This is a genomic window from Campylobacter sp. P0103 (genome assembly GCF_002139545.1).
Taxonomy (GTDB): domain Bacteria; phylum Campylobacterota; class Campylobacteria; order Campylobacterales; family Campylobacteraceae; genus Campylobacter; species Campylobacter devanensis.
This window is the reverse complement of the sequence record NZ_MJKG01000006.1, coordinates 1-86857: the sequence shown is the minus strand read 5'-3', so window position 1 is coordinate 86857 and position 86857 is coordinate 1. Positions and strand designations below refer to the sequence as shown.

The 86857-nt window shown below is 34.6% G+C and carries 82 protein-coding genes, 3 tRNA genes and 1 pseudogene; 37 read left to right on the top strand and 49 right to left on the bottom strand.

Annotated elements, in window-relative coordinates; all coding sequences use genetic code 11:
- From CIGNP103_RS08325 to CIGNP103_RS07020, 3 genes are all read left to right on the top strand, one after another.
- The coding region (locus CIGNP103_RS08325; RefSeq protein WP_236847417.1) for a hypothetical protein at positions 1-94 on the top strand (94 nt) is incomplete at its 5' end.
- A 521-nt stretch (positions 95-615) separates the two neighbouring features.
- The gene (locus CIGNP103_RS07025) at positions 616-1938 is read left to right on the top strand and encodes a radical SAM protein (RefSeq protein ID WP_086252702.1); all 1323 of its coding nucleotides are present in this window, start codon (positions 616-618) and stop codon (positions 1936-1938) included.
- Positions 1935-2669 (top strand): DUF4097 family beta strand repeat-containing protein, encoded by a 735-nt coding sequence (locus CIGNP103_RS07020; RefSeq protein WP_086230025.1) that lies wholly within the window; start codon positions 1935-1937, stop codon positions 2667-2669. The genes CIGNP103_RS07025 and CIGNP103_RS07020 overlap by 4 nt, the downstream gene beginning before the upstream one ends.
- 1476 nt (positions 2670-4145) lie before the next feature.
- Here the strand turns inward: CIGNP103_RS07020 and CIGNP103_RS07015 are convergent.
- Positions 4146-5015: pseudogene (locus tag CIGNP103_RS07015) on the bottom strand (PhoX family protein); the annotation flags it as partial.
- Between the two features lie 109 nt (positions 5016-5124).
- Here CIGNP103_RS07015 and bioD point away from each other — a divergent pair.
- Both bioD and bioA read left to right on the top strand, forming a co-directional pair.
- Positions 5125-5808: a dethiobiotin synthase gene (gene bioD / locus CIGNP103_RS07010; protein ID WP_086252700.1), complete on the top strand. Its 684-nt coding sequence runs from the start codon at positions 5125-5127 to the stop codon at positions 5806-5808.
- A gap of 9 nt (positions 5809-5817) precedes the next feature.
- Positions 5818-7173 carry an adenosylmethionine--8-amino-7-oxononanoate transaminase gene (gene bioA, locus CIGNP103_RS07005; RefSeq protein ID WP_201790329.1) on the top strand — a complete coding sequence of 452 codons (1356 nt, stop codon included), beginning with the start codon at positions 5818-5820 and terminating at the stop codon, positions 7171-7173.
- Here the strand turns inward: bioA and CIGNP103_RS07000 are convergent.
- The 9 genes from CIGNP103_RS07000 to ribE form a co-directional block, all read right to left on the bottom strand.
- Positions 7170-7850 (bottom strand): methyltransferase domain-containing protein, encoded by a 681-nt coding sequence (locus tag CIGNP103_RS07000; RefSeq protein ID WP_086268831.1) that lies wholly within the window; start codon positions 7848-7850, stop codon positions 7170-7172. The genes bioA and CIGNP103_RS07000 overlap by 4 nt on opposite strands.
- Positions 7840-8454 carry a pimeloyl-ACP methyl esterase BioG family protein gene (locus tag CIGNP103_RS06995; protein WP_086233918.1) on the bottom strand — a complete coding sequence of 205 codons (615 nt, stop codon included), beginning with the start codon at positions 8452-8454 and terminating at the stop codon, positions 7840-7842. Before CIGNP103_RS06995 ends, CIGNP103_RS07000 begins: the two co-directional genes overlap by 11 nt.
- The gene (locus CIGNP103_RS06990) at positions 8435-9532 is read right to left on the bottom strand and encodes an aminotransferase class I/II-fold pyridoxal phosphate-dependent enzyme (RefSeq protein ID WP_086268830.1); all 1098 of its coding nucleotides are present in this window, start codon (positions 9530-9532) and stop codon (positions 8435-8437) included. The genes CIGNP103_RS06995 and CIGNP103_RS06990 overlap by 20 nt, the downstream gene beginning before the upstream one ends.
- Before the next feature lie 152 nt (positions 9533-9684).
- Complete coding sequence (locus CIGNP103_RS06985; protein WP_086233916.1) at positions 9685-10320, bottom strand: ABC transporter ATP-binding protein; 636 nt, start codon at positions 10318-10320, stop codon at positions 9685-9687.
- A 2-nt stretch (positions 10321-10322) separates the two neighbouring features.
- Positions 10323-11387 carry a translation elongation factor Ts gene (gene tsf, locus CIGNP103_RS06980; protein ID WP_086233915.1) on the bottom strand — a complete coding sequence of 355 codons (1065 nt, stop codon included), beginning with the start codon at positions 11385-11387 and terminating at the stop codon, positions 10323-10325.
- Positions 11387-12163: a 30S ribosomal protein S2 gene (gene rpsB, locus CIGNP103_RS06975; RefSeq protein WP_086226837.1), complete on the bottom strand. Its 777-nt coding sequence runs from the start codon at positions 12161-12163 to the stop codon at positions 11387-11389. Before rpsB ends, tsf begins: the two co-directional genes overlap by 1 nt.
- Before the next feature lie 134 nt (positions 12164-12297).
- On the bottom strand, positions 12298-12504 hold the full coding sequence (locus CIGNP103_RS06970; RefSeq protein WP_086228726.1) for a hypothetical protein: 207 nt from the start codon (positions 12502-12504) through the stop codon (positions 12298-12300).
- Positions 12505-12507: 3 nt separating this feature from the next.
- Positions 12508-13188, bottom strand: coding sequence for a peptidoglycan editing factor PgeF (pgeF, locus tag CIGNP103_RS06965; RefSeq protein WP_086268829.1), 681 nt, complete (start codon positions 13186-13188; stop codon positions 12508-12510).
- The gene (gene ribE, locus CIGNP103_RS06960) at positions 13172-13783 is read right to left on the bottom strand and encodes a riboflavin synthase (RefSeq protein ID WP_086268828.1); all 612 of its coding nucleotides are present in this window, start codon (positions 13781-13783) and stop codon (positions 13172-13174) included. The genes pgeF and ribE overlap by 17 nt, the downstream gene beginning before the upstream one ends.
- Positions 13784-13880: 97 nt before the next feature.
- Between ribE and mnmG the strand changes: the two genes are divergently transcribed.
- The 6 genes from mnmG (at position 13881) to CIGNP103_RS06930 (ending at position 18939) form a co-directional block, all read left to right on the top strand.
- Positions 13881-15746, top strand: a complete 1866-nt coding sequence (gene mnmG / locus CIGNP103_RS06955) for a tRNA uridine-5-carboxymethylaminomethyl(34) synthesis enzyme MnmG (RefSeq protein ID WP_086241764.1) — start codon at positions 13881-13883, stop codon at positions 15744-15746.
- A gap of 154 nt (positions 15747-15900) precedes the next feature.
- A complete protein-coding gene (petA, locus tag CIGNP103_RS06950) occupies positions 15901-16407 on the top strand; it encodes a ubiquinol-cytochrome c reductase iron-sulfur subunit (protein ID WP_086225557.1) in 507 nt (168 codons plus the stop codon).
- 10 nt (positions 16408-16417) lie between these two features.
- The gene (locus CIGNP103_RS06945; RefSeq protein ID WP_086234996.1) at positions 16418-17665 is read left to right on the top strand and encodes a cytochrome b; all 1248 of its coding nucleotides are present in this window, start codon (positions 16418-16420) and stop codon (positions 17663-17665) included.
- Positions 17662-18687, top strand: a complete 1026-nt coding sequence (locus CIGNP103_RS06940; protein WP_086241765.1) for a c-type cytochrome — start codon at positions 17662-17664, stop codon at positions 18685-18687. The genes CIGNP103_RS06945 and CIGNP103_RS06940 overlap by 4 nt, the downstream gene beginning before the upstream one ends.
- Before the next feature lie 92 nt (positions 18688-18779).
- Positions 18780-18854: transfer RNA gene (locus CIGNP103_RS06935), tRNA-Gln, on the top strand.
- Between the two features lie 10 nt (positions 18855-18864).
- A tRNA-Met gene (locus CIGNP103_RS06930) sits at positions 18865-18939 on the top strand.
- 7 nt (positions 18940-18946) lie between these two features.
- Here the strand turns inward: CIGNP103_RS06930 and CIGNP103_RS06925 are convergent.
- From CIGNP103_RS06925 to CIGNP103_RS08420, 5 genes are read right to left on the bottom strand one after another with little or no spacing between them, the layout of a single operon-like run.
- Positions 18947-20206, bottom strand: a complete 1260-nt coding sequence (locus CIGNP103_RS06925) for a tyrosine-type recombinase/integrase (protein ID WP_086241766.1) — start codon at positions 20204-20206, stop codon at positions 18947-18949.
- 46 nt (positions 20207-20252) lie between these two features.
- Entirely contained in the window at positions 20253-20606 is a 354-nt protein-coding gene (locus CIGNP103_RS06920; RefSeq protein WP_086241767.1) for a hypothetical protein, read from the bottom strand.
- An 11-nt stretch (positions 20607-20617) separates the two neighbouring features.
- Positions 20618-21586 (bottom strand): hypothetical protein, encoded by a 969-nt coding sequence (locus CIGNP103_RS06915; RefSeq protein ID WP_086268827.1) that lies wholly within the window; start codon positions 21584-21586, stop codon positions 20618-20620.
- Positions 21587-21605: 19 nt separating this feature from the next.
- Positions 21606-21740: a hypothetical protein gene (locus tag CIGNP103_RS08425; RefSeq protein WP_272888209.1), complete on the bottom strand. Its 135-nt coding sequence runs from the start codon at positions 21738-21740 to the stop codon at positions 21606-21608.
- A 24-nt stretch (positions 21741-21764) separates the two neighbouring features.
- On the bottom strand, positions 21765-21890 hold the full coding sequence (locus CIGNP103_RS08420) for a hypothetical protein (RefSeq protein ID WP_272888208.1): 126 nt from the start codon (positions 21888-21890) through the stop codon (positions 21765-21767).
- Between the two features lie 1019 nt (positions 21891-22909).
- On the opposite strand from CIGNP103_RS08420, the gene gyrA reads away from it, so the two are divergent.
- The 9 genes from gyrA (at position 22910) to CIGNP103_RS06870 (ending at position 31397) form a co-directional block, all read left to right on the top strand.
- A complete protein-coding gene (gyrA, locus tag CIGNP103_RS06910) occupies positions 22910-25603 on the top strand; it encodes a DNA gyrase subunit A (protein WP_086268826.1) in 2694 nt (897 codons plus the stop codon).
- Between the two features lie 46 nt (positions 25604-25649).
- The gene (locus CIGNP103_RS06905) at positions 25650-26138 is read left to right on the top strand and encodes an LPP20 family lipoprotein (protein WP_086225565.1); all 489 of its coding nucleotides are present in this window, start codon (positions 25650-25652) and stop codon (positions 26136-26138) included.
- Positions 26114-26506, top strand: coding sequence for a hypothetical protein (locus CIGNP103_RS06900; RefSeq protein WP_086240817.1), 393 nt, complete (start codon positions 26114-26116; stop codon positions 26504-26506). The genes CIGNP103_RS06905 and CIGNP103_RS06900 overlap by 25 nt, the downstream gene beginning before the upstream one ends.
- Before the next feature lie 3 nt (positions 26507-26509).
- Entirely contained in the window at positions 26510-27658 is a 1149-nt protein-coding gene (locus CIGNP103_RS06895; protein WP_086225567.1) for a sigma-54-dependent transcriptional regulator, read from the top strand.
- Positions 27659-27733: 75 nt separating this feature from the next.
- Positions 27734-28768 carry an aspartate-semialdehyde dehydrogenase gene (locus CIGNP103_RS06890; RefSeq protein WP_086233901.1) on the top strand — a complete coding sequence of 345 codons (1035 nt, stop codon included), beginning with the start codon at positions 27734-27736 and terminating at the stop codon, positions 28766-28768.
- Positions 28761-29288, top strand: a complete 528-nt coding sequence (locus CIGNP103_RS06885; protein WP_086225569.1) for a YqhA family protein — start codon at positions 28761-28763, stop codon at positions 29286-29288. The genes CIGNP103_RS06890 and CIGNP103_RS06885 overlap by 8 nt, the downstream gene beginning before the upstream one ends.
- Before the next feature lie 15 nt (positions 29289-29303).
- Positions 29304-30335, top strand: coding sequence for a uroporphyrinogen decarboxylase (gene hemE, locus CIGNP103_RS06880; protein ID WP_086229826.1), 1032 nt, complete (start codon positions 29304-29306; stop codon positions 30333-30335).
- Positions 30335-31243: a radical SAM protein gene (locus CIGNP103_RS06875; protein ID WP_086268825.1), complete on the top strand. Its 909-nt coding sequence runs from the start codon at positions 30335-30337 to the stop codon at positions 31241-31243. The genes hemE and CIGNP103_RS06875 overlap by 1 nt, the downstream gene beginning before the upstream one ends.
- 79 nt (positions 31244-31322) lie before the next feature.
- Positions 31323-31397, top strand: a tRNA-Asn gene (locus tag CIGNP103_RS06870).
- Between the two features lie 408 nt (positions 31398-31805).
- On the opposite strand, the gene CIGNP103_RS06865 is transcribed toward CIGNP103_RS06870, so the two are convergent.
- The 7 genes from CIGNP103_RS06865 to CIGNP103_RS06835 all read right to left on the bottom strand — a co-directional run bounded on the left by CIGNP103_RS06865 (position 31806) and on the right by CIGNP103_RS06835 (position 37979).
- On the bottom strand, positions 31806-31997 hold the full coding sequence (locus CIGNP103_RS06865; protein WP_141031563.1) for a hypothetical protein: 192 nt from the start codon (positions 31995-31997) through the stop codon (positions 31806-31808).
- A 316-nt stretch (positions 31998-32313) separates the two neighbouring features.
- Positions 32314-34023, bottom strand: a complete 1710-nt coding sequence (locus tag CIGNP103_RS06860) for a sensor histidine kinase (RefSeq protein ID WP_086268824.1) — start codon at positions 34021-34023, stop codon at positions 32314-32316.
- Between the two features lies 1 nt (position 34024).
- Positions 34025-34696, bottom strand: a complete 672-nt coding sequence (locus tag CIGNP103_RS06855) for a response regulator transcription factor (RefSeq protein ID WP_086268823.1) — start codon at positions 34694-34696, stop codon at positions 34025-34027.
- Positions 34697-34730: 34 nt separating this feature from the next.
- Positions 34731-35486: a phosphate ABC transporter ATP-binding protein PstB gene (gene pstB / locus CIGNP103_RS06850; protein WP_086252684.1), complete on the bottom strand. Its 756-nt coding sequence runs from the start codon at positions 35484-35486 to the stop codon at positions 34731-34733.
- Entirely contained in the window at positions 35483-36307 is an 825-nt protein-coding gene (pstA, locus tag CIGNP103_RS06845; protein ID WP_086243486.1) for a phosphate ABC transporter permease PstA, read from the bottom strand. The genes pstB and pstA overlap by 4 nt, the downstream gene beginning before the upstream one ends.
- A complete protein-coding gene (gene pstC, locus CIGNP103_RS06840; RefSeq protein WP_086239202.1) occupies positions 36304-37149 on the bottom strand; it encodes a phosphate ABC transporter permease subunit PstC in 846 nt (281 codons plus the stop codon). Before pstC ends, pstA begins: the two co-directional genes overlap by 4 nt.
- Positions 37149-37979, bottom strand: a complete 831-nt coding sequence (locus CIGNP103_RS06835; protein WP_086268822.1) for a substrate-binding domain-containing protein — start codon at positions 37977-37979, stop codon at positions 37149-37151. Before CIGNP103_RS06835 ends, pstC begins: the two co-directional genes overlap by 1 nt.
- Positions 37980-38141: 162 nt before the next feature.
- Between CIGNP103_RS06835 and CIGNP103_RS06830 the strand changes: the two genes are divergently transcribed.
- Together CIGNP103_RS06830 and CIGNP103_RS06825 are read left to right on the top strand one after the other, a co-directional pair.
- Positions 38142-39452 carry an MFS transporter gene (locus CIGNP103_RS06830; RefSeq protein ID WP_086268821.1) on the top strand — a complete coding sequence of 437 codons (1311 nt, stop codon included), beginning with the start codon at positions 38142-38144 and terminating at the stop codon, positions 39450-39452.
- On the top strand, positions 39436-40620 hold the full coding sequence (locus tag CIGNP103_RS06825) for a molybdopterin molybdotransferase MoeA (protein ID WP_086268820.1): 1185 nt from the start codon (positions 39436-39438) through the stop codon (positions 40618-40620). The genes CIGNP103_RS06830 and CIGNP103_RS06825 overlap by 17 nt, the downstream gene beginning before the upstream one ends.
- Here CIGNP103_RS06825 and CIGNP103_RS06820 read toward each other — a convergent pair.
- Positions 40617-41300 (bottom strand): hypothetical protein, encoded by a 684-nt coding sequence (locus CIGNP103_RS06820; protein WP_086268819.1) that lies wholly within the window; start codon positions 41298-41300, stop codon positions 40617-40619. The genes CIGNP103_RS06825 and CIGNP103_RS06820 overlap by 4 nt on opposite strands.
- A gap of 400 nt (positions 41301-41700) precedes the next feature.
- On the opposite strand from CIGNP103_RS06820, the gene CIGNP103_RS06815 reads away from it, so the two are divergent.
- From CIGNP103_RS06815 to CIGNP103_RS06785, 7 genes are all read left to right on the top strand, one after another.
- Positions 41701-42057, top strand: coding sequence for an HMA2 domain-containing protein (locus CIGNP103_RS06815; RefSeq protein WP_086225585.1), 357 nt, complete (start codon positions 41701-41703; stop codon positions 42055-42057).
- Positions 42054-42638: a hypothetical protein gene (locus CIGNP103_RS06810; RefSeq protein WP_086225586.1), complete on the top strand. Its 585-nt coding sequence runs from the start codon at positions 42054-42056 to the stop codon at positions 42636-42638. Before CIGNP103_RS06815 ends, CIGNP103_RS06810 begins: the two co-directional genes overlap by 4 nt.
- 3 nt (positions 42639-42641) lie before the next feature.
- On the top strand, positions 42642-42956 hold the full coding sequence (locus CIGNP103_RS06805) for a hypothetical protein (protein WP_086225587.1): 315 nt from the start codon (positions 42642-42644) through the stop codon (positions 42954-42956).
- A complete protein-coding gene (locus CIGNP103_RS06800) occupies positions 42953-43312 on the top strand; it encodes a hypothetical protein (RefSeq protein ID WP_086225588.1) in 360 nt (119 codons plus the stop codon). The genes CIGNP103_RS06805 and CIGNP103_RS06800 overlap by 4 nt, the downstream gene beginning before the upstream one ends.
- A complete protein-coding gene (locus tag CIGNP103_RS06795; protein ID WP_236845147.1) occupies positions 43302-43610 on the top strand; it encodes a YtxH domain-containing protein in 309 nt (102 codons plus the stop codon). The genes CIGNP103_RS06800 and CIGNP103_RS06795 overlap by 11 nt, the downstream gene beginning before the upstream one ends.
- Before the next feature lie 3 nt (positions 43611-43613).
- Positions 43614-45722, top strand: a complete 2109-nt coding sequence (locus tag CIGNP103_RS06790) for a heavy metal translocating P-type ATPase (RefSeq protein WP_086268818.1) — start codon at positions 43614-43616, stop codon at positions 45720-45722.
- Between the two features lie 96 nt (positions 45723-45818).
- A complete protein-coding gene (locus CIGNP103_RS06785; RefSeq protein ID WP_086241782.1) occupies positions 45819-46031 on the top strand; it encodes a hypothetical protein in 213 nt (70 codons plus the stop codon).
- Between the two features lie 109 nt (positions 46032-46140).
- On the opposite strand, the gene ccoS is transcribed toward CIGNP103_RS06785, so the two are convergent.
- Together ccoS and CIGNP103_RS06775 are read right to left on the bottom strand one after the other, a co-directional pair.
- The gene (gene ccoS, locus CIGNP103_RS06780; protein ID WP_086225591.1) at positions 46141-46374 is read right to left on the bottom strand and encodes a cbb3-type cytochrome oxidase assembly protein CcoS; all 234 of its coding nucleotides are present in this window, start codon (positions 46372-46374) and stop codon (positions 46141-46143) included.
- Between the two features lie 2 nt (positions 46375-46376).
- On the bottom strand, positions 46377-48734 hold the full coding sequence (locus CIGNP103_RS06775; protein ID WP_086225592.1) for a heavy metal translocating P-type ATPase: 2358 nt from the start codon (positions 48732-48734) through the stop codon (positions 46377-46379).
- A gap of 140 nt (positions 48735-48874) precedes the next feature.
- On the opposite strand from CIGNP103_RS06775, the gene CIGNP103_RS06770 reads away from it, so the two are divergent.
- Positions 48875-49804 carry a ribose-phosphate pyrophosphokinase gene (locus CIGNP103_RS06770; protein WP_086226873.1) on the top strand — a complete coding sequence of 310 codons (930 nt, stop codon included), beginning with the start codon at positions 48875-48877 and terminating at the stop codon, positions 49802-49804.
- A 136-nt stretch (positions 49805-49940) separates the two neighbouring features.
- Here CIGNP103_RS06770 and CIGNP103_RS06765 read toward each other — a convergent pair whose 3' ends face one another.
- From CIGNP103_RS06765 to CIGNP103_RS06670, 20 genes are all read right to left on the bottom strand, one after another.
- Positions 49941-51143, bottom strand: coding sequence for a type II secretion system F family protein (locus CIGNP103_RS06765; protein ID WP_086268817.1), 1203 nt, complete (start codon positions 51141-51143; stop codon positions 49941-49943).
- 12 nt (positions 51144-51155) lie between these two features.
- Positions 51156-52679: a GspE/PulE family protein gene (locus tag CIGNP103_RS06760; protein ID WP_086234969.1), complete on the bottom strand. Its 1524-nt coding sequence runs from the start codon at positions 52677-52679 to the stop codon at positions 51156-51158.
- A gap of 569 nt (positions 52680-53248) precedes the next feature.
- Positions 53249-54088, bottom strand: coding sequence for a 3'(2'),5'-bisphosphate nucleotidase CysQ family protein (locus CIGNP103_RS06755; RefSeq protein ID WP_236845522.1), 840 nt, complete (start codon positions 54086-54088; stop codon positions 53249-53251).
- Complete coding sequence (locus CIGNP103_RS06750; RefSeq protein WP_086225596.1) at positions 54063-55334, bottom strand: citrate synthase; 1272 nt, start codon at positions 55332-55334, stop codon at positions 54063-54065. Before CIGNP103_RS06750 ends, CIGNP103_RS06755 begins: the two co-directional genes overlap by 26 nt.
- Positions 55335-55412: 78 nt before the next feature.
- Positions 55413-56579, bottom strand: coding sequence for a cation:proton antiporter (locus CIGNP103_RS06745; RefSeq protein ID WP_086268816.1), 1167 nt, complete (start codon positions 56577-56579; stop codon positions 55413-55415).
- Complete coding sequence (locus CIGNP103_RS06740) at positions 56560-57402, bottom strand: biotin synthase (RefSeq protein WP_236847426.1); 843 nt, start codon at positions 57400-57402, stop codon at positions 56560-56562. The genes CIGNP103_RS06745 and CIGNP103_RS06740 overlap by 20 nt, the downstream gene beginning before the upstream one ends.
- Positions 57395-59479: a type I DNA topoisomerase gene (gene topA, locus CIGNP103_RS06735; RefSeq protein ID WP_086268815.1), complete on the bottom strand. Its 2085-nt coding sequence runs from the start codon at positions 59477-59479 to the stop codon at positions 57395-57397. The genes CIGNP103_RS06740 and topA overlap by 8 nt, the downstream gene beginning before the upstream one ends.
- Before the next feature lie 71 nt (positions 59480-59550).
- Positions 59551-60957, bottom strand: coding sequence for an NADH-quinone oxidoreductase subunit N (locus CIGNP103_RS06730; RefSeq protein ID WP_086241786.1), 1407 nt, complete (start codon positions 60955-60957; stop codon positions 59551-59553).
- Positions 60957-62432 (bottom strand): complex I subunit 4 family protein, encoded by a 1476-nt coding sequence (locus CIGNP103_RS06725; protein ID WP_086252678.1) that lies wholly within the window; start codon positions 62430-62432, stop codon positions 60957-60959. The genes CIGNP103_RS06730 and CIGNP103_RS06725 overlap by 1 nt, the downstream gene beginning before the upstream one ends.
- Positions 62429-64234 carry an NADH-quinone oxidoreductase subunit L gene (gene nuoL / locus CIGNP103_RS06720; RefSeq protein ID WP_086252677.1) on the bottom strand — a complete coding sequence of 602 codons (1806 nt, stop codon included), beginning with the start codon at positions 64232-64234 and terminating at the stop codon, positions 62429-62431. Before nuoL ends, CIGNP103_RS06725 begins: the two co-directional genes overlap by 4 nt.
- Positions 64224-64532: an NADH-quinone oxidoreductase subunit NuoK gene (gene nuoK / locus CIGNP103_RS06715; RefSeq protein ID WP_086252676.1), complete on the bottom strand. Its 309-nt coding sequence runs from the start codon at positions 64530-64532 to the stop codon at positions 64224-64226. The genes nuoL and nuoK overlap by 11 nt, the downstream gene beginning before the upstream one ends.
- A complete protein-coding gene (locus CIGNP103_RS06710; RefSeq protein ID WP_086252675.1) occupies positions 64525-65019 on the bottom strand; it encodes an NADH-quinone oxidoreductase subunit J family protein in 495 nt (164 codons plus the stop codon). Before CIGNP103_RS06710 ends, nuoK begins: the two co-directional genes overlap by 8 nt.
- Positions 65019-65516 (bottom strand): NuoI/complex I 23 kDa subunit family protein, encoded by a 498-nt coding sequence (locus tag CIGNP103_RS06705; RefSeq protein WP_086226884.1) that lies wholly within the window; start codon positions 65514-65516, stop codon positions 65019-65021. The genes CIGNP103_RS06710 and CIGNP103_RS06705 overlap by 1 nt, the downstream gene beginning before the upstream one ends.
- Positions 65506-66780, bottom strand: coding sequence for a complex I subunit 1/NuoH family protein (locus tag CIGNP103_RS06700; protein ID WP_086252674.1), 1275 nt, complete (start codon positions 66778-66780; stop codon positions 65506-65508). Before CIGNP103_RS06700 ends, CIGNP103_RS06705 begins: the two co-directional genes overlap by 11 nt.
- Positions 66777-68156: a 2Fe-2S iron-sulfur cluster-binding protein gene (locus tag CIGNP103_RS06695; RefSeq protein WP_086268814.1), complete on the bottom strand. Its 1380-nt coding sequence runs from the start codon at positions 68154-68156 to the stop codon at positions 66777-66779. The genes CIGNP103_RS06700 and CIGNP103_RS06695 overlap by 4 nt, the downstream gene beginning before the upstream one ends.
- Before the next feature lie 3 nt (positions 68157-68159).
- Positions 68160-69374: an NADH-quinone oxidoreductase subunit NuoF gene (nuoF, locus tag CIGNP103_RS06690; RefSeq protein ID WP_086229795.1), complete on the bottom strand. Its 1215-nt coding sequence runs from the start codon at positions 69372-69374 to the stop codon at positions 68160-68162.
- On the bottom strand, positions 69361-69852 hold the full coding sequence (locus CIGNP103_RS06685; protein ID WP_086225608.1) for an NADH-quinone oxidoreductase subunit NuoE family protein: 492 nt from the start codon (positions 69850-69852) through the stop codon (positions 69361-69363). Before CIGNP103_RS06685 ends, nuoF begins: the two co-directional genes overlap by 14 nt.
- Positions 69849-71531, bottom strand: a complete 1683-nt coding sequence (locus CIGNP103_RS06680) for an NADH-quinone oxidoreductase subunit D (protein WP_086252672.1) — start codon at positions 71529-71531, stop codon at positions 69849-69851. Before CIGNP103_RS06680 ends, CIGNP103_RS06685 begins: the two co-directional genes overlap by 4 nt.
- Entirely contained in the window at positions 71524-72030 is a 507-nt protein-coding gene (locus CIGNP103_RS06675; protein ID WP_086225610.1) for an NADH-quinone oxidoreductase subunit B, read from the bottom strand. The genes CIGNP103_RS06680 and CIGNP103_RS06675 overlap by 8 nt, the downstream gene beginning before the upstream one ends.
- The gene (locus tag CIGNP103_RS06670) at positions 72021-72383 is read right to left on the bottom strand and encodes an NADH-quinone oxidoreductase subunit A (protein WP_086252671.1); all 363 of its coding nucleotides are present in this window, start codon (positions 72381-72383) and stop codon (positions 72021-72023) included. The genes CIGNP103_RS06675 and CIGNP103_RS06670 overlap by 10 nt, the downstream gene beginning before the upstream one ends.
- Before the next feature lie 496 nt (positions 72384-72879).
- On the opposite strand from CIGNP103_RS06670, the gene CIGNP103_RS06665 reads away from it, so the two are divergent.
- Both CIGNP103_RS06665 and kcuS read left to right on the top strand, forming a co-directional pair.
- Complete coding sequence (locus tag CIGNP103_RS06665) at positions 72880-75171, top strand: carbon starvation CstA family protein (protein WP_086241794.1); 2292 nt, start codon at positions 72880-72882, stop codon at positions 75169-75171.
- Positions 75172-75179: 8 nt separating this feature from the next.
- Positions 75180-75380 (top strand): KCU-star family selenoprotein, encoded by a 201-nt coding sequence (gene kcuS, locus CIGNP103_RS06660; RefSeq protein ID WP_086241795.1) that lies wholly within the window; start codon positions 75180-75182, stop codon positions 75378-75380.
- 1243 nt (positions 75381-76623) lie between these two features.
- Here the strand turns inward: kcuS and CIGNP103_RS06650 are convergent.
- The 4 genes from CIGNP103_RS06650 to CIGNP103_RS06635 are packed head-to-tail and all read right to left on the bottom strand — an operon-like array spanning position 76624 to position 80685.
- Positions 76624-77811, bottom strand: coding sequence for a hypothetical protein (locus tag CIGNP103_RS06650; RefSeq protein WP_086241796.1), 1188 nt, complete (start codon positions 77809-77811; stop codon positions 76624-76626).
- 15 nt (positions 77812-77826) lie between these two features.
- Positions 77827-79365: an AAA family ATPase gene (locus CIGNP103_RS06645; protein ID WP_179187325.1), complete on the bottom strand. Its 1539-nt coding sequence runs from the start codon at positions 79363-79365 to the stop codon at positions 77827-77829.
- Position 79366: 1 nt separating this feature from the next.
- Positions 79367-80371 (bottom strand): hypothetical protein, encoded by a 1005-nt coding sequence (locus CIGNP103_RS06640; protein WP_086268813.1) that lies wholly within the window; start codon positions 80369-80371, stop codon positions 79367-79369.
- Between the two features lie 11 nt (positions 80372-80382).
- On the bottom strand, positions 80383-80685 hold the full coding sequence (locus CIGNP103_RS06635; RefSeq protein ID WP_086252668.1) for a hypothetical protein: 303 nt from the start codon (positions 80683-80685) through the stop codon (positions 80383-80385).
- Between the two features lie 562 nt (positions 80686-81247).
- Here CIGNP103_RS06635 and fliR point away from each other — a divergent pair.
- The 5 genes from fliR to argS are packed head-to-tail and all read left to right on the top strand — an operon-like array spanning position 81248 to position 86573.
- A complete protein-coding gene (fliR, locus tag CIGNP103_RS06630) occupies positions 81248-82021 on the top strand; it encodes a flagellar biosynthetic protein FliR (RefSeq protein WP_086268812.1) in 774 nt (257 codons plus the stop codon).
- A 60-nt stretch (positions 82022-82081) separates the two neighbouring features.
- Complete coding sequence (locus CIGNP103_RS06625; RefSeq protein ID WP_086268811.1) at positions 82082-84118, top strand: hypothetical protein; 2037 nt, start codon at positions 82082-82084, stop codon at positions 84116-84118.
- Positions 84118-84735 (top strand): guanylate kinase, encoded by a 618-nt coding sequence (gmk, locus tag CIGNP103_RS06620; RefSeq protein ID WP_086240782.1) that lies wholly within the window; start codon positions 84118-84120, stop codon positions 84733-84735. The genes CIGNP103_RS06625 and gmk overlap by 1 nt, the downstream gene beginning before the upstream one ends.
- A 30-nt stretch (positions 84736-84765) precedes the next feature.
- The gene (gene tatA, locus CIGNP103_RS06615; protein WP_086225622.1) at positions 84766-84978 is read left to right on the top strand and encodes a twin-arginine translocase TatA/TatE family subunit; all 213 of its coding nucleotides are present in this window, start codon (positions 84766-84768) and stop codon (positions 84976-84978) included.
- Complete coding sequence (argS, locus tag CIGNP103_RS06610; protein ID WP_086236065.1) at positions 84978-86573, top strand: arginine--tRNA ligase; 1596 nt, start codon at positions 84978-84980, stop codon at positions 86571-86573. The genes tatA and argS overlap by 1 nt, the downstream gene beginning before the upstream one ends.
- Positions 86574-86857 lie beyond the last annotated feature (284 nt).

The following is an 86857-nucleotide window of genomic DNA, read 5'->3' as shown; positions in this document are numbered from 1 at the left end:
GATTAAAACAACCAAAGATTTTCATATAAATATGATGAATAATGATGATTTTATCAATAATTTATATGATACAAACTATTTAGCAAAGCATTAAATCTACTTAAATCAAATTTGGTTAAGATAGCCAAATTTGATTACTTAATTATATTTTTATTTGAGAAAATATTTTTATTATTTTGAATTTATTTAATATTTCCAATTTATAAAACCAAAAAATTTTAAGCTCCAAAATCATTTTTATTAAAAACTCAAAAGAGTTTTTAATAAAATTAGTTAAATCTGCGCCCGGCGCAGCTGCGAAGTAAAAAATAAAAGCGAAGCCAAGGTGTTGCTATCTTTCGTAGCGTCGCAAACGGCCTATTAGCGGTATTTTATGACAACGACCAACGAGTGCTAGCAAGCGGATTTATAGCTTGATTTTCTTTAGATGGATTAAACCGGCCAATCCATCATTGCGAATTTGAAATTTATATATTTTATAGCATAAATTTACTATTTTACGCACAAATCAGACTTTTTATTTAAATTTATTGCGATTTAAATCTAAAAATCAAAAAATTTTAAGTTAAATTTGATACAATCCTAAGCTCAAGTTTATTTAGAGAGTTTATAGTTATGAATACTTTTAGATTATTAAATCAAATAAGCATTGTCAAAGATGAGATTTATGGGGGGGGGGTATACCTATACAACTGGTATAATGATATAGGCGTAAATATAGAATACGAAAATATCCACTCAATAGACAAACGCAAAATCACATTCACAGACAAATTCAAGCAAGAATATATAGATTTCTTAAAAACAAATTATTTTATAAATGAAACTGATTTTTCAAAAGAGTTTTATCTCCAAGAATACAACAAACAACTCCAAAAAGAACAAGACGAACTGCATCTAATTTTGCTACCGGCTGGTTATGCGTGTAATTTTGATTGTGTGTATTGCTATGAAAACCACAATGACCGCTCTAGATTTAAGGGCAAACATAGCGATATCATATATGATTTAATCAAGCAAAAAAATCCCAAAAAACTTCATATCGAATACTTTGGTGGCGAGCCGCTTTTGGGATTGGCTTGGATACTTGATTTTGAAGAGCGTATCAAGGATATCGAGCACACTTCTTCGATGACCACAAATGGATATCTCTTAAACAAAGAGAATTTTAAAGCTTTATTGGACAAAAATGTAAGAACATTCCAAATAACACTAGATGGAATTGCCAAAACCCATGATAAACTAAGAATCAAATATGGCGGCGGTAAAACATACGATACTATACTAAATAATCTCAAAGATATTCAAACCCTAAAAGATAATTTTAAGATAATCATAAGATGTAATTTTAATGAGAGTAATGCCACGCCAGATTATAGAAAAGATTATTTTACGAACATTTCCTTCACAAAAAAAGATTATAGATTTAATCTAATTTTTAGACCCATAGGCCTATACTCTAAATTCAATAACACAACAACTCAAAGGCACATTGATGCTTGCTACTCTAGCACTGATAATATCAAGCACATCTGGGAAGAAGAGGCGCAAAATCAAGATTATCTTTTAGGCGATGTTGGCTTCTATACACTTACAGGTGGGGCGATTTGCTACGCTGCCAAAGAGTCATGCTACACAATCACGCCTAATCTTGAAGTCCTTAAATGCACAGTAGCAGTAGATCAAGATATAAACAAATTTGGAGATATAAAAGATGGATTAAAGCTAGACCCTCAAAAATTAAAAAACTGGGAACAATATAGCAAATTTGATGAGAGCTGTCTAAAATGCTTCTATTTTTTTCAATGTATGAATAGATCTTGCCCTTTACACAACCTAGAAAATAAAAGAAAAATTTGTCCTATAAAGCATAGCGACGAAAAATATATAGTAAAAATGATCAAAAGACAAAAAAAGATTTTAGAAAGGTTAATATGAATAAAACATTCAATTTCGCAGGTTCTAGCATAAAAGCCAATTTTGCTATCCAAATGGATATAGAGATTTTGCAAACTACCGAGCAAAACGCATATATAAAATTTGAAAGCAACAGCGATCAAATAATAGTAGAACATACAGAAAATAGCCTAACCATAAGCTCCAAAATAGATGATAAAATATCATCAAATATCAACAATATAAATAGCCTTAGTGATCTATTTGTATTTGCGCTAAAAGTAGGGATAAAATCCCAAGATATAAAAGGCATAGCAAAAATCTTCATACCTCAAAACAACAATAGCTCCTTAAATCTCAAAGCCAACAATGCCGACATCATATCAGACGCTAAAATAAATAGTTTAAATTTAAATATCAATAACGGTGACATCACAATAAAAAACAGCATAAATGATCTAGACGCAAAATCCAATAATTGTGATTTCAATATACAAGGCGATACAAAAAATCTAAAAATAGATTCTAATAACGGAAATATCGACATCACAAGCGATATAGAAAATTTAGATATAAAATCAAATAACTCCAATATATCATTAACAGGAAACAACAAAATCAATAATTGGATAATAAAAATGAATAACGGCACCATAAAAATCAATAAAAAAGATTTCGATGGAACCATTTACCACAAAGAAAATATCATAAATAGTGGTAGCGGCCAAGGTATCATAAAGATAATTGGCAGCAACATTATCGAAATTAAATAAATTTATGAAAGGAGAGAAGATGAAAATAGATCAAAGCTTGACATACCTAGCAGTTGCTGGATCAATATCTAGCGTTTTGGGTAATACAGTATGCCGTTGCAGTCCCAATTTAGGATGCTATTAATAAATAAATTTTTTGGAGGAAAAAATGAAAATAGATGTAAGTATTAACACAATGGCAAACAATCATAATATTTTGTCAAAGAGCGGGGATTTGGGTTGCGGCGTCACCGCAAATATCCCTTGCAGATAAATATAATTTAAATAAAATTATATTTAATATAGCTTGACTACGAGATAAACTTGCCTAGTCAAGCTATCAATGCGTCTATCTATCCAAGCTTGCTTGGTCTTTTGAAAATATAATCTTAACTTCTTCACAACCAAATATACTCGAATTCAAAAATATAAATATTTTATATCCCAACTAAACCCATCATCTAATATTTAAAAATCACACCATTTAAGATGGATCAATGTAGCAAATATATTGAATTTGTATTTCGTTTGCGTTTTATTACTATTAAAAACTCTTTTAAGTTTTTAATAAATTAGTTAAATCCGTGGCGTAAGCCACCCATTGAAAGGCTTTTACAAAATTTTCACAATAGCAAAATAACCTTAAATGATTATTTTGTGGCAAAAATTTAGAATGTTAAAAATGGGGTACCCCACGAAGTGGGGCTTTAGGTGGGTCAAGGGAGTGTAACTCCCTGTCGCAAAGCTGGGCTTAGCTCAGCTGCGAAGTAAAAAATAAAATCGAAGCCAGAGTGTTGCTATCTTTCGTAGCGTCGCAAACGATGATTTGCATCGTTTTGCTATCACGCTACTCATCTGCCAAAAAAGCGCTCCCCTTCCCACTTAAAAAAGAAAAATTTTTAATATTTCAATTTCACTAATAAATTTGATTTATCACCTTAAATCCACCATTTCCTAGCCATATACCCTATAAACATCATAATCAATATCCAGACCATTAAATATGGCGTTAAAACGCCAAGAAACCAAAATATCAAAACAAAACCAGATATCCCCAAGATAGTATCCTTATGAGCTATGATCTTGCGCAACACCGATAGATAAAATATAAGCAACAAAAAACACAAAATATAAAACACCGATCACTCCTGAATTTGTAAATCATATTATACAATTTATGATATCTAATTTATAAAAATATCAATAAAAATTTAAAATCTAAATACAATTTAAATTTTTATTATCCGTAAAATTATTTTTATTAAAGCTCGAAGAGTTTTAATAAAAATGGTGTAAATCTGTGCGAAGCGCAACAACTTTGAAAGGCTTTTACAAAATTTTCGCAATAGCAAAATAACCTTAAATGATTATTCTGTGGCGAAAATTTGGAATGTTAAAAATGGGGGTACCCTAAAAAGTGGGGCTTTAGGTGGGCTGGGGGAGTGTAACTCCTTGCCCGCAAAGCTGGGCTTAGCTCAGCTGCGAAATTAAAATATTTTATGAGCCAATTACGCCGCCATCTTTTTTACGGATTTGGACTATTGTGCTTCGTGGAGTTGAGTTGCCGCCATTTGGATAGTGGCTATTTGCTAGATTTTCGCCTGGATGTTGGATTCCTACAAACATAGTTGTATAATCTTCATTAAAGGCAATTCCCGTAATCTCACAAGCGACTGGTCCAGTCAAAAATCTTCTAACCTCGCCGGTGATAGGATTAGCACATAGCATTTGATTGTTTCCCATCCCTTCGTAATCGCCTTTATTTGAGTATTTGCCATCGGTTTGTATCCAAAGTCTGCCAAATCTGTCAAATTTCAATCCATCTGGGCTATTAAACATATTTTCTACATTGATATTGCTAGTTCCTTTTCTTAAATCATTTGGATATTTTAAAGGATTTCCCGCAAGTAAAAATATATCCCATTTAAAGCCACTATCAGCGTGATTACCGCCTTTTGGGGACCATCTTAGGATGTGGCCATAGATATTATTGGCTCTTGGATTTGACTCGCTCACTTCTGTTCTTTTGGTGTTGTTGGTTAGGGTTACATATAGGTATTTTCCATCTGGGTCTGCTGCTATCCACTCAGGTCTATCCATAGGTGTAGCACCAACTATGCTAGCTGCTAATCTAGCATTTATCAAGACATCGCCTTGATTATGAAAGCCATTTTTCTCATCTAAGCCATTTTTGCCATATTCTAAGGCCACCCACTCGCCTACGCCTTTGAAATCGGCGGTATCTTTTAGTTTGGCTACATATAGTGTGCCTTCATTTAAAATATCTTTATTTGGTTTATTTGGATTGTATTTGGCTTTGCTAACAAATTTATACATAAACTCATTAGCCTCATGATAAATTATGACGAAATTATAAAATCAGCTTGTAAAATTTTTATGATATTTTGGTTAAAAATATGTAAAATTTAGCCTTAAAATTTTAAAATACAAATTTAGAATATCCAAAGGAAGTAAGATGAGTAAAAAAATATTTATTTTAGGTACTGGGACTGATGTGGGCAAGAGCTATATAAGTGCCTTAATAGTCAAAAAAATGCGTGAATTTGGATTAAATATAGGATATTTCAAGCCTGTTTCGAGTGGGAATTTGGTAGGTGATGATGGGGATATAATCCCACTTGATGTGAAGTTTGTGCGTGAGTTTTCTAAGATTGAGCTTAGCTACTCTCAAATGAGTGAGTATAACTTTCTTAAGCCTTATTCTCCGCATTTATCAGCTATAAATGAGAAAAAACAAGTAAATTTAGATAAAATTCTAGCTAAATTTAAAATCCTAGATGAGATTTGTGATTTTTTGGTGATTGAGGGTGCTGGCGGAGCGATCTGCCCTTTTAGATATGATGGAGCAAAATTAATGCTACTTGATATAGTAAAGGTTATAAATTCAAGCGTTATAATAGTCTCAGACGCAACTCTAGGAGCGATAAATCAAGTGGGATTAACTAGCTTTTATCTAAGGCAAAATGGGATTGATATAAAGGGGGTAATATTAAATAATTTTGATGAGAATTGCCCAATTTGTGTTGATAATAAAAAGATGATAAAAGAGCTTTTTAGCTTAAAAATTCTCTCTTGCGTTAAAAGAGATGAGCTAAGCTTAAATATTAATAAAAATGATATTTTAAATATATTTAATTAAGGATAAAATATGCTTTTGGATATAGCAAAGATGGATTTGGAGCTAATCTGGCATCCGTGTTCGCAAATGTATGATTATAAGGAGCTACCACCGATTGTGATAAAGCGTGGTAAGGGCGTAAAAATCTATGATGAAAATGATAAAGAGTATATAGATATTATTAGCTCTTGGTGGTGTAATCTACTAGGCCACTCAAATGAGTATATCAATCAAGCTATCACAAATCAGCTTAACAATATAGAGCATGTGATATTTGCCAATTTTACTCACGAAGGCGCTGTGAGATTGGCTAGTAGATTAAGGCAAATTCTCCCACCTAAGCTAGATAAATTCAACTTTTCAGATAATGGTAGCTCGGCTGTGGAGAGTGCGCTTAAAATGGCGTTTCAATATCAGCACCAAGTAGGCAACACACATAAGAATAAATTTATCTGCCTTAGCAATGCTTATCACGGCGAAACTATCGGTGCTTTGAGCGTTGGGGCGCTTGATTTGTATGCTAAAATTTATGAGCCAATGCTCTTAAAAGCCATCCGCATAAAAGCCCCTAATATGTATAGAAGTGAATTTGAAGGTGATAGCGATGAGATAGCTAGAAAATATTTTGAGCATTATGCGGTGCCAATTTTTGAAAAATATGGCAAAGAGAGTGTGGCCTTGATAGTTGAGCCTATACTTCAAGCTGCAGCTGGGATGATGATATATCCGCCTTTGTATCTTAAAAAACTACGCCAAATTTGCGATGAATATGGGGTATTACTAATAGCTGATGAGATAGCTACTGGATTTGGGCGGACTGGGCGGATGTTTGCTTGTGAGCATGCTGGTATTAGCCCTGACATCATAACACTCTCAAAGGGTCTAACTGGCGGATATATGCCTATGTCTATCGTGGCTACAACTAATGAAATTTACAACGCCTTTTACGCTCCATACTCGCAAGGCAAGGCCTTTATGCACTCTCATACTTATAGCGGAAATCCACTTGGATGTGCTGCGGCAAATGCGGTTTTGGATATATTTGAGAGTCAAAATATCTTAAATTTAGCTCAACAAAACGCAATTTATCTAAATAATGAGATAAACTCCGCTCTAAACTCGCATAAAAATGTAGGTCAAATTCGCTCCATCGGACTCATAAACGCAATAGAGCTAGTAGAGCAAAAAGATAGCAAAAAAGCCTTTAATAAAGATCTAAGAATCGGATATCAAATTTACAAAAAAGCTCTAAAAAATGGTCTTATATTAAGGCCACTTGGTGATGTGATTTACTTCAATCCACCGCTAAATATCCAAAAAGATGAGATGGATGAAGCGATAAAAGGGTGCGTAAAAAGCATTGATGAGATTCTTGGGGGATTTTAGTTTTTTAAGATTAAAATTGCGAATTTATAACTTAGGCTAAAATCATCATTAAAGTGCGAATTTAAGGCTTCATAAGAGCTTTTTGTAAGCTTAAATTCGCCCTTAATATTATTAACTCCAGTATGTTTAAGGTGAGTTAAAAGCTCTTTTAAATTGCCAAATTTTAGCTTTATTTCTTGCTCTTTTATTGTGAGAATTTCAAATTTTTTACCAAAAATCGCTTTTAACTGGGCTAAATTTTTATACTCCAATCCTTGATTTGTAAAGCTAGAAAGCTCCCTTAAAGTCCCATCAATAAATATACTAAAAGCCAAAATTCCGCCACTTTTTAAGCTAAATTTGAGCCTATCAGCCAAATTTTCAAGGGCATTAATCCATTGAAAAACAGAGCTTGAGATGATTAGATCTTGTCTATTTTGAATTTGTAAATTTGAAATATCCCCTATTTGAGTGCGGAATTTACTCATAAATTCACTCTCATAAAGGTCATTTAAAATCAAATTTTCATAACTCAAATTATCTATAATCAACCTTGTCAAAACTCCGCTTCCAGCGCCAATTTCATAGATATCTTTGAAATTTTGCTTATAATCTTTAAGAGCTTGTATCAAAGCATTCGCCGCATCAATCTGCGGTTTGGCATAAAGGTCATAAAATTTCGCACTTTTAAATTTCAACTATCTCTCCAAAGCTTTTAAAATTAAAAAATGCAAAATGCGGAGCGTTTATAATCCTAGCTTTATCCTTAAAATATTCTAAAACTGCCCTATTATCAAAGACCAAATCACGCTTACTCACATAAGCCCTATCCCACGAAATAGCGTTATCACAAGGTAAAATAGCGTTTTTATAAAGATTTATAAGCTCTATTTTGGCATTTGGATTAAATGTAAAATCTTTCCATTTTTTCTCATTAATACCTAAAAAACAGAGCCTTTTAAAGCCCTCAAAATCAAACTCGCTTATACTTTTATAAAAGATATCTTTTTTAATCCCATATTTTTCATCTATTCCAAAAGGGGTGCCATTTATAGCGACTGCGACCTTTAAGGGGGTGTTTTTCAGCACCAAATTCGCAGCCCAAACGCCCATTGACCACGCTATTAAATATATATCTTTATTGGCTAGAATTTCCTTATCAAAGCCCAAATCGCTATAATCACTAACCACCAAAAGCCCATAATCCCCAAGCTCTAAGTGGCTAATGCTACTTTTATCAAATCCATAACCTAAAAATAACATAATAAGCTTTTTGCTATCTTTAATGAGATCCATTTTCATCTAAAATCCTTTTTAAGTTCACCAAATCATCAATTTCTAAATCCGCCCTTAAACTAATCCTAAGCCTAGCCTTACCCTCTGGCACCGTAGGTGGCCTAATGGCTGGTATGAAATATCCAAGACTTTTTAAGCTATTTGAAAGCTTTAAAGTCTTAGCATTATCTCCTACGATAAAAGGCGAAATATGAGTGGAATTTAGCCCCAAAAAATTGATTAAATTCCTTAAATTTTCACGCTCTTTTGTGTAGTCTTTGCTTAGCACAAAGTTACTCCAAGCTACATTTATAGGTGGTAAGGCGGTCGAATATATAAGGCTTCTAGCACTATTTATGAAGATATCTTTAAACTCATTTGAGCTTAAAATCACAGCCCCGCTGCTACCTAGCGCCTTGCCAAGAGTAATAAGCATAAAATCAATATCGCAACTCAATCTAGCACTAATCCCAAGCTCATCTAGAGCAAAAAATGAATGCGCTAGGTCGATATAGAGCATCACGCCATCATATCGCTTTTTTAAAGATAGCATAAAATCTATATCCGCTCTATCGCCATCCATACTAAAAATCGCCTCGCTTAATATGATAATATGCTTAAATTTATCACAATTTTGCTTAACCAAACTCTCTAATGCTTCATTGTCATTATGGGCGTAGCGTTTAAATTTCGCATTTGAGAGTTTCAATGCATCTATCATACTAGCATGAATTAATTTATCAGCTATAAAGAGTGTATCATTGCTATTTAAGGCGCTGATACAGCTTAAATTCGCACAATACCCAGAGTTGAAAATCACCGCACTTTTATGAAATTTAGCCTCAAACCAACTCTCCAAACGATCAAACTCATCACTTGAAGTATATACCAATCTACTAGCCCCAGAGCCAAAATACCACTCACTACCCAAACAAATTTGCAAAAATTCATCTCTTAATGCCCTATTGCTAGCTATCCCAAGATAGTCATTACTACCTAAATTCAAGAGATTTTTACCATCTAAACTTAGAAATTTTGAGCTTATCTTAGAGTGTTTTAACTCCCTAAAACTGCTATTTTGCTTTGCTTTTTCTATATCAAACATTATAACTCGCTTAAATTTGCCTTTTAAAAAGTTATAATTATATCAAAATGTAGCTATGTATTTTTAAATTTTCAATATTTTTCTAAAAGTATTGGCTTAGAATTTGCGACTTTACCAAAGATTGTATCGGAATTATAGATTTTTGGGGTGGATTAGCATTGAGTTAAGTGCTGATTAGATAGTTGGTATTTTATATCGCATAATTTGGCTATATCTTTATCGTGCGTTACTAAGACCAAAGCGGCGTTATTGGTTTTGACATAGTCAAAGATTACGCTCATGACCTCTTTAGCAGTAGTTTGATCTAAATTACCAGTTGGCTCATCAGCAAAAATAATTTTAGGATTTTTGGCTAGTACTCTAGCGATACTAACTCTTTGCTGTTGGCCGCCGCTAAGTTCGCCAATTTTTTGATTTATTACATTGTCGATTTTTAATGCTTTAAGGAGGTTTAAATTAATTTTTTGACCGCTTAATATAGTGGCGAGTTCGATATTTTCAAAGCCATTAAATCCTTTAAAAAGATAATGTGCTTGAAAAATAATCCCAAAATCATATCGGCGAATTTTTAAAAGTTCATCACTACTTAGCTTATAAAGTGATTTACCATTATATATAACTTCGCCATCAGTAGGCGATAAAAGTGTAGATAAAATGTGTAAAATTGTGGATTTTCCGCTACCACTAACACCCATAATAGCAGTAGTAGTAGCGGGTCTGATATCTAAATTTATATCGTTAAAGAGCAAATAGTCAAATTTATGAGATAAATTTAACGCCTTTAACATTATTAAGCCATTTGAGCAGCTACTTCAGCAGCAAAATCCTCAGTCTTTTTCTCTAAGCCTTCGCCAACTTCGAATCTTACATAGCTTACAATTTCTATTTCGCCACCAAGTTTTTTAGCCTCTTCAGCTATTACTTGCTCGATAGTTTTTTTGTCATCCATTACATAGAATTGCCCTAAAAGAGTAAGTCGCTGGTCAAGTTGAGTATTGTCAGCTATGTATCTTTCTATTTGACCTGGAAGGATTTTATCCCATATAGCTTCAGGTTTGCCTTGTTTTCTTAGCTCCTCTTTTAATCTTTCAGTTGCTTTGGCTATCACTTCATCGCTTAATTGCGCTCTACTAGCAAATTCAGGTATTTTGTGAAGTGGTTTTTTAAGGCGGACTAGCTCTTCATTCTCTTTTTCAAGCTCACCTTTAAGAGCTAGATACTCTTTTTCTACAAAATCCGGGCTAAACTCTTTATAGCTTATAACTTGAGGTTTCATAGCCGCTGCATGCATACAAAGATTTCTTAAAAAATCGCCAATTTTGCTAGCTGTCGCTTCAGAGTCGCAAGCAGCGCCTATTAAGACACCAACACGGCTATTTGAGTGGATATATCCAGCTACAATTCCATTTTTGCTAGCTTTAATGGTTTCAAATCTTCTTACAACTAAATTTTCACCAATAGTAGCGATTTGGCTTTGGAAAAACTCTTCAAATTTAACCCCGCCAATGCTAGACTCTTTAAGTTCATCAATTGTGGTGATTGCGTTAGTTTGGACATGTAGAGTTGTATTTTTAACCAAATCAACAAATGTAGCATTTTTAGCCACAAAATCAGTTTCAGAGTTAATTTCTGTTATAGTAGCTGTTTTATTATCACTGCTTACAACTACGCTTACAAGACCTTCACTAGCTAAGCGGTCAGCTTTTTTAGCAGCTTTGCCAAGACCTTTTTCTCTTAGTATATCAACTGCTTTTTGCATATCTCCATTAGCTTCTTGAAGAGCCTTTTTACAATCCATCATTCCAGCTCCAGTGCTTTCACGGAGCTCTTTTACCATATTTGCGCTAATTTCCATTACTCTTCCTCGCCTTCAGCCATAGCTTCTTCTAATATTTCATCTTTTTCTTCTTGAGTTGGAGCTTCTATCTCTTCGCTGATTTCGCCATCTTGATCTCTTAAAGCTTTGCCCTCATTGATCGCTTCAGCCATCTCTTGGCAGAATAGCTGAACGCTTCTGATAGCGTCATCATTGCCTGGAATTGGGTAGTCAATGATATCTGGATCACAGTTTGTATCTATAGGAGCTACTACTGGTATTTTAAGTTTGTTAGCTTCTGCTACTGCGATTCTCTCTTTTACTGTGTCAATTACAAATATCATATCAGGGAGTGTTTTTATATTTCTGATACCGCCTAGAGTTGCTATTAACTTCTCTTTTTTGCGTCTTAGCATTAAAGCTTCTTTTTTGGTAAGTAAATTTATAGAGCCATCTTCTTCCATAGCTTCTATAACTTCAAGTTTTCTAATTGATTGTCTAATAGTCCCAAAATTCGTCATCATACCGCCAAGCCATCTGTGATTTACATATGGCATACCGCATTTTTCTGCGTATTCTTTGATAGCTACGCCGGCTTGTTTTTTAGTACCGACAAATAGTATTGTTTTGCCTTCAGCTGCTGCGTCTCTTACTATATTATAAGTATATCTGAAATATCTAATAGTTTTTTGTAAATCTATTATATAAATGCCTTTTCTCTCGCCAAAAATGAATTTTTTCATCTTTGGATTCCAGCGTCTTGTTTGGTGACCAAAATGCACACCACACTCTAGTAAATCTCTCATAGTAACCATGAGTTTCTCCTTAAAAAAATTTGATTAGTTTATTCCTCTATGCTCCTTAACAGCGACATTAACTGCAACTAAACAAGGATTAGCACATGTGAAATGAAGTGCGAATTGTAGCTAAATTTAACTTATTTTTTGCTTTATTTGCTAAGTTGAAATTTCTCTTTAATACTTTGAAGTGAAGAGAAAATTTCTGCGATTTTTTCTAGGTCGCTACTTTCTATTTCAAATTTTTTTGGGCGAAAAAATAGCTCCAAAAGTGTCAAATTCTCTCCAAATTCCAATCCATAATTCCTAGCATTTTGTGAGATTTTTAAAAGCTCGATATCGGTGAATTTCTCATACATAATTTATCCTTTTAACATTATAAAACCAGCAAATCTACCAGTTAAACCGCTCTTGCGATATGAGTAAAATCTATCATCACAGTGGCTGCAAATATCGCTAAATTCATAATCTTTGACACCGATACCATCAAGCTCAAATCGCAAAGCCCCATCTAAATCAAATTTAAAACCATCTTTAAATTTGTTAAATTCCACCAAATCCAAATCCCCAATTTCATAGCAATCTTTTTTGATATTTGGGCCAATTATAGTCTTGATATTTTTAGGATTTGAGCCCATTTTAGCTATTGTTTTGGTTATGATTTTTGAGATGGCTCCAGCTCTTCCAGCATGGATAGCTGAGATTAAATTTAGCTTTTTATCATATAAAAGCACAGGCGAACAATCAGCCACCATAACACATAGCCCAACTTGGGCTAAATTAGTAAAAATCGCATCGCAAGGCTCTAAAATTTGGTTAATACCGCTTAAATTTTGGACTATATCAGAGTGAATTTGCTCCATGAAAATTAATTTTTTGGCTTTAATTTTGTGAGCTAAAATCTCTCTATTTTGCTCTACTTTTAGCTTATCATCACCCACATGATAGGCTAAATTCAAACTCTCATAAACGCCCTTACTCACACCACCAAATTTGGTTGTAAAACCGGCAATAACCTTATCATTATCAATAGATACTAGCATAAAAATCAGCCTGTTGCCAAGTGAGAGTTTGGTTTTTTGAGTTTAAAATTCTATCAATATAACGAGCTAAAATATCGCTTTCTATATGGACTCTTCTACCTATTTGAAACTCACCAAATAGCGTATCTTTCATACTTATAGGTATCAAGGTTAGACGCATTAAATTTGAGTTGATATCATTGATTGTTAGGCTCACGCCCTCAACTGCGATAGCACCTTTTTTGGCTATTAGATGTAAAATTTCATTTGGTAATTCTATGATAAAATCCACCCCACTTGATAGTCTCTTAATACCTCTAATAACCCCAATAGCATCTATATGCCCTTGAATCAAATGCCCATCTATCCTATCGCCAATTTTCATAGCTGGTTCTATATGGACTCTGTTTTTGTAATTTTCTAAAGCCAATATATTAGCGCTTTCGCTGCTTAATTCTACTATAAATCCATCTTTATCAATCTTTGTTACGCTCAAACAAGCCCCATTTACCGCTATGCTATCACCTAAATTTGGTTTATGAGTAGCCTTGATACTTAGATTTTTACCATCAAAACTACGCACAACACCAATCTCACGAATTAGTCCATTAAACATAATCACCTCAAATTCGAATTGAGAAATTATAATCTAAATTTATAAATCTTTTACTATAAATTAGATAAAATCGCCCCTAAAAATCACAAGGCAAATTATGGAATATGATGTTATCGTAGTTGGTGGCGGACATGCCGGGATCGAGGCCTCACTCGCAGCAGCTAAAATGGGAGCTAAAACTCTATTAATCACAATTTTAGCCGAGCAAATCGGTGCAGCTAGCTGTAATCCCGCAATTGGCGGATTGGCCAAGGGACATTTAGTCAAAGAGATTGATGCTTTAGGTGGTCAAATGGGGCTTACGACTGATGAGTGCGGGATACAATTTCGCCTCTTAAATGAGAGTAAAGGTCCAGCAGTGCGTGGTAGTAGGGCTCAAATAGATATGGATAGATATCGAATTTATATGCGAAATTTGCTTTTAAACACACCAAATTTACAGATCACCCAAGAGATCGCTACTGAAATTTTAACGCAAAATAACAAAATAATAGGGGTAAAAACCCATTTAGACAACACCTATCACACGCAAAAACTCATCATAACAACAGGCACATTTCTCAATGGCTTAATCCATGTAGGAACCAATAAGCTAGAAGCTGGTCGTGTAGGCGAGTTAAGCTCAAAAGAGTTACCAGATTCTCTAAGATCTCTTGGCCTTGAAATGGGAAGATTAAAAACTGGAACATGCCCAAGAGTACTGGCAAGCTCAATTGATTTTAGTGTTTTAGAAATTCAAGATGGAGATACAGAGCCAGTGCCATTTAGTTTTAGAACTAAAAACTGGACTCCAAATCAACTTCCTTGCTACATAGCATACACAAATACAGACACACACGATATAATTAGGTCAAATTTCGATAGAGCGCCGCTATTTACAGGTCAGATAGAAGGAGTAGGGCCAAGGTATTGTCCAAGCATCGAAGATAAGATAAATCGCTTTGGAGATAGGGAGCGCCATCATCTATTTATAGAGCCTCAAACCTTAGAAGCGACTGAATACTATATAAATGGATTTTCAACTTCACTGCCTTATGATGCGCAAGTAGCAATGCTAAGGTCTATTAAGGGTTTTGAAAATGCGATTATTGTGCGCCATGGATATGCTATAGAGTATGATTATGTCAATCCAACTGAGCTTAAACACACCTTAGAGACTAAAAAGATTAGTGGGCTATATCTAGCAGGGCAGATAAATGGCACCACAGGATATGAAGAGGCCGCCGCTCAAGGGTTGATGGCTGGTATAAATGCTGCGTTGAATTTACAAAATAAAGAGCCTTTGATTTTACGCAGAGATGAGAGCTATATAGGGGTTTTGATCGATGATCTAGTCACAAAAGGGACAAAAGAGCCTTATAGAATGTTTACTAGCAGGGCGGAATTTAGATTACTTTTAAGAGAGGATAATGCGAATTTAAGGCTTAGTAAATATGGATTTGAGATAGGTTTGCTTGAAAAAGAGGCTTATGATGAGGTTGAGGCTTTAAGAGATGAATTACAAAAAGCTATGGAAATTCTGCTTACAAAAGAGATAACGCCTAATAAAGAAACTTTGGAATTTTTAGCCGCCATCGGTGAAGAGCCAATAAGTGAGAAGATAGCGCTACAAAAATTGGTCGCTAGAAAGAGCTTTGATGAAAATAAGCTTAGAAAGCTTGAGCCGTTTTTTGAGAATTTAAGCAAAAATTCAATAAATCAAATTCTCACAGAAGCGAAGTATTATCACTACATCGCACAACAGCATATAGAAGTTGAGAAGATGAAGGGGCTTTTAAATATCAAAATTCCAAATGATTTGGATTTTAAGACAATTAGTGGCTTGAGCAATGAAGTCATAGAGAAGTTAATCAAATTTGCTCCACCGACTTTAGCGGCCGCTTCAAATATCAGCGGAATCACTCCAGCGGCGATAGATATCCTTCATATCGCTATTAAAAGGCACAAATCTACACTTAGCTAAGCCAATGAGCTTGGCTACTTTTGTTTATAAAAACAATTCTAATTAAATAAAATTTTAACTTTAAAATGGTAGAATTAAAGTTTAGTTTCACTTTTATATTATAAAAGTTAGCTTAATTTCAATGCTAATAATTAAATCAATAGAAAGGAAAGAAATGTCTGTTCAAAAGCAAGAAAGACGAGATTTCATCGGAATGGCATTTGGCGCTGTCGCAGCTGTGGGTGGTGCTTTTGCTTTAGTTGGAATGAAAAAGTCTTGGGATCCACTTCCTAGCGTTAAAGCAGCAGGTTTTACCACAGTAGATCTAAGCCCTATGCAGCCTGGCGAATTTCGCCAAGTAGAGTGGCGTAAAAAGCCTATTTTTATCATTAAAAAAGATGAGAATATGAAGGCTAACCCTTCAAGAGATGTAGTGGTAGGTAATGAGAATTATATAGTTACAATCGGTCTTTGTACGCACCTTGGATGCATACCTAGCTGGAGTGCTAGTGATAAGATGTTTAAGTGTGCCTGTCATGGTGGAGAGTTTGATTCTGATGGTATGAATGTATTTGGTCCGCCACCACGCCCACTAGATATTCCACCATTTAAAATTGATGGGACTAAACTTGTGCTAGGCGAAGAAGGCCCTGAGTACAAAAAATTAGTCGCTACAGCGTAAGGGAGAATTTATGGCACATATTACAAAAGCTACAAGCGTAAGAGATTGGTTCGATCAGCGTATAGCTCTTACAAAGTTATGGAATGTCCTAGCAGGGCAATACTGGATACCTAAAAATATCAATTTTCTTTGGGCAATGGGTGTAGTTTTAACTGTACTTTTTACCCTACTTTTTATAAGCGGTTTATTATTGCTAATGTACTATAAACCAGATGCAAATTTAGCCTTTGATAGTGTGAATTACACTATTATGAAAGAGGTTGAGTATGGTTGGTTATGGCGTCATATTCACGCAGTTGCAGCCTCTGTTATATTTTTAATCATCTATATTCATGCATTTGTAGGTATTTACTACGGTTCATATAAAAAAGGTCGTGAGATGATTTGGATTAGTGGTATGCTACTTTTCTTAATATTCTCTGCTGAAGCATTTAGTGGATATATGCTACCATGGGGACAGATGAGCTACTGGGCAGCGCAAGTTATCACACAACTATTTGGTGGAATTCCATTTATTGGCGGTGCTCTTGTAGAGTGGATTAGAGGCGATTATGCAGTTAGCGATCCTACACTTACAAGATTCTTTATGCTTCATGTTTGCTTATTACCAATTGTTATCATAATGGTTATAGGTGTTCACTTCTATACTTTACGTATCCCTCATGTTAATAACCTTGAAGGTGAAGAGATTGATTTTGAACTAGAAGCTGAAAAATATCTAAAAGGCGATACTGTAAATTCAAAAGTTATTCCATTTTGGCCAGGATTTTTAAGTAAAGATTTCTTCTATGTATCTTTATTTATGATTTTCTTCTTCTATTTAGTAAGTTTCCATTTCAATTTTGCTATGGATCCAATCAACTTCGATCCTGCAAATGCTGCTAAAACTCCAACTCATATCTATCCTGAGTGGTATTTCTTATGGCAATATGAAATTTTACGCGGTTTCTTCTTTGATATTGGACCTTTAAAAGCAGCTGATATTGGTGCTTTAGCTATGGCGTTTGCTGGTATTTCGCTATTCTTTATGCCTCTATATGATAGAAGCGATGTAGTAGCTCCAGCTCATAAAAGAAAAGGTTTCTTTATATGGTTCTGGTTACTTATTATCGATTTAATTATCCTAACAGTGTATGGCAAACTTCCTCCAACAGGATTTAATGCTTGGATAGGATTCTTCTCTTCAGTTGGCTTCCTTGCGTTGCTACTTGTAGTACTTCCTATCATCACAATCAAGGAAAGAAAGGCAAATAAATGAAAGAATTAAAAGCGTTTTTAATTGTCGTCCTTGTTACAGGCGCTATTTATTGGGGTGTTGAGCCTTACGCACATTCAATTTTACACCCACACGTTGAACCAGCTAATTTTGACTTTGCCAAAGAGGATACAACTCTAGCAAAAACAAATGTAGAAAAAGCAGAAGCTGCTTTAAAAGCCGCTCAAACTAGCGGTGATAAAAGCATTATTGATGGTGCTACAAAAACTCTAGAAAATGCAAAAGCTGAACTAGAAAAATATAGTACATTTTGGGCAGACATCGAAAGTATAGACCTTGCAAAAGGCGATGCAGCTTCAGGTGCAAATTTAGTAGCAGCTGCTGGATGTACAGCATGCCACAGCATTAAATCAGCTGGTTTTGAACCGGCAATGGATGATAAAAGTGCTAGCGAGGCTTATGGTGTTGCTCCTCCGGATCTTAGCAATATCGGATATCTTTATGATGGCAAATTTCTAGCTGCCCTTATTAAAGATCCAGCTATGGCGTTAAAAGTTACTCATAAATTTAATGATACAAACCCATTTCCTATGACAGCTTTCTATGGTGCTGGCGGTGATTTAAATCAAGAAATAGCAGACTTAGTAGCATATTTCAAAAGCATAGCACCAAAAGAGATGAGTGATAGAGATGTATTTATAGAGTCTTGTGCTAGATGCCATGATATGAAATATGTAAATGTATTTGCTAATGGCAACAAACAAAGCATAGCAAATTATCTAGGTATGACGCCTCCTGATCTATCTATGTATATTAGATCTAGAAGTGAACTATATCTAAATAATTTCATCAATGATACCCAAAAAATGCTTCCAGGCACATCTATGCCGCGTGTAGGCTTAAATGAAAAAGCTCAAAAGCAAGTTATTGAGTATATGAGAGAAGCCGGTGATAGCAAAAAAGAAGAAAGAGAGACAACAGGTATCTATATCATGATTTATTTTGCTATTCTTAGTGTATTTGCTTGGGCATGGAAACGCAAAATCTGGTCTAAACTACACTAAAATTTAAATTTATTCAAGACTTAGAGCAAATTATTGCTTTAAGTCTTGACAAATATCAAAAAATATTGTATAATTACAACTCATTTTTAGATTGGGGTATCGCCAAGCGGTAAGGCAACAGGTTTTGGTCCTGTCATTCAGAGGTTCGAATCCTCTTACCCCATCCACCTCTTATGACGCGAGATGGAGCAGTGGTAGCTCATCGGGCTCATAACCCGAGGGTCGGGGGTTCAAGTCCCTCTCTCGCAACCAATCATCTTTAACACACACCTACACCAATTCCATCTCTTATATCATCAATATTTAGATGGACATACTTCAAACTACTCTGTATATTTTTATGTCCCAAATACTGCATCAGCCTATAAGCTGAAAACTTCTTTAGGCTAACCAAACGACTTGCTACAGTATGTCTTAAGGCATATTGGTTATACTCTTTAGCGTTTATTCGCTTATCAAAACCTAAAGCCTTATTCATATCTTTCCACCTTGATACACATATGCTGTGTGTCAAATTATTTATCTTACAATTCTTATAATTTTCTCTATCTAATCCTTTGTAACGACCTCTAGCTATTGAGTAATAAACTCCCTTCAGATATCCTTCAGGTTCCTTCAGGTATAACTCCATAGCTTTTGACCTTTCTAAAGATAAAGCTAAATTAACCCTATCGCATATATCACTTAAAAGTTTTAAGGTTATGCCACCTAAGGGTAAGGTTCTACTATTAGCGTTCTTAGTAGTCCCTACTTTTAATGTAGTAGAGTGTGTTTTTAAAGCTCTACTGATGGTAATAGTCTTGTTTTCTAAGTCTATATCACCTACCATAAGTTCATAGTATTCAGCTGGTCTTAGTCCTAGATTAGAGTTAATTACAAAATACTCATACATCTCTCTATCTACTAGGCTACCTGTCTTATCACTGATACTCTTAAAGTATTCAGCAATATCATTTATCTCAACATCGCTATAGCATACTATCTTAGTCTCTCTTATACTAGCTGCTAGCTTTTTAAAATTAGGTTTATTCTTAAACTCATAAACCCCAGTTCGCTCTAGCGTCTCAAAGGTTGTCCTAAGAGTGCTTAACAGGTGATTAAAGGTTCTCTCTTTGTACCGCTTACCATTTACACCACTGATTAACATAGTTCTTTTTAAGTTCATCAGTAGCTCTGTGGTAATAAGAGATAGGTCTAAATCACCAACCATTTTTATTAGAGTGTTAATCCTAGATGGTGGATTTTTATTGTCCTCCAAGTATTGCCACACGCTTTCTATCATATAGTCCCTAGCTTCACTAAGTAAGAAGGATTTGGTTTCTTTAGGTGGTTCTAATAACCACTCTAGATTATTAAAGCCTAATTGCCTAGGTGTTAATAGGGCTGCTTGTAGGCTAACCCTTAAATCCTTTTCGCATTTTTGTGCCACTTCTATATCAGTGGTGTTCCAAGTTCTTTGGTATCTTTTACCATTTATATAAAAGTCGCTTTTGTAGCGACCATCTTTTAATTTAAACATACCTTATCGCCTTTGCTTATATTATAAGACCCTCTTATAATTTTGCTTAACTTCTCTCCTTTCTTAATAAGTTTTCTATAAACTCCCTTCCTTTTGGCGTTATAAATAACTTTCTAGCTAAGTTTCTCGTATCTCTATCATCATAGGCTTTACCTATAAAACCATTATCATAGAGATATCTAGCGTGAATGCTGGTATTAGCCTTATTCCAGCCTAGTAACTCAGCATAGAAAGCCTGTGTTTCTCCTTCGTGTTTTGCTATTGTAAATAACAATATAAAAAGCTTTATAGAATAACTTTTTACAGCATTACCATTACCATTAGTAGGTGGTCTAAACTCATCTAATCTATTTAAAAGCGTTAGAGCTTCACTGACCCTATCTAAATATATGTTTTGCATTCTGTTCTCCTTTATATTAACTTTGCTTTAATTGCTTTATCTAATGCTTTATCATCTTCTAATGCTCTATAAACATCAGGATTAAACCTTTCATCAACTAATTCTACTATCTCCCAATCTTCTACCGTTTTCTCTAGCCTATAATTACTATCACCAGTTTTAGGGTGGATTGTTATATATAGCTTTCTAAAAGCCTGTGGTTTTTTCACAATCCCTAACTCCCCCTTATGTCTCTCATAAAGAGTATAAAAACTTATCGATGAATTATTAAACACAGTCTTAGAGCTAAAGAGTTTATTAAAAGACCTACCGTCCATCTCGGTATTATGCACAAAACGCCCAATACCTTGTACATATTTTTCATATTTCTTTAGCTTTGCTATCTCTATAACTATCCTTCTATCTTTCGTAGTTACTTCTATAGTTCTAACTCTATCAACAAGTTTAAAACATATCTTAGCATTTGACCAGTTATGATATCTACTTAAATGTATTTTCTCATAGGTTATAGGATACCTATACATAGTATGCCCCTTTAGTATCCTACACTCAGCTTCAGCCTTCTCCTTTAGCTCCTTTGGTATTAAGCTCAAACCCATTAGCTGCAACTGAGCTATGTAGGTAACATCACTATCACTATCATATCTAAACCCATTATTCCTAGCTGTTAGCCATAATGAACGCCCTGAGTTATGCCCTGATAATACCCCAGTAGCCCCTATACAGAATATAAACCCAATTACAATAACTGCTATAAACCAAGGGTTATATCCATAGGCTATACAAGCAAGCAAGGCTATACCCCACACAGCCCATATTCTTAATAGCAATTCGTTAGCTTTTGCTATTTCTTCATCAGATTTCTTTGGTAGTTCGCCTGTTCTAAGCAACTCTATATCGTTCTTAAAATGTTCCCTAACCCATATAGGGTCAGCGTGATGGGCTTCTATTATCCCACCTTGAGCTTTTATAATTGCCATTTATATTCCTTTCACTATCTTAAAACTCAATACTATGTTTCATATCATATAGAGCGTCTTTAAAACCATTGATATAAGCTATATACCAATCTTCAGCTCCCTTTAGGTTCTCTTTAGATAGTTCAGCTTTGGATACTTCATAACCTTGCTCCATAGCTTTATTATATCCTTCGATATATCATTGCTCTAGTTCTTTACTACTGTTATTATCCCAATAAGAATAATATAATTCACTCTTAGACAACGCCTTATAAAGCGTATCATCATCTACAAAAAATGGCTTAGATGATAGCTCATCAACCATTAGGTATATAGATATAGCCTAAAGGGTCTTTAGCGATTTATGAGCCGTTTAGATAGCTTTATGAGCCTATATAACTTTAGCGTATCTCTTTTTATTTGAGTACTTAATATTATTGATATCTTTCATATACTCATTTAAGAATTCTTCATCTACACGACGCTAGTAATCCTCTCTCGCAACCAATAATACTTTTTATATAATTCATCTTATTTTGTATAAATCTATTTAAATCTCAATATTGTAATTTTGATATGATTAATGTAAAATAATTTTTAGTATTTTAAGGAGTATTGTTACTCTTAGGAGTATTTTACACTAATCAAGGATATAAAATGAGCAGAGCATCAAATACAAATTTACAAGATAAAGACATAAGAAAATTACAAATATTAGACTAAAAGATAAGTAGAATAGTTGGTAAATTATATACTTAGCATTTATGCTATTTGAGCTACTATTTACAACTCTAGTAATATAATCAACAGTAGTTTTTCCTACACCCACCGCCTTTTTCGTTGATAATTGCAATAGTCATTTTATCTCTTTGATATAATAATTATTATATAAATATATATATTGATTATATTCCTTAGCATTATGGCGCAAATTAAACCCTAGTGTTTCATTATCTTTTTAACTATAGTCACTTTGGGATTAGCTTAGATCAGTTATTTTGCAATTTAAATAATTACCCTTGTCAAATCCTTAACTTTACCACTAGCTATAATGGATCAAAGCTCTCTATTTTAATCATAGTAGAATACACCATTGGCAAATCAATCCCCTCTTGGTCAATTTGGATCAAAGCTCTCTATTTTAATCATAGTAGAATACCTTTTAACTGCTCTGATAATGGTCTATATACTAAAACTTAACAAAAAACAATCAAGCATAGTCTTGACTTCACCACTCTTATTATCTACTTTATAAAGTGTGATTTAAATAAAATAATTCCATACTTTTTAGCTAATATTTATTAAATTTGGATAAAATATTGAGCAGATTTTTCAAGGAAAAAGATGGAAGATAATATTTTTAACTCAAATCAAGATGTAACAACCATAGATGTAGAGGACTCGATAAAAGCTAGCTATCTAGACTATTCGATGAGCGTTATTATTGGTAGAGCTTTGCCTGATGCTAGAGATGGGCTAAAGCCAGTACATAGAAGAATCCTATATGCTATGAATGACTTAGGCGTAGGTAGTCGCAGCCCATACAAAAAGTCCGCTCGTATCGTAGGTGATGTAATTGGTAAATACCATCCACACGGCGATACAGCTGTATATGATGCGTTAGTTAGAATGGCTCAGAGCTTCTCTATGAGAATTCCAGCTGTAGATGGCCAAGGAAACTTCGGCTCAGTAGATGGTGATAACGCAGCTGCGATGCGTTATACTGAAGCTAGAATGACGGTTTTAGCTGAAGAGTTATTAAAAGATTTAGATAAAGATACTGTTGATTTTATTCCAAACTATGATGATAGCATGGTTGAGCCAGATGTACTTCCAGCTAGAGTGCCAAATTTACTCTTAAATGGCTCAAGCGGTATTGCAGTAGGTATGGCAACAAATATTCCGCCACATAGCCTTGATGAGCTTGTAGATGGGCTTTTGGTATTACTTGATGACAAGGATGCCACACTAGAAGATATAATGGCTCATATCAAAGGTCCAGACTTTCCAACTGGCGGTATAATCTTTGGTAAAAAAGGGATAATAGAAGCTTATCGCACCGGTAGAGGTAGGATTAAGCTGCGAGCCAAAACTCATATAGAAAAAAAGCAAAATAAAGATGTAATAGTAGTAGATGAACTACCATATCAAGTAAATAAAAGCAAACTACACTCTGATATTGCTGAATTAGTAAAAGAGAAGCAAATAGAAGGTATTAGCGAGGTGCGTGATGAGAGCGATAGAGATGGAATTCGTCTTGTTATCGAGCTTAAGCGTGATGCTATGAGTGATATTGTCTTAAATAATCTATTTAAATCAACTCAAATGGAAGTAACATTTGGGGTAATTATGCTAGCTATAAATAATAAAGAACCAAAGATATTTTCACTAATTGAGCTTTTAAGACTATTCTTAAACCATAGAAAAACAGTAATTATTAGAAGAACTATCTTTGATTTACAAAAAGCTAGAGCTAGAGCGCACATTTTAGAAGGGCTAAAAATCGCTTTAGATAATATAGATGATGTGATAGCTTTGATTAAGACAAGTGCTGATACAAATATCGCTAGAGATGGATTGATGGCTAAATTCGGTCTAAGCGAGCTGCAAAGTAATGCAATATTGGATATGAGATTAAGCAAACTCACTGGATTAGAGCGTGAAAAACTAGAGGCTGAGCTAAAAGAGATCTTAGAATTAATTAATAAGCTTGATGCGATCTTAAAAAGCGAGGAGCTAATTGAAGCCATTATAAAAGATGAGCTTTTAGAGATCAAATCTAAATTTAAATGTCCAAGAATTACTGAAATTATCGATGATTATGACGATATTGACGTAGAAGACCTAATCCCTAATGAAAATATGGTAGTAACCATCACTCATAGGGGTTATATCAAGCGTGTACCAAGTAAAAGTTATGAAAAACAAAAACGTGGCGGTAAAGGCAAAGTCGCAGTAACTACATATGATGATGATTTTATAGAGAGTTTCTTTACTTGTATGAGTCATGATACGCTGATGTTTGTAACTGATCGTGGGCAACTATATTGGCTAAAAGTATATAAAATCCCAGAAGGCAGTCGCACCGCTAAAGGAAAAGCTGTAGTAAATTTAATCAATCTTCAACCAGATGAAAAGATTAAAGCAATTATCCCGACTACTGATTTTTCTAAAAATAAATCTTTAGCATTCTTTACTAAAAATGGTCTTGTAAAAAGAACAAATTTAAGCGAATATCAAAACATCAGAAGTATCGGTGTTAAAGCTATAAATTTAGATGAAAACGATGAATTAGTAACAGTAGTTATAGCCACAAGTGACTATGATGAAAAAGTAGTAGATGACCCAGATATAATAGTAGAAAATGAGCTTGAAGAGAGTGGATTTGATGCTCTTGAAGAGGTTATTGATAGCGAAATAGAAGCAATATCCGAACTTGAAGAGAGCGAGATAGAACATATTCTTGAAAGTATTGATGAGCTTCCAGAATCTAGTGATGAAAAGATGTTATTTGTCGTAACTAAAAAAGGTATGTGTATTAAATTTCCACTAAGCAAAGTTAGACAAATTGGCCGTGTGGCTCGTGGAGTAACCGCTATTAGATTTAAAGAAGAAGGCGATGAAGTAGTAGGTGCTGTCGTTATAGAGAACGATACGCAAGAAATTCTAAGCGTTAGCCAAAAAGGTATAGGCAAACGTACAACTGCTGATGAGTACAGACTTCAAAGTCGTGGCGGTAAAGGTGTTATTTGTATGAAACTAACATCAAAAACCAAAGACCTAGTCGGTGTAGTTATGGTAGATGAAAGCATGGATTTAATGGCTCTTACAAGCAGCGGTAAGATGATTAGAGTAGATATGCAAACAATCAGAAAAGCTGGTCGCAACACAAGTGGCGTAATCGTTGTAAATGTCGGTAGCGATGAAGTTGTCAGCATTGCAAGATGCCCTAAAGAAGAGAGCGATGATCAAGATATGGATATCATCGATGATGATTTTATAGCTGAACAAATGGCTAAAATTGAAGAAGTGGAATAATATTTGCTTTATAAAATTTAAATTCAAATTTAAAAGGTTGTAAGGTATGAAAAGAGTTTTATACACACTGGTTGCAGGTTTAGCATTAGCAGGTTGTGCAAATGCATCTGGTTCTAATCAACAACCAGCTGAAGTAATTGTCCAAAAAGTCGATAAAGAGGATATTAGAGAGATCATTCAAAATGAAAAAATGATCCCAGCTATGAATGCTGATAATGAGGTAGCATTTAGTGCTATTGGCGAGGGAATTCCGCCGCTTGATACTGTGAGTCCGGCTCAGGCTCGTGCATTAGCTAAACGTTCAGCAATTACAGATGGTCATAGACAGCTAGCAGCTAAACTTTATGGTGTTAAAATTAATGCTAAAGATACAGTAAAAGATGCAATGTTGCAAAGTTCAGTTATTGAAGGTAGAGTTTTAGGCCTTATCAAAAATGCTTCAGTAATCAACCAAGACTTTAAAGATGGTTTATATAGAGTTGAAATGGAGCTAAAAATAGATAGAGAAAAGTGGCTAGAACTTTTTGCTTATTAATATTTGCACTAAATAACCTATTTGGCGGTGATGAGTTTATCTTTTGGGCTAGATTAATTACCGTCAATGGGATACTTAGTAGCGATGAGATCACTATATCTAGATCGATGGTTAAAGGATATAAAAGTAGTCAAATTATATGCTCTATCCCAATCTCAAAACCGACAGATTTAACTACTTATGAGTATTTAAATTTACACAAAAATGAACTATTTGACTGCTTTGTTTCAGAAGAAGTAAGAATTCTAGATAACTCAACTACATATCCAAACTCAGCTCTTTTTACCACAGAATTAACTATCGCCCCTATCCGCTTTATAGTGGAATTTAAGCCCCAAGGTGCTACAATAAGCAAAATTATAAGGTAAATCATGAATGTTGTAATTGTAGAAGATGATATAAATATGCGTAAATCCCTGGAGATCGCTTTAGGTGATTATAATGAGTTTAGTGTAAAATCTTATAAAAGTGCTACTGAAGCACTTAAAAAATTAAGTAATGATACTGATGTCATAGTAACTGATATAAACATGCCTGGAATGGATGGACTAGAGTTTATAAAAGAACTTGGTGGCAAATACGATGTAATTATTATGACAGGAAATGCTACACTAAATAGGGCTATTGAGAGTGTTCGCCTTGGGGTGAAGGATTTTTTGACCAAGCCATTTGATATTGATACTTTAGCTACAGCAATTAAACGAACTAGCGCAATAACTCAAAAAACTAAAACTAAAACACCAGATACCACCACAGAGATAAAAAGTAGTAATTTTTTAGCCGCTTCTGCAAATTTAGACAAAACTCTAAATATTGCCAAAAAGGCAGCCCAAACTGATGTAAGCGTGATGATAATGGGAGAGAGTGGCGTAGGTAAAGAGCTTTTTAGCAGATATATCCATGAAAATTCAAAGCGAAAAAATTCAGCATTAATGGCTATTAATATGGCTGCAATACCTGAAAATTTACTTGAAAGTGAACTATATGGATATGAAAAGGGTGCTTTTACCGATGCTACAGCAACTAAAAAAGGGCTTTTTGAACTAGCAAATGGTGGAACTCTATTTTTAGATGAGATTGGAGAGATGCCACTAAATTTACAACCTAAGCTTTTGCGTGCGATTCAAGAGCGTGAGATCGTTCGTGTAGGAGCTAGCAAACCAATTAAAATAGATGTAAGAATCGTAAGCGCAACCAATGCGAATTTAGAACAAAAAGTTGCAAATGGTGAGTTTAGAGAGGATCTATTTTATCGTTTAAATACTGTTCCGCTTAAAATCCCACCACTTAGAGAACGCAAAGATGAGATTGTAGATATCGCAAATGCTACACTTAAGCGAGTTTGTGTTGAGTATGAATTAGGTCAAAAAGAGTTTAGTCAAGAGGCTATTGATGAGCTTTTAAATTATGATTATCCAGGTAATATTAGGGAGCTTATTAGTATTGTTGAGCGCGCTGCTATACTAAGTGAAGGTAGTAGTATTAGTAAAGAGGATCTGTTTATTTACGCTAAAAAGTAATTTAAATTCAAATTTGACTTATATTAAGCTAAATTTAGATAAAATAGCGACCTAAATTTAAATCTAAGGCGTAGTATGAGAAAGTATAGTATAGCAGTAGTTGGAGCTACTGGAGCTGTAGGCGAAGAGATTTTTCGTGTTTTAGAAGAGATGGATTTTCCAGTTGGCGATGTGTTGCCGCTTGCAAGTGCAAAGAGTGTTGGGAAAGAGATTGAATTTAAAGGCAAAAATTATCCAATTGTAGAGCTTACTGATACTGTATTTGACGAGCATGAAGTAGATATTGCATTTTTTAGTGCTGGCGGTAGCATATCGGCTCATTTTGTACCATTTGCAGCAGCAAGCGGAGCAATAGTTATAGATAATACTAGCCATTTTAGAATGGATCCAGAAGTGCCATTAGTAGTGCCTGAGTGTAATCCAGAAGACATTGCTCAATGGCAAAATAAAGGCATAATAGCAAATCCAAACTGCTCTACAATCCAGATGGTGCAAGTGTTAAAACCTCTTGATGATGCTTTTGGTATCCAAAGAGTAGATGTAAGCACATATCAAGCTACAAGTGGTGCGGGTAAAAAAGGAATGGAAGAGTTGGTTATGCAGATGCAAAAATTCTTTGAATTTAAGCTTGATGAGTGTGAGCCAAGTGCATTTAAACACCAAATAGCACTAAATGTAATTCCACATATTGATGTGTTCTTAGATAATGATTACACAAAAGAAGAGATGAAAATGGTTAAAGAGACCCAAAAAATCCTTCACAAAGATATACAAGTGAGTGCAACTTGTGTGCGTGTGCCAGTTCTTAGAAGTCATAGCGAGAGCATAACTATTAAATTTAAAACTCCAATTGATGCACAAAAAGCAACTCAAATTCTAAAAAATGCTCCAAGCGTTGTAGTTCAAGATAGTCCAAAAGATAATCTTTATCCAATGCCAATTCACGCAAGTGATACAAATGAGACATATGTAGGCAGAATCAGAAAAGATAATTATGATGATAGCATATTACATTTATGGTGTGTGGCTGATCAGATTAGAGTTGGTGCAGCGACAAATGCGGTTAGAATCGCACAAAAATGGATAGAGATGCAAGAGCAGAATGGATAATATTAAAAACAAGATAGAAAGGCTATTTGAAGGGCTTTTGTGGAAGTCTAGAATGGTAACCTTGCTTCCAGTGATCTTTGGATTGCTAGGAGCTTTTGTGATGTTTATTGTTGCTAGTTATGATATTGTTAAGGTAATAGTTTATGCATGGAATTACCTAATTCTAGGCGACCATAGTGTAGATCTGCATAGCGATGGCGTAGCTCTTATTATTGGGGCTATAGATCTGTATTTGATGGCATTGGTCTTTTTTATCTTTAGTTTTGGGATTTATGAGCTTTTTATTAGTGAAATTGATACAACTAAGAGTTCTAGACAGGCTAGAGTGCTTGAAGTGCATAGTTTAGACCAGCTAAAAGATAAGATAGGTAAAGTCATTGTGATGGTTTTAGTGGTTAATTTCTTTCAGCGTGTTTTGCACGCTAAATTTACTACACCTCTTGAGATGGTCTATCTAGCGTTATCTATTTTAGCTCTTTGTTTAGGCTTATATTTCTTGCATAAGAGTTCACATCATTAGGATTAAAGGATATTTATGATTTTTATAGATGCATGTTTAGGCAAAAAAACTCCTTATACTCCAGTTTGGATGATGCGTCAAGCTGGTAGATATCTGCCTGAGTATATGAGAGTTAGAGCTGAGGCTGGGGATTTTTTATCACTTTGTAAGGATTATGAAAAAGCTAGCGAGGTTACACTTCAACCAGTTGATATTTTAGGCGTAGATGCAGCAATTTTATTTAGCGATATATTAGTAGTACCTATGGAGATGGGTATGGAGCTTAAATTTGTAAAAGGCGAAGGCCCGGTATTTCCTAAGCCAATTGCTACAATGGAGGACTTAGATAGACTAAGTAGCGATAAAGCAATTAAAAATCTAAGCTATGTCTATGATACAATTAAATTAACTAGAGATAAGCTAGCCAAAGATAAAGCTTTAATAGGATTTTGTGGTGCTCCATGGACGATTGCTACATATATGATAGAAGGAGGCAGCACAAAAACATATAATATCTGTAAAAAGATGGTATATGATAATCCTCAATTCCTTCATGCTATTCTTCGCAAGGTAACAAATGCTCTTAAGTTATATCTAGCTGAGCAGATAAAATCTGGAGTAAATGCTGTTCAGATTTTTGATAGTTGGGCTGGAGCATTAGAAAAAAGTGCTTATATGGAATTTGGATTTAGCTATATTAATGAGATTGTTGATTATCTAAAAGCAAACTTCCCAGATACTCCTATAATAGTATTTCCTAAAGGAATTAGCGGATTTTTAGATGATATTAGTGGTAATTTTGATGTATTTGGTGTGGATTGGAGCACCCCGCTTGCTAATGCTAAAAAATCTTTAGGTGCTAAATATATTTTACAAGGCAATATGGAGCCTACAAGATTGTATAACAAAGATGCGATTGATGAAGGCGTAGATGAAATTCTATCTATAATGGGCGGCAAAAGACATATATTTAATCTTGGTCATGGTATTTTACCAGATATTCCAGTTGAACATGCTAAATATTTTATCAAATCTGTCCAAGAAAAATCTGCAAAATATGCAAAATAATGGGATATAAATTTATATTTGGTCCAGTGAGTAGCCGCCGCTTTGGCAGCTCTCTTGGGATTGACCTTAGTCCAGATCAAAAAAGCTGTAATTTTGATTGCTTATATTGTGAGTTAAAAAAAGCTAAAACCATCAGAGCTATAAAAAATGAACCAAATTCCAAAGTTATAATAAATGAGCTTAAAAATGCTCTTAATGAGTTTAAAGATATCGATGTTATCACGCTTACGGCTAATGGCGAGCCAAGTCTATATAGCGATTTATCAAATTTAATTACTCAGATAAATACTCTTAAAACCACGCAAAAATCACTAATTCTTAGCAATGGTAGTGCTGTTTTAAATCCTAATGCTATTGAGGCTCTTTTAAACCTTGATATTGTGAAGTTTAGCCTTGATAGTGCAAATCAAAAGACATTTCGCAAAATTGATAGAAGTATTGATAATATAGATGTAGATAAGTTAGTAGGGCTTATGTCGCAATTTAGATCTAAATTTAAAGGCGAGCTTATTATGGAGGTTTTGGTTGTAGCTGGATATAATGATAACGATGATGAGTTTATGGCTTTAAATAGAGCTTTTAAAAAGATTTTACCTAATAGAATAGATATCAGCACTATAGATCGCCCACCAGCTCATAATGTTAGAGGCGTTAGTAGTGAAACATTACACTATTTAGCAACTTTTATAGATGCTGCACCAGTTAGTATAGCCTCTAGAACCCCTTTAAAATCTAAATTTGATTATAGTAAAGATGAACTTGAAAAGCTTTTAAAACTTCGCCCTCAAAGTTTATATGATATAGAAAACAACTTTACTACAAATGCAAAGATAAATTTAGAAACGCTGATAAATGAAGGCAAGGTTATAGAATGCGATTTAGCTGGGATGAAATTTTATAGAATTTGAAAAAAATTTCTAATTTAAGCTAAATTTAATTGACAAATAGCTAATTATTAGCTATAATTCCAACTCATTTATACGATATTCCGGATTAGCTCAGCGGTAGAGTAGTCGGCTGTTAACCGATTGGTCGCTGGTTCGAATCCAGCATCCGGAGCCACTTATCTCTTGAATATCCATATATTAATCAATTATCAGTTTTAATAAATATCAATTAACTAATATATAGCTTTAATTAATTCTATACAATGACTAAACAAGATACACTTTGCTATTTGATAATATTAATTTTTTAGAGTTTATAAATTTTATATAGATAGGATTTATAAACTCCTTTTAGCAATAAGCTATGCTTCATTTGACTAAAGTATTTAATTTAGATTTTGTATGCAATATTTTCTTTAGCTTTTCGTTCAATACAAAACACTATTCTTCTGTTGTACTCATATTCTTGGAATTTATCATATCTATAGTTTTAATATTTTATGCTCTTTAATTATTAATTGGCTCACTATTTTAATTAAGCTAATATACTAATGATTCATAAATCTAAAAATCAAAGTATATATCAATAACAAAAATTCTCACCAGATGAATAACATTCATAGCTATCTATTGCCTCTTGAATCTTATTACGAGATTCACTTACTACACACTTTGTATATCTCTCTAAATCTTTAATATAATCTTCTACATCATCTCTACAGGAATTTTTAAATGTTTTAAAAGATGTCGATGAACCAATACATATAGGTTTCATTGGCTCTCTACAATAACTATATAAAGTAGATACTAAAACTAAAGAAACAAAAATATATCTAAACATATTACGCTCCAAAATAAACATATAATAAAATAAAAAATAGATTCTACAATAAAAGAACTTATATAGAAATTACCTCTTAGGCTAAATCAAAAGTTAAAGGATAAGCTAAACATAAGAGTTCTTATTATTTTACATAGTTATAAACTATGTAATAATCCTTTGCATTGCTTTAATTAGCACAGTTTACTTTATTAATATTATTTTTTAACTAATCTAATCGTTTTATTGCTTATATTTACTTAATTTTTATCTATTTTATATCCTTAGCAAATGTGATAATAAACTCACTTCCTATATCTTTTTGGCTTTTTAGCTTTACTTTGGCGTGGTGTATATTTAAAACTGATTTAACTATTGATAGTCCTAATCCTGTGCCACCTACTTTTTTGCTATAACTTTTATCCACGCAATAAAATCTCTCAAATATCCGCTCTTGTGAGCTTGGCTCAATTCCTATGCCACTATCTTTTATACTAAGCTCTACACAATCTTTTAAATTTTTTATCTTGATTTTGACATATCCGCCTGGGTGATTGTATTTAATAGCGTTATCGCATAGATTGAAAATAGCGTGTTCTAATAGCTCTTTTGAGCCGTGTATATAGGCCTCTTCAAGCTCAAATTTAAACTCAATATCATATTTTTTAGCTACGCTTTTTAAGTTAGAATAGACTTTTAAGAGTAGATTTTTAAGCTCTACTTTGCCAAATGGGATATTCTTAGTGCTAGATTCATCTAAAAATGATAATTTCAAAATATCTTCTATTAGGTGTAATAATCTTTTAGATTCATTATAAATTGTATCTATAAAATGCGGGATATCATCACTTTTTACAAGATTATTTCTAATCATCTCGGCATTTCCCATTATAGAAGTTAGCGGAGTTTTAAGCTCGTGAGTTACATTAGCGCTAAATTCTTTGCTTAAATTTTGGTTTCGCTTAAACTCTGTAATATCGCAAATAACGATAATTAGCCCTTTAAATTTGCCTTTTTGCGAAAAAATCGGCGAAAAGACAATTTCGCACTCCACTAAAGTCTCTTGCATAAACACTATCTGCTCCCTTATCTCGCAAGATATCTTACCATCTTTAAAATCTCTTAAATTTTGTAATAAAAGCTTTAAAAATAGATCATTTTGAATTTGAGATATATTAGTATGTTTGGCTAAATTAGCAAAGTATTTTTGAGCGCTTGGATTTATGCTTAATATCTCTCCGGAGCGATTGATGATGATAAGGCCATCTTTCATACCTTTGGTTAGGGATTGTAGCTCTTGTCTTTTTTGTTTTAGATGCTTAAATTGGCTTTTGATAATTTTGTTTTGTTTTTTGAGAGTTTCTATCAAAACTCTAAGCTCTGGATATGGTAAATTCTCATCTAAATTCTTTAAATCTATATTGTAAATCGGGCGTAAAATTATATGCGTAAGGTATTTAGCTAATAAAAATGAAAATATCAGCACCGATATAATCTCAGCAACAATATAAGGTATAAAGCTCATAAATATCGCATATAGATAGTCTTGTTCTTTTGAAATTCTTAAAACAAATTCCCCTTTTTCATTAGAGATTTTAAGCCCATAATATAAATTTCGCTTTAAAAGTGTATTAGAATAGCGTATATTTGTGGATTCTCCATTTTTTATCACATCTTTAAACTCGGCTCTATTGCTGTGATTATCCAAATTTAGATTATTGGCAAAATTATCATATATCACAACTCCATTTTGGTCAATTATGCTAATTCTATAAGTCTCATCTAGGTCTTTTAAGCTTTGTATAGAGCCATTTTGGATAGATGATAAAACCTCGCTTTTAATGCTATAAGCATAATTTTTCAATCTATCAAAAAGCTCATTTTTAAGCACAGATTCTATAGAAAATATCAAAAATATATTTATAAATAAAGCTAGTGCTAATGTAGAAAAAATAATGAAATAAAATACCCTTTTTTGCATCCTACTCTCTTACTAACTTATAGCCAACTCCGTGAATTGTCCTAATCATATCTGACATATTACCAAGCTTTTTTCTTAATGTTTTAATATGCATATCTATCGTTCTACTCTCTTTATCATAGCTATAGCCCCATATCATCTCCAAAAGCATATCACGGCTAAAAACTTGATTTGGATTTTGTAATAAAAATCCAAGTAATTCAAATTCTTTTAAGGTTAATTCCAAAGGCTTGCCATCAACCTTAACAATATGATTTTTATATGAAAACTCCAATCCATCAAAGCTTATATCGCTATTTGGCTCTTCTTTGGCTTTGCGTCTAGAAATCACCCTAATACGAGCCAAAAGCTCCATCACTCCAAAAGGCTTTGCGATATAGTCATCCGCACCTAGATCAAGGCCTTTGACCTTATTTATCTCACTATCAAGAGCTGTAAGCATCAAAACGCAAATATCTTTATATTTAGCACTATTTTTAAGATCTTTTAAAATCTCAAATCCATCGCCATCTGGGAGCATAACATCCAAAACCAAAATTTGAGGGATTTCATCTTTTAAGGCTTTATAAAAATCCTTAGCTAGGCTAAAGCCTTTTACTGGGATATTTTGGGATTTTAAAGCATAGCAAATAAGATCTAAAATCGCCCCTTCATCTTCTAAGACATAGATCACTTAATTCCTTTAAATTTGCCAAATTATAGCAAACTTACCCAAATTTCCCCATAACATAATCTTGAGTTTTTTTGTTTTTTGGTTTGTTAAATATCTTTTTTGTATCATCATATTCGATCACTTCGCCCATCAAGAAAAACGCCGTTTTATCCGAAATTCTGTGAGCTTGTTGCATATTATGAGTTACTATTATGATTGTATAATCTTTTTTGAGCTTTAAGACTAACTCCTCTATTTTGGCCGTGGATATAGGATCAAGTGCGCTAGTTGGCTCATCCATTAAGATAACTTCTGGATCTACAGCTAAGGTTCTAGCGATACATAATCTTTGTTGCTGGCCGCCACTAAGCCCTAAAGCCGAGCTATATAATCTATCTTTTAAATCATCCCACAAAGCAGCGTCTTTTAAGCTCTTTTCTACTATGCTATCTAGGGTATCTTTGTCTTTTACGCCATGAGTCTTAGGGCCAAATGTGATATTATCATATATACTCATAGCAAATGGATTTGGCTTTTGAAATACCATACCTACACGCTTTCTAAGTAAATTTATATCATAATCTTTGCTATAAATATCCCTATCATGAAACAAAATCTCCCCTTCAATCTTACAACCTTCTACTAAATCATTCATACGATTAAGGGTTTTTATAAATGTAGATTTACCACATCCGCTAGGACCGATAAAGGCCGTAACTTCGCCTTTGGTAATCTCCATATTGATATTTTTTAATGCGTGAAATGCCCCATAATGTAAATTTAGTTTATTAATATCAAAGCACTTTTTCATTTACTATCCTTTAAAATCTTTTTAGCTACAAAATTTGAGATAAAATTCATAAAAAATACAATAACAATAAGCACCATCGCCGTGCTATAAGCTTCATTTATGTGAAGGCCTTCGCTAGATATAGCATACATATGAACGCTTAGAGTCCGCCCAGAATCTAATGCTCCAGCGATTTGTGCTACACTTCCAGAGGTATAAAGTAGCGCCGCACTCTCACCAACTATCCTACCAATACTTAGGATAACACCGGCTAATATCCCAGCTGTGGCACTAGGCAAGATGATAGCAAATATAGTGCGAAGTTTGCTAGCTCCAAGAGCCAAAGATGCCTCTTTATAACCTATTGGAACAGATTTTAGAGCCTCTTCGCTACTTCTTAAAATCAAAGGCAAAATCATAATACTAAGAGTCAAAACCCCCGCTATAAAGCTAGTTTTAAATCCAAAATATATAACAAAAGCAAGATAACCAAACAACCCATACACAATACTTGGAATTCCCACCAAAGTATCAGAAGTAACCCTTATGAGATTTAGAATTTTGCTATCTTTTTTGCTATATTCATTTAGATAAATCGCCCCAAAAATCCCAAGTGGCATAGCAATAGCCAAAGAGCAAATAACCATATTTATAGTATTTATAAGTGCTGGCATTAAAGAGACATTTGTGCTATTATACTCCCACTCAAAGAGGCTTGGCGAGATATAGATAATACCTTTAATAAAGATAAAAAGCGTAATCCCAAAAAATACAAACAACACGCTAAAAATAGAAAATTTAAGTAAAAATGATAAAAATATAGATAGATAATCCCTACTCACTTTTTACCCCTTTTTAAAGCGCTAAAACTAATATTTATAATCAAAATAAAGACAAAAAGCACAACCGCATTAGCTATCAATACATCTTTATGCAGATCTGCTGCATAACCCATCTCAAGCACGATATTTGTAGTTAGAGTTCTTACTCCATCACTTAGTGAGTGTGGGATTTGGACTTGGTTTCCTGCTACCATGATAACAGCCATCGCCTCGCCAATAGCTCTACCAACGCCTAAAATCACAGAGGCCAAAATACCGCTTTTAGCTGCTGGGACTATAGCGAAAAAGACAGCTCTTTCAGGTGATGCCCCAAGGGCCAAAGCTCCTTCATAATAGCTCTTTGGCAAAGCCTCAATCGCTGCTTTTGATACTAAGATAATTGTAGGTAAAACCATAATTGCCAAGATCAAAGAAGCTGCCAAAATACTCTTACCTGAAACACCATCAAAGATATTAGATACCAAAGGCACCACTATCACAAGTCCGAAAAATCCATAAACAACAGATGGAATCGCACCTAATAGCTCAACGGCTGGCATGATAATCTTTTTTAACCCTTTTGGGCAAAAATAGGCCAAATACACAGCACTCAAAACCCCAATAGGCACGCCCAAAACTATAGCCAAAGCCGTTACATATATACTTCCAATAATCATAGGAAATATACCAAAAATCTCCTCATCAGGATACCAATCCATACCAAAAATAAACTCCAAAAAGCCTATTTGTGATATAGTTGCAAAAGCGTTAAAAAACAAAAATAGAGCTATAGCGCCAACAGCAAAGATAGAAAAGCCGGCGCTAAGGGCAAAAAGCCCTTGAAAAAATCTCTCTTTAAGCATTATTTTACTTTTTCCCAAGTGGTAATATCGCCTGTAAAGATCTTTTTAACACTATCTTTGCTTAGCGAGTCAATTGGATTTGCTTTATTTACTATTACAGCTAGTCCATCTAGGGCTAAAACTTGAGTTTTTAAGCCGTTTTTTAACTCACTAGCTTTAAATTCTCTTGATACCATTGCGATATCGGCTATTTTTTCTATAGCTGAGTTAATCCCTGTTGTAGAGTCGCTTTGTTGGATCTCTATAGTTGCGTTTGGATTTAGTGATTTATAGCTCTCTTTTAATTTTTCCATTAATGGAGTAATTGAGCTAGACCCAGCAACTACGATCTTGCCGCTAGGTTTTTTTGAGCTAAATTCATTATTATATAGTGCGATATAGCCAGCTTTTTGGATTATGCTTTTAGCTTGATTTGAGCTAGTGTAACCTAAAAAGTCATTTACTAACTCATTATCACTACTTATAGCTAGATTAAATGGGCGAAAAACTGTGTAAGTTTTGTTATTGATATTTTCTACACTTGGTGCTACGCCATCTATTTTAACAGCTTTTACTGAATCATTTAAAGAGCCAAGCGAGATATAGCCAATAGCGTTTTTTGAGTTTGCAACTGTGGTTATCATAACGCCTGTTGAGTTTGTAACTTCAGCTTTTTTAGAAGTTGCGTCGATTTTTTTCTTACCGACTTGCTCTTTAACATCAAATATATCCACAAATGCGCCCCTTGTACCAGAGCCCATCTCACGAGATATAGGATAGATATTTTCAGCTAATAAATAGCTATTAAGACCAAATAGCACAAATAGTGCAACGAGATATTTTTTAAACATTTTAACTCCTTGAATTTTAAGTTGCGAAATTATAAATAATAGTTGTAAAGTCAAAATGTAAAAAATGTAAATTTATCGTAAAGTTTTTTACAAAATAAATTTAAAAGAGTTTAATATTAATTATGATAAAATTACTCTTTTTTAAATTTAAGGATTTTTTGTATGATAAGATCAGTTTTGCCGCTTGGATTTATCGCAGCTTCTAGGTTTTTTGGGCTTTTTATTATTTTACCTGTTCTTAGTCTTTATGCGCTTGAGCTTGATGGGGCTAATGAGTTTTTAGCTGGGCTTACTATCGGTGCTTATGCTATTACTCAGATGATTTTTCAACTCCCTTTTGGTAGCTTAAGTGATAGATTTGGGCGTAAATTTATGATATTTGTAGGGCTAATTATATTTATAATCGGCTCATTAATTTGTGCTATTTCAACTGATATTTATACAATGCTATTTGGTAGATTGCTCCAAGGTTGCGGTGCTGTGGGTGCTGTAGCAACTGCTATGATAAGCGATCTAGTTAGCGAAGATAAACGCTCCAAAGCTATGGCTATGATGGGCGGGATGATTGGGATTGCTTTTGCTATTTCTATGATTCTTAGTCCGCTTTTAAGCCGTGAATTTGGGCTTTCTAGTCTATTTTATCTATCTATTATAGTAACTATTTTTTGTATATTTTTACTCTTTAGCGCTGTGCCAAAAGAGCCAAAAATTCATCATCACGACCCCAAAATTCCACTTACTAAACTACTTAAACAAAAAGATCTAGCCATAATGAATTTAACAAATCTAATGCAAAAAATGCTTATGAGCTGTGCCTTTGTAGCTATCCCGATAGTTTTAGTAAAATCCTTAGAATATAGCGGAGATGACTTATGGATTGTATATTTAATCTCTATGATTTTTGGATTTTTGGCTATGGGAATGGCAGGATTTTTAGGTGATGGCAAAGGGCATAGCAAGAAGCTTTTATTGATTGGTGTGGTGCTATTTATCATCTCATTTATAGGCTTTGGCGTGGCAAATTCAGCTGTGAGCTTCATCATATTTGTAGTTATATTTTTCATAGGATTTAATATCCATGAGCCAATCATGCAAAGCTGTGCTAGCAAATTCGCCAAATCAAACCAAAGAGGCTCGGCACTTGGTATATTTAACTCATTTGGCTATTTAGGTAGCTTTCTTGGTGGGGCAGTGGGCGGATATCTATTACATAGCTATAATATCACGGCTTTAGCTGCTGTTTTAGCTGTGGCCTCAGCTATTTGGCTTTTAATCTTATTTCAATTAAGCGACCCAAGAATATTTCAAATCATACGCCTTAAAAATGCCGATATATCAATATTAGATAGCGTTAATGGTATAGTGGATCGCTACAAACAAAATGGATATAGTATAGTGAAATTCAACTCTAATATAATAAGCCGTGATGAGGTTATCTCTATTTTAGGAGTAAGCAATGAAGAGCTACAATGAAAATCTCCAAAATTTACTAAATCTCGCCCCAAAATGGGACTTTATAGAGAGAGTTTCGCTTGATAGGGCGCTTGGGAGAATTTTAGCAGATGATATAGTAGCCAAAAGCCCATATCCGGCCTATCCAACTTCAAGTATGGACGGCTATGCCATTAAATTTACAAATCAAAATAACAAAATTAAAGTAATAAACATAGCCCCCGCCGGAAATAGCGATGATATCACTATATCTGAAAATGAGTGTGTCAAGACTCTTACAGGTGCCTTAGTATGCGATGGAGCCGATACTATCGTGCCTATAGAAAATGTCAAATTAAGTGGTGAGTATATAGAGATTACTAGGCCTGTATCGCAAGGATTTGCTATTAGAGAAGTTGGTGAGAGCTATAAAGAATCAGAGCTACTACTAAGCTCTCGCACCAAACTTGGATATTGTGAGCTAGCTCTTTTGGCTGAATTAGGATATAGCTATATCAATGTCTTAGCCCGACCTAGAGTTGCGATATTAAGCACTGGTAGTGAAGTTTTGGATATAGGCCAAACAAAAGAGCATAAAGCTCAAATTTATAGCTCAAATAGTATATCTATCTCATCTTTGCTCAAAGATATGGGATGCGAGCCAATCATCATGCCAATCATCAAAGATGATAAACAAGCGATCCAAACCGCACTCCAAAACGCCCTAATCTCAGCTGATTTCATCATCACCACAGGTGGTGTTAGCGTGGGGGATTTTGACTTTATGCGTGATATCACAAGAGAGTCGAAAATCATCATAGATGGTGCTAGCATCAAGCCTGGTAGGCATATCAAAGTAGCTAAAATCAATGATAAATTTATATTTGCCTTGCCTGGATTTGCCTATTCGGCGATGGTGACTTGTGTGCTGTTTTTTAAAGAATTTATAGAGCATATCTTTGGGTTAAATAAAAAAAATAGATTTAAAGCGATTTTAAAAGATGACTATACCAAAAAATCACCATTTGAAGAGTTCGGTGCTGCTAGTATAACCAACGAAAACGGCACCATCAAAATCACCACCGCAACCAAAAAATCCGGTAGCTCAGCCATCGTAGGAAATCTCATAAATAGCGGCGTTTTATTAATCTGCCCAAGCCATAAAGATGGTTTAAAAGCTGGTGAAATAGTAGAATATATAGAAATTTAGCCAACCAAAGGGCTAAATTTCAAAACTTCAAAACCATATTTTGCCCCTTCAAAGCCTAAAAATCCTATGGTTCCTTTGATAGATTTATCTATTGAAAGTTTAGCTTTTATATCTTTTTGTCTTAAATGTATATTGATCTCATCACCATCTTTTAACTTAGCAGCGATACCAAAGTAATTTCCCGCCCTAAACTCATCGCAATGCGGATGGGTAAATACCACGGCACTATCATAATTCGGGATCTCTTCAAGCTCTACTAACTCGCCATTTAATTCTACCTCATCGCCATTTAAATTTACTATTTTAAAGCCAAATTTGCTCTTAAACAGCAACAAAATCGCCTTTACACTACTCTCATTACTCTCAAAAATCTCATCACTAATAACGCAAATATCACAATTTTTGATAAATTCGCAAATACACGGCAACTCCTCTTCGCCTATATTTGACTCACCACTTAACTCACCACAATCAAGCTCATCCCAAAACTCCCCACCAAAGCCAAACTCCAAGCCTATAAGAGCCAAAGCGTAGCTTATAGCACCGATTTCACACTTGATAAAATTCGCTTTTATACTATCATCAAGCGGACTAATCACCATAATTTCATCATTTTTAAACTTATCAACAAGCTTAGGAGATTGTAAAGATAGCTTACTAGCAAGGCTTAAAATTTTCATCTATGATCCTTTAAAATTTGATTAATTATATCAAATTTGGATTAAGTAGGGCTTTAATTTTCTCACTTAAAAAGCCTTGATTTTAGCTCTTAAAGGCAATTATTATTCTAAATTCTTATAAATTTCAATCTTATTTTAATCGCAGCTGATTTTATAATAACAAAATCTAAATTTAATCTTAATAAATTATAATATTTGGATATTATCAAAATATATATGATAATGATTTTATAAATATAGTTAAGAAAATTGCGAATTTATCAAATTTTCTTATTAAAATATACTAAATTTATTGATTTAATGATATGAAAATCAATATCAATATATGAAAATTTAAGTTAAGATTTATAATCATTTATATATAATTTTGTCAAATTTAATATCAAAATTGAGTAATTTTATGGATATAAATAGCCAAATTTCACTAAATAATTTAGAGATAAAACCAAGCGATTTAGAGCTTTTGGGTGATTATTTTAGCATTATTCATCACACACCTGGTAGAATTAGACTACGAGCTAGTCTAAAGCTTAAAAATCTAGCCCAACAAAGCAAAATAGAAGCTAAAGAATTAATAGATAAACTAAATCAAATTCCACTAATCAAAGAGATTAAATTTAATAAATTAATCGGCTCTTTAACCTTGCATTATGATAAAGATATGCTTGAGCCAAGTCTATGGGAGGATGCTATAAATGGGCGCAATCTAGATAAAATTGCTATGATAATAAATAAAAATCTAAAGGATATAAAATGAGCATAGATAATCTTTTAAAAGCGTTAGATGATGAGTATAAAGCTTATAGCTTCTACTTTAGCGCTAGTGAATTTGGAGCACCATTTACTAATCTTTTAGAGGCTGAGGCAAATCATATAAATGCTATTATTTTCCATCTAAATGAGCTTGGTGCGCAAATACCGGCAAATCCTTATAGTTTTGCAACCCCTAAAAGCTTTGAAGAAGCAGCTGTTATAGCACTACAAAACGAACAAGCAAATGTAGAACTCTACAATACTCTAGTAACAAACGAGAACGATGCACAAATAATAGATACATTTTACAGGCTTCAAGCAGCTAGCTATAATAATCACATTCCATCCTTGCAAAATGCTCTAAATTTAAATCAAAATAACAATCTTTTAGAACAATTAAATCAAGGTAAAACCTTAATAAATGAGACTGCTATAATGGTGAATAAATTAAAAGATGGCTCACTAGGCCAGGATGAATTAGAGGGATTTTTAGGTAAATTAAATTACAGCTTAGTTGGAGGTGCGATTATTGGCGCTTTTAGCGTGATTATCGTAAATGAATTACTAAATAAAAATAAGGAGTAAAATATGGCATTACCATTTATCGCAGGTATCGCACTAGGTGCTGGAATCGCATTTGCATTTACTAAAAGAGATCAGATAGCAAAATCGCTTGGAAACTTAAATTTAGACAAAAAATTCCAAGATGGCATAACTGCTAGCAAAGCTACTATAACAAACATTAAAGAAAAAGTTCAAGACAAACCAGCAAGAAAAAAACCAGGCCGCAAACCAAAAGCAAAAATAGAAACTCAAGAGACTCCAAACTCTCAAGATGAGTCAAACCTAAAATCAGCTACCAATCTAAATTTAGAAAATAGCAATCCAAGGATTAATCAATGATAAACACAGGTGCGCCTCGTTCAGTGAGCGGACACGCAGTTAGTGGAGCAATTTTGGCACTTATGGCAAGCGGTGCATACCAATATGCTAAGTTAAAAGATGGTCAAATCACTCAAGATGAAGCTATTAAAACTACAATAAAATCAACACTTGAAGGTGCTGCAATTGGAGCATGTGCTATTGCCGCATCAAACACCATTGGCAATCCAAATAAAAGCACCTCAACTAAAATAGTAGAAGCTGCTACATATATTGCAATTGGTGGAGCCTTTGTCTATGGCGTCCAAAATGCATTTAAACCAAAAGAGTGTAAAATATTAAAAAATCAACAAAAAAGGTTAAATAATGATAAATAATAATCCTTATATTAAAAATGTAAATTCAAGCTCAAATCAGTCAAATTTAAATTTTCAAAATACACAAAATAATCAAAATACTCAAAATGGATTTTTAGATGGTATTTTTGGCGCTGGAAATAGTGGCGATTTCTTAAAAGGAGCATTAATTGGCGCAGCTGCTACATATATTTTAACAAATGAAAATGCTCAAAGAGCAATTTTTAAGGGATTTGCTAAAATTTCAACACTATTTGAATGTGGCTTAGAAGAGCTAAAAGAGCGTTATGAAGATGCAAAAGCTGAAGCTAGCGAGTAAGATATGCCTATAAAACTTCTGCACAAAACCAAATCTAGAGCTAGATTTGGCTATGAAGGTAGTGTAGATCCTCTCTTGCTTAGAGTTGCTGTAGACTCTTTGCCAAATGTGATAGATGTACGCATAAATGGGATAATCAAAAGTATAATTATAAGCTATGAAGGCTCATTAGATCAAATTCAAAATCAAATTTCAGATATTTTAAAATCTAATGAAATCAAAAGCCAAAGCAAGAGCAAAAAAGATAGCTACATCGCACTAAGAAGCGAAATCCCAAGCTCATCTGAAGTGGTACGTGCTGCTAGTGCTTTAACTATAGCTCCATTTCTTAGAAGTCCAGGGCTTAGTCTTAGTTTTAGCCTTTTAGCCTCCTTTCCATTGCTAAAAAGCGGATTAAAAGAGACATTTAGCGAAGGCATCACATCTCGTAGCCTTGAAGCTGCAGCCGTAGCAATTTCACTATATTTAAAAGACTATAAGGCAGCAAATTCAACCAATTTTATGCTGACTTTGGGTGAATATATAGAAGAGCTTACAATGTATAAAAGCGATGATCTTATCAAAGAACTAGCTAAGCAAAAAGGTGGTATGGCGTGGGTTGAGAGTATAACTGATAGCAAAGTAACACTGCGTCAAATTCCAAGTGATGATATACAAATTGGCGATATTGTAGTAGTAGGTGCTGGCGATACTATATATATAGATGGTCACATCATCGATGGAGAAGCTTTAATAAATCAAATTTCAATGACAGGAGAAGCTACTCCAGCTAGTAAAAGTAGAGGCGATAGAGTGCTAAGTGGTACAATAGTTCAAGAAGGTAAGATTAAAATATGGGCTGAAGCTGTAGGCGATCACACTGCTACTAATCGCATAAAATCATATATCCAGTCCACACTAGATGAACGCTCAAACCAAGAATTAACTGCTTCAAAAATGGCAGACTCTTTAGTGCCAATTACTCTTAGTCTTGCTGGACTAAGCTATGCTATGACTGGCGAACTAGTGCGTGCTGCTAGCGTACTTCAAGCTGATTATTCTTGTGCTTTAAAACTCACTACTCCAGTAGCATTTAAATCAGCTATATCAAGTGCTGCTAAAGAGGGGATCATCGTAAAGGGTGCTAAAAGTTTAGAGAGTCTTCAGCTAAGTGAAATATTTGTCTTTGATAAAACTGGAACGCTAACAAATGGCGATCTAGAAGTATTAAAAGTGCACTCATTTCATCAAGACTGGGATGCTAATCAAGTATTAAATTTAGCAGCAAGTATTGAAGAACACTACTTTCATCCAGTAGCACAAGCTGTAGTAAGAGCAGCTAAAGAGAATAATTTTGACCATTTTCATCATGATGAGGTAACATTTATAGTAGCTCATGGTGTAAAAAGTGAAGTAGGTAAAAAAAGCGTAGTAATTGGCTCGAGACATTTCTTAGAAGATGATGAGTGTATAAGCTTTAAAGAGCACTCTAAAGAGATAGATGAAATATTAAAAAATGGAGATACGCCTTTATTTATCGGATTTGATGGTAAACTATTAGGAGTTATACTGCTTAAAGATACTATTAGACCAAATTCCAAAGAGGCTCTAAAAAGACTTAAAAAAAGCGGTGTAAAAGAATTTATAATGCTTACTGGAGATAGTAAAAGTAAGGCAAAAGCCATTGCTAAAGAGCTTGGTATAGCAAATTATTATGCAGAGCTACTACCGACTGACAAAGCTAAAATTCTAGATGAGATTATGCTAAAAGCAGCCAAACATGGTCAAAAAGTTGCTTTTGTAGGTGATGGAATAAATGATGCTCCAGCACTAGTACGAGCCGATATAGGTATTGGAATGCACAAAGGTGCTGACATAGCCAAAGCTAGCGCAGATGTAGTATTATTAAGAGATGATATAGAAGCTGTAGCAGACGCTAGAGATCTTGCTATATCTTGTCTATCAAAGGTTAATAATAGCTTTAAGGTCACAGTGGGGGTAAATTCACTCATATTGATACTAGCAAGTTTAGGCAAACTCTCACCTATACAAACTGCCATAGCGCATAACGGTACAACAATAGCTTTATTGCTTAACGCACTTAGGCGAATTCGTATCAAGAGGGATGGATAATGCCAATTTTAATTGCTATAGGAGTGATTGGTAGCCTAGTATTGAGCGTGCAAACTAATCTAAGAGCATATAAAAAAATCAAAAATAGGAAAAGAAATGAACGCAGTAAAAGAGCTTAAAAAACCAAAAATTAGCCTAGAGACTAAAAGAGAAATAGCAAAGATTGGTATGAGTAGTAGCCTGCTTTTAACCGCTAGTACGGCACTATTTATGAAAAATAAAACCGCCAAAGCTGTACATATTGTAAGCGGTGTAGCGCTAGTAGGATTTTGCCTATATCACACATCGCTTTATCCTAAAGGGAAATAAAAATTATCACTAAGTATGAAAGTGTAGTAATATAAAAATTATAACTATGCTTTCATAATACATATAAAATAGCATTATCTTATATTGCCGCTTTGCTTAAACTCAAAAATTAATCTGGCGGTCTATAACCCCTATCTTTATCACGCTTTTTCATTAGATCCTTTTTACGATTTTCTAAATTTATAGCATCATTTAATGCATCTTCACTATCAAATTTAGTACCATCTAAAAATTTTGAATAATCATCAAATTGTCTAGTTTTTACTCCCCACAAAAGTCCAAAAAGCGCAGCAGCACCAAGCAAAGTAGAGATCCCTAGCATTATAGCTATTACACCACTCATTTTTATCCTTTTAATTTGATTTTTGTAGAGTTTAATACCACTATAATGGAGCTAAGCGACATCGATATTGCCGCAAATAGCGGGATAATAAACCCAGCCATAGCTAGTGGAATAGTAAGGGCATTGTATATTAAAGTAAAACCTAAATTTTGCTTAATAGTTTTAAATGTCAATCTTGAAAGATTAAGCGCTTTTACAAGTGAGTTTAAATTATCATCTAGCAGTACTACATCGCTTCTTTCAACGCTAATTTGCGCTCCACTACCCATACAAATACCCACACTAGCCATACTTAGTGCAACCACATCATTAACCCCATCTCCTACCATAACTACTGGAGTTTTTGCGTTTAATTCCTTAATTATTTGCGATTTTTGCAATGGATCTTTACTAGCATAAAACTCGCTAATTCCTAATCTTTTAGCTATCTTACTAGCAGTAATTTCATTATCTCCGGTTAGCATCACAACTTTATATCCACTATTTTGTAAAGACTTAATCACATCTGCAGATTCATCCCTTAATTCATCTTCAAGTTCAAATTTAGCCACAACCTCGCCATCTATAGCAAAATAATAATTAAGTCCATTATCCTCAAACTCCCCAAATCCTAACTTGCTCATAAATCGCGAACTACCACCATAAATAGTTAAATCGCCATATTTTGCACTCATTCCTAGACCGCTATAGCTTGTTATATCGCTCAAATTTAGCTGTTGATTAATACTAAAATCCCTAATAGCCACACTTACTGGATGAGTAGAAGCAAGAGTTAAAGAGTATAATAAAGATGAATTATACTCTTTTAGTTTTATTGCTTTAATTACACTTAGTTTTGATTTTGATAAAGTACCAGTCTTATCAAAAACTACACAATCACACTTTGCTAAACTCTCAATTACCTTAGCCTCTTTAAAGATTATTCCACCACGCATTGCGCTACCTAAAGCTATTAAAGTAGCTACTGGAGTAGCAAGACTTAAAGCACACGGACAAGCGATGATAATCACACTAATAGCTACTATAATTGCTGTGCTAATCTGTTCAGAATTAAATAGCCATACCCCAAATGTCCCAAGTCCTAAAAGCAAAATCACTAAAGAGAATTTGGCCGAAATTTGATTAGCTAAAAGCTCTATTTTTGGTTTTTTAAAGCTTGCTTTATTTAAAAGATCTATAATCTTACTAAGAACTGAACTTTTAAAAAGCTCAGTTGCTTCATACTCTATACTTCCATCTATGCACATAGCCCCGCTTATAATCTTCTTACCAGGACCAATCAACACTGGCAAGCTCTCTCCAGTAATGCTACTTAAATCAAAGCTACCAGCCCCACTAACTACACTACCATCAATCATTACACGCTCACCGCTACGCACTTTGATGATATCTCCTAATTTTACATCATTGACATCTTTTAACTCAAATTTATCATTAGATTTTACATAAATTTGATTTACCAAAAGAGAGCCAAGCAGATCAAGAGTATCTATTGATTTTTTCTTGCTAATAACCTCAAGAAATTTACCAACAAATACAAAAGTAATAATCATCGCTACAGAGTCAAAATATACCTCGCCATTTCTACTAAGCATCGCATAAACTGAGTAAAAATAGGCTATACTTGCTCCAGCAGCAATACTTAAATCCATATTGGCTTGGCGATTTTTAATAGCATAATATGCCCCTTTAAAAAACTCACTACCAGTATAAAAAAGTACCGGCGAGGCCAAAATAAACTCTGCAAAATGTAAGATATCTTTTATATCCTTACTCATTCCACTAAAGTATCCGCCATATAAGGCTACAGCCACCCACATAATATTCATCGTACAAAATATCCCTACAAGCATCTTAGCATAAAACTCTCTACGCTTTTGACTTGCTCTTGCATCGGCTTTTTGTGGATCATATGGGATTGGAGTATAGCCAATAGAGCTGATTTTATGCAAAATTTGATCTAATGTGATAATGCTATCATCCCATTTTATATGCGCTTTTTGACTGGCTGAATTTAGCGATACTTCTATAATTCCATCGCTTGAGATTAATACTTTTTCATTTAACCATACACAAGCCGAGCAATGAATTCCTTCTATAATTATATAAATTTCACAAAATCCATCGCTATTTTTGACATAATTTTTATAAAATGTCTCAGTATCAATTTTAGTTAAATTTGGTGCTTTGAAATGTTTTTGATTGCCTAATTTATCGTAGAATTCAGATAGATTATGAGAATTTAAAAACCCATATACATTCATACATCCATTACAGCAAAACTCATGTCCGCTATCATCTTTTATAGCAACACTTTGATCAAACTCACCCTTACAATGTAAACAGATAAAATTTCCCATACTAGCCCTAAATTTTTATAAGATTTTATAATAAATTTACTTACATATCGCTCATAAACTCAAATTTAGCCTACAAAATCCATCTAATTTTTAAGCAAATTTAGGCTAAAATTAACCCTATACTTCCAAAAAGGGCAAAAATGCGTGGATATAAGATTTTTTCTGGGACAGCAAATGTAGAGTTTTCAAAAATGGTGGCTAAATATCTTGGAATTCCACTTAGCGAAGCTAGTATAAAGAGATTTAGCGATGGAGAGATTAGCGTACAAATAGGCGAAAGTGTGCGGGGTAAAGATGTTTTTATCATTCAGCCAACCTGTGCTCCAGCCAATATAAACCTAATGGAGCTACTAATCCTAACTGATGCTCTAAAACGCTCAAGTGCAAGCTCTATAACAGCAGTGGTGCCATACTTTGGCTATGCTAGACAAGATAGAAAAGCTGCTCCAAGAGTGCCGATAACAGCTAAATTAGTAGCAAATATGATGCAAACCGCTGGCATAGATAGAGTAGTTACTATGGATCTTCACGCTGGGCAAATTCAAGGATTTTTTGATATTCCAGTAGATAATCTTTATGGAACTATTGTATTTTTAGACTATGTAAAGAGTAAAAATCTTAAAAATCCTATTGTGGCAAGCCCTGATGTAGGCGGCGTAGCTCGTGCTAGAAGCCTAGCTAAAAGCTTAAATCTAGATATGGTAATAGTAGATAAACGCCGTGAAAAGGCCAATGAAAGCGAAGTTATGAATATCATAGGCGATGTAAATGGCAAGGATGTAATCTTAATCGATGATATGATCGATACAGCAGGCACAATAGTCAAAGCCGCTGAAGTATTTAAGAAAAATGGCGCCACAAGCGTCATGGCCTTTTGTACTCATCCGGTTTTAAGCGGGCCTGCGTATGATAGGATAAATAGCGGAGTCTTAGATGAGCTAGTCACGACTGATACCATCCCACTCAAAGAGCAAAGCCCATATATTAAGGTTTTAACCACAGCGCCACTATTTGGCGAGGTAATCCGCAGAGTATATCATGATGAAAGCGTAAATAGCCTATTTTCGTAAAAGATTATGGATTTTAATGCAAAAGTCTATCTTTTATCATTTAATTAAATAAAATAGTTTTACTCATTATGATTTAAAATGTATTAGCCTTAAATAAAATATTCAAGGCTAATACATAAAGTATAAGTTAAATAAATCAATACAACCAAGAACCACTAGAGAGTTCCCAAAGTGGCATAAAAATTCCAAGCCCCAAAAGTAGTACTGCCCCAGCTATTGCTATTAGTAAAACTGGCTCTAAACTCCCATTTAACCCATCGATAAGCGTGTCATATTTTTGCTTATAAAACTTTGATACATGAGCAAACATCTCATCAATTACTCCGCTTGTTTGTCCAGCCTTTATAATCTGGATAGCTATTTTCTCATATACATGAGCACCTTCAAAAGCCTTGCTAAGCGTCTGCCCGCTATGGATATCCATTGCTACAAAAGCGATTTTACTGCTTATATAACTATTTTCTACAACACCATTTGCGATATTAATAGCCTTATCAATTGACATTCCAGCACTTATCAATCGTGATAAAATCAGACTAAATTTAGTCAATGAACCATATAAAATCAACCCCTTAAGCAATGGAATTTTAAGCAAAAAATTATCAAATTTTATCCTAAATTTAGAGTTAAATCTATAAAAATACCAAATCAAAAATCCAATAAAAATTATCCCAAATAATGCCAAAAATCCATAACCAGCAATAAAACTCTCAAGCCCTAAAAGTATTCTAGTAGCCAGCGGAAGCTCTCCGCCTATAGATGCAAATACTCCAGCAAATGATGGTACTACCATCACAATTAATAGATTAAACGCTATTATCAAAGAGAGTAAAACTATCATAGGATAACGAAGCGCTCTTTTAAATTTTGCCTTATTTTCTGCCATCTCGTTGAGCATATCACTAAGCATAAAAAGCGCCTCAGGCAACCGTCCGCTATTTTGTCCCAGAGCAAACATCGCTACGCTAACTGCTCCTAGTTCACTTTTAAACCCGCTAAGAGCTTGCTCAAGACTCAGACCAGAGTGCAAATCTGAGCTAATATCATCTAAAATTTTCCTAAGTATAGGGTTATGACACCCTTGCGCCACGCTAGAAAAAGCCTCAAGAACACTTACTCCAGCCTCCATTAAGGTTCCAATCTGCCTAATATAAATAGCTAAAACTCCGCTATCAATCCGCCTAAATTTTGCTCCAAGCCCAACTTTACTCTCCTCACTAATAGCAATAATCTCGCCGCTTGAAGATAAAATCTCTTTAGCATTTTCTAAATTTGATGCAGTAATAGTACGAGTTATTGTAGCATTATTGGTAATAATTTTAGCATTATATCGTCTCATTGTCTTAACTGATTAAATCAGGCTTAATATCTCTTCAAGACTAGTAACTCCACTATCTACTAGCTCCATAGCGCTTACTTCCATAGGGATAAAACCTTCACGCTTAGCCTCTGCTAGAATAATCCCACTAGACTCGCCACGAGCCATAAGCGAAGCTAAATTCGCACTAATTTCTAAAACCTCACTAATGACAACTCTACCACTATATCCAGTTCCTACACAGTTAGGGCAACCATGAGCCTTATATCGTCCATTCTCAACCATCTCTTTGCAATACAAGCAAAGCTTTCTAGCCAAACGCTGTGCCATAATCGCTATAATAGCACCACTAATAAGATAACGCTCCAACCCCATATCCATCATTCTATCTATAGCACTAATAGCATTATTAGTATGTAATGTACTAAGTACCAAATGGCCAGTAAGAGCTGCGCCCACAGCTGTACGCAAACTTTGATAATCCCTAATCTCACCTATCATTATAATATCTGGATCTTGTCGAAGCGCTGAACGCAACGCCTCTTCAAAACTAATTGCGCTTCTATGCCCAACAGCAACTTGCTGAAGATAGCTCATTTGATACTCTACTGGCTCTTCTATGGTAATAATCTTTTTAGTTGGCCCTTTTAGCTCATTAAGTGCTGAGTAAATAGTAGTAGTTTTACCGCTTCCTGTTGGACCAGTAACTAAAATCATTCCATAGTTTTTATAAATCGCACGCTTTAAAGTGCTAAAATTCAACTCATTTAATCCTAAATTTTGCAAATTTACAATCATCTTATGACTATCAAGAATCCTAAGCACTACACTTTGCCCATCAATAATAGGCAAAACTGAAATTCTAAAATCAATACTTCTGCCATTTATATCATATGAAAATCTACCATCTTGTGCTTTTTTATGTTCAGCAATATCTAAATTTGCAAGCAGCTTTAACCTACCAATTAACCCAGCATATATATCACTATCAAATTCAAATAACTCGCATAAAACCCCATCAATACGCACTCTAATCACACAACCAAAACTAGTTGGCTCAATGTGAATATCGCTAGAGTTTAGATCTATAGCACTATTTAGCACCCTATCAATAAGCCGTAAAACTGCGCTATCATCATTAGATCCTTTGGAATTTATTTGCACTTTTACCTGTGAAATTATGGCATTTAAACCATAATGAAGCGGAAGTTTAGCAAGTATTCTATCTAGCTTAGCTGGTTGGATGATTAGAGGTTTTATGATTTTATCTTTATAGATATTGCGAAGCCTTAAAAGTGCACTTGTATTAAATGGATTTTTCATAGCAACACTAATGATATTAGCCTCAAATTTAATAGGTAAAATCTCAAATTTAACCATTATATCTAATGGCAAACTATCAGCCAAAGTGTAATCTACCACACTTATATCAGCTATCTCATAGCCAAATTGTTCACTTATAAGCTCACAAATCTCATCTTCGCTTATAGCTAGTTCTTTAGCTGCAGCAGATAGAGTTATGCTAGAGTTTTGCAGCTTTTTTAACATCTCGTTCATAGCGCTCTCTTTAGTTTGAGCTTATTTAGTGTTATTGGCTCATTAGTTAAAAATAAAATTATAAATTTAAGGTTTGATTATATCGATATATACTTTAAACAAATTTAAATTTAGACAACTTTTATTAGGATATTTGTTATGTTTCATTTTTAAAATAATACATATCATAATTAAAATACAATACAAGTATTTAATACTACAAGCTAATCAAAGAATATCTGCTATTATATAAGGCTATGTCTAAGCCCAGTTGAATTTATCATTTGTTTCAAGCCTTATAGTAACCTCGCAAAAAATGCAAAAACTATTGTAACATAATCTAAAATCTCTATAAGCTCAATCGTCTCTTTTAAAATTTCCATCAATACTCCTTAAATCTAATATATTTAAATATGGAAATTTTTTGATTACTCCATCTTAAATTAGCCCTTTAGAGCCTTTATCCTAAACAAACAGCATAAGATGTTATTAAATATTGTGTTAAAAAGAATTTAAAATAAAATTATATGGGTAATGTTATTTTTATTAAAAACTATTCATTATAACGATAAATTATTCCATAAATTAGATCAAATAATTTGTAATTTTATATATTCTAGATATCGTTTTAAATTTGACTTTTGACTACGACTCAATGCAATGAAGCTATCATTTAATGTAATTTTTTTAGCATAATTTAACGGTTTAAGCGTACTAAGTGAGAGCATAATCCCGCCACTTTGATGCAATAAAAAATCACCCGCAGCCGTATCCCAAATATGCGAACCATAAAATCTTATAAAAACTCCAACTTCTTGGCTTGCTAGTTTGCTAAATTTAATCGCTGAACCAAGCGTAGCTAAATTTAAATTAAACTCTTTAGCAAAATTTTCAATCTGCGTCATATCAGCTGAACGACCGCTAATTAAAATATTTGAACCATCTAAATTCAAAGTATTATTTGCTAGATTTAGACTTTGTAAATTTTCCTTATATTCCCCTATTTGCTCAAAATTTTTAAATACTGGCGCACCTACAAAGCTACTATAAATCTCTTTGCTAAGTGGAGTATATATAACTCCTAAAATGGGCCTAGAATGCCAAATTAAAGCTATACAAACGCAGAACTCTCCATTTCTAGCAATAAATTCCTTTGTTCCATCAAGCGGATCAACAAGCCAAAAAAGCGCATCTTCATTTCGCATATGAAAAGGCAAAATACTCTCTTCAGAACATATAGGAATTTGTGTCGATTGCAAGTGGGTAAATATCGCTTGATTTGCTACTAAATCAGCAGTAGTTAAGGGTGAGCTATCACTTTTTAAAGATAGCTCAAATTTATCATAAACAGCTAAAATAGCCTCTCCTGCAGCCAAAGCTGCAGAGATGGCAATGTCGTGAAGCTTACTCAGGTTGAGATGCTGGTCCAACATATAGCTGTCTTGGGCGAACAATTTTGATATTGTCTTGAGATTTTAGCTCCATCCATTGGCTTAGCCATCCTGGAACTCTACCCATTACAAATATAGCCGCAAACATCTCATTTGGAATTCCCAAAGCTTTTAGGATTACGCCACTATGGAAGTCCACATTTGGATATAGATTTCTAGATACGAAATACTCATCATTTAGAGCTATCTCTTCGATTCTAGTAGCGACTTTAATTAGATTGCTATCTATACCGATTTCATCGATTAGTTTATCTCTTAAGCCTTTTAATACTTTGGCTCTTGGGTCAAAGTTTTTATAAACTCTATGTCCAAAGCCCATTAGGCGGAATGGATCATTTTTGTCTTTTGCTTTTTTGATGAATTCATCAACTCTATCTGGAGTACCGATCATCTCAAGCTGTCTTATAACGCCCTCATTAGCACCACCATGAGCATGACCCCAAAGCGCACCTATACCAGCGCTTATGCATGAGTATGGATGAGCGTGAGTAGAGCCAACTGTCCTAACAGTCGTAGTAGAGGCGTTTTGCTCGTGGTCAGCGTGAAGCATTAAGATCGTATCAAAGGCTTTAACTTCGATTGGTTTTAGATCTACTCTATTGTGCGGGAATGCTCTTAACATATATAAGAAATTCTCTGTAAATCCACGATCAAGATCTGGATATACAGTTGGGAAGCCACGAACATGACGATAATAAAATGCTATCATAGTAGGAATTTTAGCTACCATTCTTTTAGCTAATTCCATATAATCTTTCATATCATCAAAGTTCATATCTCTTTTATAGTAAGCACTCATAGTAGCTACACTTGCTTGTAAAACCGCCATCGGATGAGCCTTATCAGGGAAACAATCAAATAGTTTTATCATCTTTTCATTTAGATAGCTTCTCTCTTTTAGCTCTTGGCGAAATGCGTCTAGCTCCTCTTGGCTTGGGAGTTTGCTATTAAATAATAGATATACCAAATCTAAATATCTTTTATTTTCAGCAAGCCACGCTATATCATAGCCTCTATGCATCAAAGTCCCAGCCTCACCATCAATATATGTGATAGCTGAACGACACATTGCGGTGCTAGTATAGCCCCTATCAAATGTAAACATACCAGTATCTTTGTACAGAGTAGATATATCTATAACGCTAGGCCCTAAAGTACCATCAAGAATAGGAAATTCATAGCTTTTTCCATTTCTATTGTCGGTTAATGTTACTGTGTTACTCATTTTTATCCTTTGATTAAAATTTTTTATATCTTATCTAAATTTTATTTAAATTAAATTGGCCTTAAATATCTAACTTAATTATTTAAGGCGAAATTTAAGATAATTTGTAAATTTTATTAATATCATAGACAAAATCACCTCAAAAATACTAGCGATAATAAAAGCAAAATATAGCTCTTTTGCTATATTTCCAGCATTATAAGCTACCGTAGCCACCGCTACTAAAAGCGTAAGTGGCATTGAGAGTGATAAGCCAAAAAGAATACTATCATATAATCCAAAACGCTTTACAAATATCATTGAAGATATCACTCGCACAATAATCATAAATATCATCAATTTCACAGCATTATCAAGCACCCCAGGAACCAAAAGATATTCAAGCTCCACGGTTGTACCAATATAGACAAAAAATATCGGCACCAAGAATCCAAACCCAAAGCTACCAAGCTTATGTGGAAGATCTTTTTTGTGACTAAAAAATGTAGCGATAAAGCTCCCAGCGATAAAAGCCCCAAGGACAATCTCTAAATTCAGATATATCATCACCGCTACAGTACTAAAAAATAGCGCCATAGATAGGCGAATATCCTTTTCACTCTTATCATCGTGAGGCATTAGTAGAATTTTGAGATTTGGATACCACCAAAATAGCACTTCAAGCCCCTTAAATCCAAGCACACAAAGCACAATAAATAGTATAAGATAGTATATACTACTAAATAACTCAATAGAATTACCAAATTCAATATAAGCTGACATAAGGGTTAAAAGAGCGATACTAAGTACCTCGCCTATGCCACCAGCGATCATAGCGGTATTTAGCCAAGGCTCGTTTTTACCATACTCTTTAAATAGGGTAGATAAAATTCCAACCGACATAAGTGGCACCACCACAATAACCAAAAACGCCGGCGATATAAACGCACTAAAAACCCCAGCCACAATATACAAAATAGTTAGATAAGCAAGAGCTAGCTTTATAATGCTTTTTTCTATTTTAAAAAAAGATTTCAGATCTATCTCAGTCCCAGCCAGAAACATTAGATAAAAAAACCCAACTTCAGCTACTATCTTAAATGGCTCACTATGCGGTATAAACCCAAAAAACCCAAAGATTATCCCCATCATAATCTCTATAGGGGCGATTGGGATTTTAGAAATTTTAGAAAAATATGGCGATATAAAGATTATAAACGCCAAAACAAGTAAAATAGAAAGCTCATTAATGGCACTGTGTTGCAAACTCAAAGCCTCGTTTTTTAAGCTCTTCTATATCCTTACTAGCAGCCTCACCACTAGTAGTGAGATAATCCCCCACGACAATAGCGCTAGCTCCATTTTCTAATATCTCATATTGCCTATCGCCAAGGATTACCTCTCTACCGCCAGCTACCATTATTCTAGTATTAGGCAGAGCTTTAGCGCTATCTCTTAATATCTCTAAGGCTTCATCGGCACTAAGCTTTGGCTCTTTGATTTTCAAAGCGGGATTTGGGATAAAGAAATTTATCGGACTAGTAAATGGATTTAGCTCTTTTAGTGAGTTTCTAAAGCTTATTCTATCTTCATTGCTCTCTCCAAGACCATAAATCCCACCACAGCAAAGCTCAAGCCCAGCTCTTTTGGCATTTAAATTCGTCTCAAATCTCTCATCCCAGCTATGAGTAGAACAGATTTTAGGAAAGTATTCACGGCTTGTTTCAAGATTGTGATTATAGCTGAAAATTCCAGCATTTTTAAGCTCTTTTAAGCTCTCATAACTTGCACTTCCATTACATGCTATCAGCAGTAGCTCAGGCATCTCTTTTTGTAATGTTTTGGCAGTTTGGCAGATAAACTCAAGCTTTTTATCATCAAGCCCCCTACCGCTAGTAACTAAGCAAAAGCCAAGAGCTTTATTTGCCTTAGCCATTTTAGCTTCTTTTAAAATTTGCTCTATGCTTTTTTGTTTATATCTATTTATATCAGCTTTTACATGAGCACTTTGAGTACAATACGCACAATCTTCAGGGCAGTTGCCGCTACTAACATTACATATCGCACATAGCATTACTACTTTATTCATTATTGCTTACCTCTTCTTTAAATTTACATTGTGGGCACTCTTTGAAATTCCCTTTTTTAAGCTCTTTTAAGACCATTAGCGTATTACATTTTGGGCATTTGTCTATAATTGGTTTATATTTACTTAGAAAATTACATTTTGGATAGTTGGCGCAGCCATAGAATTTACCTTTTTTACCAATTCTCTCGACCAATTCTCCACCGCAATCAGGGCATTGAATACCGATTTTAGATGGCTCTTTCTTCTCAAATTTATTAGAGTTAGCTAGGTTTTTGGTATATTTACATTTTGGGAAATTTAAACAGGCTATAAACTCGCCAAATCTACCCTTTCTCTTAACTAACTCACCACCGCAATCAGGGCATTTCTCACCTATTGGCTCGGCTACTTTTTGGCTTTTTATATTTGTTTTTCCTTCATCAATCTGTTTGATAAAAGGGTGGTAAAAATTGGATAAAACCTCTTGCCAATCGGCTTTATTTTCGGCTATATCATCAAGCTTTTCTTCCATTTTAGAAGTAAATTCGCTATCTACAATATCTTTAAAATTCTCTTCTAATACTGAAGTTATAGTAAATGCTATATCATTTGGGATTAATTGCTTTTTTTCTACTTTGACATAATCACGGCTAGTTAAAAGCGAAATAGTAGGCGCATAGGTGCTAGGTCTGCCAATTCCAAGGCTCTCTAGCTTTTTGACAAGTCCAGCCTCAGAGTAGCGACTAGGTGGCTCGGTTTCGTGTTTGGTGCTTTTGATGCTTTGGATACTCATATTATCATCGATTTTTAAAGGTGGGAGAATTTTATCTTTATCCATATCGCCATAAACTCTATAAAATCCATCGAAAGAAACCTTCTTGCCTAAGAGTTTAAACTCGCAATTTTCGCCCTTTATAATGATATTTTGAATTTCGCATACGCTAGGGCTCATCTGTGAAGCCAAAAATCTATTATAAATCAATGTGTATAGCCTTAGCATATCTTTATCTAAATATTGCGAGGCAATTTGTGGTGTAAAACTCAAATTTGTAGGTCTGATCGCCTCGTGAGCCTCTTGGGCGCCTTTGGATTTTGTGGTGTAGATATTGGCAGTTTTTGGCAGATATTTTGATCCAAATTCACTCTTTATAAGCTCCCTAGCAGCGTTTAAAGCTTCTTTGGCTATATTTAGGCTATCTGTTCTCATATAGGTTATAGCACCCATAAAACCGCTATTTGTCTGGACGCCTTCATATAAACTTTGGGCTAACATCATGGTTTTTTTAGGGCTAAAGCCAAGTCTATTTGACGCACTTTGTTGTAGAGTTGAGGTCATAAAAGGTGGTTGGGGATTAGTTTTACGCTCTTTGGATTCTATGCTTTTGACTTTGAATTTATCATCTTTTATATTATCTAAGATATATTTGGCTCTTTGGGCGTTTGTGATGGTGAGCTTTTCTATCTTTGAGCCTTGAAATTCGATTAACTCAACTTCTAAATCATCTTTAAATTTAGTATCAATGCTAAAATACTCAATAGGCTTAAATTCTCTAATCTCACGCTCTCGATCGACTAGAATTTTAAGCGCTGAGCTTTGGACTCGCCCAGCACTTAAACCTCTTTGAATTTTGATATTTAAAAGCGGACTAAGCTTATAGCCAACAATCCTATCTAATAGCCTTCTTGCTTGTTGAGCATTTACGCTATTCATATCTAATTTTCTAGGATTTGCCAAAGCCGCCTCGATAGCGCCCTTTGTGATTTCGTGAAATACTATTCTAGGTAGGGTTTCGGGCTTTTTGCCAATTGCTGTGGCGATATGATAAGCTATAGCCTCACCCTCTCTATCCTCATCGGTCGCTAGATAGATGGTATCGGCACTTTTAGCAAGCTCTTTAATCTCTTTTACGATAGCAGAGTGATCGCTGCTAATCCTATACTCAGGAGTAAAGTTATCCCCATCTATCTTAATCCCAAAGCTAGATTTAGGCAGATCTCTAATATGTCCCTTACTAGCTATAACCTTATACTCAGAACCTAAGAAATTTTTTATAGTTTTAGCTTTAGCTGGAGATTCAACTATTATTAATTTACTCATATTTCGCCCCAAATTCAGTTAGGCGTAATTTTACCAAAAAACTATAAAATTGATATAAAACAACTTCAAATTTACCCCATTATAAGATTAAAATATCCTAAAATTGACCCAGCTCCAACTCCTTCAAGCACGATAAATAAAGTGGCTAAAATGCTTAAAATTCCTATCCAGACAGCTCTACATTTTGGGATTATGATAGCTTGATTTGGTGATTTAAAATATATACTAATAATAATTCTTAGATAATAATATACCGATATAATAGTATTTATAATACCAAAAATCGCCAAATACGCATTACCGCTTTCAAAGGCACTTGAGAATACATAAACCTTACCCAAAAATCCCACCGTATATGGAAATCCTATAAATGAAAGGCAGATAAGAGTAAATGCCAACGCCCCAAGCGGTGAGCTCTTGTAAATTCCAGCAAGAGAGTCGATCTCAACCCTTTGATCTTTAAAAAACGCATTTAAGAGTAAAAATGCAAATCCCGTTGTAATAGCATAAATAGCGATATAATACACCCCAGCAAATAAAGAGCTATCACCATTGAAACTAGCTAAATTTATAAAAATATACCCAGCATGAACTATCCCAGCAGCTATCAAAATCTTTTTAACATCTATCTCTTTAAGGCTCAAAAAGTTACCGATAAACATACTAAATATCGCAATTACGCTAAATATAATCACTAAAATTTCATCCCAGCCGCCGCTATAAAGCAGGGCAAATTTGATCAGTAGCCCAAAACTAGCTAGTTTAAACGCCCCAGCCAAATATCCAGTTATACTAGTGCTAGCTCCATAATACACATCTATACTCCAGCGATAAAAACCAAAAATCGCAATCTTAAAAAATATCATCGCAATCACCATTAACACGCCAATTGTGGTAATCAAAGATGGCGATGAGAGTTTGCTAAGAATCTCATATTTTGTACTTTGAATAGTCCCAAATATCAAAGCCGCCCCAAGCAAGTAAAACGCACTCATAAATGATGAGAGCAAGAAGTATTTAAAGGCTGCTTCAATGCTTTTTGAGCTTGAATTTAATGCTATCATCGCATATATGGATATGGAGGCGATCTCGATGAAAATCAAAGTAGTTATAATTTCGCTTGAGATTATCATCCCCATCATGCCAAAGGCGGCTAAATTTGCTAATGCTATTAGCTCAGATTTAAAATAGCTCTCATCATCGCTAAAATATATCGTAGCTAAAAATATCATCGTAAGAAAGGCTATAATCACACAAAATATAAACTCAAATTGCCCAAGAGATATAAATTCAGCACAAAAAAACGGCAAATCCCCACTAAGAAGCTCAACCCTAAAAACAAAAAACGAGATTAAAATAACAGCCCAAAAGGCTAAATTTATACCTAAAAGCGATATTTTATTGATTTTTGTAACGCTTAAAAATATATTAGCTACAATAGCGGCGATTGATAGTAAAAAAGGTGTTAAAGCTATCATTATTGCCCCTTTAAATTTGATTTTATGTATTTTTCATAGTGGCTTTGGATCGTGCTTTGCGATAGATCCAATATCGGCTTAGGATATAGACCCATTACAAATATCACAATAGCCACCAAACCAAAGGCTATAACCTGAGATTTACTAAGCTCTTTGAATTTATCTGTAACTTCATTTACACTTTGTAAAATCGTCTTGCGATAAACCACAAACATATAAACCGCACCGATGATAATAGAAGTTGTAGCGATAATCCCATAGATTAAATTTGATTTAAATAATCCCACTAAAATCAAAAGCTCAGCCACAAAGCCGATAGTAGTAGGAAGCCCCACGCTTGATAGCATCATAATGCCAAATAGCGTAGCAAAAATCGGAGCCTTAGTAGCTATGCCGCCAAGCTGACTAACCTTGCGAGTGCCTAGTTGATTAGAGATGATACCCACCATCAAAAACATCGCTCCACTAGTTAATGCATGAGCTATAATCTGATATAACGCCCCGCTCATTGCCACACTATCAAGGCTGAAAACCCCGGCTAAGATTAGACCCAAATGTGATGCCGAAGCAAAGGCCAAAAGAGTCTTAAAGTCATCGCACCTAAGAGCAATTATCCCAAAATATATCATAGAAAATATCCCAAGTGCCACAAAATAGCTAGAAAACTCAACAAAGCTAAGCGAAAATATCGGCAACACAAATCTCAAAATCGCAAACACCGCCACCTTAGATGCAATGGCTGAAAGCATAAAGGTAGCCACGCTAGGCGAGTGTGTGTATGCCCCGCTAAGCCACATATGAAATGGAAACAAAGGAAGCTTAATCACAAAAGCTATCATAAAGCTAAAAAATAGTATTCGCTCTACGCTTAGACTTAAATTCAAATTCACCAAATCCGCCAAAGCAAAGCTATAAAATCCAAATTCCAAATAGTGTGCCACGCCAAGATAGATAATCGCCCCAAGCATAATCATCGACCCAAATATCGCATAATACATCATATCTAGCATAGCTTTAGCTCTTTTAACGCTCTTACCATACAAGCCAGTCATTATAAATATCGGCAAGAGCATCATCTCCCATCCAGCATAGAAAAATATCAAATCAAGCGAGCTACAAACAGCCAAAAACCCACTCTCTATAAAGAGCAAATTCGCCCAAAAGCCCTTCTCTTGATATCTAAGCACAAAAAACAAAAAAGGCAAAAATATCGTAATAATCAAAATAAGATAGATATTAATCCCATCTACACCAACCATATATGTAATGCCATAGTTTTTAACTAATGGGACAATATCTACAAACTGCATTCCACCAGCCCCGTCAAAGCCAAGAGCCATAATAATAGCCAAAATAGCGACCAAAACAGATCCGCCAAAGGCTATAATCTTGCCCCAAAAATTATTACAAAATAGAGCTATAAAAAGCCCCAATAAAAATGGTATAAATATAATTAAACTCAAGATACTACTCATAAAATAGCCTTTGAAAATATGATAATAACACAGATGAAAAATAGCATATAAAATGCGTATGAACTAGCTAAACCGCTTTGAGTATATCTAGCATAAATTTGGCTAAATGCCTTAAATATCAAAGCACTAAACTCAACAAGCGGATATAAAATTTTATCATCTATAATCTCACGCAAAAAGTGGCTAATTCGTTTTAAATTCGCCACAAAAGCAAGATCATATATCTCATCTATATAGAATTTATTTGCTACAATGCTCTCAAATTTACCCATATTTTCTTCGCAGTTTTTGTAGTTATAAAATTTCTTATAAGCGATGAAAATCCCAATAATAGATACCGCCATACTCACGACTCCAGCGATTATCTCCACCATTAAAGTTGGATGATCGATATCTAAAAATATCGCCATAAATCCACCACCTAAGGCAAATAGACAAAGGATATAATTTACCCCAAGCATACTAAATGGCACCTTATGTTGCTTTGGTGCGGGATTTTGTGAGTAAAATACCAAGAAAAATAGCCTAAAACAATAATATGCAGTAAGCCCAGCAGTAAATAATAAAATAGCAAATATAGTATAATGCCCAGAAAGAAGCGCCCCAAGTATAATGGCATCTTTGGAGAAAAATCCAGCAAAAGGGAATATCCCACTAATTGCGAGCATACCAAAAAGCATTGGATAATATAGCGATTTATTATCTTTTAAATTCCCCATTTTAAAGATATTTTGCTCATGATGAAGCGCTATAATGATAGCCCCAGCACTCAAAAACAGAAGCGCTTTAAAAAATCCATGAGTAAATAGATGATACATAGCAGCCCCAGAGCTGTAGCTAAGCGCAGCGAACATATATCCTAATTGACTCATAGTAGAGTAGGCTAAAATTTTTTTAATATCAGTAGCCTTTGTAGCGATAATCCCAGCAAAGAGCGCTCCAGCCGCACCAATACCGGCTAAAACTTCTATTGGCAAGCTAAGCCCAGCAAACAAAAACTCAAATCTAACAACCATATAAACCCCAGCTGTAACCATCGTCGCAGCGTGGATCAAGGCTGAAATCGGAGTAGGCCCAGCCATCGCATCAGGTAGCCAAGTGTATAGTGGAATTTGAGCTGATTTAGCTAGCGCTCCAGTAATGAAACAAAATGCTATAAATATCGCTACACTAGGGCTAAAGCTCACTTCATTTAAGCCAATATAATCAAATTTAACCCCGCTACTAGCAAGATACAACGCAATAAGCCCAATCAAAAAGCCAAAATCGCCAATTCTATTTAATATAAAGGCTTTATTACCAGCTTTGACATTATCTTTATCACCAAAATAAAAGGCGATTAATAGATATGAGCATACGCCCACGCCCTCCCAGCCGACAAACATCAAAATCGGATTATTTGCTAAAACTAAAATCAGCATAGAGGCTAAGAATAAATTCATGTAACAAAAAAACTTACCAAAGCCCTCATCACCATCCATATAGCCTATAGAATACAAATGTATAAGCATACCCAAAAACGCCACAAATATCGCCATCACAAGGCTAAGATCATCAAGATAAAATCCCACATTTATGCTAAATCCAGCGATATCAAGCCAGCTAAATATATCCAAATTCAAGCTACTACCATAGCTATTAATAAACAGCACAGCCATAGCTACAAAGCTAACTACAGGCCCAACCATCCCCAAAAATGCGAAAAATCTTTGAGATAAGCCAAGACTCTTTCTAGCAAGATATAAAACCCCAAGCAACAAACTACCAATAATTGGCGCTAAAATTACGATATTAACTAGCATCGCTATCCTTTAACTCTCTAAAGCTATCTATATTTAGGCTCTGTTTTGATTTGTGAAGCAAGGTGATGAGCGCAAGACCAAAGCTCGCCTCAGCAGCAGCTATAGCGATAACTAGCATTACGATCACTTGACCATCTAAATTTAAATTAACCCTAGCAAATATCGCAAAAAGCAAAGCAACCGCATTTAACATAAGTTCAACAGACATAAAAATAGTAAAGATATTTTTACGCAAAATAACACCAAAAATTCCAATCACAAAGAGCAAAATCGCTACAAATATATAATTTTCAACCATTATTTTTGCCTTTTAAAATCGCCACAACCCCTATCAAAGCAGCGGTTAAAAGTAGAGAAATCATCTCAAAGCTAAATCCCCAGTTAAAAAAGAGATACTTTCCAAGTGGTGCGATCTCTCCAAATCCCTCAGGTGCTACCTCGAAGTTACCAGGTATCAAGGCAAGCCAGTAAGCCAAAAAGCCAAAAACGACTAAAGGCAAAGCGGCTTGAATCATCTGTATAAAGCTAAATTTAGCCCATAAGCTATCTGATTTGATATTAAAAAACATCATCACAAAAACCGATAAAACCATAATCGCCCCAGCATATACTACTATTTGGATTAAAAATAGAGTCTTAGCATATAATAAAAGATACAACCCAGCTATAGCCACCAAAGAGACAATCATAGATAAAGCCCCATGGATAGGTGCTTTAAAGCTAATCAAACCCAAAGCTCCCAAAATAGCTAAAAATGAGAAGTTAATAAACAAAAAATTCTCCATCAAAACTCTCCCCTTTTTCTACTACTAAGCTCATTTATATCGCTAATGAAGCTATCTCTACTACCTTCAACCTTTGTAAATATCCCGCTATCCATCCTTATAGCATCCTTAGGACACGCCTCCACGCAAAGCCCGCAAAATACACACTCCAAAAGATCTATATTAAAGACTTTTGGGGCTTTTTCTTTGCTACTAGGGACTTCATAGGCTTCTATAAATATACATTTAGCCGGACAAGCTGTAGCGCACATATCGCACGCAACGCACTTTAATTCGCCATTATCATATTTGGTTAATCTATGAAGACCACGATATCTAGGGCTTATATCATCGGGTTTTTGCTCGGGATATTCTAGGAATTCAATATTTTTGGTATTGAGTAAATTTCTGATAAAATGCTTAAAAGTTCTAGCCATCCCAGCGATGATATAAAATATATAAATTCGCTCTAAAAGTGGCATTTTTTTTCGTTCGATTTTTTTGACTTTAACTGACATAAACCACCACCAATGCTGTAATAATAATATTTAAAATTGCTAAGGGCATGAGCTTTTCCCAGCCTAAGCGTTGAATTTGGTCATATCTAAATCTAGGTAGAGTCCATCTAACCCAGATAAATACAAGTAGCACTATAAAGGTTTTAAGCGCAAATACCACTAAATTCACCGCAGTAGCTACAATCTCAGCACCAAATTCACCTAAATTTCCATAAAAATATAAGCATATAATATCGATTATAGCCACTATCAGAGCTGTTAAGGCGTAATATATGATATTCTCTTTTTTTCTATGGTCTTTACTTATTTTATATCTAGTAACATTATTTTTGCTAACCCACCAGATAAATAATAAACCAAAGATAGTGGCCACGCCAGCTATGCTAAGTAGCACAATCTCATAATTAGCGGCCAAATCAGCCTGTGATAGATAAGGCAATGAGTATCCACCAAAAAATATCGTAACTATAAGCGCACTCATAGCAGTCATTGCGATATATTCAGCCATAAAAAACATAGCAAAGCTCATCGCACTATACTCAAGGTGATATCCAGCTACTATCTCGCTCTCACCTTCAGCTAGGTCAAATGGCGCTCTATTTGTCTCAGCAAAAGCACAGATAATAAATATAATCGCCGCTAATGGTTGAAGAAATATCCCCCACGCAGGAAGGCCTAAAAATGAGCCTTGTTGAGCTATCACAAAGTCATTTAAACTAATAGAGTTATATGTGATAATCATACTTACAACAGCTAGACCTAGTGGAATTTCATAGCTTATAGCCCCACTAGCTGCACGCAAAGAGCCTAAAAGGGAGTATTTATTGTTTGAGCTCCAACCAGCTAGCATAATACCATAGATACTAAGACTAGCAAATCCCAAATACCATAGCATACCGCCATCAAATGGGATTGCTTGCATAAGGTATTTTACCCCGTCAATGCTAAAATATTCACTAAATGGAATCACAGCTATAGTAAGCGTACTCATCAAAAATAGCACCATCGGAGCGATAGTAAATAACGCTTTGGATCTAATAGCTGCTGGAGTAAAATCCTCTTTTATAGCTAGTTTTAAAGCATCAGCCATCGCTTGGATCAATCCGCCGAGCCTTATAGCGGCGATATTAGCTCTATTTGGGCCTGGGCGATCTTGGATAAAAGCTGAAATTTTACGCTCTAATAGCACCAAAACAGGTATCAAAACCAAAATAAAGATCAAAATAAACGCAATCCTAAATATAATTAGCCAAATTTCACTCATGCAAACGCCTTTAATATACTCATATCAAATTCCACCCTGCGACCTATAAATTCAGCGATAATATCGCAAATTTTAGGGCTAAGTGGCTCAAAAGCCCCCTTGCTAAATCGCAATTTTTCATCTATATTTAAGGTATGGCCATCTCTATGATAGCTACTAGCGCAAACTATATCAGCATCGCTATTTGAGCCGATTTTGATGAGGTTATCAAATTCAAATTTATTGATAAATTCAAAATCCCTACCAAGATGAAAAACTATTAAATTTTTAGATTTTTTATCTAAATTTTTATCTATGCCAAGCTTATTTAATCCCACACGATTAGCAGTTTTATTCGGTACTCTAAGCTTTAATCCAATCTCATCTTTAAAGCTCTCATCTCTAAAATCGCTAAATCCATATAAGCCCATATTAAACTCATTAGCCAAAATCTTTAAAGCACTCATCTCTTCAATGCTTAATGAGCTTGAAGCTAAGATATCATATTGATCGCCATTTGTCCTAAGATCTAGAGCCAAAGCGGAGATTTTCGCACTATCATCACGCTTAATTACTTGCTCATCTTTGTAGCTATAACGACCATAATCACAGATGAAATAGCCATTTACGCTACTCTCTCTAGGCCTAAATCTATAAATTTTGCTATCTTGATATTTTGCTTTATTGCTATCGATCCATATAGCGCACCCCCTTTCACAGCCTTGGCAGATTGCGGGGGTCTTTTGTAGGTGCCAAACTCGCTTTTTAAATCTAAAATCAGCCGAAGTCATAGCTCCTACTGGACAGATATCTACTATATTTCCTGCGTATGGATTGTCTATTTTCTTGCCATTCATTAGCATTATGTGGCTATGCTCACCACGACCACCCACGGCTAATTCATTAGTTTGAGTACATATTTGAGTAAATCTCACACACCTTCTACAAAGCACGCACCGCTCTTCATCATGGATTACCAAAGAGCCAAGATCCTCTCTTTTGCCTTTTTTTACCTTCTCGGCTAGACTTACTTTGGACTCTTGTAGATCAAATTTCATATAATAATCTTGTAAATCACACTCACCGGCTTGATCGCATACAGGACAATCAAGCGGATGATTGATAAACTCAAGCTCTAAAATTCCACGCTGGACAGCCCTTGTAAGCTCGCTATTTATCTTGATCTCCATACCCTCTTTTATAGGCGTATCGCATGCGATTTGGGGGCGTTTTTGGCCTACTACTTCTATTAGGCACATTCTACAATTACCACTTACGCCAAGCGCTTCATGATAGCAAAAGTGTGGAATTTCAATATTATGCTTTTTTAGCTCAGTGATTAGATTGCCCTTTTCATTTACGCTAAATTTCTCGCCATCAACTATAATCTCTACCATATTTTAATCCTTACAAAGCGCTAAAAACTCATCTTCAAATTTGGTTATAAAGCCTATGATTACATCTTTTACCGCTGGAGCAAATACACAAATTGTCTTTCCATCAAGCATAAAGCAGATATCTTTTAATATTTGTAGATCTTTTTTGCTTCCTTCGCCTTTACAAATTCGCTCCACAACTCGCATTCCCCAGCCACATCCCTCACGACATGGGGTACATTGCCCGCAGCTCTCTTCTGTGTAAAACTCAAGTAAATTCAAAAGCACCTTAGGCATACTGATCGTATCATCAAAAACCATCATACCGCCAGTACCAAGCGCACTCTTATACTCCCATAAATTCTCATAATCCAAAGTAGCCTTCATAACTTCATCTTTGGTTAATACCGCAGCAGATGATCCGCCAGGGATAACGGCTTTTAGCTCTCTATTTTTCCATACGCCACCGCCAAATTCATTGATAAAATCAATCATTTTAGTCCCAAATGGCATCTCTTTAACGCATGGAGTATTTACACATCCTGTTACGGCAAATAGCAGAGTACCAGGGGATTTTGGGGTTCCTACGCTTCTATATTTTTCCCAGCCATTTTTAACTATGAATGGTACGCTAGCGATGGTTTCGACATTATTTACCACACACGCACTACCAAACAAAAAATCCGGCTCAGCTCTATTATGTGGCTTTAATCTCGGATGCCCCCTTTTGCCTTCAATACTCTCTAAAAGTGCGCTCTTCTCACCGCAAATATAGGCCCCAGCACCTTTACAAACTATAATTTCTAGGCCACGCCTCTCATCTTTGGATTCATTAATGGCTCTTTGGATACTTTGATACTCTCTCTCATATTCGCCCCTAATGTAGATATAGGCTCTACACGCACCAAGAGCGTAAGCTGAGATTATGATACCTTCTATTAATAGATGGGGATCAAGATTGAAAATATACTTATCTTTACAAGTCCCAGGCTCGCTCTCATCGCCATTTACCACCAAATATCGTTTTTGGCTAGGCCAAGCTATCATATTTTTCCATTTAGTTCCACAATGGCCACCGCCACCGCCTTTGCCCCTTAATCCACTTTTGTCAATCGCATCTACTATATCCATTCTTGGCATTTTTAGAATTTCATCTAAATTCGCATATGCCCCATGAGCCTTAGCGACTTCTATTTTATTGGCATTAGGTATATCAAATCTAGCACTAACGACCTTCATTTTCTCTCCTTAGCCTTTCTATTAACTCTGTTATACTCTCTTTAGTCAAATCACCGATTTGCTCTAAATTTGATAACATACATGGCGCCTTCTCACAATATCCTAAGCACTCGCTCTCCCCAAGGCTAAAAAGCCCATCGCTAGTAGTTTCACCCATCTTGATCCCAAGAAGATCGCTAGCGGCTTTTATCACTTCATCGCCGCCTCTTAATTTACAAGTTATGGTTTTACAAAATTTAAGCTCATATTTGCCTTTTTTGCTCTCATTAAACATAGAGTAAAAGCCCATAACTTCAGCAAAGAATATAGCCTTAATTCCAAGAGTTTTTTCTAAATACAATATATCTTCAGAGCTGATAAATCCTTGTCTTCTTTGTAAAATCCAAAGAGCGGGTAATACTAGCGCTCTATCATCATCTACTTTTGTGCGTAGGTTATTTAAGCCTTCTAGCTCATCTTTTGTAAATTCAAAACTCATCTATCTAGCTCCCCAGCAATTATGTTTATACTACCTAAATTCAAGATACTATCAGCGATCAAGCCACCTCTAACCATATCGCTAAATGCGTTTAAAGCATAGAAACAAGGCGGTCTAAGCTTTAAGCGATATGGCATATTACCACCATCACTAACAATGAAAAATCCTAGCTCACCATTGCCACCCTCACTAGCACCATAGAAATGCCCCACAGGGAGCTTAATCCCATCAAAAATGATTTTAAAATGATTTATCAAAGCCTCAATATTGCCATATACTTCGCTTTTTGGTGGGAGAATTATATCTTTGTCTTTGATACAGATATCGCCATTTGGAATTCTCTTAATCGCTTGGCGGATGATAGAGACACTCTCTTTCATCTCATAAAATCTCACAAACATCCTATCATATATATCGCCACAGCTACCAACAGGGATATTAAAATCAAAGCTATCATAATAGTAATATGGCTTATCTTTTCTTAAATCATAATCCACGCCACTAGCTCTTAAATTTGGCCCTGTAAATCCATAGCTTAAAGCGTCTTGAGCGCTTATTTTACAGATATTTTGAACTCTATCTAAGAAAATTCTATTTTTTTCTATGAGAGTTAGAGTATCATCAAGGCCCTTTTCAACCTCTTTTAAATAGCCTAAAAGCTCATCTTCCCAACCATCATAAAAGTCATGCGCCATACCGCCGATTCTAGCAAATGAATTTGTAAATCTAGCACCAGTTAATCTAGATAAGAAGTTATAAATTTTCTCTCTAGGATTATATAAATACCAGTAATTTGTAAGCGCTCCCATATCCACAAACATCGCCCCAAGGCAAACCTCATGATCTATAATGCGAGCCAACTCACCCAAAATCACACGCATAAAAATCGCTCTATCAGGCAAGGTAACACCCAAGATATCCTCTACCGCCTTAGCATATCCGACATTATTTAGCATAGCAGAGCAGTAATTTAGCCTATCTGTATATGGTATGATCTGGGCATAGGTATGAGTCTCACAAGACTTCTCAAATCCCCTATGTAAATAGCCAATTTCAGTTACACAAGCAGCTATTTTCTCACCATCTAAAGCCATAAAATTGCGTATCGTCCCGTGCGTAGCAGGATGTGATGGGCCGATATTTAAAAATGTATATTTGATTTTAAATTCATCATTTTCTTCACTAGCAAGACCAAGATTTAAGAGCTGATCTCTCATCTCATCAACCAAGCTATCACTTTGAGTTAGAATTTGATATTTATCAATAGGATAATCCTTTCTTAATGGATGTCCGATAAATTCTTTATGATTTAATATGCGTCTAAGGTTTGGATGATTGTCAAATTTAACACCATATTGATCATAGCACTCTCTTTCAGCCCAATTAGCGCTTTTGTAAATTTCAGATACGCTTTTTAAGCTTTGATTCTCATCAATATCAGTTTGGATAATAAAATTTGAGCCTTTTAAAGAGCTAAATATATAATACAAACTAAATCTTTTTGGATTGTTTAAATTCAAATTATCCACACAGGCGATATCAGCCAAAATCTCATATTTCATCTCATCACGAGCGAATTTAACCGCTTCAAAAATACGCTCACTAGGGATTATAGCCGTGATAATGCCATTATATTCAGAGATTTTAGAATTAAATTTAGATATAAACGAATTAACCATCTAAAAGCCCCTTAAAATCTCTATGGCGATCTTTGATACTACCGGCTTTTATCTTTTGTTGGATAGCTAAAATCGCATCGATTATCGCTTCAGGCCTTGGCGGACAGCCGCTGATATAGGCATCAACTGGTATTATCTGATCTATCCCTTGAAGTGTGGTATAATTATCATAAAATCCCCCGCTACTAGCACAAGCCCCCATACTTACAACCCATTTTGGCTCACACATTTGATCATATATCTCTTTTAAAATCGGAGCTTGTTTAAATGATATTGTCCCAGCTACTATCATCAAATCCGCTTGCCGAGGCGAAAATCGCATAACTTCAGCGCCAAAACGGCTTAAATCATGCTTTGATGATACAGCACTCATAAACTCAATCGCACAACAGGCCGTCCCAAATATCATCGGCCAAAGCGAGTTGGATCTACCCCAGTTAAAAAGCGCATCTAATCTAGTTAAGATCAGATCATTTTTGACTAAATTTTCTATTCCCATCTTAAAATCTTCTTCTTATAAATATAGTATAATCCCACAAGCAAAATAGCCATAAAGACAAACATCTCAACCAAAGCATAAAGGCCAAGCTCCCTAAGGCTCACCGCCCACGGATACATAAACACAGCTTCAATATCAAATATCACAAAGACAATCGCCACAAGATAGTATTTGACATTTATACTAGAATTTATACCGCCATAGAAATTTACAATTCCGCTCTCATAAATTCGATTTTTTGAGCTATTGCTTTTGCCAGTTGGGCCAATCTTTTTGGTGAAATAAAAAGCCACACAAAGCGCTAAAACGATGAAAACATAGAGATAAAAACTCCATACAAGATTACTCTCCAAAGCCTTTTCCTTGAAATTTACTTTATTGATTTGGATGCAATTGTATCAAAAAGATTACCATTAATTCAATATCATAAAGAAATTAATTTTTTGTTTAAGAATATTATTAATAAATTTTATTATCTATCTAAATTCAGCTATAATTACTAATATTATAAATTCAAATTTAAGATTATAAAGCCTATAAAATCACACTTTAAAAGCTATCTTATTTAAAACTTAAATAAATTTATTAAATTAATTAAATTTGCTTTTATAGCTTTGTATTTAAAATAAATTTACATTATCACTTAAAAAAAGTAAAAATATAAGCCAAAATATTAAATTCCAAATTCAAATTCTAACAAATAGCCCAAATTCACCTATAATTTCTCCTTAATGTGTAAAATCGTAACATAATATAAATTTATATTTCTATTTTATACACTTTAAGGCTAGATTTGATTACAAATATGCTACAATCGCAAAATCAAAATAATTTTAATCCGGAGGTAGCATGAATAAAAAGGTGTTAAGCATAGTTATCTGGGCGGCAGTTGTATTTTTGGCTGTGCTTGGATTTGCTAAACTGACTATAGATAGAGGTGAGACAGTAAATGCTCTATGGTTTGTAGTTGCAGCTGTGTGTATCTACTCAATTGCCTATAGATTTTACGCTAAATACATAGCTCAAAAGGTCTTAGGCCTAGATGACAATAGAGCCACTCCCGCAGTGGTAAAAAACGATGGTCGTGACTTTGTCCCAACTAACAAAATTGTCCTATTTGGCCACCATTTTGCCGCTATTGCTGGTGCTGGGCCGTTAGTAGGGCCGATTTTGGCAGCTCAAATGGGTTATTTGCCAGGTATGATTTGGCTTGTTGTGGGCGTTGTGATTGCCGGTGCGGTGCATGACTTTGTAGTTTTATGGTTATCAACTAGAAGGGATGGTAAAAGCCTTGGCGAGATGATAAAAATGGAGCTAGGCAAGGGTGTTGGAACTATAGCTATGATTGGAATTTTAGGTATTATGATGCTTATTGTGGCTATTTTGGCTTTGGTTGTTGTAAATGCCCTGGCTGAATCTCCATGGGGATTATTTACCATTGCGATGACTCTTCCTATTGCTATTTTAATGGGAATTTGGATGAGATTTATCCGCCCAGGTAGAATAGGCGAGGCCTCTATATTTGGTTTTGTTATGCTTATGTTATCGCTTTGGGGTGGGCATTATGTAGCTGCTGATCCATACTGGGCAGATGTATTTACTATCACTCCAGTAAATTTAGCATTTATTACAATTGGTTATGGTTTTGTAGCAGCAATCTTACCAGTATGGCTACTTTTAGCACCTAGGGATTATCTATCTACCTTCCTTAAAATCGGCGTTATATTTGCTATGGCGGTGATTATAATCTATTTAGGTTTAGGCGATTTTGCAGGTAATCAAAATATCCAAGTAGCAATGCCTATGGTTACTAAATTCACAGATGGCACAGGGCCAGTATTTGCTGGTAAATTATTCCCATTTTTATTCATTACTATCGCTTGTGGTGCTATTAGTGGTTTCCATGCTCTAATCTCTAGTGGAACATCGCCAAAAATGCTAGAAAAAGAGACTCACGCTAAAATGGTAGGCTATGGCTCAATGCTTATGGAGTCAGCTGTTGGTGTAATGGCGTTAATCGCAGCTATCATAATCACTCCAGATCTATACTTTGCTATCAATGTCGCTCCTGCTGGTTTGGGTACAGCTGAAGCTATATCAGCAGCTAGAAGTGCTGGCGAGGTATTTGGGGTATTCCAAGGCGAAGCAAGTCAAAGCTACTTAGCAGGTATTAAAGCTGCTGCTGCTAGTATCAACGCATTTGCTGGAGATATTATCAAAATCACCCCAGAAATGATAGAACAAAATATTCTAGCATTTACTAAAGAGGTTGGCGAGCCAAGCATTCTAAGTAGAACCGGTGGTGCACCTACATTCGCTCTTGGTTTTGCTGTCTTAATCTCTAAAATGCCAAGCTTTGAAGGCACAATGGCGTTTTGGTATCACTTTGCTATCTTATTTGAGGCATTATTTATCCTTACAGCAGTTGATGCTGGTACTAGAGCAGGGAGATTTATGGTACAAGATGTTTTAGGTAACTTCTATAAACCAATGGCAAATATCAGCTCAGTTCCAATGGGTCTAATAGCAACTCTTTTATGTGTAGCTGGTTGGGGATCTATATTATATATGGGTATCACCGATCCAACAGGCGGGGTTAAAGCATTATGGACGCTATTTGGTGTAAGTAATCAACTTCTTGCTGGTATTGCTCTACTTTTAGCAGTAAGTGTTTTATTTAAAATGAAACGTGGAAAACTAGCTTGGGTAGTAGTTGTACCTGTAATTTGGGTTTTAATCTCAACTATGAGTGCAGGCGTGCAAAAGCTACTTCCAGCAAACGGCGAGAGAGTTCATGACTCAGTAAGCCATGTAGCTGCATATCAAAATAATAGCAAAAAAGCAGCTGATCTAATGGCAAAAATAGAGTCTGGAACTCTTGATGATGCACAGCTTGTAGCAGCTGAAAAAGCATATAAAGCAGCTAATCAAGTAGCTAGAAACAACCTAATTAACGCTATTTTATGTGCAGTATTTATGGGTATTACTATAATTGTTCTAATTGCTACTTTAAGAGTCGTCGCTAGGGCAATAAGCGGCAAAGACCCTATAATCCCACTAGCAGAATCACCATATCTCAATGCCAAAGATTATGAGGGCAAAGCCGGTTGTAACGCTCATCACTGCGGATGTGCTCACTAGGGGTTAGTATGCAAATTTGGAGCAAAATATCAGCATTTTATAGAAAAATTGATAGGTTTTCCCACTTATTAGTGGGGATGCCTAGCTATGATAAATATGTAGAATATATGGAGAAATTCCATCCAAATCAAACCCCTAAAAGCCAAAGAGAGTTTTTCAAAGAGGCTTTAGAGAAAAAATATGGCGCCGGCAGCTCAAAATGCTGCTAAGCTAAATTTGAGAAGTAGACTATCTACTTCTCATCTATTAATGTATTTAATCAACTCACTTAAATTCACAAGCCACACTACGCAAATTCAGACAAATTTAATCAATTTACACCCTCAATCAAATATAAAATTTCAATAAAATATAACAAAATTATCGCAAAATTCAAGATAATTAAATTATAAATAAAAGTATAATTAAATTCAAATAGTATTAAATTTAATTATAATATATATTTTATGACATATTTTAAGTTTAAATTCATTTTTTACTTCGCAGCTGAGCTAAGCCCAGCTTTGCGACAAAATTTTCGCAATAGCAAAATAACCTTAAATGGTTATTTTGCGGCAAAAATTTGGGATAATGAACCTTGAAAGGCTTTTACAGGGGGTTAGGGGTTGTTAAAAAAAGGGGGGGGGGAAGCCAAGGCGTTGCTATCTTTCGTAGCGTCGCAAACGATGATTTACATCGTTTTGCTCTCACGCTACTCAGCTGCCAAAAAAGCGCTCCCCTTACCCCTTAAAAGAAATAAGCGAATTCAAGAATTTAATATTTCTCTAAGATTTCAAATTCGCTAATAAATTTGATTTATCTCACTCTAAAGATCCACCTGATAAAAAGAATAACCAATATCCCAATTAATATATATGGTAAATATTCGCCAAATATCATACCTAACAAACCAATAAGCGAAACAATAACCAGTATCGCCAATACAGCAAACAGATAGATAAGAACATTGACATATATCGCCAATATCGCAATTATTATAAAACCCAAAATAAAAAACACTGATCGCTCCTGAATTTGTAAATAACATTATAACAATTTATGGTATCTAACTTATAAAAATATCAATAAAAATTTAAAATCTAAAATGAAATTTAAATTCCAAAACAGGGTAGCTCATTTTGACTTTGCACGGCAACAAGTCGCCGTTTGCGACAGGGAGTTACACTCCCTTGATCCATCTAAAGCCCCACTTCGTGGGGTATCCCATTTTTAACATTCCAAATTTTCGCCACAAAACAACCATTTAAGGTTATTTTGCTATTGCGAAAATTTTATAAAAGTCTTTCAGAGTTGCTGCGCTGGGCGCAGATTTTAATCTTTCTTAAAACTCTTTGAGTTTTAAGAAAAAGTGGCGCTTTTGGAATTTTAAAATTCCAAAAGTCTTGCTCTATTTTAAAGCAAGTGGCTAAGTGATTTATGATGAAATTTTAGTTTGAGTATATTTTTACAAAATCACCAGCTAAAAATACTAGCTATACCGCTGCACATACTTTTTACGCCTCCCCATGCTGCGCTAGCTACCCTTCCTATACCTCTGCCTACGGCCTTTACACCTTCTACTGCTACTTGCGTTACTTTTTTGGCTACTTTTGCGGCGCCTTGGACTACTTTTGAGCCTATGGCTTTTCCAGCAAATTTTCCGATAGTAGCACCGATAGCTGCACCAGCAGCCGTACCAGCAGGGCCAAATATAGTCCCTAATGTTCCACCGATTGTAGACCCTACGGCCATACCTACTTTGCCAGTTGCTTCGCCTACTATTGTTCCAGCTGCGGTGGACGCTGTATTTATGGCCATATTGCCGATCGCTTCTGTAGTGCTGATTTTCCCATCGGCTAATTCGTTTAGGGTCTTGATATTTTCTATACTACTAGATGCTATGCTACCCATTACGCTACCTGTTTTTATAGGCATGCGATCTGTAGGCATCGTTTTTGCCAAAACGCTAAGGGCGCCACCGGTGATGATTTTAAGCTTATCGCTATTATCTGTGCCCTTTATAGTCTCATCTATAATAGCTTTTGCTTCATCTTTGACACCATTAGCTGCGACTTTTAAGATATTAGAAAATTTAAAATCTGAATTTTCTAATATATATTTACTAGCGCTTTGGACGCCGCCTAGGGCTGTTCGTTTCAGGCTCTCCTCTGCAAACTCTTGGACTTTATCCATTATAGGAGAGCTGTTTTCTATCTCTTTTTCTATGATTTCTGGCTCTATGGCCTCTATATCTTCGCCTGAGCGCCTAGCTAACTCTAATGTATCATAGATATTTGCTTTTTTAAGATCTTTTGTCACGGCGCTTAAATCATCAGGATTTATAAATTTCTTAATCCTCTCCATAAGCCAGCTTTTTATGCTTACGCCTTTACTCTTGGCTTTTAAAAGATCTGCTTTTTCCTCGTTTATACATTTGATAATCTCTATTATATCATGCGTTGTAGCTTTGATCTCGTTTATATCTACATTTGGAAGTTCTTTTTGAATTTGGTTTTCTAGCCACTGATCTAGGCTGAATTTGTCTTGGTTTTCAACATAGCTATTTAAAAATCTAGCTAAAGTAGCAGATAGTATCTCTACTTCTTTTTCGTTTAACTGCGTAGAATAAAATTTATCTAAGCTTTGATTTATTTTTGGCATTTTAAATCCTTATTATTAATCTTGCTTATCATCAATACTTGCTTTTTTGATATCCATTTTTGAGATTCTCTCTTTTAGGCTATCGATTTTATCTTTTAGGGTTACAGATATGCTTTTGGTTTCTTTTATTTTTTTAGTGATATTTTCTGTGCTTATATGTTCTCTGTCTTGGATAAAACTTTCTTCAAAGCTCTCTTTTATCACTGATTCTAAGTCCGCACCACTAAAGCCATCAGTAAGCTTAGCTAATTCAAAAACATCAATATCAGCTGTTTTTGTCTTGCTTCTGCGCTCTAAATGTAGCTTTAAAATCTCTTTTCGCTCTGTGAAATTTGGCAAATCGACAAAAAATATCTCATCAAACCTACCCTTACGCAAAAACTCAGGCGGCATACCGCTTAAATCATTTGCCGTCGCTACTACAAATACGGAATTTGACTTCTCTTGTAGCCAGGTCAAAAACTGCCCAAATAGCCTAACTGTCACCTCATGCCCATTGCCATTAGACATACCGGCAAAGGCTTTTTCTATCTCATCTATCCACAAAACACAAGGATTTATCTCTTCACTTAGCTTCAAAGCTCTTTGCATATTTGCTTCTGATTCGCCTATATATTTACCAAGTAGCCTACCCACATCAAGGCGCACAAGCGGAATCCCAAAAAGATTAGCCGTGATCTTAGCGCTTAGGCTTTTACCACAGCCTGGCATACCGACTATCATCACTCCTTTTGGTATATCTACGCCGTATTTGCGCGCTTTATCTAGGTTTCTTATGATATGAGCTTTATCTTTTAGCCATTTTTTTAGCACGCTAAGCCCGCCTAGATTTGCCATAGTTTCTTTGACTTCTATGATTTCTAGCATTCCTGATTTTTTGACAAATTGACTTTTTTGCGAGATGATAAATTCATTATCATCCCCATTTATCTCGCCATTTTGCTGATAAGCTAAGGTTAAAATTCTATCTATTTCAAATTTTGTCAAACCTTTTAAATTTAAAGTAAGCTTATCAAAAAACTCATCTTTGATAGTGATACCATAATCATCTGCGAATTTTTGGATTATATCTTTTATCTCTTTCTCTTTTGGCACTGGAGTTTCAAATATGGTTATGTGATGTTCTAGTTTGGCTGGGATTGTCCTTTTTGTACTTAGCAAAAACACTGTTATATAGTAGTCATCATCATAGATATTTGCACTTGCTATCCTATCTAGCATAGCTATGATTTTTGGATTTTCTAGCTCGTGATCGATGTTTTTTAGCACCAAAAACATAGGCTTTGGTTTACTATTTGCGCTAGCGAGTCTTGCTTGGTCATCCTTTTGTATTAAAAACTCCAAAAGAGCATTTTCCACTGGCAAACCACCACCATTTGGAGATTTGTTATCAAAGTCTATTTGCCCCAACGCTTCATTATACTCAAAGACCTCTCTACCATCATTTTTGGCTATCTCTCTTATCAAATCTTCATTTTGTCTAAAATCTATGCTAGGCATAAGTATAATGCTACAAAGCGACTGTATATATGAGTTTAGCTTTTGTATTACCATTTTATAGCTCCACATATACTATATAAGCGTTATTATTTGAACTTTGAAAATTTAGCCCATTTAAAATAATAAATTGACCATTTATTTCTTCTTCTCCAAGTGCTTCGTTTGTCTCTCCATCTTTTGGGATTCGACTAGCTTTGGCCAAGCTAGATATCCCTAGCACCAAGACCCTTTTATTCCTAGCTACTAAATCTCTCCAAAGCCCATCGGTAGAGCCTTCAAATTTCTTTATCACATCGCCTAATTCACCATAATCAAATATCATCTTATCATAAACAACTTTGCTAATAGCTTCAAAATACCCATAACGAAGGTAATCAATAGACTTTAAGTTGATACTTTTTAAATACTCTTTTGTTTCATCATCTATCTCTTCATCACCAATATAGCAGTATTTATTATGATCCCCAGCTTCTTCTATATTTATATACGCCAAAAGCATTTTGCGGATTTTCTCTGTTCCTAGCCCAAAGATAAGCGCAAGTGGAGCATTAGTTTTAAATACACCAACAAGCGTTTGAAAGTGCAATAAAAATAGATCAAAATAGTCGTTTTCTATGATTTTTAGGTTGCTTTTGATTTTTTCTACATTTTCACTATTTTTTATAATATCCCAAATTATATCGCGGAATTTATCGTGATACTCTCGTAAAAAAGATTTAGCGTTTTTCTCTAGATCTTCGTTGGTTTTTAGCAAATTTTCTTTGTATTCTTTGTAGTTGATATCATTTAGGGTTATTTTAAGAGCGTTTTTATCAAGCTCTTTGTCCATATCAAAGATTTCTAGAATTCCCTGTGCTAAAGCGAAATTATCGCTTTTTTCGCTTAGCTTGCTTATTTCTTTCAGTTCGGTTTCTAGCCCTTGGACTTCTAGCCACCGCATTAGTAAGCCACTTTTGAAATGCTCCAATATATCTTCTATGTTGAAGTTGTTTTGTAGCCCTTCTAGGCTAGATACACTAGCACCATTTACTTGGAGATTAAATTTAATTTTTTTTGCCATTTTTATCCTTTTTATAAAGTTATATATTCATCATCATTGCTGTTTTGCTTTTTGGATAGTTCTATCTTTCTATCTGCTAGGGATTGAGGCGTTTTTGCCATCATCTCTCTGCATCCTATCATTGCATTTAGCAACTCCTGTCGTTTAGCTTTTATTTCATTTTCTTCTGCTTCCACTTGTGCAGAAACTTGTGATATAGCAGTGCCAATAGCCGAAATAATATTACTTTGCATAGATTGCACAGATTGTTGCCTAGTTTGTTCAGCTTGACCAACTTGTTGAAAAATTTTTCCTATAGCCGAATACAATGGCATTTTTACTCCTTTTATATAATTAAAGTATTAGAATTTAGCTTATAATAAGCCAAATTCAATTTTGCTATGAAAATTTATTGCTAATCTTTTGATAAAAAATATTATAATTATACCCCCCCTATAAAACTAAGCTTAATTTGTTAGATTACGGGGCAAATTAAGCTATTTTATTTCCTAAATTTTTAGTAAATTTTGAAATTTATTAAAGACTCAAAAGAGGTTTTTATAAAATGAGTAAATAGATGATATATAGCAGAGCTGCAGCTAAGCGCATCGCAAATCACTACAACAACAAAGACTCAATCTTATTAAATTTAGTTTAATATGCAAACCTTAACTTGCATTTATATATTATTTGATTTTTACTTGCGATTTATTACCACAAAGATACAATGACTCCATAATACAAACGCTATTAGCGGCAATGTATTTGCAAAATTATATTAGTATTTTCATCATTTATTTTAGTATTTTTATGCTAAAAAATCTAAATTTATCTAAATATTAAGCCAAAATTTCGCAAAAACTAAGTATCATAAGCGCCAAATTAATTAGGTGAATTGTGGAATTTGTAAATTATTTAGGGCAGGAAAATGTCGTAACATTCTTTTTGCTTCTTGTGCGGACTGGTGCTTTGATGGTGTTTTTTCCATTTTTTAACCATATGCAAATTCCTATGACAATCAAAGCAACACTCTCATTTATGCTTACATTATATCTATTCCCGCTAGCTACTCCGCCAGCAAATTTAGATGGTATAAATGTTCAGTATCTTATACTTGAAGCACTCTCTGAACTTATGCTTGGGTTATGTGTTGGGGTGCTTTTGATGCTTGTTTTTGGCGCAGTGCAACTAGCAGGTGAGCAGATATCGATGATTATGGGATTTTCAATGGCAACAGTTGTTGACCCACAAAGCGGAATAAATGCCCCGCTAATCTCAAATATCTTAAATTTAATAGTTTTACTGGCATTTTTGTTATTTGATGGGCATCATTTAGTGTTATATTTTTTGGCTTATGGACTTGAATATATCCCACTTGGTGGCTTCTATCCTGAGCAAAATATCTTAAAATACGCTTCCCAAGGTATGGTAAATCTCTTTTTATATGGCTTTATAATCTCATTTCCGATTTTAGCACTTACTCTAATGTCGGATTTGATTTTTGGAATGCTTATGAAGACCATGCCGCAATTTAACCTACTAGTTGTAGGATTTCCAATTAAAATTACTATCGCTTTTGTTGTACTAATGGCGATTTTGGCTGTTATTGTTAAGGTATTTACAACACTAATGATGAGAGTTTTAAACGATTTACCAAGTTTATTTTTCTAAATAAAGCAATACATAATGAAAATTTGCGTAAAATAGTGTAAATTTTTTAAGGGGTAGTCTATGAAGGTGATTTTGCTAAATAATAATCCAGCAGTTTCAAAACTTGTGAGTGTGAGTTTAAATAAACTTGGATATACTTTTGCTGAGATTGATAATTTAGAGTATTTAACTAGCAATGATGCTGATTTAATTATATGTGATAGCGGGCTTTATGATAGTAAAATTAATTACTTAGAATATGCAAAAAATCAGCTATTTTTAATCCCTAGAAATCGAGCTGATGAATATAATCTAGCTAAAAGCCAAACTCTACAAAAGCCATTTTTACCAACTGATTTTATTGATGTAGTAAAAAGAATCTTAGTTGAGATTCCAAAATCAACTAAAATAGTAGAACCTAAACCTAGCGATATCAAAGTAGGGGATGAATTTGGTCAGATTCACACTAATGATAATATAGATGTATTTAGTGATTTAAATAGCGATGAATTGCCTGATGATATCAATAAACTCCAAGATGATTTTGAAAATAGCTCATTCGATGATGAAAATCATGAAGAACAAGAGCTTGAGCAATTTGAGAATTTAATCGAAGTAGCTGAGCCTGAGCTAGCTAAGGATGAATTTGATGATGATTTAGGACTTGATGATGAGTCTGGCAAGATTGAGAGCCTAATGGATAAATCAAAAGATGTTAATAATCTTACTGATGATTTAATGAGCGACAATAAAGAGTTAAATATTGCAACAGATGAGTTTAATCTAGATAACATAGATGATGAACTAGCTAAACTTGATAATTTAGAATATGAGACAGATAATTTAACAGATAAAAACCTCAATAAATCAGTAGATGAATCACAAGCTAAAAGCGTAGATAATCAGTTCAACACAAATAACCAAATTCAAGAATTAGATGATGCTGATTTAAATCTAGATAATCCAGGTATCAAACTTAATGAGATAGATAGTTTAGATGATAAAAAAGAACTTGATACTTTAGATAATAAAGCCAGTGAGATTGAGGCATTAGATGATTTAAGCAACGATGAACAAATAATAGATAATTTAGATAATCAAGCGCAAGAATCAAGTCCAAGCAATAAACTTAACGACAAACAAAAGCAGCAAAATATTAAAGATATAACCAGCGAATATGAGAATATCAAGCTTGATATCTCAGCATTGGATGCGCTTCCTGATGGCGATGGTGAGGTTGATAATGCCGAATTTGACACTACATTTAAAGATGAAATAAAAGATGAATCAGCTATAAAACCAGTTGGCAAACCAGAACTTGAATCTAAATTTCAAGATGACTCTGTGGCAGATTTGGCTGCTATACCACAAGAGATTACAGAATGTGATGAGATAGATAAAGAGTCAATTATCCAGCCTGAAACGGTTGCTAAGTTTGCGACTGATGAATCTGAACAAACTCAACCAGTACAAGAATCAAAGAGCGAATTTGAATTTAAAGATAAATCAATGGATGAATCAACTCAAAAAACTAAGCCAGCATTCTTGGTCGAAGAGATTGGCCGAGATAAATCTGATAATGAGCTAGATGATCTTGAGAGTGAACTAGCAGGTTTTGAGAGCGATCTAGCAAATATTAAAAGTAGCCAAGATAATGAGCCTTTAGATTTTGATGAAAGTCAAGATTTTAATGAGCTAGCCAACGAGAATGACCAAATTAAAGATGTTGAATACACTGAGAATTTAAACAAATTAAGCAGTATGCTTGATGAGATTGATAATATGGATTGTGAGAATAATATGAAAAACCAAGATTTAAGCAATAGTTATGAAGCTAGCACAATTGATGAGATAGAAGAAGCCGCTATAAAAGAAGCCCTTCATGAAGAAAATAACAAAGAAGATAGCCAAACCCAAAACGAACCAAAAGTTAATCAATCAGATAAGATCGCTGTAGAAAACAAAACAGAACCAAGCCAAAATGAACAAAAAGAGATAGCCCAAGTTCTAGCCTCACAAATTGGCGAGGGATTAGGAAGAGCATTTAGCACTAGCGCCTTAAAAGATGTATTAAAAGATATTAATATTAATATTAATATTAGTTTTGAAGGCAGATAATGAGCGGTCAAATTCTAATAATAAGCGGCCCAAGCGGAAGTGGAAAAAGTACGCTATTATCACGCTTAATGGCCGAATTTGACAATCTTTATTTTTCTATTTCTAGTACAACTAGAGAACCACGAGCTGGAGAGAAAAATGGGGTTGATTATAACTTTATTAGTACTGATGAATTTAAACAAGGAATTGAGCAAGGTAAATTTTTAGAGTGGGCAAATGTGCATAAAAATTATTATGGCACTAGCCTAGAACCAGTAGAAAAAGCTCTAAAAGATGATAAAATTGTAATTTTTGATATCGATGTTCAAGGCTTTCATCTAGCAATGAAGCAATATAAGGAGTTAATTACCTCAGTTTTTATAACTACAAAAGATAGACTCGAACTAAAAAAACGACTAATAAAGCGTGGTAGCGATGATGAGCAAACCATTGAAAATAGGTTATTTAACGCAGCTACCGAAATCGCTCACATTGGCGAATATGACTATCTTATCATCAATGATGATTTAGATAGTTCATATGAAAAACTTAAGGCAATTTTTATCTCTATGAGATCAAAAACACAAAGCTTTATCATAAATGATGTGATAGAGAGCTGGAGCGAATGCTCAATTTAACAAATTTAAATTTTAATTAAGGAGAAAATTATGGGTAGTATGAGTATAAGTCACTGGTTGATAGTTTTAGCAATTATTGTTTTGCTTTTTGGTGCTAAAAAAATCCCTGAATTAGCAAAAGGTATGGGTAAAGGAATTAAAAGCTTTAAAAAAGAGATGGAAGATGATACATCATTAGAAAAAATCGAAAAAACTGAGGATACAACTCAAATAAAAAAAGATGAAACTCAAAAGAGTGCCTAATGAGTGCTAAAGATACTCTAAAAAATGAGATAAGCGCTATTTTAGGGCGTGAAGTTGTAATAGAAAAACCAAAGGATAAAACCCTAGCTCACTATGCTACACCACTTGCTTTTGGATTAGCTAAAGAGTTAAAAAAATCCCCAGTAGCTATCGCTTCTCAGATGGCACAGCAATTTAGTTCGCCAAACTACGAAGTAACTGCCGTAAATGGATATATAAATTTCAAACTCAGTGGCGATTTTTTAGATTCTTTGGCTAATGATGCACTTAAAAGTGGAGATAAATTTGGCTCAAAAGAGATTACAAATCCTAAAAATATATTTTTAGAATATATAAGTGCCAACCCAACAGGCCCATTACACATTGGCCATGTAAGAGGCGCAGTCTATGGCGATACATTAGCTAGAGTAGCTAGACATATTGGCGTAGGAGTTCATACTGAGTATTATATCAATGATGCTGGCAATCAAATCGATCTACTAGGCATATCTATTACGCTTAGAGCAAAAGAGATTTTATTTAATGAGACAGTTGAGTATCCTGAGAAATATTACAGGGGTGATTATATTGATGAGCTAGCGCATAAAGCTTACGATAAATTTGGCAAAGAAATTTTTGAGTCAAGTCGTAACTCTGAACTAGCCGAATTTGCCAAAGATGAAGTTTTAAAAATTATCAAAAAAGACCTAGCTGATGCTGGAATATTCATAGATAATTGGGCTAGTGAAAAATCATATTATGATCAATTAGAACAAACTTTAGAGCAATTAGAAAAAAGCGGTCAAGTATATAAAAAAGATGGCACTACCTATATCGCTTCAAGTAAACTTGGCGATGATAGTGACAGGGTAGTAGTACGAAGTGACGGCCGTCCAACATATTTAGCTGGTGATATTATCTATCATAATGTCAAATTTGCTAATGATTTTGATACATATATCAACATTTGGGGTGCAGACCACCATGGATATATCGCTAGATTAAAGGCTGCGATTAATTTTCTAGGTTATGATGAGAACAAACTAGAGGTAATTTTAATGCAGATGGTAAGCTTATTAAAAGATGGTAAGCCATTTAAAATGAGCAAAAGAGCTGGAACATCAGTGTTAATGAGCGATATTTTAGCTGAGATTGGAAGTGATGCGCTTAGATTTATTTTCATATCTAAGGCTGGCAATTCAAGCTTAGAATTTGATATTGATGAGCTTAAAAAACAAGATAGTTCAAATCCAATATTTTATATCAATTACGCTCACGCTAGAGTAAATCAAATCTTTGCCAAAGCTAACAAGACTCCTGCAGATGTAGCTAATGCTTCGCTTACAAATTTAAGCGATGATGGTAAGAATTTATTATTTGAAGCGCTTACCATGCCTGAAGTCTTAGAAGATGCTCTAAACCAAAGAAGTTTACACAAAATTCCTGATTATCTCAAATCGCTTAGTGCAAGTTTTCATAAATTCTATAACGAAAATAGAGTTGTAGGAAGTCAAAATGAAGATGAATTACTAAAGCTTTTTAGCGTTGTAGCACTTAGTATAAAAGTAGCATTAAATTTAATGGGAATAAAAGCTAAGGATATAATGGAAAATTAATCCCAAAGGCCTATATACCCTTGGGGTTTTAGTTTTAATTTATTATGATCAAAAATAATGCCATCTAAGGTTATTGCGCTCTTTTTTAGAAATTAAATATCTTAGTATGGCTTTATCTCTTAATTTTTTAGCCGCAAACCAATTTACTAGTATAAATTTCTAATAATTCATTTAAATTAGCGATAACAAACTTAGCTTCATCATCACTCATCATCTGATGGCACGGCAGACTAAGTTCAGCTCTATAAAAATCCTCAGCACCATCTAATCTCATCTCACCATAT

What these genes read in the sequence shown, in the direction of transcription:
- CIGNP103_RS07025 (WP_086252702.1), top strand. Translation starts at nt 616, where the DNA reads ATGAATACTTTTAGATTATTAAATCAAATAAGCATTGTCAAAGATGAG.
- CIGNP103_RS07020 (WP_086230025.1), top strand. Translation starts at nt 1,935, where the DNA reads ATGAATAAAACATTCAATTTCGCAGGTTCTAGCATAAAAGCCAATTTT.
- bioD (WP_086252700.1), top strand. Translation starts at nt 5,125, where the DNA reads ATGAGTAAAAAAATATTTATTTTAGGTACTGGGACTGATGTGGGCAAG.
- bioA (WP_201790329.1), top strand. Translation starts at nt 5,818, where the DNA reads ATGCTTTTGGATATAGCAAAGATGGATTTGGAGCTAATCTGGCATCCG.
- CIGNP103_RS06995 (WP_086233918.1), bottom strand. Translation starts at nt 8,454, where the DNA reads ATGAAAATGGATCTCATTAAAGATAGCAAAAAGCTTATTATGTTATTT.
- CIGNP103_RS06990 (WP_086268830.1), bottom strand. Translation starts at nt 9,532, where the DNA reads ATGTTTGATATAGAAAAAGCAAAGCAAAATAGCAGTTTTAGGGAGTTA.
- CIGNP103_RS06985 (WP_086233916.1), bottom strand. Translation starts at nt 10,320, where the DNA reads ATGTTAAAGGCGTTAAATTTATCTCATAAATTTGACTATTTGCTCTTT.
- tsf (WP_086233915.1), bottom strand. Translation starts at nt 11,387, where the DNA reads ATGGAAATTAGCGCAAATATGGTAAAAGAGCTCCGTGAAAGCACTGGA.
- rpsB (WP_086226837.1), bottom strand. Translation starts at nt 12,163, where the DNA reads ATGGTTACTATGAGAGATTTACTAGAGTGTGGTGTGCATTTTGGTCAC.
- CIGNP103_RS06970 (WP_086228726.1), bottom strand. Translation starts at nt 12,504, where the DNA reads ATGTATGAGAAATTCACCGATATCGAGCTTTTAAAAATCTCACAAAAT.
- pgeF (WP_086268829.1), bottom strand. Translation starts at nt 13,188, where the DNA reads ATGCTAGTATCTATTGATAATGATAAGGTTATTGCCGGTTTTACAACC.
- ribE (WP_086268828.1), bottom strand. Translation starts at nt 13,783, where the DNA reads ATGTTTAATGGACTAATTCGTGAGATTGGTGTTGTGCGTAGTTTTGAT.
- mnmG (WP_086241764.1), top strand. Translation starts at nt 13,881, where the DNA reads ATGGAATATGATGTTATCGTAGTTGGTGGCGGACATGCCGGGATCGAG.
- petA (WP_086225557.1), top strand. Translation starts at nt 15,901, where the DNA reads ATGTCTGTTCAAAAGCAAGAAAGACGAGATTTCATCGGAATGGCATTT.
- CIGNP103_RS06945 (WP_086234996.1), top strand. Translation starts at nt 16,418, where the DNA reads ATGGCACATATTACAAAAGCTACAAGCGTAAGAGATTGGTTCGATCAG.
- CIGNP103_RS06940 (WP_086241765.1), top strand. Translation starts at nt 17,662, where the DNA reads ATGAAAGAATTAAAAGCGTTTTTAATTGTCGTCCTTGTTACAGGCGCT.
- CIGNP103_RS06925 (WP_086241766.1), bottom strand. Translation starts at nt 20,206, where the DNA reads ATGTTTAAATTAAAAGATGGTCGCTACAAAAGCGACTTTTATATAAAT.
- CIGNP103_RS06920 (WP_086241767.1), bottom strand. Translation starts at nt 20,606, where the DNA reads ATGCAAAACATATATTTAGATAGGGTCAGTGAAGCTCTAACGCTTTTA.
- CIGNP103_RS06915 (WP_086268827.1), bottom strand. Translation starts at nt 21,586, where the DNA reads ATGGCAATTATAAAAGCTCAAGGTGGGATAATAGAAGCCCATCACGCT.
- CIGNP103_RS08425 (WP_272888209.1), bottom strand. Translation starts at nt 21,740, where the DNA reads ATGGAGCAAGGTTATGAAGTATCCAAAGCTGAACTATCTAAAGAGAAC.
- CIGNP103_RS08420 (WP_272888208.1), bottom strand. Translation starts at nt 21,890, where the DNA reads ATGGTTGATGAGCTATCATCTAAGCCATTTTTTGTAGATGATGATACG.
- gyrA (WP_086268826.1), top strand. Translation starts at nt 22,910, where the DNA reads ATGGAAGATAATATTTTTAACTCAAATCAAGATGTAACAACCATAGAT.
- CIGNP103_RS06905 (WP_086225565.1), top strand. Translation starts at nt 25,650, where the DNA reads ATGAAAAGAGTTTTATACACACTGGTTGCAGGTTTAGCATTAGCAGGT.
- CIGNP103_RS06895 (WP_086225567.1), top strand. Translation starts at nt 26,510, where the DNA reads ATGAATGTTGTAATTGTAGAAGATGATATAAATATGCGTAAATCCCTG.
- CIGNP103_RS06890 (WP_086233901.1), top strand. Translation starts at nt 27,734, where the DNA reads ATGAGAAAGTATAGTATAGCAGTAGTTGGAGCTACTGGAGCTGTAGGC.
- CIGNP103_RS06885 (WP_086225569.1), top strand. Translation starts at nt 28,761, where the DNA reads ATGGATAATATTAAAAACAAGATAGAAAGGCTATTTGAAGGGCTTTTG.
- hemE (WP_086229826.1), top strand. Translation starts at nt 29,304, where the DNA reads ATGATTTTTATAGATGCATGTTTAGGCAAAAAAACTCCTTATACTCCA.
- CIGNP103_RS06875 (WP_086268825.1), top strand. Translation starts at nt 30,335, where the DNA reads ATGGGATATAAATTTATATTTGGTCCAGTGAGTAGCCGCCGCTTTGGC.
- CIGNP103_RS06865 (WP_141031563.1), bottom strand. Translation starts at nt 31,997, where the DNA reads ATGAAACCTATATGTATTGGTTCATCGACATCTTTTAAAACATTTAAA.
- CIGNP103_RS06860 (WP_086268824.1), bottom strand. Translation starts at nt 34,023, where the DNA reads ATGCAAAAAAGGGTATTTTATTTCATTATTTTTTCTACATTAGCACTA.
- pstB (WP_086252684.1), bottom strand. Translation starts at nt 35,486, where the DNA reads ATGAAAAAGTGCTTTGATATTAATAAACTAAATTTACATTATGGGGCA.
- pstC (WP_086239202.1), bottom strand. Translation starts at nt 37,149, where the DNA reads ATGCTTAAAGAGAGATTTTTTCAAGGGCTTTTTGCCCTTAGCGCCGGC.
- CIGNP103_RS06835 (WP_086268822.1), bottom strand. Translation starts at nt 37,979, where the DNA reads ATGTTTAAAAAATATCTCGTTGCACTATTTGTGCTATTTGGTCTTAAT.
- CIGNP103_RS06830 (WP_086268821.1), top strand. Translation starts at nt 38,142, where the DNA reads ATGATAAGATCAGTTTTGCCGCTTGGATTTATCGCAGCTTCTAGGTTT.
- CIGNP103_RS06825 (WP_086268820.1), top strand. Translation starts at nt 39,436, where the DNA reads ATGAAGAGCTACAATGAAAATCTCCAAAATTTACTAAATCTCGCCCCA.
- CIGNP103_RS06820 (WP_086268819.1), bottom strand. Translation starts at nt 41,300, where the DNA reads ATGAAAATTTTAAGCCTTGCTAGTAAGCTATCTTTACAATCTCCTAAG.
- CIGNP103_RS06815 (WP_086225585.1), top strand. Translation starts at nt 41,701, where the DNA reads ATGGATATAAATAGCCAAATTTCACTAAATAATTTAGAGATAAAACCA.
- CIGNP103_RS06810 (WP_086225586.1), top strand. Translation starts at nt 42,054, where the DNA reads ATGAGCATAGATAATCTTTTAAAAGCGTTAGATGATGAGTATAAAGCT.
- CIGNP103_RS06805 (WP_086225587.1), top strand. Translation starts at nt 42,642, where the DNA reads ATGGCATTACCATTTATCGCAGGTATCGCACTAGGTGCTGGAATCGCA.
- CIGNP103_RS06800 (WP_086225588.1), top strand. Translation starts at nt 42,953, where the DNA reads ATGATAAACACAGGTGCGCCTCGTTCAGTGAGCGGACACGCAGTTAGT.
- CIGNP103_RS06795 (WP_236845147.1), top strand. Translation starts at nt 43,302, where the DNA reads ATGATAAATAATAATCCTTATATTAAAAATGTAAATTCAAGCTCAAAT.
- CIGNP103_RS06790 (WP_086268818.1), top strand. Translation starts at nt 43,614, where the DNA reads ATGCCTATAAAACTTCTGCACAAAACCAAATCTAGAGCTAGATTTGGC.
- CIGNP103_RS06785 (WP_086241782.1), top strand. Translation starts at nt 45,819, where the DNA reads ATGAACGCAGTAAAAGAGCTTAAAAAACCAAAAATTAGCCTAGAGACT.
- ccoS (WP_086225591.1), bottom strand. Translation starts at nt 46,374, where the DNA reads ATGAGTGGTGTAATAGCTATAATGCTAGGGATCTCTACTTTGCTTGGT.
- CIGNP103_RS06775 (WP_086225592.1), bottom strand. Translation starts at nt 48,734, where the DNA reads ATGGGAAATTTTATCTGTTTACATTGTAAGGGTGAGTTTGATCAAAGT.
- CIGNP103_RS06770 (WP_086226873.1), top strand. Translation starts at nt 48,875, where the DNA reads ATGCGTGGATATAAGATTTTTTCTGGGACAGCAAATGTAGAGTTTTCA.
- CIGNP103_RS06765 (WP_086268817.1), bottom strand. Translation starts at nt 51,143, where the DNA reads ATGAGACGATATAATGCTAAAATTATTACCAATAATGCTACAATAACT.
- CIGNP103_RS06760 (WP_086234969.1), bottom strand. Translation starts at nt 52,679, where the DNA reads ATGAACGAGATGTTAAAAAAGCTGCAAAACTCTAGCATAACTCTATCT.
- CIGNP103_RS06750 (WP_086225596.1), bottom strand. Translation starts at nt 55,334, where the DNA reads ATGAGTAACACAGTAACATTAACCGACAATAGAAATGGAAAAAGCTAT.
- CIGNP103_RS06740 (WP_236847426.1), bottom strand. Translation starts at nt 57,402, where the DNA reads ATGAATAAAGTAGTAATGCTATGTGCGATATGTAATGTTAGTAGCGGC.
- topA (WP_086268815.1), bottom strand. Translation starts at nt 59,479, where the DNA reads ATGAGTAAATTAATAATAGTTGAATCTCCAGCTAAAGCTAAAACTATA.
- CIGNP103_RS06730 (WP_086241786.1), bottom strand. Translation starts at nt 60,957, where the DNA reads ATGATAGCTTTAACACCTTTTTTACTATCAATCGCCGCTATTGTAGCT.
- CIGNP103_RS06725 (WP_086252678.1), bottom strand. Translation starts at nt 62,432, where the DNA reads ATGAGTAGTATCTTGAGTTTAATTATATTTATACCATTTTTATTGGGG.
- nuoL (WP_086252677.1), bottom strand. Translation starts at nt 64,234, where the DNA reads ATGCTAGTTAATATCGTAATTTTAGCGCCAATTATTGGTAGTTTGTTG.
- nuoK (WP_086252676.1), bottom strand. Translation starts at nt 64,532, where the DNA reads ATGGTTGAAAATTATATATTTGTAGCGATTTTGCTCTTTGTGATTGGA.
- CIGNP103_RS06710 (WP_086252675.1), bottom strand. Translation starts at nt 65,019, where the DNA reads ATGGAGAATTTTTTGTTTATTAACTTCTCATTTTTAGCTATTTTGGGA.
- CIGNP103_RS06705 (WP_086226884.1), bottom strand. Translation starts at nt 65,516, where the DNA reads ATGTCAGTTAAAGTCAAAAAAATCGAACGAAAAAAAATGCCACTTTTA.
- CIGNP103_RS06700 (WP_086252674.1), bottom strand. Translation starts at nt 66,780, where the DNA reads ATGAGTGAAATTTGGCTAATTATATTTAGGATTGCGTTTATTTTGATC.
- CIGNP103_RS06695 (WP_086268814.1), bottom strand. Translation starts at nt 68,156, where the DNA reads ATGGTAGAGATTATAGTTGATGGCGAGAAATTTAGCGTAAATGAAAAG.
- nuoF (WP_086229795.1), bottom strand. Translation starts at nt 69,374, where the DNA reads ATGAAGGTCGTTAGTGCTAGATTTGATATACCTAATGCCAATAAAATA.
- CIGNP103_RS06685 (WP_086225608.1), bottom strand. Translation starts at nt 69,852, where the DNA reads ATGAGTTTTGAATTTACAAAAGATGAGCTAGAAGGCTTAAATAACCTA.
- CIGNP103_RS06680 (WP_086252672.1), bottom strand. Translation starts at nt 71,531, where the DNA reads ATGGTTAATTCGTTTATATCTAAATTTAATTCTAAAATCTCTGAATAT.
- CIGNP103_RS06675 (WP_086225610.1), bottom strand. Translation starts at nt 72,030, where the DNA reads ATGGGAATAGAAAATTTAGTCAAAAATGATCTGATCTTAACTAGATTA.
- CIGNP103_RS06665 (WP_086241794.1), top strand. Translation starts at nt 72,880, where the DNA reads ATGAATAAAAAGGTGTTAAGCATAGTTATCTGGGCGGCAGTTGTATTT.
- kcuS (WP_086241795.1), top strand. Translation starts at nt 75,180, where the DNA reads ATGCAAATTTGGAGCAAAATATCAGCATTTTATAGAAAAATTGATAGG.
- CIGNP103_RS06650 (WP_086241796.1), bottom strand. Translation starts at nt 77,811, where the DNA reads ATGCCAAAAATAAATCAAAGCTTAGATAAATTTTATTCTACGCAGTTA.
- CIGNP103_RS06645 (WP_179187325.1), bottom strand. Translation starts at nt 79,365, where the DNA reads ATGGTAATACAAAAGCTAAACTCATATATACAGTCGCTTTGTAGCATT.
- CIGNP103_RS06640 (WP_086268813.1), bottom strand. Translation starts at nt 80,371, where the DNA reads ATGGCAAAAAAAATTAAATTTAATCTCCAAGTAAATGGTGCTAGTGTA.
- CIGNP103_RS06635 (WP_086252668.1), bottom strand. Translation starts at nt 80,685, where the DNA reads ATGCCATTGTATTCGGCTATAGGAAAAATTTTTCAACAAGTTGGTCAA.
- CIGNP103_RS06625 (WP_086268811.1), top strand. Translation starts at nt 82,082, where the DNA reads ATGAAGGTGATTTTGCTAAATAATAATCCAGCAGTTTCAAAACTTGTG.
- gmk (WP_086240782.1), top strand. Translation starts at nt 84,118, where the DNA reads ATGAGCGGTCAAATTCTAATAATAAGCGGCCCAAGCGGAAGTGGAAAA.
- tatA (WP_086225622.1), top strand. Translation starts at nt 84,766, where the DNA reads ATGGGTAGTATGAGTATAAGTCACTGGTTGATAGTTTTAGCAATTATT.
- argS (WP_086236065.1), top strand. Translation starts at nt 84,978, where the DNA reads ATGAGTGCTAAAGATACTCTAAAAAATGAGATAAGCGCTATTTTAGGG.